Source organism: Donghicola mangrovi, assembly GCF_013377535.1.
Taxonomy (GTDB): Bacteria; Pseudomonadota; Alphaproteobacteria; order Rhodobacterales; family Rhodobacteraceae; genus Donghicola; species Donghicola mangrovi.
Map to the genome: position 1 here is coordinate 112,500 of NZ_JABCJE010000001.1, position 110,086 is coordinate 222,585.

The window sequence follows — 110,086 nt, forward strand, 5'->3', positions numbered from 1 at the left end:
TGCTGCCCGACGTCGAGGATATCAACTCGACCCTGCGCAAACGCGAGGTCCGCTCGGTCCGCACCCCCGGTGAGCTGATGGAAGACCCCGAAGAGGTTGCCCAACGCGGCTTCCGCTCGGGTTTCTTCCTGTCGCTGATTTTCGCGCTGCTGTTCGCGATGTTCTACGTCAAGGCAGACGCCCTGTCGCAGTCCCTGCCCTCGGCCGCGCCTGCGCTGGCCAGCTATGTCGAATCAGTTGATTCGGTCCGCGTGTGGCTCGACACCAAGGTGCGCGGCGCCGCAGGCTGGCTCGACGGCTTCAGTTCCGAAGCCAAAGAGGGCTGAGGGCCGGCTTAGAACCGGTCCAGCAATCTGTTCAGATAATCCCGCTCTTCTTCCGGTCGGTCCGTTTCTGCGGACCGGCGACGGATTTCCTCGGTCAGCTCTTCGGCGCGGCGGTACACGTCCTCGCCCTGCAGCAGGTTGTCCTCGGTGCCCATGGGGGCGCCGTTGCCCTCGCGCCGCCCCAAGGGATCCTGACGCCCTTCGCCGGTGGGTTTGCCCTGCCCCTGCTGGCCGCCAGCCTCTTGCTGACCCTGCTGCTGGTCGCCCTGGAGCGCCTCGCTCAGGCTGCGCATCCCTTCGCGCATCCGCTCGATCGCTTCGGACTGGCGGTCGATCGCCTCACCCAGATTTTCGTCGCGCAGGGCCTCCTCGGCCTGATCCATCGCGCGTCCTGCATCGTCCAGACTACGGCGCGCAGAATCGCCCTCTTCGGTGCCCGCACCGGGCAGGCCGCGCCGCTGGCGATCCAGTTCTTGGCGCAAGGATTTCTGCCGTTTGGCCAGCTCGTCGGCCAGATCGCTCTGCCCCTGCTGCCCTTCGTCGCCCTGCTGGCGGTTCAATTCGTTGAACGCCTCGTCCGACAGTTCCTGCTGGTCGCGCAGCGTATCCCCCAGCTGATCCAAGGCCTGCTGCCCCTGACCGCCCTGCCCTTTCTGGACAGCCATATTCTCCATCAGTTGCATCAACTGGTCCAAGAGCTGCTGCGCCTCGGCCATGCGGCCTTCGTTCATCAGCTGCTGGATGCGGTCCATCATCTCGGCCAGATCGTTCTGGCTCAGCTCCATCTGGTTGGCGTTCGACTGCGCGTCGTCGTCGGTTTCCTCGCCCCCGCGTTCGGCCAGTTCCTTCATGAAATCGCGGGTCGCGTCGCGCAATTCCTGCATCAACTGCTCGATCTCTTCGGGGCTGGCGCCGTTGCGCATCGCCTCGCTCAGCCGTTCCTGAGCCTGCCGCATCCGCTCGCGGGCATCCTCCAGATCGCCATCTTCCAATTCCAGAGCGTACGCCCACAGGTCCTCGGCCAACCCGTCGCGGGTCGCGTCGTCCATCGTGGGGCCACCCTCATCCAGCCGCGCTAGAATGCCCTTCAGCGTCTCGTACCGCGTCATGTCGCGGAACAGATCCTCGGGCTGCCAGGTCACGGCCTTCATCAACTGGCTGATCTGCCCCGCATTGGCGCGGTTCCACAGCAGATCACGCCGCGCCTCGATCACCGCGCGAGCCACCGGATCAAAGAACCGCCGCCCCGGCAGCGTAAACGCCAGAATATCGGAATGCCCCTGCTGTCCGGTCGCGTCCTGCACCGTCAGCACCACCTGCACCGGCAGATTGGCCCACGGATGCTTGGAAAAATCCTCGCGCAGCACCTCGCGGAAGGCCTGACGGTTCCCCGAATAGCTCAGCGGCAAGTCCAGACGCACCGGATCGCGCGGCTCGGGGTCGATCGTCAGGCCATAGCGCCGGTCTACCGCCGCCAGATCCAGCCGCACTTCGGCCCCGCCCGTTTCCACGCCATAGTCATCCTCGGCCCAGAACGGCAGCGACATCTCGCCCTCGGGGGTGACCTCCAACTCCCCGTCCTGCGAGACGGTCGGCGGCGCGTCGGGGCGCAAGGCCACCTGCCACACACGGCCATTCTCGCCGGTAATCTCAAGCGTTCCCGACTGGGTCACCGCCATCTCGCGGGTCTGAACGGGGGTGTCTACCGCCGTCAAAACCTGCTCGGGCGCCTGCCCGCTAACAGTTTCCTCGATCCCCGCGCCGGTACCGTACAGGCGCACGGTCACGCGGCTGCCCTGCATCAGCTCCAGCTTGCCCGAAGGAATATCGTTCAAATAGATCGCCGGACGGCGGGTATGCGCGGGCGGTTCGACCCACCCTTCCCAACTGGGCCCGGCGGCCTGCGCCGCACCGGTGCCCGCAGGGTCCGTCAGCGCACCCATCTGGCCAAAGGACCCGAACAAGAGCCCCATCGCCACTGCCACCAAGGCCACATAGCGCAGCGCATAAGGGTCGCGCTTGCGCTGGCTCAGCTCGGGCGGCACGGCGCGGGCACCTTGCACCCGCTCGGCCATCCGCTCCAGGTGCGCCTGCCACAGGGCCTCGGACGCCGGATCTCCGCGCCCAATGGCGGGACGGTCCCGCAGCGCTGCGATCGGGCGGCCCGCCAAAGTCGCATCCAGCCGCCGCAGCGCATCCTCGCGCACCGGCCGGCGAAACCGCCGCAGACCCAGCACCAGAAACACCGCCACAGTCGCCAGCACCACGCCAGCAACCCCGACCTGCCACCAGAACGGCAACGCCCCCATGACGCCAAACATCATCAGGCCCGCGAATGCGAACAGCACCGACCAGACGGGCCAGAAGGCATGCGTCAAACGCTCTGCCCACAGGCCGGCCCAAGTCAGTGCCAACGGTTTGCGGATTGCTTTGGGTAGCTGGTCTTGAGCCGCCATACACCTCGCCCGGAGTTCCTCACTCCGGGCAGGATGCCTCAGAGCCACTCGGGGATGCTATCGCGATTTATGATTTCGTCAAACGTCGGGCGCTGACGAATGACAGCGAATTGATCACCTTTCACCAGAACCTCGGGGACGAGGGGACGGGTGTTGTATTCGCTGGACATGACTGCGCCATACGCCCCTGCACTGCGGAAGGCGATCAGATCGCCCTCGGACAGCTTGGGCATCATACGGCCCTTGGCAAAGGTATCGCCCGATTCGCACACCGGCCCCACGATGTCATAGGGCTGCTGCTCGGCGCCCGCTTCGGGCTCGGTCACGGCGATAATGTCGTGGTGGGCGCTGTACATGGCGGGGCGCACCAGATCGTTCATGGCCGCATCGACGATCATGAATTCACGGCCTTCGCCCTCTTTCAGATAGATGATCCGGCTGGCCAGAATGCCCGCGTTGCCCGCGATCAGACGACCCGGCTCGATCTCGATCTCGCAGCCCAGATGACCCAGTTCCTCTTTGATCATCGCGCCGTATTCCATCGGCAGCGGCGGGTTCTCGTTCCCGCGCTGATAAGGAATGCCCAGACCGCCGCCCAAATCCAGACGGGTGATCTCGTGACCGTCCTCGCGCAGCGCCTCGGTCAGCTCGGCCACCTTGCGATACGCCAGACGGAAGGGCTCCAGATCCACCAACTGGCTGCCGATATGCACGTCGATGCCCACAACCTTCAGCCCCTTCAGCGCGGCGGCTTCGGCGTAAACCGCACGGGCCTTGGCGATCGGAATCCCGAATTTGTTCTCGGATTTGCCGGTGGCGATCTTTTCGTGGGTCTTCGCGTCCACATCGGGGTTCACGCGCACAGTAATCGGCGCCACAACCCCCAAGGACTGCGCCACACGGTCAATCGCGCGCATCTCGGGCTCGGATTCCACGTTGAACTGGCGAATGCCGCCGGTCAGCGCGGCGCGGATTTCCTCATCGGTCTTGCCCACGCCGGAAAACACGATGCGATCACCGGGCACACCCGCCGCCTTGGCGCGCGCATATTCACCGCCCGACACCACGTCCATGCCCGCGCCCAACGCCGCCAAAGTCTTCAGGATCGCCTGATTGCTCGCCGCCTTCATCGCGTAGCACACCAGATGAGGGGTCCCCTCCAGCGCCTCGTCGAACAGCTTGAAGTGACGCTCCAGCGTCGCGGTCGAGTAGATATAGACCGGCGAGCCAACGGTCGCGACGATCTCGGAAACCGGCACATCCTCGGCAAACAGTGCGCCTTCGCGGTACAGGAAATGATCCATGGGCCAGCCTCCTTTGCGGCAATACGTTGCGCCGCCTTTTAGGGGCTGGCACCGCGCACTGCAATCGCGCCCGCGTCAAATCCGCTTAAAAGGCGTCACACATTGGCCCGATGGCCGGTCCGCTCCTGATACTCGCGCCAATCGGCCAGCAATTTGTCCCGCCGCGTCGGATAGCGCGCATCCAGAACGTCGATCGCCTCGATCTGGTCCAGTGTGAAATGGCGAAAGCCCTCTCGCAATTCGCACCACGCAACCAGCACCCGCACCTCGTCCGCATGGGCAATCACCAAAGGCCACACAATGCGCGAGGTCACCTCGCCCTTCAGCCCCCGATACCGCATCCGGACCTTGGCCCGCGTGCGCAGCGCCTGGCGCATCATCCGCCCGTCATAGGTCGGCAGCTTGGCCACCGCCTGACGTTCGCTTTCTAAAATAACAGGGCGCAATTCCTCTGGCAGATGCCGCGCCAGCTTGGCGACCACCATCCGCGCCGCCGTCGCAACCGTCGGGTCCCCCCGTTCGACCGCCCAGACCGCGCCCATCAGCGCCGCTTCCATCTCGTCCAATGTCAGCGTCAGGGTAAACGCCTCGCGCGCCTGCTCCAGCAGATAGCCCCGCTCGGCATCCCCGTGCACGGGGATTTTCCGGCGCACCAGAACGCGAATATCCTCGGCCAGCAAAGGCTCCGGCGCACCGACCACCCGCGCCAGATCCTCGGCCGCGATGGGCGCGCTCTGGCTTTGCAGAACCTTCATGATGCGGATCAGGCGGTCTTTCTGGTGCATGTGCTCCCCCAATTGCGGAATGGTTGCACGGAGCCCATGGAAAACAAACGCCTCCATTCGACCATCCCGAAACGACCGAGCGGATACCCTCCCCCATAGAAAAAGCGGGCCCCGCTATCGCGCGCCCGCTTCCTCTTTCTTGGTAAAAATACCCCGTCGCGGCCCGATCAATCGATCGGTCGGCACCGGAAATAGAGATACAGCGGCAACCCGCAGCTGACCCCGATGCAGAAGGTCGCCGGAATAGCAATCAGCGCCATCCAGTTCCGCCGCACCCAAACCTCGGCCAGAATCCAGACGGTCAGCGTGATGGCCGAAATCGTCAGATCCCACACCAAGCCACTCGACGCCGCATTGGCGTGCCACGCGTCGATCATCGGCCCCAGCGCGACCCCGTTTTCCCAGAACCACGTCAGGAAATAGGCCATGGGGTGCACCGCCCCCCACGCTGCCAAAGCCAGATAAACGACGCGCAGGGGCGTCATCCCTTGATGCCCATCTCGGCCGAGCCGGACAGAGACACGCCGAACACCGGATCACCCTTTTGCGGGCGCTCGGGTGTGCCATCAGCCCCGCAGGCTGCCAGCATCGCCATCAAAGCCAGTGCGGCTACGGTTTTCATCCCAGAACCTCTTTCCAACGCGCCACCTGCGCGCGGACCTGTTCCGGCGCGGTGCCCCCATAGGACATGCGCGACGCGACCGAGTTGTCCACCCCGAGCACACCGAAAACCTCTTCGGTGATGGCGTCGTGAACGGATTTCATATCCTCGAGAGTCAGGTCGGGCAGATCGCAACCCTTCTCTTCCGCCAGCGCCACCAGCGAACCCGTCACGTGGTGCGCGTCGCGGAACGGCATATCCAGCACGCGCACCAGCCAGTCCGCCAGATCGGTCGCGGTCGAGAACCCGCTGCCCGCTGCCGCCGCCAGTTGGGGACGGTTCGCGCTCATGTCCTTAACCATGCCTTCCATCGCGGCCAGCGCCAGCATCAGGTTATCGGCGGCGTCAAAGACCTGTTCTTTGTCTTCTTGCATGTCCTTGGAATAGGCTAGCGGCAGACCCTTCATCACCATCATCAGCGCGACGTTGGCACCGAAAATCCGGCCAATCTTGGCGCGGATCAGTTCCGCGGCATCGGGGTTCTTCTTCTGCGGCATGATCGACGAACCGGTCGAGAAACGGTCCGACAGGGTCACAAACCGGAACTGGGCCGAGGACCAGATCACCAGTTCTTCGGCAAAGCGGCTCAGGTGCATCGCGCAGATGCTGGCCGCGCCCAGAAACTCCAGCGCAAAGTCACGCGCCGAAACCGCGTCCAAGGAGTTCGCCATCGGGCGGTCAAAGCCCAGCGCCTCAGCGGTCATATGACGGTTGATGGGAAAGGACGTCCCCGCCAGCGCCGCAGCGCCCAAGGGGCTTTCGTTCATACGAACGCGCGCGTCTTTGAAGCGGCTCAGGTCGCGGCTGAACATCTCGACATAGGCCATCATGTGGTGTCCCCACGTCACCGGCTGCGCGGTCTGCAGGTGGGTGAAACCGGGCATCACCCAGTCCGCGCCCGCCTCGGCCTGCACCAAAAGCGCACGGATCAGCGCCTCGACTCCGCCGATCGCGGCGTCGATCTGGTCACGCACCCACAGACGGAAATCGGTCGCCACCTGATCGTTGCGCGAGCGCGCGGTGTGCAGACGACCTGCAGGCTCACCTACGATTTCCTTCAGGCGGGACTCCACATTCATGTGAATATCCTCGAGCGCGGTCGAAAACTGGAAAGAACCGCTTTCGATCTCTGACAACACCGTGAGCAGGCCTTCACGAATGGCCTCTGCATCGCTATCCCTCAGGATGCCCTGAGCAGCCAACATGGCCGCATGGGCCCGAGAGCCTGCGATGTCTTGTGCGGCCAACCGCTTGTCGAACCCGATCGAGGCATTAATTGCCTCCATGATCGCGTCCGGTCCAGCGGCGAAGCGGCCGCCCCACATTGCGTTCGAGGAAGAGTCTGACATGTCGTGCCCCCGGAGGTCTTGATGCGCCTTGTAAAGTCCCTGTTGCTCTATACTGCCATGTGTCTGGTTGCAAATGGCCCTGCGTTTGCCGCCGATACCGCTGCGCTCGGGGCCTTGCGGGACGGCGACATGAAGAAACTGTCGTTCCACGCCGATCCCCAGCCGGTCTCGGCGCTAGAGTTCAGCGGCCCCGACGGCGCGGGAAAGCTGTCCGATTTCAAGGGCCAGATCGTTCTGGTGAACTTCTGGGCCACCTGGTGCGCCCCCTGCCGCAAGGAAATGCCGATGCTGTCGGCGCTGCAGTCCGAGCTTGGCGGGGACGATTTCCGCGTTGTGACACTGGCCACCGGACGCAACGCGCCCGAGGGAATCGCCAAATTCTTTGACGAGATCGGGGTCGAGAACCTGCCCCACTATATGGACCACCGCCAAGCCATCGCCCGCGAGATGGGCGTGCTGGGCCTGCCAGTGACCGTGATCCTGAACCGCGAAGGTCAGGAAATCGGGCGCCTGATGGGCGACGCGGACTGGTCCAGCGACAGCGCCAAAGCGATCCTGACCGCGCTGATCAACGATCAGGTCTGACCGCCCAGTCGCACCCGTCCACGTGGTCATCGACCATGCCGACCGCCTGCATAAACGCATAAACGGTGGTCGGCCCCACAAAGCGGAAGCCCCGCTTTTTCAACGCCTTGGACAGGCGCTCGGACACGTCGGTCTGCGCGGGCACGTCCGACAGCGCAGCGCGGCAAGGCTTCAGCGGCTCTCCGTCCACAAATGACCAGATCCAGTCCGAGAACCCCTCGTCCTCCTCGACCTTGATCCAAGCCTTGGCGTTGCCGATCGTCGCCTCGATCTTGCCCTTGTGCCGGACGATCCCCGCATCGCCCAGCAGCCGCGTCACATCATCCGCCCCCCACTGCGCGATCACATAGGGATCGAACCCCGCAAAGGCCGCGCGAAACCCCTCGCGCTTTTTCAGGATGGTCAGCCAGTTCAGCCCCGCCTGAAACCCCTCAAGACACAGGCATTCGAACAGCGCGCGCCCGTCCCGCTCTGGCATGCCCCATTCATCGTCATGATAGGCCTGATACAGCGCATCCTCTGTCACCCAACCGCATCGTTTCGTCATAAGCCGACTCCTAATCGCACGGATGTGAACAAACCATAAACACGCATCCGCGCCAAGGCAGGAATTCTGTCGAATTCGCGCGTTTACAAATCGTTAGGGGGTGATCGGCCAGCCTGCCTTCGTGGTGGGAGTACTGGAATGCTTGAAAGACATAAGGAACGACAAAGAAAGAATCGCCTGAACCCCTTGGATACAGCGATTCGCAGCCGGGATACGGATGTGTTGGCGATGGTCGACCGTGCCCTCCGGCACAAAGAGGTCATGCTGGCCTATCAGCCTGTGGTTGTGACCACGGACACCAAACGGGTTGCCTTCTACGAGGGGCTGATCCGGGTGCTGGATGAAACCGGACGGGTCATACCCGCGCGGGACTTTATGCCCACGGTAGAGAAGACAGAGATGGGCCAAACCATCGACCGCATCGCGCTGGAGTTCGGCCTGAGGGAACTGTCGCGGCACCCCGCGCTGCGGCTGGCAATCAACCTGACCGCGAAGTCCCTGCACGATCCCAAATGGCAGCGCGTCCTGCGCCACGGGCTGTCGCGGGACGACACGATCGGAGAGCGTCTGATCCTGGAAATCACCGAGCATTCGGTCATGGAAAAACCGGACCAAGTGCTGGACATCATGGACGAAATCCAGTTGCGAGGGGTATCTTTCGCGCTGGATGATTTCGGGGCCGGACAGACCGCGATAAGGTATTTTAAAGACTTCGCTTTCGACATCCTGAAGATCGACGGAAGCCTGATCAGGGGCATCGACAGATCGCCCGATAATCAGGCAATCGTCGGCGCGCTTCTGTCGATCGGGCGGCACTTCGATATGTTCACCATCGCGGAACACGTTGAAACACAAGCCCAAGCGGACTGTTTGGCCTCCCTCGGGGTCGATTGCCTCCAAGGCTATTTTTTCGGCGCTCCCAGTATCCGGCCCCATTGGCACGAAAGTCGCACTAGGAAACGTTCCGCCTAGCGCTAACAGATACCAACGAACTGTTGTCGCACCGCAGAAACCTGCTACCAATAACCCGTCGGTGGAGGGAGGACGAGGCCGGCATTACTGGCCTCGACGGCCCTCTGCCCCGAATTTGGTAGAGGACACCGCATATGACGAACGTAGTTATCGTATCCGCCGCGCGCACCGCTGTTGGCAGCTTCCTTGGATCTTTCGCAAACACGCCTGCCCATGTTCTGGGTGCTCACGTCCTGCAGGCGCTGGTTGAGCGCGCCGGCATCGAAAAGGGCGAAGTGTCGGAGACGATTCTGGGTCAGGTGCTGACCGCCGGTCAGGGCCAGAACCCTGCCCGTCAGGCGCACATCAACGCTGGCCTGCCGATCGAATCGGCGGCTTGGAGCATCAACCAGGTATGTGGTTCGGGCCTGCGCGCTGTCGCTCTGGGCGCACAGCACATCATGCTGGGTGACGCGGCCATCGTTGCTGCGGGCGGTCAGGAAAACATGTCGATGTCTCCCCACTGCGCATCGCTGCGTCAGGGCCAGAAAATGGGCGACATGCAGTATATCGACACCATGATCAAAGACGGCCTGTGGGACGCATTCAACGGCTACCACATGGGTCAGACCGCCGAGAACGTTGCCAACCAGTGGGGCATCTCGCGCGAAATGCAGGACGAATTCGCCGTCGCCTCGCAGAACAAAGCCGAAGCCGCCCAGAAGGCTGGCAAATTCGCTGACGAAATCACCCCGTTCACCATCTCGACCCGCAAGGGCGACATCATCGTGGACGCGGACGAATACATCCGTCACGGCGCAACCATCGAAGCCATGCAGAAACTGCGCCCCGCCTTCACCAAAGACGGCTCGGTCACCGCAGCAAACGCATCGGGCCTGAACGACGGCGCGGCCGGCGTTCTGCTGATGACCGCCGATGAGGCAGAGCGCCGCGGCCTCGAGCCGCTGGCACGCATCGCGTCCTACGCGACTGCCGGTCTGGACCCCTCGATCATGGGCACCGGCCCGATCCCCGCAAGCCGCAAGGCACTGGAAAAGGCCGGCTGGAAGGCCGAGGACCTGGATCTGGTCGAAGCAAACGAAGCGTTCGCCGCTCAGGCTTGCGCCGTGAACAAAGACATGGGCTGGAACCCCGACGTGGTGAACGTGAACGGCGGCGCAATCGCCATCGGTCACCCCATCGGCGCGTCCGGTGCCCGTATCCTGAACACCTTGCTGTTCGAAATGAAGCGTCGCGACGCCAAGAAGGGCCTTGCGACTTTGTGTATAGGTGGCGGCATGGGTGTTGCCATGTGCTTCGAACGGCCGTAAGACAGATGGGCGCGCAAGAAAATTGCGCGCCCTAACCACATTAGGAAAAATAATTACTAACGCACGGAGAAAACATGGGACGCGTTGCATTGGTCACTGGGGGCTCGCGCGGCATTGGCGCGGCGATTTCCAAAGCACTCAAAGAAGCTGGCTACACTGTCGCGGCAACCTACGCCGGTAACGACGAGAAAGCCGCGGCCTTCACCGAAGAGACCGGCATCAAGACCTACAAATGGAACGTTGGCAGCTACGAAGAGTCGGCAGCTGGCATCGCTCAGGTCGAAGCGGATCTGGGTCCGGTTGACGTGGTTGTCGCGAACGCGGGCATCACCCGTGACGCGCCCTTCCACAAGATGACCCCCGAGCAGTGGCACGAAGTCATCGACACCAACCTGACCGGCGTCTTCAACACCGTTCACCCGCTGTGGAACGGCATGCGTGACCGTGGCTTTGGCCGCGTTGTGGTCATCAGCTCGATCAACGGTCAGAAAGGCCAGTTCGGTCAGGTGAACTACGCCGCAACCAAAGCAGGCGATCTGGGCATCATCAAGTCGCTGGCCCAGGAAGGCGCAGCCAAGGGCATCACCGCCAACGCGATCTGCCCCGGCTACATCGCGACCGAAATGGTTATGGCTGTCCCCGAGAAGGTCCGTGAAAAGATCATCTCTGGCATCCCCGCCGGTCGTCTGGGCGAGCCCGAAGAAATCGCGCGCTGCGTGGTCTTCCTGGCGTCGGACGATGCGTCGTTCATCAACGGCTCGACCATCTCGGCCAACGGCGCGCAGTTCTTCGTCTGATCTGCGGCCTGTGTGGCAAGCGTCATAACGCTTGCCATACGCCAAACATACCCATGCCAGACCCGGTTTTGGCACAGAAAAAGGGCCGACGCACAGCGTTCGGCCCTTCGATTTTTGCAAAGGTTGGTAGAGCGGCGCATGACCAGCGCGTTTTGCCTGCTCCGCACATCCTTCAGGGAGCGTAGAAGTCATGCGCTTGACCAGCGGCGCCGGAAAGCGCCGCTCTGGAGGCTGGCCCAAGGGTGCGGGCCAGCGGGGTGGGGTTCAGGGATTTGATCCCGATAGCAGGCGGTGGGTCGTGCGCGGCATCTCGGCAGTCGGTATAGATTGAGAGGGGTGCTCTGTTGGTCCCCACGAGATTGACTGACCACTGTCGCGCACGTACTTCGGTCTAGTTCTGTCCGAAGCGGCCGCCTGAACAGGTGCGACGGCATGCCTGTTCAAACTGGGTATCTGGGATAGATCGGGCCTTTTCAGCCTACCGGAGTGTTGCCGGTGTCAATGGGTCGAAAGGCGTTCGATCTGCTCTTTGAGAGCGAGTTTCTTCTTCTTCAGCTCAGCGATCCGCAGCCTGTCCGCACTGGGCGAACGACTTTCAAATTCTACCTCCTGAGAAAGGGCTTGGTGTTTACGGCGCAGTTCCTGAACGTGCGAAGTCAAGTTCATCTGAGAAAAACTCCTCTCTGCTGTTGTAACAAAACCATGACAGCACAGATTCGTTTAAATGTCACGCCGCAACGCAATAAAAAGAAAGCGTAGGCAGGTTTTGGCGCATTAAATGGAAATATGGTATCTACAATAACGCAAAGGGAAGTGGTCCACCGTTCCTCAGAACGTCCACTGCCCATGCCATGTAGTCATCTGCATCGGACAAGTGTACCGCACCTTCGTGCATGATCAACGGCGCATGTAGTCGTAAAGGCGCACGACCGTTCTTGCGCGCCCTCAGAATCACCAGATGCGAGTCCCTATTTGCCCTTGGGGCCAAGGGTTGTATCTGGATCGAGCCCAATCGCCCCGAAATGGCAGAAATCATGTCCCCCAGACGATCAGTGCGCTGGATAAAGGTTGCGTAACCTTTAGGCGCTAGCCTCTTGGCTGCGACCTCGACCCAGGTGTCCATCGGAGTCGACTCGCCCAGCGCGGTTTCACGCCCCTCGTCTTTTGCAGAATGACGCGATCCGGGGGCATAATAGGGGGGATTGGCGATCACATGATCGAACTGCATCTGACGCAATTCCGGCGGAAGCATCGCCAAATCCGCCTGATGAACGGTCAGATCGGCGCCATTGCCGGCGGCATTGTGACGCGCCAGCGCGGCGTACTCGGCCTGCAATTCGATACCTGTCAGCCGCAAGCCGGCCACCCGCGCGTTCAGGCACAGGCTGGCCACCCCTGCCCCGCACCCCAGTTCCAGCACCGTTTGCCCAGTAAATGCAGGCACCGCAGCCGCCAGAAACACCGCATCCACACCGGAACGAAAGCCTTTGCGCGGTTGATGAACCGTCACGCGTCCGCCTAGGAAATCGTCAGTGGTCAGATCGGTTTCAGAGCTCAATGCCGTTATCCCGCAAAATGGCGCGCGCCATGAACAGATCTTCTCGGCGCACCAGCAGCCTTTGAGGTATTATTCCGAGACCGGCTTCTATGACGCTCATATTTACGTCCACGGTGTAGCAGTCTATATCCTCGCCTGACAGCAGAGCTTGCGCGAAGGCGATCACAGTGGGGTCGTTGGTGCGTAGGAGCTCTTGCATGCACGACACATAAGAGGTCGCATGACGCTTTGTCGAGATACGGCGATGGGGATGGTATGAGCCTGGACGAAACAACCGAAAAACCGCACGAGGCGCTTTCGCGTCATTTGGCTGATGGCATGCAGGCCGTCGACAAACTGATCCGCGAACGGATGGTGTCGGACAGCGCACCCCGCATTGCCGATCTGACCGCCCACCTGATCGGTGCAGGCGGCAAGCGTTTGCGCCCCCTGATGACCTTGGCTGCCGCCGATCTGTGCGGCTACGAGGGGCCCTATGCGGTGCATCTGGCCGCGACGGTGGAGTTCATCCACACCGCAACCCTGCTGCACGATGACGTCGTGGACGAAAGCGAACAGCGTCGTGGCCGCCCCACGGCGAACCTGCTTTGGGACAACAAATCCAGCATTCTGGTGGGCGACTACCTGTTTGCCCGCAGCTTCCAGTTGATGGTTGAAACCGGCCGCCTGCGCGTGCTGGACATCCTTGCCAACGCCTCGGCCACCATTTCCGAGGGCGAGGTTCTGCAGCTGACCGCTGCCAAAGACCTGCGCACCAACGAAGAGGTCTACCTCAAGATCGTGCGCGGCAAGACGGCGGCTCTGTTCTCGGCGGCGACTCAGGTGGGAGGCGTGATCGCCGATGCCCCCGAGGAACACGAGCAAGCCCTGTTTGACTACGGTGACGCGCTGGGGATCGCCTTCCAGATCGTGGACGACCTGCTGGACTATGGCGGAAACAGCGCCGCGACCGGCAAGAACGTGGGTGACGACTTCCGCGAGCGCAAGCTGACCCTGCCGGTGATCAAGGCCGTTGCCGCCGCCGACGAAGAAGAGCGCGCCTTCTGGAAGCGCACCATCGAAAAGGGCGACCAGCAAGACGGCGATCTGGAAGAGGCGCTGCGCCTGCTGGCCAAGCATGGCGCAATGGAGGCGACCCGTCAGGATGCCTTGGCATGGGCTGACAAAGCCAAGACGGCGCTCATGGTCCTGCCTGACCGCCCCGTGCGCCAGATGCTGATCAATCTGGCCGACTACGTGGTCGAGCGCGTCCGCTAAAACGCGCCCTCAGGCAAACGACCCAAGCGCCCCGTGGTCCACCCACCACGCGGGCGCTTTTTCTTTGATCTGGTGGGCTGCAGCGCCTGCACTGTCCGCATCGGCGAACAGCCCGAAACAGGTCGCCCCTGACCCAGACATCCGTGCGATCAACGCGCCCGACGCAGAAATCGCCTCCAGCACATCACCGATCACCGGCGCGATGGCGCGGGCGGGCGGCTCCAAATCGTTGCGCTGGGTGGCCAGCCAATCCGCGAACCCTTGGGCATTCAGCCCCTCGGGCACCTCGGCCATCGGCGGGTTATCTTTTCGCGACAGGCCACGGAAAACGGCGGGGGTTGGCACTTCGACACCGGGGTTCACCAGCACCATCCACATCGCGGGCAGCGCAGGCACATCGGTTAGAACTTCGCCCACGCCGGACATGATGCACGGCGCAGCCCGCAGGCACACCGGCACATCCGCCCCCAGCGACAGCCCCCGATCCGCAGGCAAATCAACGCCCCACAAGGCCGACAGCGCGCGCAGCGACGCCGCCGCGTCCGAAGACCCTCCCCCAATGCCCGCTGCCGCTGGCAAATGCTTCTCCAGAGTAATTTCGGCCCCGCCAGCCCCCAGCAGCGCCGCTGCCCGTAGAACCAGATTTTCCGGCCCGGTCGGAACGCCAGCCGCCCGAGGCCCCGTCACGGTCAGTCCCAACGCCTGAGCAGGGGCAACCGTGATCCGATCCCCTACCCCGACAAACACCACCAGCGATCCCAGCAGATGATACCCGTCCGCCCTTTGGCCGGTGACATGCAGCGTCAGATTGACCTTGGCGGGCGCAAAAGCCCTATTTTCCATCGGCCACCTTGATGGGATCCGCGCCTTCGTCGGCCAGAACCTGATCCAGACCAACCTCGAGCTTGCGGCGGATGCGGGTGGCATCCTCTTCCTCGGGGCCAAAGGACAGGGCGCGGTGCCATTGGAAGCGTGCCTCGGTCTTGCGGCCCACGGCCCAGTAGCCATCCCCAAGGTGATCGTTCACGATGGGGTCCACGGGCATCAGTTCGGCAGCGCGCTCAAGCTGAACAGCGGCCTCTTCGTAGCGGCCCAGACGGAACAGCGCCCATCCCAGACTGTCCACGATATGCCCGCTATCGGGCGAGGTCGCGACGGCCTGCTCGATCATGCCCAACGCTTCGTCCAAGTTCTCATCCATCTCGACCAGCGAATAGCCCAGATAGTTCAGGACTTGCGGCTGACCGGGGCTCAGCTCCAGGGCGTGGCGGAAATCGACCTCGGCCTTGTCCCACTGACCCAGACGCTCATAAGCGATGCCGCGGGTGTAGAACGCGAACCAGCGGGCGTCATCGGGATTGGTATAAAGGGAAATCGCCTGATCATAAGCCTTTACGGCCTCTGCATATTTCTGTTCGGCGCGGTAGAAATCCCCCAGCGTCAGATGCACGATCGGCAGGTCAGCGTGGGATTTCGAAAGGGCCTGCAGAACCTCGATCGCGGCGTCGGTCTTGCCCGCGCTGCGCAGGGCATCGGCACGGCCCAGTTCGGCAGCGTGAAAGGCCGGATCAGTCTCGGGCACCTGACGATAGGTTTCCTCGGCCAGATCATAGCGGCCCATCACGTCCAGCAGGTCCGCCGACAGCAAGGTCGCGTCCACATGATCGGGGCGCAGATACTGCGCGATCCGCGAATACAGCAGGGTGTAATCCGGCGCCGCCTCACCTTCCAAGGCGCTGGCAACGGCAAAGAACACCTCGGCCAGACCATCGGTGGCGTTGCGTACATGGGTGAATGGCAGGCGGACGCCCTCTTGCATCTGGGCCTTCATCTGGCGCAGCGCGGGGTCCAGTTCCGGCCCGAAGGTGGCGTCGATCATCGCGATCGCCTCGGCGTTCCGGTCAAGCTGGCTCAGGACTTCGATATTGGCCATCGCGCCGCGGCGGGTGATCTGCAACCGCCCTGTAGTGTCGCCAGCAAAGATCGCCTGAGACCCCTCAAGATCCCCGACCAGAGCCAACGCCAAAGCCTTGTGATACAGGCCAAAGCTGTTCAGCCCGTCCTGTTTCGCCACCGCGTCGAATTCGGTCAGCGCGCCCGCCATATCCCCTTTGCCGACCAGCGCCCAAGCGCGGCTCAGGCCATCGACCAGCGGGCCGATGCCGCGCCCTTCGTCGATCATGGTCTGGACGGTGGCCCAATCGCTGTCATGGGCGGCTTTGGCGATCAGCGCCATATGCGCCAACTGGCTGCCGATGCCCTGATCGACCATGTCCTGAGCCAAGGGGGCAACCATATCGATCTCGCCCAAGGCGATGTTCGCGCCCACCAGACCCTGCATGATCTGGGGGTTGGATTTGTCGACCATCATCGCTTCGGAATAGCGGCTTGCTGCCTCGGCAAAGTTTCGGTCCGTCTCGGCCACACGCCCTGCCAGATAAGGCCCCGCGACCCCTTGGGCCAAAACGGGAATTCCGGCGCAGGCAAAAGCTGCAGCCAATACAAACGGGCGGAGTGGTGACAAGGGCGCCTCCTGTGGTCTTCGTTAGCGCCAAGCCTACGGGGGCCGCGTCCCCTATGCAACAAAGGGCGACCGATTGGCCGCCCCTTTTTGATCACAACAATGCAATCCCGATCACATGTTCGGATAGTTGGGGCCGTCGCCACCCTGCGGCGTGGTCCAGACGATGTTCTGGCTGGGGTCCTTGATATCGCAGGTTTTGCAGTGGACGCAGTTCTGGAAGTTGATCTGGAACTTGGGTCCGTCCTCGCCCTGCAGAACCTCGTAGACGCCGGCGGGGCAGTAACGCTGCGCGGGCTCGTCGTATTCGGGCAGGTTGGTTGCGATCGGAACCGAAGGATCCTTCAGCTTCAGATGGCAGGGCTGGCTTTCCTCGTGGTTGGTGAAGCTGAAGCTGACGTTGGTCAGACGGTCGAACGACAGCACACCATCGGGCTTGGGATAGTCGATTTTCGGGAAGTCCTTTGCCTTGCCGGTGGCGGCCGCATCCGACTTGCCATGACGCAGGGTGCCCAGGATCGACAGGCCGAACTTCTCGTTCAGGTGCATGTCCAGACCACCCAGCGCGAGGCTCGCGGTTAGGCCGAACTTGGACCACAGCGGCTTGACGTTGCGGACTTTTTTCAGGTCTTTGCCGATCGCACCTTCACGCAGCTCGGTCTCATAAGCGGTCAGCTCATCCGACTGACGGCCCGCTTTGATCGCGTCATAGGCAGCTTCTGCTGCGGCCTTGCCCGACAGCATCGCGTTGTGGTTGCCCTTGATACGGGGCACGTTGACCAGACCGGCCGAACAACCCAGCAGCGCGCCACCGGGGAAGGTGACTTTGGGGATCGACTGGTAGCCACCCTCGGAAATCGCACGCGCACCATAAGCCACGCGCTTGCCGCCCTTGAGCAGTTCAGCAACCATCGGATGGTGCTTGAAGCGCTGGAATTCCATGTAGGGGAACAGGTGCGGGTTCTCGTAGTTCAGGTGCACCACGAAGCCGACGTAAACCTGATTGTTGTCGAGGTGGTAAATGAACGAACCGCCCCCCGCGTTCGAGCCCAGCGGCCAACCCATGGTGTGGGTGACGGTCCCTTCGCGGTGCTTCTCGGGGTCGATTTCCCAGATCTCTTTCATACCGATGCCGAATTTCTGGGCACAGTGGCCCTTCGACAGCTGGTATTTCTCCATGACTTCCTTGGACAGCGAGCCGCGCACGCCCTCAGACAGGAAGACGTATTTGCCGTGCAGTTCCATGCCGGGCTCGTAGCCGGGGCCTTCGGAGCCGTCAGCGTTCTTGCCGAATTCGCCAGCGACCACGCCTTTGACTTCGCCGTTTTCGCCGTAAACCAGCTCAGAGCAGGACATGCCGGGGAAAATCTCGACACCCAGTTCTTCGGCTTGCTCGGCCATCCAGCGGCAGACATTCGCCATCGAGACGATGTAGTTGCCGTGGTTGTTCATCAGTTTCGGCATGGGGAAGTTCGGAACGCGGATTTTGCCCGCCTCACCCAGCACATAGAAGTTGTCTTCCTTGACCGGAACGGTCAGGGGCGCGCCCTTGGCCTTCCAGTCAGGGATCAGGGCGTCCAGACCGCAGGGGTCCAGAACCGCGCCGGACAGGATGTGGGCGCCCACTTCGGAGCCCTTTTCCAGAACGACGACGTTCAGATCGGCGTCAAGTTGCTTGAGGCGGATCGCAGCCGACAGACCGGCAGGGCCCGCCCCAACGATGACGACGTCATATTCCATGGCTTCGCGCATACTCTCGGTCATGCTGCTGGCTCCTCTGTCTTGTTCGCGCAATAATATTTCACATTCGGCGCAGTGTTACGCATGATCAGGCCTGTCGGTCAATCGCGACACGACGTTAAAATGGCCGAATGCGGCATTGCGGCACAAGCAGTGCTAAAGCACAAAGAGCCCAAACACAGCCCCTTTTTGCGCGACCAAGTATAGGGTGAGCAAATAGCCGTTTGCCGTGCCGCGACTCTATCAAAATGTAGACCTGCCTACAGGTCGCCCACAGAAATTCCGGTCTAATCGCGCTCGAAGCGCAGGAATCCTGTCCCATATTCATATGGCTCTTGAAATTACCCCCCGCCTCAGTTCAGGTAGCGTAACCCTAAAAACCGGCCACCCCACAGGGGGCAAGGCCGATAACGGATTCTGAGGCCATGGAAAAAGTACCTATGACCCGCGCGGGTGCAACCGCGCTCGAGAGTGAATTGAAGCACCTGAAGTCGGTCGAGCGCCCTGCTATTATCAAGGCAATCGCCGAAGCCCGCGAACACGGCGACCTGTCGGAAAACGCCGAATACCATTCCGCGCGCGAAAAGCAGTCCTTTATCGAGGGCCGCATCAAGGAACTCGAAGGCATCATTTCGCTGGCCGAAGTGATCGACCCCACCAAGCTGTCCGGCTCGATCAAATTCGGCGCGACCGTCACCGTTGTGGACGAAGACACCGACGAAGAGAAAACCTGGCAGATCGTTGGCGAATACGAAGCCGACATCGAAAAGGGTCTTCTGAACATCAAATCGCCCATCGCCCGTTCGCTGATCGGCAAGGACGAAGGCGACAGCGTCGAGGTGCGTACCCCCGGCGGCCAGAAGTCCTACGAAGTGCTCAAGGTTTCGTACCTCTAAGGCGCCCGGATGTCCAAGCGCGCACAGAGCCCCAGCGCCCCGCCCGGCCTATACGACCGCAGCGAGGCCGAGCCCCGGTTCGACATCAGCCCCGGTGAATGGATTGCCGTTGCACTGACGATCGTGTGGCTCGCTCTTTGCGCGCTGTTTTTCTTTGGGGTCGATGGCGCCCCCGAAGTGGACGGCCTGAGAATCGTGATCGAGGTTCTGGCCGTCTTCATGCCGATCGGTATGGTCTGGGTGGGCGCCACCGCGTCCCGCTCGGCCCGCATCATCCGCGACGAGGCTGCCCGCCTTCACATCGCGATCGACGGCATCCGCCAAACCTACATGGCCAGCCAACAACACAGCCCACGCAGCTCCGGCTCTGACGAAGCCGTGCTGAAAAAGCTGGACGCCCTGCTGGCCACCCAGACCCAGACGGAAAGCGCATTGGCGATCTTCTCGTCCTCTCGCCGGATGGACGCGATCCGCACGCTGCCCGAAACCCGTCCCCAGACCACATCCGACGACGACCAGCCCTCTCTGGCCCTTGGCACCTCGGACGTGGATCTGGCGCCGCCCCTGTCGAACACCGACTTCATCCGCGCGCTGCATTTCCCCGAAACCCCCGAGGACAAAGACGGTTTCGCCGCCCTGCGCCGCGGCTTGGCCGACCATCAGGTCTCGCAGCTAATCCAAGCGTCCCAGGACATCCTGACCCTCTTGTCCCAGGATGGCATCTACATGGACGACCTGCGCCCCGACCGCGCCCGCCCCGAACTGTGGCGCAAATTCGCGGCCGGTGAACGCGGCGGCGCTGTTTCCGCGCTCGGAGGCATCCGCGACCGTTCCTCGCTGGCATTGACCGCGGGCCGGATGCGTCAGGACCCGATCTTCCGCGACGCCGCGCACCACTTCCTGCGCCGTTTCGACAAAGTCTTCGCCTCCTTCACCGAGCGCGCCAGCGACGAAGAAATCAACCTTTTCGCCGACACCCGCACCGCCCGCGCCTTCATGCTCGTGGGCCGCGCCGCAGGCACCTTCGACTAGGCTTCTTCTTTGCAAAAATACTCAAAATCCGCCCTCCCCCACAGGGCGGACCAGTGCGAGTTGTGACGAACAGCCCAACAAAATTTTATCACTTGATCAGATTGCATCACGTCACCTGATGCTCTAGCCATGTCCGGACGCATTTTTTCGCAGGACATTCCCATGACAGATGCTCCGGATCGCAGCCACTTTATCCGAGGCCTCAAGGACGGCGCCCCCTTCATTCTGGTCATCGTTCCTTTCGGTCTGCTCTTTGGCGTGGTCGCCACCGAGGCAGGCCTGAACGTGTTCGAATCGCTGGCCTTCTCGGTCGTCGTGATTGCGGGGGCGGCCCAGTTCACGGCGCTGCAACTGCTATCCGACAACCTGCCCGCCGTGATCGTTCTGATCTCTGCGCTGGCGGTGAACCTGCGGATGGCGATGTATTCGGCCTCGATCACCCCGCACTTGGGCCAGATGCCCCTGTGGAAGCGCGCGCTGGCGGCCTATGTGCTGGTGGACCAGACCTATGCTACCGCAGTGCTGGAGTTCGAGAAACGCCCCGACCTGACCCCATCGCAAAAGTTCGCCTTCTTTGCCGGAACCGCCTCGGCGATCGTTCCCCTGTGGTACGCATCGACCATCACCGGCGCCTTGGTCGGCTCGTCCATTCCGGACAGTCTGGCGCTGGATTTCGCGGTTCCGATTACGTTCCTTGCCCTGATTGCCCCTGCCCTGCGCACGTTGGCGCACGTGGCTGCGGCCTTTACCTCGGTCGCGCTGGCGCTGACCTTCATGAGCCTGCCCTATAATTTGGGCCTCTTGATCGCAGCCGTGTCCGCCATGGCCGTCGGCGCCGAAGTCGAACGCCGCATGACCCAAAAGGCAGCCTGACCATGACCGATATCCCTACGCTGAAACTCTGGATCGTGATCCTTGGCCTTGGGGCGGGCAGCTATTTCCTGCGCTTTGTTTTCCTTGGCCTGATCGGGGACCGCCAATTGCCGGAATGGGTGCTGCGCCACCTGCGTTACACCGCTGTGGCCGTTCTGCCCGGCCTTGTGGCCCCTGCCATCATCTTCCCGCCCGCGACAGGCGGCAACCCCGACCCCGCACGTCTGGGGGCGGCAGCGGTGACGCTGGCGCTGGGGTATTTCACGCGTAACGTCATCGTCGCCATTATCGGCGGCGCGATGACGCTCTATGCGCTGCTGTATCTGCTGGGTTAGTTCGCGGCCCTGCCCGCCTGACGGGCATTGAACTCTGCTTCGGCCTCGAACGCCTTGAGCGCCAGATCTTTGTTATCCGGATCGGTTTCAAAGATCAGGCGTTCCTTGACGCCCGGAATACGCTCGAAATCGCGCATCAGGCTTTTGGGGAAATAGGTCACGCCCACATTCTCGAACGGGGGCAGATCCTGAAGCACCGTGCTGACCGCGCGCGAGCAGTTGGCCTTTTGCACCGCGCCAAAGTTCAGGGCGCGGTTATAGATTTCCTGTGCAACCTCGGGCGACACGATCACCTCTTGGGCGACGACGCGGAAGGTTACGCGGGAATGGTAGCGTTCGTAGAAATCGCGAATCCGCTCGGTGATGCCAAAGAAGACATCGTTACGCTCGGGCGTTTCTTTGAAGTGGTAGCTGCCGGCGGGATCAAACAGGATCCGCTCGCTGGCATTGATCATCAGACCCGAATGCGCACCCGCATCGGTGTCATTGCTGATCATCGTGTAAAGGGTTACCGACGGCGGTCCGTCATACCGGTACCGCCAGCGGTTCACTTCACTATCGGGGGCCCAAATCGGTTCTGCGGCACAACCAGCCAACGCTGCTGGAGCACCCAGCAGAAAAAAACGACGTTTCATAAAACCCCCGGTGGGAAACTTAGGCGCCGGTCAGAGCCAGAAGGATCAGGACGGCGATGATCACGAACACCGCGTTCTTGGTGAAGCTGATGAAACCGTTGAAGGTGTTTTCCTGATCGGTGATGTCCATGGTGCCGTGCTTGTGTTCAGCCATTTCGGGCGTCCTTTCCTGTTCGTCGTTGCCGCGTTTATGCGATTTTAGCGGCTCTGTCACCACTTCGTCGAAGGGGTGTGTTGCCGCAGAGTTTTAGCCAGCCTTTCGCCAAAGCCAAGCACCATCCGCCCCTAATTCGCGGGTTATAAGACCTTGGTGGTGCAAATGGTTCAAGTGCGCCACAGCTTCTACCAAGGCAAGGCCGTATTCCCCTGCTCCGATCTTGCGACGGAACAGCACAGGAAAGCAGTCGGTGGCCTTTTTCGGCTGATCTAGCCAGTCGACCAGACGGGGCAACGCGTTGTGGTGATTCTCTAGTAGTTGGCGCATGCGGGTGGGCAGGCCGGTAAAGGGCAGCTTGTGCCCCGACAGGACCAACTGATCAGGACGGGCCAAGGCACTGAGGCGCTCGCAACTGTCCAGCCAGTCGGCTAGCGGGTCGGCCTCTGGCTCGGTCGCGTAGACGCCCACATTCGGACTGATCGAACTGATGATCTGATCGCCGGAAATCACCAGATTGTCGTCATTGGACCAGAATGTCAGATGCTCTGGCGCGTGGCCCCCGCCGGTATGAACCGTCCAGTCGCGCCCGCCCATCCGGATCTTGTCCCCCTGCCGCAGGCGGGTAAATCCCAGCGGCATCGGATGCACCGTATCACAGAAGTTAAAGGGCCGTTCATTCCGGCGCTGCTCCAGAATTTCGGCGTCCATGCCGGCGCGGACCCAGTGGGTCACGGCCTCTTCAGTCGGGCGCTCTTGTTCATCGAGTTGCAGCATCCGCGCCATCAGCCAGCCGGTACGAGCCATCAGCAGCTCGGCGCCGTTGGCCTGAAACCAACCAGCCAGACCGATGTGGTCGGGGTGGTGGTGGGTGCCGATCACGCGCCCCACAGGCAGGCCTTGTAGCGGGCCAGCCATCACGGTCTCCCAGATCGCGCGGGTCCGGCGGCTGTTCATGCCGGTGTCGATGATGGTCCAGCCGTCTTCGTCCCGCAGGGCGTAGATGTTCACATGGTCCAGCGCCATGGGCAGCGGAAGGCGGATCCAGAGGACGCCTTCTGCGATTTCAATAGCCTCGCCTTCGGCGGGCGGGTCGGGGAATGGATAACGGATGCCGGTCTTTACGCTCATGCCACGAGGTCATCGTGGGTGATCGCATAAAGGTCAACCGCCCCCTGACGTGCATGGGTGAGCAGACCGATGTGTTCCGGCAGCAAACGATCGATGTAGAACTTGGCCAAGCGGCTGCGGGTGCCCTCGCCCCCTTCGGCCAGCGCGGCCTTCAGGTGGTAGTAGCTCCCCAGCACGCGGGCAAAGCCCATCAGAAAAGGCACAGCGCCCGCGAAACGGTTCTGCAAGTCGCCCTGCCCCACCAGCCATTCGGTGGTTTCACGCAAGGTCTCGGTCGCTTGCCAGACGGGTTCGGCCAGTCCGGGCAGAGTCGCGCGGGCCTTTTCGGCGTCTGCCTCAATCTCGTCCAGCAGGGCATAGGCAGCGTCCCCACCGTCCATCAGCTTGCGCGCCACGAGGTCCATGGCCTGAATGCCGTTGGTCCCTTCGTAAATCGCGGTCACGCGGACGTCGCGATAGTACTGCGCGGCGCCGGTTTCCTCGACAAAGCCCATGCCGCCGAAAATCTGCACACCGGTTTCGGACACGCGCATGCCCGTTTCGGTGCCGAACGCCTTGGCGATCGGGGTCAGGAAGGCCGCTCGGGCCTTCCACGCCGCATCGCCGGTCGCGTTCCCCATGTCGATCGCCGCCGCACAGGCCAAAGCGATGCAACGGGCGGCGAAGATATCGCACTTTGAGTCGGCCAGCATGCGGCGCACGTCCGCGTGGTCGATGATGGTGCCCGGTCCCTCGACAGGAGTGCGGCCCTGTTTCCGCTCCATCGCGTAGGCCAGCGCGTGCTGGTAGGCCCCTTCGGCCGAGGACACACCCTGTACACCAACACCAAGACGCGCGTTGTTCATCATGGTGAACATCGCCGCCATACCGCCGCCCTCGGGCCCGACCAGCCAGCCTTTGGCACCGGAATATTCCATCACGCAGGTCGGGCTACCGTTCAGGCCCATCTTGCCCTCGATGCTGACGACGCGCAGGTCATTGCGTTCACCCGGATTACCGTCCGCGTCGGGCAAGAATTTGGGCACCATGAACAGGCTGATGCCTTTGGTCCCCTTGGGCGCGTCGGGCAGGCGGGCCAGCACCAGATGGCAGATGTTTTCTGCGAAATCCGCGTCGCCCCAGCTGATCCAGATCTTCTGACCGGTGATCGCGAAGGTCCCGTCGCCATTCGGTTCCGCCTTGGTCGCCAAAGCCCCCACGTCTGAGCCCGCCTGCGGTTCAGACAGGTTCATCGTGCCGGTCCATTCACCGCTGGTCAGTTTCGGCAGGTAGAGTTCCTTGATCGCGTCCGAGGCATGATGCTCCAGCGCCTCGATCTGCCCCATAGACAGCAGCGGCACCAGTTGCAGCGACAGGCAGGCTGCGCCCATCATGTCGTTCACCGCGCTGGCCACGGTCAGAGGCAGGCCCATGCCGCCCGATTCCGGACGCGCCGCGATACCGACCCAGCCACCCTCGGCGATCGCCTGATAAGCCTCGCCGTATCCGGGGGCGGCGCGCATGACGCCGTTCTCCAGAACCGTGTGATGTTCGTCGCCCGAGCGGTTCACAGGGGCCAGCTTTTCTTCGCTCAGCTTGCCAGCTTCGGCCAGAATGGCGGTCACGACGTCATGGGTCGCGTCCTGAAACAACGGCGTGCTGGCGACATCGCCGAACCCGACGATATTCTCGAAAATAAAGCTGAATTCATTAATAGGCGCGCGATAGGGCATGGCTTGCTCCTCTCAAGCGGGCTTGGCCTTGGGCTTCGGCCCCGTTATGGAATTGGTTGACTGGCACCCTAACGGCTGCCCCCCCTTCAGCAACAAGAACGCGGCGTCACTGGAACTATGGTCGTAACGGACACTCTGATTTTACCGGATACCGATGCCGGCGTGACCCGCGCCAGTGACCTGCTGCGCGCAGGCCAGCTGGTCGCTTTGCCCACCGAAACCGTCTACGGGCTGGCAGGGGATGCGCGGAACGACCGCGCCGTCGCCGCGATCTATGAGGCCAAGGGGCGCCCCAGCTTTAACCCGCTGATTGTGCACCTGCCCACCGTTCAGGCCGCCCACCACTATGTCGTCTGGAACGATATGGCCGAGGCGCTGGCGAATGCCTTCTGGCCCGGCCCGCTGACCATGGTTCTCCCGCTGAAAGAGGGGCACGGCCTGTCCCCGCTGGTGACCGCAGGTCTGGACACCGTGGCGATCCGTTTGCCCGCGCACCCCTTGGCGCGCAAGCTGCTGACGGTCAGCGAATGCCCCCTTGCCGCGCCCTCGGCCAACCCCTCGGGCAAGATCAGCCCTACCACCGCCGAGCATGTGATGGCCGGACTGGATGGCCGGATCGCTGCGGTTCTGGATGGCGGCGCGTGCCCTGTGGGTGTCGAATCAACCATCATCGGCGTTTACGATGACGTCCCGCGCCTTCTGCGCCCCGGCGGCCTGTCGGTCGAGGATGCCGAGCGCGTTCTGGACCAACCCCTGCGCGAAGCGGGCAAAGGCATCACTGCGCCGGGTCAGCTGACCTCTCACTACGCGCCGGGTGCGCGGGTTCGCCTGAACGCCACATCGCGCGAGGATGGGGAAATGCTGCTGGGTTTCGGCCCGATGGAGTGTGACCTGAACCTGTCCGAAACCGGTGACGTGATCGAGGCGGCGACCAACCTGTTTCCCGCCCTGCACACGCTGGACGCATTGGCCCCCCAAGGGATCGCCGTCGCGCCCATTCCGGATCACGGGCTTGGGCTGGCGATCAACGACCGTTTGTCCCGCGCCGCGGCCCCTCGGGACTGATCAGGCGTGCCCCTGAACCGCTGACAGGTTCAGAACATCAATCCCCAAGAGATGCAGCGCGCCGGTCCACTTGTCGGCGTCCTCTTCGTCGAAGACCAGATCGGGGTCCGCGTCGCAAACCAGCCAGCCATTGTCCTGAAGCTCTTCTTCCAGCTGGTTGGGTCCCCAGCCCGCATAGCCCAACGCCATGATCGCCTGTACGGGGCCCGCGCCCTCGGCCAAGGCCTGCAGGATGTCGACCGTGGCCGTCATCCCAAAGCGCGAATCGACCTTAAGCGTGGCCGTGTCGGATTGATAATCGTTCGAATGCAGGACGAATCCGCGCCCGTGCTCGACCGGCCCCCCATAGTGGACCTGAATATTCCGCCCCTCTGGGCCCAAGGGAATTTCCAGCTGCTCCAGCAGATCCCCCAGCAAAACGTCTTCGGTTGGCTTGTTGACGATCAGGCCCATGGCCCCCTCGTCGGAATGGGCGCACAGGAAAACAACGCTGCGTTCGAAACGGGGGTCGCCCATTTCTGGCATTGCGATCAGAAGTTTGCCGGTCAGGTCGGTACTACGGGTAATGTCCATAACTCCTAGCATGTGCTGCAATGCTGACACAGGCAAGTGCGACTGTCACATACTCTCGCTGCAATGTGACTTGGAAATTTTGTGGGCAAGTCGCATCTGTTCTGCATGATCCTTCATCGCGCCCTGTCCCTGATCCTCGCTCTTGGTTCTGCCGTGCCCGCCGTGGCTGGCAGTTACGAGAACACCGTTCACCACACCATTCTGCCCGGCTGGCAGGAGGCTGACGGCGCGCATATCGCCGCCCTGCACGTGGACTTGGCCCCGGGATGGAAAACCTATTGGCGCGCACCGGGCGAAGGCGGCATCCCCCCGCTGTTCGACTGGAGCGGGTCCGAGAACCTGAAATCCGTAGGCTTTATCTGGCCCGCGCCCGAGGTTTTCGACAACAGCGGCTATCGGACCATTGGCTACAAGGGCGGCATGACCCTGCCCATGCGTCTGGTCCCGATCGACCCGTCCAAACCGATCACCATCCGCGGCCAGGTCGACATGGGCGTGTGCGAGGAAATCTGCATGCCGGTGACGCTGCCCTTTTCGGCCGCTCTGCCGATGAATGGTCCGCGCGACCCTGCGATTGCAGCTGCGATGGCCTCGCGCCCCTTTACCCGCGCCGAGGCCAAAGTGCAGGACGTGGACTGTGATATCGAAGCCACCGACCGGGGCCTCGCCCTGAACGCTGTGGTCGATATGCCCCCGACCGGCGTTATCGAAAACTCGGTCGTCGAGGTGCGCAACCCACGCATCTGGGTGGACCCTGCGGTTAACCAGCGCGACGGGAACAAGCTGCACATCAGCGCGGACCTCAGCTCGATCTCTGGCGGCGCGATGATGGTGGACCGGTCGGCGATCACTCTGACCGTTCTTGGCAGCGATTACGCCGTGGAAATTCAGGGCTGCGATTAAGCAGCCCTGCGCCGTCCGATCATCAAGGCGGTCAGCAGATAGCCCGCAGCCACCAAAGCCAACGCCCCCACAGCAAAGACCATAAACGCCGCGCCCAATGAGCCGACCTCGATCGGGATCACACCGGCGACTGCGGGCAGCACATGGCCCATCGCGGCCATCCACCCCAGCGTCACCGCCCCCCACAGACCAATCAGCCCCGCCGTCAGAACCACCCCGCGCTGCACCACAGGCACGCGGCGCGCCCGCAAGCCCATACGCGCGGACCCGATCAAGCGGCCAATGTCGCTCTGGATCGCGATCAGCGCGGGCACGACCAACAGAACCAGCAGCATCCCGAAGCCCAAACCATAGGCCAGCGTGATCACCGTCGGCTTCAGGAACTGCGCGTCCGCCGATTTCTCGTAGAGCAGCGGCGCTAGGCCCAAAACCGTGGTCAGCGTGGTCAGCAGCACGGGCCGCAAACGGTGCGCCGCCCCGTCGATGATGGAGGGAATGATCCCCCGCTCTGCCGCGTATTCGTCGATGGTCGTCACCAGCACGATCGAGTCGTTAATGATGATCCCCGACATCCCAAGCAGACCCACCACCGTGAACATCGACATCGGCACGTCCCACAGATAATGCCCCCAAACCGCGCCGACCAAGCCGAACGGAATGACCGACATCACCACCAGCGGCCGCGACCAACTGCTGAACACCCAAGCCAAAATCAGGTAGATCGTCAGCAGCACCAGAGTCAGACCCGTACGCGCGTCGCTCAGGAAGGCGTCCTCTTGCTCGGACAGACCGGCCAGACGGAACTCCACCTGATACTCAGAGGCGATGCGGGGCAGGATGTCCTCCTCTAGGATCTTCTGGATTTCGACGGCGCGGGCGGGGTCATCCTCGGCGATATCTCCGGTGATCGAGATCAGCCTGATCCCGTTTTCCCGCCGCACGGTCGAGAACCCGTCCCGCCGTGTGACCTGCACGATGTCGGACAGGGGCACGTATTCCCCTTGGGCGGTCCGCATCATCATCCGGTCCAGAAAATCGGCGGTCTTTTCGGTGTCGGGCAGTTCCACGCGGATGGTCGCGCTGCGCGGCCCCAAGGGGTAGCTGGCCGCCTCGATCCCGTTCAGGCGGTTGCGGATCACTTGCCCCAGCCCCTCGATATCAAAGCCCAATGCCTGCCCCTGCGCGGTCAGTTCCAGCACCATTTCCTGCTTGTCATAGGCCAGATTATCTTCGACCGCAGACACCTCAGGGAACTGGATCAGGGCGTCTTTCAACGCCTCGGAGGCGGCCTTCAGCGTCTCAGCGGTCGAGCCATAGAACTGCACATCCAACGCATCGCCCCCCGGCCCCGACCGGAAACCACGGAAGCTGACAACCTCGGCCAAGGGATGCTGGCGCACCTCGTCTTGCAGGGCCGCAACGAATTCGAAGCTGGAATAGGGACGCGCATCCGCATCCACCAGTTCGACCGCGATACTGCCCAACAGATCGGCGTCCTTATCCTCGGCCCCGGCGATGGCGCGGCCCGAGTTGCCCCCGACCTCGGCCACAGCATAGGTCACGGGGTTCGCGCCGTGCTGCTCCTCGAACCGTTTGGCGACGGCTTCGGTGGCGCGCTGAAGTTCCTTCATCATCTCCAGACTGTCGGCGCGGCTGGCCCCGTTCATCATGGCAAAGTTGCCCGATACGCTGGACTGCTCTGGCGAGTTAAAGAACCGCCACGTCACCTTGCCTGAAATAAACAGCGCCGCCTGAGAGGCCAGCAGCACAATCGCCAGCGCCAGCACCGGATAGCGCAGCGTCACAACCCCCGCCATGACCCGCCGGAAAATACGTTCACGCACCCAGACAAACCCGCGGTTCACCTGCCGCGAGGGCCAGTCGTACCAGTGGTTTTTGTGGGTGTGGCTCAGCCCGTGGGCCAAGTGGTTCGGCAGGATCAGGAAGCATTCCACCAGCGAGGCCACCAGAACCACAATCACCGTAAACGGAATATCCGCGATCAATTCCCCGAACCGCCCGCCAATGCTGACCAGCCCGAAAAAGGCCGTGACCGTCGTGATCGTCGCCGCAAACACCGGCATCAGCATCCGCCGCGCCGCCGTTTCCGAGGCCGTGATCGCGTCTTCCCTCAGTTTGCGGGCGCGGTAATCGGCGTGTTCGCCCACCACAATCGCGTCGTCCACCACGATGCCCAAAGTGATGATCAGCGCGAACAGCGAGATCATGTTGATCGTGATCCCGAACGCATACATCAGCGCGATCCCCGACAGCATCGCCACCGGAATGCCCGCCGCGACCCACAGCGCGATCCGCGCGTTCAGGAACAGGAACAAGAGGCCAACCACCAGCCCCAGCCCCATCAGCCCGTTTTCCTGTAGGATGTTCAGGCGGCCTGTGATGGCTTCGGCGCGGGTGCGGATCAGGTCTATGCTGGTGCCCGCAGGCATGGTCGCCTGCATCTGGGCCGCGACCTCTTCGACCTGACGCTGGATTTTGATCGCATCACCGGTGGCAGAGCGGTCCACACGCACGGTGATCGCAGGGTTCCCGCCCACGAAATAGGTGCGCGAACGGTCCACCCCTTCGACCCGCACATCGGCCACGTCCCCGATGGTCAGCGACGTGCCATCCTGATTGGACTGCAGAACGATGGCGGCGATCTGGTCGGCTCCACGCTTTTCCACGCCCGTGCGGACGCGGGCATTGGCGCTGTCCACGTCCCCCGCGGGATTGGCGCTGACCTCCGCCGCAATCGCCGAGGCGATATCCGCCATGCTCAGGTCATGCCCGATCAACTGATAGGACGGCACCTCTATCACGGTCTGGGGGGCGGCGACGCCCTGAATGGTCGTGCGGGTCACGCCCACGTCGAACAGCCGGATCACAAACTCATCGGCAAAACGCGCCAGCTGGTCCACACCGATCGGGCCGGTGATCACAACATCCGTCACCCGATCCCGCCAACCGCCGCGCACGACCTGAGGGTCCTCGGCGTCTTCGGGCAGGTCACTCACCTGATCCAAGGCGGCCTGAACCTCATCGACGGCGCGGTCGATATCGTAGTCTGGCTCGAATTCCAGAGTGACCGTCGCCCCGCCTTCGCGGCTCGAGGAAGTCGCGTCCGTCACACCTTCGACCGCCAGCAGGACAGGTTCCAGCACCTGAACGATGGCGCTGTCCACATCCTCGGCACCCGCGCCCTCCCACGTGATCGAGACGTCCAGATCATCGACCACCACATCGGGAAAGAACTGCGCCCGCATCTGCGGGATCGCCAGCACGCCAGAGGCCAGCAGGATCACCAGCAGCAGGTTCGCGGCGGTACGGTGGCGGGTAAAGTACGAGAGCAGCCCCCTGCCCTGACCAGCGCCCGTCATCGCTTAGCTCCCCATCCGGCTTTCCAGCCGGTCGATGGTTTCCTTAGATACGGTTTTATGCGCAAGTTCCGATTTTATCCGTTCCTTAACCGCATCCGGCATTCTGGTATTCGCCTCGACAAAGGCGATCAGCGCGGCGCGGCGTTCATCGGTCAGTTCGACCATTTCGGGCGGGGTTTCGGGCTGCCCCAAGGCACGGACCTTGATCCCCGCCCCCAAGAGTGGCGTGCGTTCCGCCACCACGCGCTGACCGGCCAGCCCCTCGCCCCGCACCAGAACGGTATCGCCCTGACGGCGCAGCAGTTCGACGGGGATGACACCAAGGCGATCCTCGGCCCCCATCACCAACACGGTCGGCAAGGCATCCACGGCGGTCGCGGGCAAGCGCACCACACGCTCCAAAGGCGGCTCCATGGTTTCCACGCGCACAAAGTCACCGGGTTTCAGGCCACGCGGGTCCTCGACCCGGGCGAACAACTGGCGGCCGCTCTGGCCTTCGGCAACGGCGGCGCTTGCGCGGGTCAAGGTCGCCTCGCGCTCGATATTCCCGCCGGCCACGTCCATCACCACACGGGCGGGCGCGGTGCGCAACTGGCCATTTTCATCCAACAGACGCGCGAATTGTTCGGTCGAAACGCGGAAGCTGACCTCTAGCGCCATGGGGTCCACGACGGTCGCCAAGGCTTCGTTCTGGGACACGAGGCCACCTTCGACCACGTTCACGGCGGACAGGGCGCCATCGAAACCGGCGCGGATCACGGTGTCGGCCAAGTCACGCTCGGCCTCATCCCGCGCGATGCGGGCTCGCGACAACGCGGTTTTCGCCAGATCAACGCGGGCCTCGGCATTGGCGAGGGCCTGACGCGACGACAAAACATTCGCGCTGGTCTGAGCGACCGCCAATTCAGCGGTTTCCACAGCCGAAGAACTGCCCACGCCCCGCTTCTGCAGGTCCAACTGGCGTTGCAGTGCCTTTTCCTGAAGCTGCGCCTGCCCTTGGGTCGCGGTCAGATCGTCCTGCGCCAGAACCAAGGCACGGTCGGCATCGCGCACCTCGGCCTCGGCATCCAAAAGGTCGGCTTCGGCTCGGTGCATGGCAGCTTCGGCCTCGGCGGGGTCGATACGGGCCAGCACCTCTCCGGCGGTGACCAGACCACCGGCGACGAAATTCTCGGCCACCTCGACAACGGTTCCCGCGGCAGAGGCGCGGATTTCCAGCGTGCGACGGCTTTGGACCTGACCAAAGGCCTGCAGAACGGGGCGAATGGTTTCTGGGGTGGCCTCGACGATGTTCACGGCGAACACACGCTCTTGGGCAGCTTTGCCGCGCGGTTTTTCGGAGAGCTTGGCTTCAACGGCATCGCGCACCAGCGCCCCCGCCCATACCAAGAGCCCGACGGTCAACGCCGCCAGAAAGAGCCCTGTCATAGCCTGACGCAAGAAGCGCATGGCAATCCCCCCGATCACAAGAAGTTGTCCGCGAAAGAATAGGCGGCCAAAGGCATAAGCCAAGGCACAACCCTGTTACGGCGGGCAACCGTCTTTCCGTCGCAGAAAAATGTCAAACCCCGAGTTGGGCTAACATCATCTGCATTTGGGGTAATACGGGGTACTGCGCCACTTGGGCGCGGGTCAGAAAGCCGAAACCGGCCCCTTCGCCCAAGCGGATGTCCGACGGCGCGATAAAACGGGTGCAGCGGTGGATGAACAGCGCCCCGTCCGCGCGGCGCGATGCGGGCAGCACGGCCAGCGGTTCGAGTTCGGCGCGGGACAGTTGAATGCCCGTTTCCTCATCGAATTCGCGGATTGCGGCGGTGATCAGGTCTTCGCCCTCTTCGACGGCGCCGCCGAACATGCTCCACATTCCCGCACCTGCCACATGGGGCAGATCATCGCGCAACTGCATCAGAACGCGGCCATGCAGGTCAAAGGCAGCAACAACTGCCGCACGCCACCCGATGACTTCGGGGACGGGGCCAACTCGGACATAACTGTTCATTTGCGGCGCTTGTGCTCTTCGAGGCGGGGCATGATTTCGACGAAATTGCAGGGACGATGGCGGTAATCGAGCTGCCATTTCAGGATCTCGTCCCAAGCATCCTTGCACGCCCCCGGGCTGCCCGGCAGAGCGAACATGTAGGTCCCGTTGGCAACACCGCCCGTCGCGCGGCTCTGGACCGCCGAGGTGCCGATCTTCTGCATCGAGATCATGGTAAAGACCGTCCCGAAGGCGTCGATCTCTTTCTCATACACATCACGGTGGGCTTCGACGGTCACATCGCGCCCCGTCAGGCCCGTCCCGCCGGTCGAGATGACCACGTCGATATGGGGGGTCTCGCTCCACATGCGCAGGTGGGCGGCGATTTCGGCCCGTTCGTCGCGCACGATCATGCGGTCGGCCAGAATGTGGCCCGCTTCCTTGATACGCTCGACCAGAACATCACCGCTGCGGTCCTGATCCAGCGAACGGGTGTCGCTGACGGTCAGAACGGCGATGCGGACGGGGATGAATTCCTTGGTCTCGTCGATGCGGCTCATGGCTTGGCTCTTTCGTTCAGGTGGGCGCGCAGGGTCAGAAGATCGGCCCAGGCCTCGCGCTTGGCGGCGGGGTTGCGCAGCAGAAAGGCGGGGTGGAACATGGGCAGCGCGGGCCGGTCAAAGGCCTGCGTGAATTCCCCGCGCAGGCGCGTGATGCCCCGTTTCCCCAGCGCCGCCTGACAAGAGATATTCCCCATCAAGACAATCACATCGGGCTTGGCCAACTGCACATGACGCTGCACAAACGGCATCATCATCGCGATTTCCTGCGGCAAGGGATCACGGTTCTGGGGCGGCCGCCACGGCAGGACATTGGTGATATAGACCCCGTCCGCGCCTGTCGCCCGCCGGTCCAGCCCGATCGCAGCCAGCATCCGGTCCAACAGTTGCCCCGCCCGCCCGACAAAAGGCAGACCTTCGCGGTCCTCGTCCCGTCCAGGCGCCTCGCCGAGAATCATCACGCGAGCCCCGGGGGTGCCATCGGCAAAGACCAGCTGCTTCGCGCCGCGCTTCAGGTCGCACAGGTCGAACGCCTCCATCGCGGCGCGCAAGGCCCCCAGATCGGCGCAGCCACCAGCCGCAGCAGATGCCTCGACCACCGGGTCTTTTTCAGGGAGGCGAGGCGGAGGTGCGGCCGGTTTGGGCGGCAAACCGGTGATTTGGGGCCGTTCGGGGGCTGCTGCGGCCTCTTCGGCGGCGGCGAAACGGTCGATGGGGTCATCGCACACGGCATCCGTCACGCCAGCCTCGAGCTGCCATGCCAGCGCCGCCAATGCGGCATGAGAATCCCAGTGTTCTTCCATACCGCGCAAGCTAGGGGCGCTTTCGTGCCGCGTAAAGGGACCGTGAGCCTTGCCGCAGCCCGAAGCCCTGCTATACCGTGCGCAATATCTACGGAGGTTCCATGAGTTTCGCTCACGCCCATCTGCTGGGAATCGAACAGCTGAACCCGTTCGACATCATCACTTTGCTTGATCTGGCCGAGACCTACGTCGATCTGAACCGGCGCGACGTCAAGCATTCGGATGCGTTGACCGGCCTGACCCAGATCAACATGTTCTTTGAAAACTCGACCCGCACGCAGGCCAGTTTCGAACTGGCGGGCAAACGGTTGGGCGCGGACGTGATGAACATGTCCATGCAGGCCAGCTCGATCAAAAAGGGCGAGACCCTGATCGACACCGCGATGACCCTGAACGCCATGCACCCCGACCTGCTGGTCGTGCGTCACCCCCACTCCGGTGCGGTCGACCTGCTGGCACAAAAGGTCAATTGCGCGGTCTTGAACGCCGGCGATGGCAAGCACGAGCACCCCACTCAGGCCCTGCTGGATGCCCTGACCATCCGCCGCGCCAAAGGCCGCCTTCAGCGCCTGAACATCGCGATCTGCGGGGACATCGCCCACAGCCGCGTAGCGCGCTCGAACATCCTGCTCTTGGGCAAGATGGAAAACCGCATCCGCCTGATCGGGCCGCCTACCCTGCTGCCCTCGCCCTTCAAGGATTTCGGCGTCGAGGTTTACGACGACATGCGCGAAGGCCTGAAGGATGTGGACGTGGTCATGATGCTGCGCCTTCAGAAGGAACGGATGGATGGCGGTTTCATCCCCTCGGAGCGTGAATACTATCACCGCTACGGTCTGGATGCGGAAAAGCTGTCCTATGCCAAGCCGGACGCGATCGTCATGCACCCCGGCCCGATGAACCGCGGCGTGGAAATCGACGGCGAGATTGCCGACGACATCAACCGCAGCGTCATTCAGGAACAGGTGGAAATGGGAGTCGCCGTGCGTATGGCCGCGATGGACCTTCTGGCTCGCAACCTGCGCGCCCGCCGCGCCGAAAAGGGCGTGATGGTATGACGCGGACGCTTCACATCAAACAGAACGAAGCCGGTGCCGTCCGTGTCTTTGCGCTGTCGATGGATGCAGCCGAGGTCCAGCCCTATCTGGAAAATAACGCGCTGGTCGCGGGATTGCTGGGGCTCGACCTGATCGATCCCCAGTACATCGAGGTCTTCCCCATCAGCGACCTCGAGGGGTTCGGTCTGGTCAGCTATCTGTCCGAAGGCCAAGGCATCCCCGAAGACATGCTGGCCCCCGACCGCGCCCGTTTGGCCGCGCTGGACGGCCATGTGCTGATCGTGATGTCCGCGGCCTTTGCGGGCCGTGCCCATGATTTGACGCTGGACCCGCGCCTAACCCTGATCGGTGAATATACCGAGGAAACGCCCCCCGTCGTGTTCGACACCCTGCCCAAGGAATCCTCGGCGGGTGTGCTGACCGGCGTGGACACCGGCCCTGTCGCACAGCGCCGCAAGTTTCCCACCATTATCGCTCTTATTCTCCTCGCGGTGCTGATCGCGCTAGCCCTGTGGCTGGCCGCCTGATCGCGCCCCCTACCTGAACGGACCCTGCGGCATGACCACTCTGCTTACCAACGCCCGCCTGATCGACCCCGAAGCAGGCACCGATTATCGCGGCTGGCTGGCCTTTGACGGCGGCCGCATTCTGGCCACCGGCAAAGAGGGCGCGGCCCCTGCCCCGCGTGTGGACCAGACCTTTGACTGCGACGGGCTTTGCGTGGCCCCCGGCATCGTGGATATCGGGGTCAAGGTCTGCGAGCCCGGCGAGCGCCACAAAGAAAGCTTCAAGACCGCAGGTCTGGCGGCGGCCGCAGGCGGCGTGACCACCATCGTCACCCGCCCCGACACCAACCCCGTCATCGACACCCCCGAGACGCTCGAATTCGTCACCCGCCGCGCCCGCGAAGTCACCCCCGTCCGCATGCACCCCATGGCCGCCCTGACCAAAGGACTGCGCGGAGACGAGATGACCGAGATCGGCTTCCTCCAAGACGCAGGCGCTGTGGCCTTCACCGACACCACCCGCGTCGTCCAGAACACCAAAGTCCTGAGCCGCGCCCTGACCTATGCCCGCAGCCTGAACGCTCTGGTCATCGGTCACCCGCAGGAACCGGGCCTGTCCGCGGGCAGCTGCATCACCGGCGGCAAATTCGCCACCCTGCGCGGCTTGCCCGGCGTCAGCCCGATGGCCGAACGCATGGGGCTGGACCGCGACATCGCCCTGCTGGAGATGACCGGCGCGAAATACCACGCCGACCAGATCACCACCGCCCGTGCCCTGCCCGCACTGGAACGCGCCAAGAAGAACGGTCTGGACATCACCGCCGGCATCTCGATCCACCACCTGACACTTAACGTGCTGGACATCGCGGACTATCGCACCTTCTTCAAAGTCACGCCGCCGCTGCGCGACGAAGAGGACCGCCAAGCAGTGATCGAAGCGGTCGCTTCGGGCCTGATCGACATCGTCTGTTCGATGCACACCCCGCAGGACGAAGAATCGAAACGCCTGCCGTTCGAGGAAGCCGCAAGCGGTGCCGTCGGTCTGGAAACCCTGCTGCCCGCCGCGATGCGCCTGTACCACGCGGGCCAACTGGACCTGCCGACCCTGTTCCGCGCCATGTCGCTGAACCCGTCCAAGCGCCTTGGACTGCCCTCGGGCCGCCTGTCCGCCGATGCCCCCGCCGATCTGGTGGTCTTTGATCCCGACGCACCCTTCGTGCTGGACCGCAGCCGCCTGAACTCGAAATCCAAGAACACCCCCTTTGACGGTGCCCGCATGGAAGGCCGCGTCCGCGCCACCATCGTCGGCGGCACCTTCGTTTACGGAGCGCTCTGACATGTTGCCTGACTTCACCTCTGCCCCGACCCTTCTGGCCGCTGCAGCGGTGCTTGGCTACCTGTTCGGCTCGATCCCGTTCGGTCTGGTGATCGCGCGGATGTGCGGGCTGGGGGATCTGCGCAAGATCGGGTCTGGCAACATAGGCGCGACCAACGTCCTGCGCACGGGGAACAAACCCGCCGCCGCGGCCACTCTGGTTCTGGACAGCGGCAAGGGTGCCATCGCCGTCCTGATCGCCCGCTACCTGATTGGCCCCGATGCAGCCCAAATCGCGGGTCTGGCGGCATTCTTCGGTCACTGCTTCCCGATCTGGCTCAAGTTCAAGGGCGGCAAAGGCGTGGCCACCTATCTGGGCACCATGCTGGCCCTGTTCTGGCCCGTAGGAATCGCCTGCTGCCTAACCTGGCTCGCCACGGCAAAGACCCTGAAAATCTCGTCCCTGTCGGCACTGGTCGCCGCAGCCTTGGGTCCCGTCTGGGCCTATGTGCTGGGGGCGCCGGAAATAGCGGGCCTCGCCATCGCGCTGGCAATCCTGATCTACTACCGACACAGCGCCAATATCTCGCGCCTACTGGCAGGGACCGAACCAAAAATCGGCCAAAAGTAACAAAAGCGCCAAGGGTCCGACCCAAGGCGCTTTTTTCATGGCTTCGGATTTTTGAGTATTTGAAGCAAAGAAGAAATCGGCTTTCTTTTTGCTCTAAATACTCAATATCCCGCGGCCAGCCACAGTCTCAGTAGCTGTAATCGCCGTAGATGCGGGTCAGATCGCCGCCCCACTCGCCGTGATATTTGGCAAGAAGTTCGTCTGCGGGGGTGTGACCGGTTTCGATGCTTTCCTTCAGCGCGTTCAGGAAGTGGGTCTCGTCCGGCACCAGACCGCCAGCCCCTTCTTTGCCGCGGGCCTTCAGACCGCTTTCGGCGATTGAAACGACTTCGCGGGCCAGATCGTGCATGTTGATGTTGTCCACACGGGCCTGAAGCCCCTGCTCGGACGCCGCGATGCGCAGGGCGTCACGCTGGGCAGAGGTGAAGTCCTTGCACAGGTCCCAAGCGGCATCCAACGCGGACTGGTCGTACATCAGACCAACCCACAGCGCAGGCAGCGCACACAGGCGGCGCCAAGGGCCACCGTCAGCACCGCGCATCTCGATGTATTTCTTGACGCGGGCTTCGGGGAAGATCGTGGTCAAGTGATCAGCCCAATCGGACAGGGTTGGCTTTTCCCCGGGCAGCGCGGGCAGTTCACCCTTGAGGAAGTCGCGGAAGGACTGGCCAAGCGCGTTGATGTATTTGCCGTCGCGGTAGACAAAGTACATCGGCACATCCAACGCATAATCCACCCAGCGTTCAAAGCCGAAACCGTCCTCGAACACAAAGGGCAACATGCCGGTACGGGCACTGTCCAGATCACGCCAGACGCGGGCGCGCCAGCTTTTGTGACCATTGGGCTGACCGTCAAAGAACGGCGAGTTCGCGAAAAGCGCGGTTGCGACCGGCTGCAGCGCCAGAGCCACCCGCATCTTCTGGACCATGTCGGCTTCGGATCCGAAGTCGAGGTTCACCTGAACGGTACAGGTCCGGTACATCATGGATTTGCCCATGGTGCCCACGCGGTCCATGTAGTCGGTCATCAGGCGGTAGCGCCCTTTGGGCATGCGGGGCATGTCCTCGAACGACCAGATCGGGGCGGCACCCAGACCGATAAAGCCAACGCCAACTTCATCCGCGATGTCTTTGACGTCGCGCAGGTGTTGGTTCACCTCGTCACAGGTCTGGTGAATGGTTTCCAAGGGCGCGCCGGACAGCTCTAACTGGCCACCGGGCTCTAGGCTGACATTCGCGCCGTCCTTGGTCAGGCCGATCAGCTTGTCAGCCTCTAGAACGGGGGTCCAACCGTGACGGTCACGCAGCCCCTCTAGCACGGCCAGAATGGACCGCGGGCCGTCGTAGGGCAGCGGACGCAGGGTGTCCTTACAGTAACCGAACTTCTCGTGCTCGGTTCCGATGCGCCATTCGTCACGCGGTTTGCAGCCAGAAGCAAGGTATTCTGCCAGCTGGCTATTGTCTTCGATCAGGCCGCCACCGGACTGGGGGATGGACATCGGCGCACTCCGCTTTTGTCTGAATTCAAGGTCAACACCTGTGCCCGTTTTGGAGCCTGTGTCAATGCAGCCGCAAGTCGTCCTTGCGCCAAATCACAACAGGTCGTTGTGCGTTTCCGCGCAACTGGTCCAGCATCTTGCTTGTGTCGATGCCGGGCAGGCGCGCGAACATGTCAAACAGCTGGTCCGCCCCTTCGGCGTTCACAGGTATGTGAAGGGGCGATTGCCCCGTTTGATAGAACCGCCAGCAGGCAGGTTTGCAGGTGGGGTCCAGCTCGATGCGGGTCATTTCGGTCAGGGCCACAGCGCCCCCGTCCAGCGGCCCGAAATAGGACAACTGGCCTTCGATGATCTGGACCACGCCGGGCCCACCCCGCCCCGAGGAGAAGCGCATCCGCTGTAGGCTGGACACGATCATCACCACGGACAGAACCACCAAGAGCCCGCCGATCCACGGCATAAACCCGAAGGTCGCCACCAACAGACGCAGGCCGAATACCCCGATCAACGCGGCGATAATAACGCCCCGCCAGCGGGTCAGAGCTGTTTTGACTTCGGTTCTGATCATGGCGGCCTCGGGGGTTGCGGTACGGGTGTGATGTATGGGTTTGGCAGGAAATTCCAAGGGACACCCGCCGGTTCAATCAACTCTGCAGGTAAAGGCGGATACGCTTTTCCGCATTGGCGCGGCCCTTGCCGACAAAACTGTCCCCCAGCCAGCGCCGCCCCATCGCATGCCCGACAAAGAATTTCAGCGCCAAGGTATCCTCGCCGATTTCGGGGGGCAGCGCGTTCAGGAAGGCTTCGGTTGTTGCGGCATCAAGGCCCCAGATGGTCTGGCGCGGCGGAGCGCGGTTCAGGTCGCGGGACACCAGAAAGAACGCGGCGACTCGGGTCAGCGGCATCCCCGGCACCCCTTGGACGTCAAAGGCCGTCAGGCGCTGCCCGTCATCCGCCAGATTGACCGGAGAGAAATCTCCGTGGGTCGGGCCCCAAATCAGCGGATAGCCCCTGAGCGGAGGTTTTTGCTGTTTCAGTACGGTGATCAGGCGGGTGGTCAGGGCGTCGGGGGCGGCCTTGGCCTCCTCAAGCTCGGTCACGAATTTTCCGGGGGCGAGGCGCCGGATTTGCATGTCCCCCGCCGCACAGGCCGTCAGCCATCGGGCGCAGCGCTCGATAAGGGCGATCTGATCGACTTTGCAATCCCCGATCAGGCGGCTGGTCATCTGGCCGGGGGCGCGGGTCATCACCAGAATTCCTGCCTCGGGCAGGGTCGCCAGCGGACGGACGATCCCTACATCGGGGCCAGTCAGCCGCGCGGCATAGGTCCCCAAGGCATTGGCCGCGTTCTGCACCACCTGCCCCGCATCCGGTCCGCGATACATCTTGAAGATCGCCGGTTGCCCGTTGAACTCCCCGGCCGCGACCACGCCGCCCACGTCATCCTTGATGATTTCGGTTACATTGGCGCGGTCCGACAGGCCAGCCGAGGTCAGCGCCCACATGATATCCGCGATCAGGGCGCTAGTGTTTTGCGGATTGAACCAGTTGGGCAAAGTGCCGTCCTACCAGTCGCCAAGCTGCTTTTGCCAGAGGGTCAGCGCGGCCACCGCCGCCGTGTCGGCCCGCAGGATACGGGGACCCAGACTGACCACGCGGGCCTGCGCCATATTGGACAGACGATTGCGTTCAGCCTCGGAGAAGCCGCCCTCGGGGCCGATCAGAATGGCCCACGGGCCGCGCGCAACATCGCCGAGCCCCAAAGCTTCGCCGACGCGGGCCTCGTCGCAGAACATCAACTGGCGATCGGCGGGCCAATCGGCCAGCAGGCGGTCCAGCTTGTGCAAATCCTCGACCACGGGAACAAAGGTGCCGCCACATTGCTCGGCGGCCTCGACCGCGTGGGCCTGAAGTCGGTCCTGCCGGATTCGCTCGGAGTTGGTGAAATCGGTCTGAACGGGGATAATCCGCGCTGCGCCCATCTCGGCGGCCTTTTCGACGATGAAATCGGTGCGGGCCTTTTTGATCGGGGCGAACAGCAGCCACAGATCGGGGGGCATTTGCAGGGGCTTGGTCTGCTCGATGCAGGCCAGTTCGCCGCCACGTTTGCCCGCGTCGGTTACTTCGGCCAGCCATTCGCCATTCTGCCCGTCAAACAGCAGCACATGCGCCCCCACTGTCAGGCGCATCACGCCGAACAGATAATGGGCTTGCTCCCGCGACAAGGGAATGGATTGCCCCTGACCCAAGGGCTGCTCTACATAGAGGCGGATTTTTGCGTTCGTCGACATGGAGGCCACCATATGCCCGCTCAGAACCAAGCGCCAGAGGCCGCAGGCACCGTTGCGGATTCGGTCGGCAACTGGGTGGACCGTCTGGCCCCCGCCGCGACCCGCCCCTACTTGCGCCTAAGCCGCGCGGACCGGCCTGCGGGCACGTGGCTGCTGCTGCTTCCGTGCTGGTGGTCGGTGCTGCTGGCCAGCCTGCATGTGGGCAGCTTTTCGTGGACGGCGGCGTGGGCGATGATCGTCTGCGCCATCGGGGCGTTCCTGATGCGGGCGGCGGGCTGCACATGGAACGACATCACCGACCGTAAGTATGACGCCCAAGTTGCGCGGACCCGATCGCGGCCCCTGCCCTCGGGGCAGGTGACGGTCAAGCAAGCGGCGATCTGGATGGTCGTTCAGGCGCTGGTCGCCTTTGGGCTGCTGCTGACCCTGCATCCGACGGCGATCATGCTGGGGGTGCTGTCGCTGGCGCCGGTCTGCGTTTACCCCTTTGCCAAGCGGTTCACTTGGTGGCCGCAGGTCTTTCTGGGCATCGCCTTCAACTGGGGCGCCCTGCTGGGGTGGGCTGCGGTGACGGAGTCGATCGGTCTGCCTGCGATCCTGCTGTATCTGTCGGGCATGGCGTGGACGATTTTCTATGACACGATCTATGCCCATCAGGACGCGGATGACGATGCCCTGATCGGGGTGAAATCGACCGCCCGCCTCTTTGGTGAAAACAGCCCCCGCATCCTGCGCATCTTTATGGTGCTGACGGTTCTGCTGATGGGCGCCAGCATCGTGACCGCCCTACCAGAGGCCAACGTCCTGCGTTTTGTCATCGCGTTCGGGGCAGCTTGGGCCATGGCGTGGCATCTGGTCTGGCAGCTTTTGCGACTGGACATCAACGATCCGGCGAATTGTCTGCACCTGTTTCGCGCAAACCGCGATGCGGGGCTGCTGCCTGTGCTGTTTTTCGCCGGTGCCCTGTTCGTGTGATTGATCCTTTGACAGCAACCGCCTAGACCCTTTCGGAGGTTTGGCTACCAAAGGACGTCCCGATGCGGCTCAAGTCGTTTGCGATCATCACCGGTTTTCTTAGTACTGCAGCGGTTCTTTCCTATTTTGCGGCCGGCATGGCGGCGACCGTGGTCGAACAGAACTCGGAAAAAGCGATCAGGGATTCTCTGGATGAGGCCGGTCTGGACTGGGCCGAAGTCGAGGCGGACGGCCTGCAAGTCCTGCTCTATGGCGAGGCCCCGAGCGAGGCCCAGCGGTTTAGTGCGGTAAACGTGGCCTCCAAGCTGGTGGACGGTGCGCGGGTGGCAGACAAGATGTCGGTCAAGCGGACTACGCGGGTGACTGCGCCGCGCTTCTCGATCGAGCTTTTGCGCAATGACAGCGGGACCTCGTTGATCGGCCTGATCCCTGCCAAAACCAACCGCGACCAAATTCTGGAAACCGTGGCCCGCGTGACCAAGGGCGACGTGACCGACCTGCTGCAAACCGCGAACTATCCCGTGCCCAAGGGCTGGGACCGCGCGCTGGAATTTGCCGAGAATGCCCTAACCAACCTGCCCCGCTCCAAGATTTCGATCTCGGCCAACGAGGTGGTGATCAAGGCCATCACCGACAGCGCCACCGCCAAACGGCGCGCCGAGGCTGACCTGCGCCGTGCCGCCCCCAGCGGGCTGAACGTGATTCTGGACATCACCGCGCCGCGCCCTGTCATCACGCCCTTTACCCTGCGGATCGTCAAAGACGAGGACGGCACCCGCTTTGACGCCTGCACCGCCGATACCGACAGCGCGCAGCGCGCCATCCTGAAATCCGCGATTGCCGCCGGTGTGCCCGACAACGCCACCTGCACCGTGGGCCTTGGTTCGCCCTCGACCCAATGGGGCGAGGCCGCTGTGCTGGCCATCGACGGACTGGCGAAACTGGGGGGCGGGTCTGTGACCTTCTCGGATGCGGATATCAGCCTGCTGGCCGCCGAGGGCACTGATCAGGCTGTGTTCGACCGCGTGGTTGGCAAGCTTGAAAACGATCTGCCGCAGGTCTTTGCCCTGCACGCCGTCCTGCCCGAAACCGCCGAGGGCGAAGATGGCCCCTTGGACTTTACCGCCACGCTGGATGACGACGGCAAAGTGGTTCTGGCCGGCCGCGTCAATGACGAGCTGACCCGCCGCACCACCGAAAGCTATGCCCGCGCCCGCTTTGGCGCTGATTCTGTCGATATGACCGCCCGAATCGATGAGACCCTGCCCATTGGCTGGGGTCTGCGCGTTCTGGCTGCGCTTGAGGCGCTGGACCAACTGCATGACGGCACCGTGCGCGTTACCGCGACCGAAATCGAGCTGGACGGAAATACTGGAATTGAGAGTGCTCGGGCCGATATCTCGCGCATTTTGTCGGCCAAACTGGGGGATGCCGCGGACTTCTCGATCGACGTGAAATACGACGAGATGCTCGACCCGCTGGCCAACATTCCCACCCCCGAGGAATGCCTTGCCAAGATCAAGATGATCAACGCCGAGACCAAGATCACCTTTGAGCCGGGCAACGCCACAATCGCCGCGGACTCCATGTCCTCGATCGAGAAAATCGCCGAAGTTTTACGCGAATGCCCGCCCTTCCAGATGGAGATTGCAGGTTACACCGACAGTCAGGGCCGCGAGGAAATGAACCAGTCTCTGTCTGAAAGCCGCGCCTCGTCGGTCCTGAATGAACTGATGAATCGCCGCGTTCTGGTTTCCGGTTTTCTGGCAAAAGGTTACGGCGAACAGGACCCCATTGACGACAACGGCACCGAAGAAGGCCGCGAGGCCAACCGCCGTATCGAATTCAGAATGTTGACAGGCGAAACACCCGCTGTAGCTGAAGAAGCTCTTGAAACCGAGGGCGATAACAGCGCAGAAGAAGACGCAACAGTAGTGACCGAGGACGTTCCCACGGATGAACCGGACTGAGTTTATTTTTGCCACCGCAATCGTTCTGTTTGTGTCCTACATGATCGGATGGTTTTCCCACTGGCTCATGCATACGTTTTCGCGCGTGTCAAAGAACGACATCGATGAACTGGAGCGCCTGGCCCGTGAACTGCACGAGGCCGAGGAAACCCGCGATCAGGCCATCACCTACCTACAGCAACGCGAGGCAGAGCTGACCAACCAGCTCACCCAGACCGAGGCCGAACTGTCCGCCGCCATGGATGGCCTGCGTGACGCCCGCGCCGAGACCGAGGAACTGCGCAGCTACCTGCGCAAGATCCAGCAAAGCAGCTAAGAGCGGCTTAACAGATTTTCAGGATCAGCCCTGCTGCCACTGGCGCAGGGCTTTTTCGTCTTCGTCCTTGGCGGCAACCCAATCGGAACCGTCGGCGGTCACTTCTTTCTTCCAGAAGGGCGCGCGGGACTTCAGGTAATCCATCAGGAAATCGGCGGCGGCAAAGGCATCCTTGCGGTGCGGGCTGGCCGTGGCCACCATCATGATCTGGTCACCGGGGGCCATCTGGCCAAACCGGTGGATCACCAGCACATCCCCAAGGTTCCAACGCTCGCAAGCGTCCTGAGCGATCTTGGTCAGGGCGCGTTCGGTCATGCCGGGGTAATGCTCGATCAGCATGTGGCGCAGGGGTGCATCCGGCAGATCCCGCACGAGGCCCGAGAAGCTGACAATCGCGCCCATATCGGTTTTACCCGCCTGAAACGCGTTCAGCTCTGCGCCCGCGTCGAACGGGGCTTCTTGGACGACGATGCGCATCAGCCGCCCGTCATCGGGGGAAAGAAGGCAACTTCGCGGGCACCAGCAATAGAGGCATCGAAATCGGTCAGGTCCTGATCCACGGCCACACGCAGAGCGTCCAGATCGCTGAACGCGACCTCGTAGCGTTCCTCGCGGGCGGACAGTTCACGGACCAGATCGCCCACGGTTGCGGCCTCGGTCTCGACGGTTTCGCGCGGTACGCCGATCCGTTCACGGACCCACGCAAAGTACATCACATCCAGCTTCATGCCCCCTCCTTGAGATAGGGCATCGCCTTGCGGAAATAGTCGAAGCCCGTCACCAGCGTGAGAGCCGCAGCCAGCCACAGCAGCGCCACCCCGCCATAGCCCGACCAGATCATGCCAAGGTAAAGGTTGGCAAGCCCGCCATGATCGGGCTGAACGCCCTGAAGGATGTCCGCCACCATCACATTGTCCATGCCCATTGAGCCCATGACAAAGTAGTGCTCGAAAATCCCTTGGGCAAACAGGACCGCAATCGCGACCATCTGGACGGTGGTTTTCCACTTGGCCAGCTTGGTCACCTTGAGCAGGCCCGCCGTATCCCCCAGGAACTCACGCAGGCCAGACACGAAGACTTCGCGGAACATGATCAGGACGGCGGGCAGCAGGATATAGTTGGTGACCTGAGAGCTCCAGACCAGCACCAGCAGGGCCACGCTGACCATCGCCTTGTCGGCAATCGGGTCCAGCATCGCGCCCATCTTGCTGACCTGCTTCCATGCGCGGGCCAGATAGCCATCGAACCAGTCGGTGACCGATGCCCCCACAAACAGAGCCAGTGCAAACCAGTCCGCATAGGGTCGGGTAAAATACAAAGCCATCACCCCCAGCGCAGGCGCAGCCAGCAGGCGAAGTACAGTAAGAATATTGGGCACGGTCCAGATCATGAGGCCTGTTTACCTGTGAAAATTGACTTGGGAAAGCGCGACCTAGTGCCGTCCTCATTTGTCGTGAAAGAAGTTGTAAATCGTCTCGGCCAGAGTTTCGGAAATGCCGTCCACTGCCTTCAGATCGGCCAGATTTGCGCGGCTGACGGCCTTGGCACTGCCAAAATGCGCCAGAAGCGCGCGTTTGCGCGTAGAGCCGACACCGGGCACATCATCCAAGGGGTTCGCCGCCATGGATTTCGCGCGCTTGGCGCGGTGAGTGCCGATGGCAAAGCGGTGCGCCTCGTCCCGCAGACGCTGGATAAAGTAGAGCACCGGATCATTGTGGCGCAGGGCAAAGGGACGCTCTCCGATACGGTAGAACTCTTCTTTGCCGTGGTCGCGGTCCACCCCTTTGGCGACGCCGACCATGGGCACGTCCTCGACCCCTTGCTCGACCATGATCTCGTGCACAGCACTCACCTGCCCTGCCCCGCCGTCGATGAGCAGCAGGTCAGGCCATAGCCCTTTGTCCCTGTCCGGGTCTTCCTTGAGCAAGCGTTGAAAGCGGCGGGTCAGCACCTCTTTCATCATGCCAAAGTCGTCGCCGGGGGTCAGATCCTCGCCCCGGATGTTGAACTTGCGATAGTGGTTTTTCATGAACCCGTCGGGGCCGGACACGATCATGCCGCCCACCGCGTTGGTCCCCTGAATGTGCGAGTTGTCGTAAACCTCAATCCGCTGGGGCGGGCCGTCCAGCCCGAATGCCTCGGCCACACCGTCCAGCAATTTGGTCTGAGTCGCGCTTTCCGACATCTTGCGGGCCAGACTTTCGCGGGCGTTCCGCGCGGCACCTTCGACCAACTCGGCCTTTTCCCCACGCAGGGGGACGGCGATCTCGACCTTGCGGCCGACTTTCTCGGCCAATGCCTCGGCCAGCAGTTCGGGATCTTCGACCGGATGGGACAGCAGCAGCAAGCGCGGCGGCTCCTTGTCGTCATAGAACTGCCCGATGAAGGCCTGCAGAACCTCGGCCTCGGACACGTCCGGCCCACTGATGCGGGGATAGAAGTCGCGGTTCCCCCAGTTCTGGTTGGCGCGGATAAAGAAGACCTGCACGCAGGCCTGCCCCTTTTCCATATGAAGGGCGATGACGTCCGCCTCGGCCACGCCGCGCGGATTGATTCCTTGGGCGGTCTGAACTTGGGTCAGCGCGCGGATACGGTCACGCAGGGCAGCCGCGCGTTCGAATTCCATCGCCTCGGCGGCCTCGGCCATCTGGGTGGCCAATTCTTCTTGGACCTTGGTGCTGCGCCCCGACAGAAAGCGCTCAGCATCCGCGACCAGCGCGCCATACTCGGCCTCGGTCACCTTACCCACGCAGGGTGCCGCGCACCGTTTGATCTGGAACAGCAGACAGGGCCGCGTGCGGCTGTTGAACACCGAGTCCGTGCAGTTGCGCAGCAGAAAGACCTTTTGCAGCTGGTTCAGGGTCCGGTTCACGGCCCCCGCGCTGGCGAACGGGCCATAGTAACTGCCCTTCTGCACCTTCTTCCCGCGGTGTTTTTTGATCTGCGGATAAGAGTGATCCTTGGTCACCACGATGTTCGGGAACGACTTGTCGTCGCGCAACAGCACGTTGTATCGCGGTTTGAGCTGCTTGATCAGGTTCTGTTCCAGCAGCAGCGCCTCGGTTTCGGTGCGCGTGGTCAGGAACATCATCGTCGCGGTTTCGGAAATCATCCGCTCGATCCGGCCACTATGTCCCGACGGGCGGGCATAATTCGACACTCTCGCTTTGAGATTCCGCGCCTTGCCCACATACAGAACACGGCTTTCCGCATCCAGCATCCGGTAGACGCCGGGACTGCTGTCCAGCGTTTTCAGGTAACTTTGGATGACTGCGTGACCAGTCTCTGGGGGCGTTGTTTGGTTCATCTGTAACAGTTCTGTGATTCCCGCCGATCGCTGCAATGATAGCCGGGGTAGTTCAAGAGGAAAGGTGTCCACGGAATCTGTGGATAACTTGGTGGGAAAGTTTTGGAGATCCCGAAATTTTCCTTGTTTTCAGGCCACTTCATTAATCTGCCTAATTTTTAGGCGACAAAATAACCATCTGTTTTACAACAATAAAAAAGTTATACCTGCGCAATTTCCTGAAAAACATGAAGAATTCACGACATCCCCTTAACCACCCTGAGAGCGGTGTAAAACTTTGCGTTACCCACATGTTCCAAAGGTTATTCCACCCCCACCACATCAGGCGTTTCCCATGCAAGATGCTGTCCGCCATCAATGCAAAGAAGCTGCCCTGTTACAGCGCGTGATGTCAGGAAGTACCGAAGCGCCCCGCAAATGTCGTCGGAATTTGCACCGCGATTCAACAATGTAGCGGCCCTTTGTTGACGGAATTTATCGGCATCCTGCCGCCCGCCCTGCAAGGTTGGGCCCGGCCCGATCGCGTTCACTCTGATACTTGGCGCAAGCGCCTGAGCGGTAGTCTGAGTTAAAGTCCACAATGCCGCTTTTGCAATTGTGTAGGTCATGAACTCGGGTGTCAGTTTGCGAACGCGCTGGTCAATCATATTTACAACCAAGCCGCGAGCGACCGGTTCGCCATTGCCATCTATCTGAGGCAGAGAAACCTGCGCGGCAAATGCTTGTATTAGAACAAAGGGGGCGCGGAGATTGCTCTCGAAGTGGCGATCCCAGCTGGTCCGGGTCGCATCGTGGATCGTGTCATGCTCAAAGATCGAGGCGTTGTTGACCAGAACGTCCAAGGGCTGCCCCAGCCCTTCGCTAGCACGGGTCACCAGTTTCGCGGTTTGGGATTCGTCCAAGAGGTCTGCCTGAAGGGTGACCGCACGTTGCCCCAAGGCACGAATAGCCTCAGCGGTGTCCTCGGCCTCGGGGGCCGAGGTGCTGTAGTGGACGGCAACATCATAGCCATTCCGCGCCAGTTCTAGCGCCAGCTCACGCCCCAAGCGCCGGGCTGCGCCCGTTACCAATGCTGCCTTCATCCGCCCTCATCCCTAATGGCCTTATGTCACGATCGACACGACATAGAGACCATATAGGGCGCAGAAAACGATCCCCCAGAGCCGATTGATATTCCATTTCAGGAAAACAAAGGGGAACAGCAGCAGCGCACAGGCCAGCATGACCCACAGGTCCATCCGCAGGAATTCCGGGTCCACAGGGATCGGGCCGACCAGCGAGGCAATGCCGATAATCGCCAGAAGGTTAAAGATGTTGGAGCCGATGACGTTCCCCAGCGCCACATCCGCCTGACGGCGCAGCGCGGCCATGGTGGTGGTCGCCAATTCGGGCAAAGAGGTGCCCAACGCAACCAGCGTCAGCCCGATCACAGTGTCCGACACACCAAATGCTTTGGCGATAACTTGGGCATTTTCGACCAGAATTTGCGCGCCGCAGGGCAGACCGATCAGACCAACCGCCAGAAAGAAGATGATCTTCCACCAAGGCATGTCGGGGTCGGCTCCTTCGACCACTTCCTCGGCGGCTTCGGCGGCCTTCATTTCGCGGCGGTGCAGGCGAGCGTCATTGATGGCATCGGTTAGCATGAATAGCAGACCCGCCAGCAGGATCAGACCGCTCCACCAAGTAAAGACGCCGGTGAACGCCAGCCCGATGAACAGCAGCGATGCCGCGATCATAATCAGGAAGCTTTTCCTTGAGTCGCATTCGGCGGTGTGCATCGTCGCCATCAGCGCGGGCACCCCCAGCACCATCAGGACGTTCGCGGTGTTCGACCCGACAACGTTCCCCAAGGCAATCCCCGGCAGATTATCCAGCACCGCGCGGATCGAAATCAGCAATTCCGGCGCCGACGTGCCAAAGGCCACAACAGTCAGCGACACGATCATCGACGGAATGCCGATCCTCAAGCTCAGGTTCACGGCGCCTTTGACCAGAAAATCCCCTGCGAGGATCAGAATCAAAAGGCCTACCCCGGCCATTAACCATTCCATGGATGAACTACCCTTTTTTGCGGCTACACGGGCACGGGCCCGAACCTATTTTGTATCGGCCACACCGAGGGCACTTGGCCTGACGCAAGCGCCGACCCACGATCCCGCGCCCGAACATGGCCAATACGATGATGACCACGAGGAACAGTGTGACTGCCTTAATGATCACGTCAGAGGCCAAAACGCGCGAAAGCCGCGCGCTCCTCGATCCCGGCCAGCGCGTCCGAGGCCAGTTCCGCGCCAAAGCGCCCGAACAGACCACGACGGCGGCTATAGGGGATCAACTTGACCTTTTGGCCGTAGATTTCTTTGAGCTTGGGCCTCAGGTGCCCTACCCCGTCGACCAGCCCGACCTCGGCCGCGCGAGGGCCGATCCAGACCTCACCGGTAAAGAGGTCAGGGTTATCGGCCAGCTTGGCCCCGCGGCGGGACTTCACATGGTCGATGAAAGAGCCGTGGATCTGATTCAGGATACTGTCCAGACGGGCCACATCCTCGGGGGTTTCCGGTTTGAATGGGTCCATCATGCTCTTGGATTTGCCGGCGGTGTGGACGCGGCGCTCGATCCCTTGGCGGGACAGGAACACATGCGCGCCGAAACCAGCCGAAATCACACCAATCGACCCCACGACCGAGCAGTTATCCACCCAGATGTCGTCGGCGGCACAGGCCAGCCAATAGCCACCAGAGGCAGCCACATCCTCGACAAAGGCGTGAACGGGGATGCCCTTTTCCTCGGACAGGCGGCGAATGCGCGCCCCGATCAAAGAGGACTGCACCGGCGAGCCACCCGGCGAATTGATCACCAACGCCACGGCGGTCGGCTTACCTTTGGTGAACGCGGCCTCGATCAAAGGGGCCACATTCTGGTCATTCAGGGCACGAGACCCGTTCGCGATCATGCCTGTCAGGCGCACGACCGAAACACGCGGCGGCGTTTTGATGAATGGAATACGGTGCAACATACAAGGGCATGTAATTTGCCCTGTGCCGCCAAACAAGCCGCAGCACAGGGAAAACCTTGGCCCGACCGACTTATTTGCGGATTCGCCAGCCGGTCTTGAAAATCCACCAGACCGCAATCAGGCAAAGCGCCTGAAACAGACCGATCGCCAGAAGGCTGGTGATGATCGGCACATCCGCCACCCCAAAGAACGACCAGCGGAAGCCCGAAATCAGGTAGACCACCGGATTGAACATGGTGATCGCCTGCCAGACCGGCGGCAGCATGTTGATCGAATAGAACGAGCCCCCAAGGAACACGAGCGGCGTCACCACCAACAGCGGGATCAGTTGGAGCTGCTCGAAATTCTTGGCCCAGATACCGATGATGAACCCGAACAGCGCAAAGCTGATACAGGTCAGCAGCAGGAACAGCACCATCACCAGCGGGTGCTGGATCTGTAAGTCCACAAATAGCGCCGACGTCGCCAGAATCACAGCACCGATGAACAGCGCCTTGGTCGCGGCGGCCCCAGCGAAGCCAATCACCACTTCGATAAAGCTGACGGGCGCGCTGAGCAGCTCATAGATCGTGCCGGTGAATTTGGGGAAGTAGATGCCAAAACTGGCGTTGCTGATCCCTTGGGTCATGACGCTGAGCATAATCAGGCCCGGCACGATGAACGAGCCGTAGCTGACGCCCTCGACCTCGTCGATGCGGCTACCGATGGCGGCGCCGAACACCACGAAATACAGAGAAGTCGAGATCACCGGCGACAGGAAGCTCTGCATAAAGGTGCGGAAAAAGCGGGCCATTTCGCTGACGTACATGGCCTTGATCGCAGTGGGGTTCATGCGTTTTCCTCCTGCTGGTGGACCAGTCCGACAAAGATTTCTTCGAGCGTGCTCTGACGGGTGGACAGGTCGGACAGGCACAGGCCCGCATCGCGCAGGTCAGACAACAGACGGGTGATTCCAGTGCGAGACGCGCCAGCCTCGTATTCGTACACCAGCGCATTGCCCCCGTCCGCGATCTGCAAGCCATACGAAGTCAAAGCATCGGGAATCACGGCAACGGGCGTTTCCAGTTCGATCTTCAGGGTCTTGCGGCCAAGGCGGGACATCAGGGCGGCCTTTTCCTCGATCAAGGCGAGGCGTCCACGGTTAATCACGCCGATGCGGTCGGCCATCGCTTCGGCCTCTTCGATGTAGTGAGTCGTCAGGACGATGCTGACGCCAGCGGCCTTCAGATTGGCGACCACTTCCCACATTTCCTTGCGCAGATCGACGTCGACGCCTGCGGTCGGCTCGTCCAGAAACAGGATTCGCGGCTCGTGGCTGAGGGCTTTAGCGATCAGCACGCGGCGCTTCATGCCGCCGGACAGCTCCATCACGCGGGAATCACGTTTGTCCCACAGGGACAGGTCTCGCAAAATCTTTTCGATATAGGCGTCGTTGCGCCCCTTGCCGAACAGACCGCGCGAATACCTCACCGTGTCCATCACCCGCGAGAACGGCTCCAGATGGATTTCCTGCGGCACGAGGCCAATCAGGCTTCGGGCGCGGCGATAATCGGTCAGCGCATCGAACCCGCCGACGGTGATCTTGCCCCTCGTGGGCATCACGGTCCCGCAAATGCACGAAATCAGAGTGGTTTTTCCGGCCCCGTTGGGACCGAGCAGCGCCAGGATCTCACCTTCGCGCAGGGTCAGATCAACGCCATGCAGGGCAGTAAAGCCGCTGTCATAGGTCTTTTCGACGCCTTCGAGTATCAGAATGTCAGTCATAATAGGCTCCTTGGCCTTGTACTTAGGCCAAAACCGGCAGGAGCCCTAACAGGATTCGTGCAGACGGGTGTCTGCGCTGGCGCACCCAATCCTGATCCTGAAAAAAGTACGGGCAGGCACGTCGGTCATCCCGAACCCTTGCCTGCCCCGTAGCGAATGTCATGTGTGGGGTCGCCTATGCGGCCCCTGCCCGCCTTAGACGTAAAACACGTCGCGGAATACGTACTGAGCGATCTGGTCGCGCTTGATGCCCATAGCTTTCAGCTCGGCATCCGATTTCGCCTCAAGAGCGCGGATTTCGCCAATGCGCGAACGGCTGTTTGCGTAGGCGGTGTAGGCCTGTGCCAGAGCGGTCAGGAAGCCATCGAAACGTGCGCGCAGTGCAGGACGTTCAGCGTGGAATACAGTGGTCGAGATTGCCATTAGAAAACCCTCTGAGTTTGGTATGTGTGGGTTTCCCCCCCTGCCTTTGAACTTAGCGCATGGGTTTGGTCAGCAACACTTCCATTTCTGCATAGCCGATGCACGCATGCCGCAACGCAGCGTTAACGCAACCTGATGATCGGCATAGCAAAAGCGCCGCCCCGTTTCGGGGGCGGCGCTTGCAAACACCTGTCACTCGTACGCGAAAAACTCAGTTTTTCTTGGGTTCGGGCATCGACGGAGGGGTCGAAGGCTCGCGCTTTTTGGCAGCCGGAGCAGTCGGGTTGGCCATAACGGCCCAAGCGGGGTTCGCGGGCTTGACTGCGGCGGGGGCGGCAGGCGCAGGCTTGGCGGCTGCGGGGGCCGGTGTGGCAGCCGCGGCGGGCTTGGGCGCTTCGGCTTTGGGGGCTTCGGCCTTGACGGGTTCTGCGGCAGGTTCAGCAGCCTTCGGCGCTTCGACTTTGGGCGCCTCAACCTTGGGCGCGACTTCTGCCTTCGGGGCTTCGGCCTTCACCGGCTCTGCTTTGGGCGCTTCGGCCTTGGGGGCCTCGGCGACGACCTTGGGCTCTTCCACTTTGACCGCTTCGGGCTCTGCCTTCTTGGCAGGTGCCTTGCGGGCAGTGGTGCGCGCGGTAGCGCGGGGCTTGGGCGCGGGCTTTGCTGCGGGCTTGGGTGCCTCTGCCGGCTCGGCAACGGCCTCGACCACTGCGGGCTCGGCGGCGGGGGCTGCAACAGGGGCCAGCTTGGCAACGTTTGCGGCCCTGGCAGGCTTCTTGATCTCGCTCGTCAGCTTCAGGTTCAGCGGCGCAAAGGGCGACCACACCATCATCAGGCGATACGAGCAGTTCAGGATCTCTTGTTGCATCCGCACGCTCTTGGCAAAGTAGGCCATCGAGGCGGCGGTAATTTCAGCGGGGGTCGTCATCGTGAGCATCTGCAAATTCCTTTGCGATCGGTGTTTCTCAACTCTCCCATGACTGCCTACATCACCCTACTTACGCCAAGTGCCGGAGAGGCTGGGGCACACAGCGCTGCCGGTCGCGGATCGCGCGGGACACGGCAATGTGGCCGCTCGCCCTCCTCGCCCGGTTTGCTGATCGCAGAACACGTGGCCGAGGCCTTGGCAGGCTGCCGAAATCACAGACAGTCAGTAATAGACCACTCACAGACTGCGTCTTTCTGCGGGTGCATTCAAGATTCATTTTGCAGATGCAGCATAATTTGAACGAACTTCGCAAAAGCGTGGCCAAAGCTGCGCAGCTGCGGTGCAGTCGAATTCAAGCTGGATTGGGAAAGTGGCGCACCGGGGAGGATTCGAACCCCCGACCCCCTGATTCGTAGTCAGATACTCTATCCAGCTGAGCTACCGGTGCGTCGTGTGGGGCTTCTACGGTGAACCCGAGGTGGCCGCAAGAGCAAATCGCGCCCCGAACCAAAGGAAAAATTTGGGCTGTGAAAACGCAGAAAACGCCAGATGGCAGACGCCATGGCGATCAAAGCTGGATACATTTTCGAGAAGGAGAGAAGTGGCGCACCGGGGAGGATTCGAACCCCCGACCCCCTGATTCGTAGTCAGATACTCTATCCAGCTGAGCTACCGGTGCGTCGTAGGGGCGGCTTCTAGAGTTATCCGCCAAAGCGCGCAAGAGGAAAAACCCTTTTCCTACAAATTAATTTCCGCGTCCCCCTTGGGCAGCAGGATTTCAAAGGCTGTCCCACCCTCGTACTCGGCCTCAAGGCGCAGTTGCCCCCCGTGTCCGCGGATCAATTCCTGCGAGATGGTCAGTCCAAGGCCCGTCCCGCCCCGCTTGGAGCTGCTGGAGAAGGGTTTAAACAGGTGCTCGCGCGCTTTGGGTGGCAGGCCGGGGCCAGTATCCCGCACATGGATTCGCCAGCACTCTTCGTCTTCTTCACCATGAATGCAGATTTCCCCGCCCTTCCCCGAGGACGAGATCGCCTGACGGGCATTGCGGACCAGATTCGACAGTACGCGGTGCAGCTGTTCGCTGTCGGCGCGCACGGTCAGGCCCGCCATTACATCGGCAGAGAGGCTGATGTCGTCATCCTCGATCGCCAGACGTTCGCTATCCAGCACGTCATTCACCAGATCCGCCAGGGAGAATCGGGTCAGGCTGGGGGGCGGCTCCTGCGCCTTACCAAAGGCCAAAGTGCTTTCGGTCAGGGTCACGGCGCGGGTGATCGAGCGCACCAGTTTGGGCGCCATACGGGCCACGGTGGGGTCATCGCTGCCCTCCAGACGGTCCGCGAACAGTTGGGCGCTGGTCAGGATGTTGCGCAAATCATGGCTCACGCGGGCAACCGCGCCACCCAACTGGGCCAGACGTTCCTTTTGTTTCAGGGCGCTGGTCAGTTCGGTTTCCAATGACTTCAGTGCTTCTTCAGCCTCGCGCAGTTCGGTGATTCCGTTCGAGGGCGTGATGATCCGGCGGGCATCCTCGGGGGCCTCGGCATAGCGGGCCATCTGATAGACCACGCGGCGGATCGGCACCACGATCACCTTGCGCACCGCAAAGAACAGCAGCGCCGCCGCAATCAAAGAGATCGCCAGCGACAGCCAAAGAATGCGAATCCCGTAGATCATCAGCGCCTCGCGCAGCGGGGCCGATGGCAAGGTCACCTCAATCAGCATCCCCGCATCCTGCGTGGGATAACCGATGACCCGCAGCACCGATTCTTCGGGGGTCCACAGGGCCACCATCGCGTCACGGATCAACAGCCACGGGGACGCATCGCGCAAATCATAGGTCGCCACAACCGGCGACGGAATCGGAGAGGACAGGACCAGTTGGCGCGCCTCGTTCCGGCGCAGAACCACGTTGTAGACACCCGCGTTCAGCAGCAGCTCTTCCTCGAGGTCGTGATCCACCTGCCCGTTCGCCAGCAACGCAAGGGACGCAATCTGGGCACGCTCGATCCGGGCCAGCAGGAAATCCTCGCGGTAGCGGGCCACCGACGGCACAAAGATCAGGATTTCAGCCAGCATCACGAATGCCATCGTGAGGATCAGGAAGCGCCCTGAGAGCGACTTGAACATTATTGTCCCTCGGTTGGCTTAGGGCAGCAGCGTCTGGACCGCCCGCACCACGTATTTCACCATTTTGTTATCGAACAAACGCGGCGCAAAATAGTTCCCCGCCACACGTTTACTGATCTCGCCCACTGTGGGGTACGGCGAAACCATACCGGCGAGATGGGAAATCTTGTAGCCATTTGCCAGCACCAAAGCCCATAAGTTTATGATCTCGCCAGCATCAGCCCCCACAATCGTCACACCGACGGGGCGGCCTTTGACCACCATAATCTTGATCCAACCGTCGGTTTTACCGGTAGCGGTGGCCCGATCGTTGCCGGAATAGGCGAATTTCACGACCTCCAGCCGGTCGGCATATTGGTGCTTGGCGTCTTCCTCGGTCAGGCCGATTTGCGCCAGTTCAGGGTCCGTATATGTCGCGCGGGGTATGTGATCGCTACGGGTTTTGGCGGGCAAACCGAACAAAGCCGACCGGATAATGATTCCCGCATGATACCCCGCGACATGGGTAAACTGCATTCCGCCGGTCACATCACCTATCGCATAGACCCTGCGGTTCGAGGTTCTCAGCCCCCCATCCACAGCGATTCCCGTCTTATCGAAATCGATGCCCGCCTTGGCCAGATCCAGCGCCTCGGTATTCGGCTTGCGGCCCGCGGCGATCAGCAGATGAGAGCATTCGAACCGATGATCGGTGTTCGTTTCGACCCAGATCGCGCCAGTCGTCCCCCCCACCCGCGTGGCAGAGGTGTATTCGTGGATATCGACGCCCTCGGCCCGCAGGCTGTCCAGCACCAAGGCGGCAGCGTCCCGATCCTCTTTGCCCAAGGCATGGGCGGTTTCCAGAACGGTGACGCGCGATCCCAGCCGCACATGAGCCTGCGCCATCTCCAGACCAATCGGACCGCCGCCAATGATCAGCAGGTGCTCTGGCCGGTCCCGCAGGGCGAACAGGGTCTCGTTGGTCAGATAGGGCGTGTCCTCCAGCCCCGGAATGTGCGGCACCAAGGGGCGCGACCCCGTGGCGATCACGATCCGGCGCGCGGTGATATGGTGATCGCCCGCCAGAACCTCTCGGTCCGAGACAAAGCGACCCTCTTCGCGGATCACCGTCACCCCCAGCGATTCGAAGCGCGCCTGACTGTCGTGGGGCGCGATCGTGGCTATGACCTCGGCCACGCGATCCTTGACCCGCGCATAGTCGATCTCGACGCCCGACACGTTCACCCCGAACTCGGCCGCCGTGGCGACCTGACGAGCACGGGCCGCGCTGGCGATCAGCGCCTTGGAGGGGACACAGCCATAATTCAGACAGTCGCCGCCCATTTCGCCCCGCTCCAGCAGGACAACACGGGCCCCCATCTGCGCGGCGCCAGAGGCGACCGAAAGGCCACCCGAGCCTGCCCCGATCACCAGAAGATCGGCATTGATCCTGTTCATGTCTCAGACCTCCGGCGTTTTGCGCAGCATTCGGATCACCGCAGGCAGGGCCGCCAACGCGGCCAAGCCCAACAACGGCAACAGTATTTCAGCAGAGAAGATGACCGTCAGGTCAGGCGTCCCCCCCTGTTCAAAGATTTCGCCAAGCCCCGCCCCGACCGAGGTATAGACCAGCGCCCCCGGAATAATCCCCACAAAGGTGGTCAGCACAAAGCGGCCAAACGGCACCCCCACCAGCGCGGGCAGCAGATTCGCTACAAAGAACGGAACCACGGGAATCAGGCGGATCAGGAACAGCATCTCCCACTGGTTGGCGTCGATTCCCGCCTTGATGCGAGCGATCCGCCCTTCGGAGGCGTCCATTTTCGCGGCCAACCTATCCCCCAGCCCCTTGCGTGCGGCCAGAAACAGAATCGCGGCACCGATGGTGGCGCCAGTCATATTGAACAGCACCCCGGGAAAGGTTTCGAACAGGAATCCCCCCGTCAGAGTCGCCACCGTCGCGCCGGGCAAGGAAAAGGTTACCAGCGTCGCGTAGGCCAGAATAAACCCCGCCACCGCCACAGGGTAATGGGCGTCACGCAGGGCAAGCAGGCGTTCGCGATTGTCGGCCAAGGCCTGAAAGTCCAGCACATCCCTTAGAAACAAGGCCCCCGCGATGGCGCCACAAGCGATCAGGATCAACGGAAGTTGCCGCCGCGCACGCGAAAAGGGCGTACTCTCTGGGGTGGTTTTCATGTAAATAGCGCTCTATCCCGTGACCTTCGGCGCAGAGGATGGCCGAACTCCGCCGCCTCGCCTAGGGGGCTCACGGCGGGTTGAACAGGGGTGATCGGGACCTGCCTTCAGGAGGGCACTGGTCATGAATTTGAAATATATTCGCGTCAGACCCCTTAAAACCCGCCACAACCCGTTTGACTTATTTCAGGATCGCCCCTAAAGGACGGGCTTCGAATGTAACGGCTTGGGCGAATCCGCAAGCCTAGCCGCCATTAGTACGGAGACGTTGCGATGAAACGCACTTACCAACCCTCAAACCTGGTTCGCAAGCGCCGCCACGGGTTCCGCGCTCGTATGGCGACCAAAGCTGGCCGCAAGATCCTGAACGCCCGCCGCGCGCGTGGCCGGAAGAGCCTTAGCGCCTAATCTGGGTCAGAGTTATGACTGATCGGGCACCGTCATCGCCCGCGCCGGCACCTACACAGGCTCTGGCTCGGGACGAGGCGGTGCCCTTTCGCATGGAAATTCTGAAAAATCGTTCGGATTTCCTGCGAGCCGCGCGTGCCAACAAGCAAGGTACGGCTGGTCTGATGCTTCAGGCCCGTCAACGCGCTGCAACCGAATGCGATCAAGACCTGATCCGCATCGGCTTTACCTGTTCCAAGAAAATCGGGAATTCCGTTGCCCGCAACCGCGCCAAGCGCCGGATGCGCGAGATTGCCCGTGAACTGGTGCCCCAGATGGGCCGCGCCGGTTGGGACTATGTGTTGATCGGCCGCCCCGGAGCGACCATCGACCGGGATTTCGACGCCCTGCGCGGCGACCTGCGCTATGCCCTGCGCAAGGTCCACAGCCCCAAGCCCGCCGACACATGAGCCCCCTCGCCCATATCGTTGCATTGCCCGTACGGGCGTACCGGCTGGTCCTGTCGCCGTGGATCGGCACTAGTTGCCGATTCCAGCCCACATGCTCGGCCTATTCGCTCGAGGCACTGGAAAAGCATGGCGCGATCAAGGGCACCTATTTGACCATCCACCGCATCATCCGGTGCAACCCTTGGGGCGGATCGGGCTATGACCCCGTCCCGCCCTGTGGGCACGATCACCACTAGACGATCAGCGCCAGACGGTTGGTCAGCCCCGCAGGCAGCGCAAGCGCGCGAGTGGGCAGACGGGCGCGGTCACTAACCCCCAGAATGGTCTCGTACGCATCCCGCATGAACGTCTGGTCGTGGTAGTACCACGTGTGCTGGCCGTACTCGATTTCCGTAAACACACCGCGATTGGCCTCGAAATAGGCACCGCAATCGACGTTCACCGCCTTGGTCGGCGCGGTCTCTGGAAGACCGACGCGCCCGACCCGGGGCGCCACCCCCACCCGCTTCATGTTGGACAGGGACAGGGCCGAATCATGGGGGTTGTTGTAGTTGGTCAGACGGGTGCAGTGCCGGTAAAGAGAGCTGGATTTGCCCGCCAGCTCGCACATGCTGGCCGCAGAGACATCCGCCGACATCAACAGCACCTGACTGACGTTCCACGCATTGGCCGCCACCATCCGGCGGTCGTCCGCATCATCAAATGCCTCGCGGACCACATAGGCCCCCATCGAATGCGCCACGATATGCATGTTGATCGGGCAGTCCGGCGTCTGGCGCTGGACAAAGCCGGTGATGCCGGAATCGACCAGCCGGATCGCGGTGATCTTGGCGTCGGTCCGGTCCTCGAGGTAGTTCAGCGCCTTGTCGGCCGAAGGCCAGTCATAGCTGACCACCACCCCTTCAAACCCTTGATCGCGCAAGCCTTTGGCCAGCAGGCGATGGCGGCGCAACATCTTCTTTGTGGAGACGTTGAAGCCGTGGACATGGACCACGATGTCCCCGCGATTGGGCTGACCTTCGGGCACGTGATCCAGCTTGGATTCATGCAGAACGCGGCGCGCCCACGTGTCCGGCATCTTCTTGGCGGGGCCGCCAACGCGGTGCTCTGGCAGGATATCGTCGGCGTCCGGGGGAACGATCAGAAAGCTGTTATTCCCCGGTTCTGGCTGAAATTGACCGTTACGAATGCGGCGGACCGTAAAAATGTAATCCATGTTCCCTCTCAAATGCTGATGAAGGCAATCGTAAAAGGCTTTTCCTATCCAGTGGGGTTTGGCATACCCCGCGCCATGCTTGATGAGAACGACGAGATTCACCCGCTTTTTGCCGGGGCCCCTTCGGGGACAGAGTTCAAGAAACTCCGCAAACGCATCGTGCGGCAAACGCGCGAGGCCATAGAACAGTTCGGCATGATCGAACGTGGCGCCCGTTGGCTCGTCTGCCTGTCGGGCGGCAAGGACAGCTATACCCTGCTGGCCATTCTGCATGAATTGCAGTGGCGCGGGCTTTTGCCCGTGGAACTGCTTGCCTGTAACCTCGATCAGGGTCAGCCCGGTTTTCCGGCGACGGTCCTGCCCGAGTTTCTGGAAAAGATGGGTGTGCCCCACCGGATCGAATATCAGGACACTTATAGTGTCGTGATGGACAAGGTCCCCCAAGGCCGCACCTATTGCGCACTGTGCTCGCGCCTGCGCCGCGGCAACCTCTATCGCATTGCCCGCGAAGAGGGTTGTAGCGCAGTTGTGCTGGGTCATCACCGCGACGATATTCTGGAGACCTTCTTTATGAACTTGTTCCACGGCGGGCGCCTTGCGACCATGCCGCCGAAACTGGTGAACGAAGAAGGCGACCTGTTTGTCTACCGTCCGCTGGCCTTTGTGGCCGAAGACGATTGTGACAAGTTCGCCCGCGCGATGAACTACCCGATCATTCCTTGCGATCTGTGCGGATCGCAGGACGGTCTGCAGCGCCAGCAGGTCAAACAGATCCTCGACGGATGGGAGCGTAACAGCCCCGGTCGCCGTCAGGTGATGTTCCGCAGCCTGATGAACGCCCGCCCCAGCCACTTGCTGGACACCGGGTTGTTCGATTTCGCCGGTCTCACGCTGGGGCCGCGCACCGAAGATACCGATGGTATTCCAAAGCTGCGCTGATTTGCGGCGTAGCACGGGGGCACCGGTTTGGGGAAAACCGCTTGACCTTTGCCCCCTCGAATTGTTGAACCAGCCTGACTTTCAAGGACAAGGTGGCCCGATCTGATGGACGATCAGAATAAGAACCTCTTGCTCGCAACCGTGCTCAGCGGTGTCGTGCTTGTGATTTGGTTTGTACTTTTCCCGCCCGAGGAACCCGTACAAGACCCCAACGCCCCCGCAGTAGCCGAACAAACCGTTGGCGATCAGCCCGCGATTGCGTCCGGTGATTTGCCGACCGCAGATGGCAGCGCCGCTGCCGCGCCCGAGCTCAGCTCGGAAGCCGATGCCCCCCGCATCGACATCAAGACCGACCGGATCACCGGCTCGATCTCTTTGATGGGCGGCCGCGTGGATGACATCCAGCTGGCGGATTACCATGAAACCATCGACCCCGAGTCGCCCAACGTGCAGGTTCTGTCCCGCGTGGGTTCAGACAACGCTTACTACGCGCTGTTCGGCTGGGCTCCGGTCGAGGGCATTGACGCCGCAAACGTTCCCGGCCCTGACACCCTGTGGACGGCGCCCGCGAACGCGGTTCTGACCCCCGAGACCCCCGTCACCCTGACATGGGATAACGGCGTCGGTCAGGTCTTTACCCGCGTGATGTCGATCGACGACAATTTCATGTTCACCATGAACCAGACTGTCGAGAACACCAGTGCAGCGCCCATCAGCGTCCGTCCCTACGGGATCGTACGCCGTCACGGACAGCCCGACACCCGCAAGTTCTTCATCCTCCACGAGGGCCTGATCCGCATGTCGGACGGCAAACTGGAAGAGCTGGACTACAAAGCGCTGGGTAAGATGGACATCGACGAGCGCGAAGGCACCAACGCCAAGCGCATCGAAGTCGAGACCAACGGCTGGATCGGTTTCACCGACCACTACTGGCAGACCATCCTGATCCCCGATGGCGACGCTCCCTTCCGTTCGACCGCGAAATTCTTTGAATCGCGCGAGATCTATCAGGCCGAGGCCGTCCAGCCCGCAATGACCGTCGCCCCCGGCGAAAAGGTCGAAGCAGGCAGCCGTCTGTTCACCGGTGCCAAAGAGTGGGAAACCCTCAAGCACTACGAGCAGGACGAGAATGTTGGCGGCTTTGTCGACTCGATCGACTGGGGCATGTTCTTCTTCTTCACCAAGCCGATCTTCTGGCTGCTGCACAACCTGCATGCCCTGATCGGCAACATGGGCTGGTCCATCATCGGCCTGACCATCGTGATCAAGGCGATCGTGCTGCCGCTGGCCTACAAGTCCTATTCGTCGATGGCGAAGATGCGCGAACTTCAGCCCGAAATGGAAAAGCTGAAGGAAGCTGCCGGCGACGACCGCATGAAAATGCAGCAGGGCATGATGGAGCTGTACAAGAAGAACAAGGTCAATCCGGCATCGGGCTGTCTGCCCATGATCATCCAGATCCCGATCTTCTTCTCGCTATACAAGGTTATCTTCGTGACCATGGAACTGCGTCAGGCGCCTTGGTTCGGCTGGATTCAGGACCTTTCGCAGCCTGATCCCAGCTCGATCCTGAACCTGTTCGGCCTGCTGCCCTTTGCGGCGCCCGGCCCGGAGTCGGTCTTTGCGATCTTGTCGCTGGGTATCCTGCCGATCCTGCTGGGTATCTCGATGTGGCTGCAGCAGCGCCTGAACCCGGCGCCCACCGATCCGGCGCAGGCGATGGTCTTTGCCTGGATGCCTTGGGTGTTCATGTTCATGCTGGGTAACTTTGCCAGCGGTCTGGTGCTGTACTGGATCACGAACAACACGATCACCTTCATCCAGCAGTACCTGATCATGCGCAGCCACGGCTACAAACCGGACGTCTTCGGCAACATCAAGAAGACCTTCAAGCGCAACAAGAAGGCTGCCTGATGATGGCACGGGTGACGCATCTTTTTCGTCACCCGATCAAGGGACTGGGGGCCGAAACGCTCTTGGTTGCCGACCTGAACATCGATCGCCCGCTGCCGCTCGACCGGCAGTGGGCGATTTTGCAAGAAGGCCAGACCGACACCGGCACATGGCAACGCCGCCGCACCTTTGGCCACGTGGCCCGCGGACCAAAGCTGGCCGCGACCAGAGTCCGGATGACCGGCAGCACCCTCTCGGTCACACATCCCGATCAGCCCCCTCTGGCATTTGATCCGCAGACCGAGGCGCAGCACCTGCTGAACTGGCTCGCCCCCCTCTGGGACGACGAGATGCAGCCCCCCGCCGCCCTGATCCAATCCCCGCCGATGGGCATGACCGATGCCGACTACCCGTCCGTCTCGATCATGTCGCAAAGTTCCCTGACTGCACTGGCCGAGGCCGCAGACCAACCCCTGAGCATGCACCGCTTTCGGGGAAACATCTGGATCGAGGGCACCACCCCTTGGACCGAGAATGCCTGGACCGGCCGCACCCTGCGGATCGGCACTGCGGAACTACAGGTCATCGAGCCGATCATCCGCTGCCGTGCCATCGAGGCGAACCCTGAAACCGGCCTTCGCGATGCTAATCTCACAAAAACACTCAAAAGCCATTGGGATCATGTCTACTTCGGTGTAAACGCACGGGTCACGAAGCCGGGCACAATACGCCCCGGCGATACGCTAGAGGTCCTGTGATGCAACTGCCCTTCCCTATGGTCGAGGAACCGGATGCCGAAACGCTCGAAGCAGCACGCAAGCTGTTCGCGGGGGAAACCGATTTCCTGAAGGGCGTCGTCAAAATGGACGGCCTGCCCCCTGCCGATCGCGTCGAGGTCTGCTTTGCGGGCCGCTCGAACGTCGGAAAATCCAGTTTGATCAACGCCCTGACCGGCCGCAAAGCCTTGGCCCGCGCGTCGAACACCCCCGGCCGGACCCAAGAGATCAACTTCTTCACCGTTGGTCAGGCCCACTATCTGGTCGACCTTCCCGGCTATGGTTACGCGAACGCGCCCGTGGCCATCGTGGAAAAGTGGCAGAAGCTACTCAAGCAATATCTCTCTGGCCGTCAGACCCTGCGCCGCGCATTTGTGCTGATTGATTCGCGCCACGGCGTGAAAAAGGTCGACGAAGAGATCATGAAACTGCTCGACACCTCGGCTGTGACCTTCCAGTGCGTCCTGACCAAAGAGGACAAGATCAAAGAAGCCGAGCGCGAGCCCATGCTGAAACAGGTGCGCGCCGCTCTGTCGCGCCATCCCGCCGCTTTCCCCGAGATCATCAGCACCTCCTCGGAAAAGGGTTGGGGCATCGGCACCCTACGTAGCGTGATCGCGAATCTGGAATAACCCTGCCCCGGCCGCGCGGCACACCTAGGGCTGTGCCGTAAGTATTTGGGCAAAGCAGAAGTTGCAGGGCAGTGTCTTGCTTTCTGCTTTGGAAAAATACTCAATTCGGGCGGGCAGACACCCTTTTACTCGGTCTGGGGGTACGTTACCCATAGTCGGACCCAGAGGGACAGGACATGAAAAAGCAAATGGCAATGACTACCGATTGGATCGCCACCGCCCGGACCCTATCCGAGGCTCTTCCCTATCTTCAGCGCTATGATGACGCCGTTGTCGTGATCAAGCTTGGCGGTCACGCCATGGGCAGCGAAGAAGCGATGGACAGCTTTGCCCGCGATGTCGTCCTGATGCGTCAGGTTGGTCTGAACCCCGTTGTCGTGCATGGCGGCGGCCCCATGATCAACGAAATGCTAGCCAAGCTTGGGGTCAAATCCGAGTTCGTCAACGGCAAGCGCGTCACCGATCAGGCCACCGTCGATGTAGTCGAGATGGTTCTGTCCGGTCAGGTCAACAAGCGCATCGTTCAGGCGATCAACCGTCAGGGTGGCCGCGCGGTCGGTCTGTCGGGCAAGGACGCAAACCTGATGATTTGCGAGCAAACTGACCCCTCGCTGGGTCTGGTGGGCACTCCATCCAAGGTGGACCCAAACGTTCTGCTGGCGCTATTCGAAGACGACACCATTCCCGTCATCGCGCCCCTTGGCGCCGGTGAAAACGGCGAAACCTTCAACATCAACGGCGACACCGCTGCGGGCGCGATTGCGGCTGCGCTGAAAGCCGATCGCCTGCTGCTGCTGACTGACGTTTCGGGCGTCAAGAACGCCGAGGGCGAAGTGGTTACCGAACTGATGGCCGCTCAGGTCCGCGAGATGACCGAAGCTGGCGTGATTGCCGGCGGCATGATCCCCAAGACCCAAACCGCCCTCGATGCGGTCGAGGCTGGTGTTCGTGCGGTTGTCATTCTGGATGGCCGCCTGCCCAACGCTTGCCTGCTGGAGCTGTTCACAGACCACGGTGCCGGATCGCTGATCCGCATGCAGCCCAAAGGCTCCTGAATGCGCGCCGCATTCGCACAGATCGAGGCCCTGCTGTCACAGCAGGGCCTTTCTATTTTGGGGGGCTTCCACCCCGAAGAGGCTGACGGCCTGCAAGGTGCGCAGACTCTTTTGATGGTCGGGCCCAAGGGGGCGTTCTGGCCCCTGTTCACCACGTCGCCTGAATATCTGGATGGACAGGCCGATCCCATTGATCGCTGGTCCGAACGTGTCCTGACCGAGATCGCCGCTGGGATCGGGGGGGCCGCGCTGTTCCCCTTTGGCGGGCCGCCCCATCATCCGTTTCTGCGGTGGGCCATGCGGACGGGCCGCGCCCACAGTTCTGCCGTCGGAATGCTGGTACACGCGGATGCGGGGCTCTGGATCAGCTACCGTGGCGCGATTGCCCTGCCCTATCGCGTGGACGGGCCGCCTCCTGCTCCGAACCCCTGCGAGACATGCGAGGCGCGCCCCTGCCGGTCCACCTGCCCCGTCGATGCCCTGCGCGACGGCTACGACACCCCGACCTGCCATGCGTGGCTGGATGACCCGCGCTCGGACTGCATGACGCAGGGATGCGCGGTGCGGCGGGCTTGTCCGGTTGGCGCAGCCTATGGCAGGTTGCCCGAGCAGTCTGCGTTCCACATGAAGAGTTTTCACCCATGACCTTGCGCCTGATCCTGACCCGCCACGCGAAATCCAGCTGGGACGATCCGCTGCAAGAGGATCACGATCGCATCCTGAACGAACGCGGCCGTCGCTCGGCCCCCGCGATCGGCGGGTGGCTAAAGGAACACGGGTATTTGCCGGACGAGGTGTTGTGCTCGACCGCCACGCGGACCCGCGAAACGCTTGAGCGGCTCGGCCTGCCCGAGGTGGAAACGGATTTCGTCCGCCGCCTCTATCACGCGCCGAGCGATGTGATGATGGATGTGCTGAAGGGCGCCACGGGCAAGACCGTGCTGATGATCGGCCACAACCCCGGCATCGCGGATTTCGCAGATCGCCTGCTGGCCAAGGCCCCCGCCCATCCCCAGTTCATGCGCTATCCGACTTGCGCCACTCTGGTCGCCGAGTTCCCCGAAAACGAATGGCGGGCAGTGCGTTTCCACACTGCCCGCGCCGTTGATTTCGTTGTCCCGAGAGACTTGATCGACTGAAGTATCAGTGACCCAGGATCTGGCTGAGGAACAGCTTGGTCCGTTCGCTCTGCGGGTTGTTAAAGAACTCTTCGGGCTCGTTCTGTTCGACGATCTGGCCCTGATCCATAAAGATCACGCGGTTCGCCACCTGACGGGCAAAGCCCATCTCGTGGGTCACGCAGAGCATGGTCATGCCCTCTTCGGCCAGTTCGACCATGGTATCCAGAACCTCTTTGATCATCTCGGGGTCGAGCGCCGAAGTGGGTTCGTCGAACAGCATGATGCGCGGCTTCATGCACAGAGAACGGGCAATCGCCACACGCTGCTGCTGGCCGCCCGACAGCTGGCCGGGATACTTGTGGGCCTGATCGGGGATCTTCACCTTTTCAAGGAAGTGCATCGCGGTCTCTTCGGCCTGACGCTTGGGGATTTTGCGAACCCAGATCGGGGCCAGCGTACAGTTCTCCAGAATGGTCAGGTGCGGGAAGAGGTTGAAGTGCTGGAAGCACATGCCAACCTCGGACCGGATCGCATCGATGTTCTTCAGGTCAGAGGTCAGGTGAACGCCGTCCACCACGATCTTGCCGGCCTGATGCTCTTCCAAAGCGTTGATACAGCGGATCAGCGTCGATTTACCCGAGCCCGACGGCCCCGCGATAACGATGCGCTCACCGCGATAGACGGTCAGGTCAATGTCCCGCAGAACGTGGAACTGACCGTACCATTTGTTCATCTTCTCGATCGAGATTGCGACCTCGTCAGAGACAGTCATTTGCGTGGTGTCAACCATAGTAGGGCACCTTTCTTAACGATGATCCGTGCGGAGCTGACGCTCCAGCCACTGGGAATATTGGGAAATGCTGTAGCAGGTGACAAAGAACAGAAGCGCGGCGAAGCCATACAGCTCCCAATACACGCCGTTCCATTCGGTCGAGGCCAGGATCGGGCCGCGGATCATACCTACCAAGTCGAACATCGAGATCACCGACACCAGCGTGGTGTCTTTGAACAGGCCAACGGCCACGTTGACGATACCGGGGATCGAGATTTTCAGCGCTTGGGGCAGGATGATCAGGCGCATGGCCTGCGCATAGTCCAGACCAAGGCTGTCGGCAGCCTCGTACTGGCCCTTGGGCAGCGCGGCCAGACCACCACGGATCACCTCGGCGATATAGGCCGACGAGAACATGGTGATCATGATGATCACGCGCAGGATCAGGTCCATGTTGGTTTCCGGCGGGAAGAAGTAGGCCAGAACAACGCTTGCCACGAACAACAGGGTGATCAGAGGCACACCGCGAATGAACTCAATGAAGACCACGCTGATACCCTTGATAATCGGCATGTGCGACTGACGGCCAAGCGCCAGCATGATGCCAATCGGCAGCGACAGCGAGATACAGACGACACCCAGCATCATGTTCAGCATGTAGCCCCCCATGTCGCGGCTGGCGACCGCACGCAGGGCCAGCACATCGTCCATCGACGCGGTCAGCGCCCCACCGATTTTCCAGACGATCGCGGCAACGATGACGCCCGCCCCCAAGCCCAGAACAAAGCCGAAGCGCTCGACGTTTTTGAACGCGTAGTAGCCCGCGATCACGCCGATCAGCGACACCAGCGGCGTCAGGAATGTCCCGCCCCACAGCAGCCAATAGGCCACAAAAGGGAAGAGCCCCGTCACAACCAGCAGAATGCGCGGCAGTTTCACGAACAGCACGGGGGCAGCCGCCACCAGCATGATCACGAAGGCCAAGGTCGGGCGCCAGTATTGGTCCGACGGATAGGCAATACCGAACAGCAGCTGTTGCCAACGCTCGCTCAGCACCGAGAAACAGGCGCCCCGTGCCCCGTCCAGAATGGCGCGGCATTCAGACAGCGAGTTGGTGTCCCACAGTCCATTAGCAAACCACGGACCGGCAGAAACGATCAGCTTTACGATGACGTAGAACGCCACCAGCGTCAGGATGGTGTTGCTCCAGCTGGAGAACAGGTTGGTGCGGACCCATTTGACCGCGCCCTTGTCCTTGGCCGGCGGTTCCTTTTGCGCCAGCATTTCGGTGCGTACGAACGCGAGTTGGGAATGTGTATCGCTCATCTCAACGCTCCTTCAGCTTCACGCGGTTGTTGTAGGCGTTCATGATCGCCGAGATGCTGAGGCTGATGATCAGATAGAACAGCATCAGTAGCAGAACGCATTCGATGGCGCGGCCTGTCTGGTTCAGGGTGATGCCCCCCAGCGTGCCGGTCAGATCCATGTAGCCCACAGCAATCGCGAGCGAGCTGTTCTTGGTCAGGTTCAGGTACTGCGAAATGACGGGAGGAATGATCACGCGCAGCGCCTGCGGCAGGATCACAAGGCTCATGATACGGCCCGGACGCAGTCCCAAAGAGGCAGCGGCCTCGGTCTGGCCACGGCTGATCGCTTGAATGCCCGCGCGGACGTTTTCCGCGATGAACGCGCCGGTGTAGATCGACAGAGCCAACCACAGAGCGATCAGCGGACGCTGAAGATCAATGCCGCCGGTAAAGTTGAAGCCACCCAGCTTGGGGATGTCGATGCCAATGGGACGCCCCATCACAAAGAACGCCAGAACGGCGGGCACAAACAGGATCACCAGCGAGGGCCAGCCCATGGGCAGCAGCTTGCCGGTGTTGAACAGCAGCTTTTTGGCATAGGCGCGATAGGCGAACATCCCGATGACCGACAGCACGAAAACCGCAACCACGACCGCCGAACCTTCGTTCCAGACGGGCTTGGGGATGTAGACGCCGCGGTTGGTGAACGCCACCATGCCGAACAGCATTTCCGCATCGGGAGTCTCGCCTTTGAACGCACGGGGCGAAGGCATGATCGTCACGATGGTCGAGATAATGAGGATCCAGATCAGAACCGGAACGTTGCGGAAAGCTTCGACGTACACAGACATCAGCTTGGCCACGAGCCAGTTTTTGGATAGGCGCCCTACCCCGGCGAAAACACCCAGGATGGTCGCTGTGATGCAGCCCAAAAAGGCCACAAGCAGGGTATTCAGAACGCCAACCACAGACGCCCGCATGTGCGTGTCCTGGTTGGTATAGTCGATCAGCGTCTGGTTAATGTCATAGCCCGCAGGCTGTCCCAAAAAGCCGTAGGAAATGCTCAGGCCCGCGTTGCGCAGGTTTTCGAACAAGTTCGAGAGCAGGTAGCCCACACCCGCCAGCAACAACACAAGAGCGATGAACTGGAACGTGTAGGACCGGTAACGGGTGTCATGGATCAGCTGGGACAGCTGAAACGACTCTTTCGGAGGGTCGGTATATGCCGTCATGATTGCTTCCCGGAAGGTAACAAGGAGGGGTTGCGACGAGCACACTCGTCACATGTCCTTGCGGTTTTTGATTATCGTTATTGGGGTATAGAGAAAGGGGCGCGGTTGACCCGCGCCCCCTACCGTCTAGGCGGTATTAGCGGAAGGGCGGCGCATACATCAGACCGCCGTCTTTCCACTGTGCGTTCAGACCACGGGCCAGACCAACGGGGGTCTCTTCACCGATGTTCTTCGCGAAGATTTCGCCATAGTTGCCAACTGCCGCGATTGCGTTCTTGGCCCATGCATTGTCGAGACCGATCATCGCACCCAGATCACCTTCGGTGCCCAGAATACGGTTGATTTCGGGGTTCTCGGTGCCAGCTGCCATCTCTTCGACGTTCGCCGAGGTGATGCCGTACTCTTCTGCTGCGACCAGCGCATAGAAGGTGAACGACACGATGTCACCCCACTCGTTGTCGCCGTGGCGAACGAGCGGACCCAGAGGCTCTTTCGAGATGATTTCGGGCAGGATCACGTGCTCACCGGGGTTTTCGAACGCGGCGCGGGTTGCGGCCAGGCCCGAAGCGTCGGTGGTGTACACGTCACACGCGCCTTCGAGGTACAGAGGCTGTGCTTCTGCGTTGGTCTCGATCGGAACGGGGGTGTAGGTGATGTTGTTGGTGCGGAAGAAGTCCGCCAGGTTCAGTTCGGTGGTGGTGCCGGTCTGGATACAAACGGTCGCGCCGTCCAGTTCCTTGGCCGAGGTCACACCCAGCGACTTGGGAACCATGAAGCCCTGACCGTCATAGTAGTTGATGCCGATGAAATCGAACTTCAGGTCGGTATCGCGCGAGAAGGTCCAAGTGGTGTTACGCGCCAGAACGTCGATCTCGCCCGATGCCAGAGCGGTGAAGCGGGTTTTGCCGGTGGTCGGTACAAATTCTACAGCTTTGGGGTCACCCAGGGTGGCTGCGGCGACAGCGCGGCAGATGGCGACGTCAAAGCCCTGCCATTCGCCGTTCGCGTCAGGTGCTGCAAAGCCGACCAGACCGGTGGTCACGCCGCAGTTCAGCTTGCCGCGCGCCTTGACGTCGTCAAGGGTACCTGCAGCAGCTGCGCCGGCGGTCAGACCAGCAACGGTCAGTGCGCCTAGAAACACGGATTTTTTCATTTTTACCTCTTCCTGATTGCCCGCTGTTGATCAGCGGTTCTATCGGGCCATCCCAGCCCATCGGTAACAATCGGGCCGGATTTTTTGACCCGATGTACAAAGTGTGTGTTCATTCATCAGGAATCGTCAAGGCCAAGATCACGAAAACCCATGAGCATTCGCACATTGAATGATCAAATGCCCTGAGACGTAACTTTTCTTTCGTGTGGCTTACACCATACGAAATAGTTTTTCGGCCCGCAGGAACTCTTCGCGCTTTTTCTCGGCCAGTTCGTCCGCTTCTTCGTCACGGCCCCACTGTTCGATTTGCCATTCTTCGTCAATTCGCGACATGTCCCAAGCCGTTTTAGAATCAATCCGGCCCTTTGTCACAGCAAGCCCCAGCACCAGCGAACCGGACATTGCAACCAGATCGTGTAGCGCCGACAGCTGGAAAGGGGTCATCTCGTCTACATGTTCGAAAAGCGCCCGCAGAGCGGCCTCGGGCTGGGTGCCGAACATCACGCCGGAATGGGTGGTCAGTTCGGCGTTCAGCGTCTCTCGGGCCCAGTCCAGAATGGGGTCCCACGCGGCGGCCTGACGTTTGATCAATTCGTTAGGCTGCTCTGCCCGATAACATAGCAGATCGGTCTCGCCGTAGGCTGCGATGATCTCGACCACGGCGTCGCGCTGGGTGGCAACCCGGTCAATCGCGGCGTTTGCACAGCGGGTGAACGGCATGGTCAAGGGCTGGATCACGTCCTCTTGGGCGTGCCATTCAGCGGCGATGGCTTTGGCCAAATCCTCGGTCGGAACGACCAGAGCCACTTTGGCAGGCGTCTTTACAGGACGCCCATCCAGACGGATCGTCCAGCCGCCTTCGGTGGCCTCGTGGGTGGTTTCTTTCCAGAAGCGTTTGGCTTTCCACTCGCTCATCAGTCTCTCCAGATCGTTTTCAGCGCGGCGGGCAGATCGGTCATTTGCGTCAGGGTCACGTCAGCGCCCAAACGGTCTGGGCTGTGATAGCCCCAACTGACACCAATGGTCCCGACGCCAGCAGCCCGCGCCATATCCATGTCAAAGGTTGTGTCCCCCACCATCACCGCATTCTGCGGGTCGACGCCCGTTTCGGCCAAGGCCGCATGGATCATCGCCGGGTGAGGCTTGGAGGGGTGAAAGTCCGCGACCTGCTCGGTCACAAAGCGCCCGGTCAGCCCGTGGCTGTCCAGCAGAGCCGTCAGCCCGCGGCGCGATTTGCCCGTCGCAACACCCACCAGATATTCGGGGACATTGAACAAATGCTCCAGCGTCTCGCGTACACCGGGGTAAAAGGGGCTGGACGCCGCGCCCTTTTCCGCGCGCAGGCGTTGGTAGGCGCTCTTATAGCCATCCACGATCACTGCGTGGATCGCGTCAGTGGCATCGGGGGCCAGCACGGGGATCGCCTTTTCCAGCGACATGCCGACGATCGACAGGATCGCCGCACGTTCCGGCACAGGCACCCCGCCCGCCGCAAAGCCCGCTGCCATCGACGCCAGAATATCGGCCTGACTGTCAACCAGCGTGCCGTCCACGTCAAAGATGATCAGGCGCAGCGGGCCAAGGGTCATTCCATATCCTCGAACGGGTCTTCGGGCACATCGCGGATGTCCCAGCCGACGTAATCCCAAGTACGGCGCATGTGGTCGGGCAACTCAGCAACCAGGTTCAGGCGCTTGCCCGTCACCGGATGGGTCAAGGTCAGCGACCGCGCGTGCAGGTGCAGTTTGCGGCTGATTTCGCCGCCCAATTGGGCACCCCAACCGTCGCCAAGGTTCTCTTGCCCCGAGCCGCCGTATTTGCCGTCACCGATGATGGGGTGGCCCATCTCGGCCATATGGGCGCGCAGCTGGTGGGTCCGGCCAGTGACCGGCACCAAGGCAACCCACGCCGCCCGCTGCCCCAAGGTGGTCAGCACAGCGTAATCGGTCAGTGCGCGCTTGGCGCCTTCGGTGGTCTCGACCTCTTTGGGGTGGACGCAGATCATCTTCTCGCCCTCGCCGTCCTTGCCGTGACCGGGGGCCTTGACCAGACCATAGCGGACCGAGCCCATGCGGGGATGCGGCACACCGGCGACGATCGACCAATAAATCTTGCGCGTCTCGCGGGCGCGGAAGGCGTTGGTCAGACCGGCGGCGATCTGGCGGGTACGGGCCAAGATCAGAACGCCCGAGGTGTCCTTGTCGAGACGGTGCACCAGACGGGGCTTGTCCTCGTAGCCGAACTTCAGTGCCTCGGCCAAACCGTCCACGTGGCGGGTCAGCTTGCTGCCGCCCTGCACGGGCAGACCGGCGGGCTTGTTCAGGGCGATGATGTGGTCGTCGCGGTAGATCACGCAGGACTGGATCAGCTCCGCGTCCTTGTCCGAGACCTTGGGCTTGGGCGCGCTGGTGACTTCACCGGGCTTGGGCAGCGGCGGAATACGGACCTGCTGGCCCTCTTCCACGCGGCTGGCGGGTTTGACGCGGCCCCCGTCCACACGGATTTCGCCCTTGCGGCACATCTTTTCGATGCGGCCCTGCGCGATGTGGGGGAAGCGGCGCTTGAGCCAACGGTCGAGCCGCTGATCCCCCTCGCCTTTTTCAACGATAACGGTCTGGACGCCGCTCATGATACGATGCCTCGCGCAAAGAGGAGACCCAGCGACAGTGCGATGATCGACACCACAACCGAGGTCAGGACATAGGCCGCAGCGGGCATGAGCGCGCCGCGTTCAAACAGGGTCACCGCATCCAGCGAGAACGCGGAAAAGGTGGTGAAGCCACCCAGAAGCCCGGTCATCAAAAGCGGCGCGTATTTGTTGTTGCCGGTGTTCGCCAGCACAACGACCAGCACCCCCATGGCAAAGCTGCCGATCACGTTGCACACCACGGTCCCCCACGGGAAACCGGGCCCGAGCAGACGCATCACGCTCACATTGGTCAAATACCGGAACGACGCTCCGATAGCGCCCCCGAGGGCGACTTGAAGTACTGTAAAGATCATGGGCGCTGTCTTTCCCTTTGCCCCGCCGGAGTCAACCGCCCTGACGTTTTGCTCTGAGTTTTGCGAAATATTCTTTACGCTTTTTCAGGTCGCGCTCAAAGCCGCGTTCGACAGGCTGGTAGAAATCAGGGCGTTCCACCCCGTCGGGAAAGTAGTTCTGGCCTGAAAATCCATCCTCGGCGTCGTGGTCGTACTGGTAGCCCGCGCCATATCCGATGTCCTCCATCAACGAAGTGGGGGCGTTCAGGATGTGCTTGGGGGGCGGTGCACTGCCCGTGGATTTCGCCAGTTTGCGGGCCGCTTTGTAGGCGACGTAGCTGGCATTCGATTTCGGGGCCAGCGCCAGATAGGCGACCGCCTCGGCCAAGGCGAGCTCGCCCTCGGGGCTGCCAAGGCGCTCGTATGCCTCCCACGCGTGCAGGCAGATGGTCAGGGCTTGGGGGTCGGCCAGCGCGATATCCTCTACCGCCATGCGGGTCAGGCGGCGGGCCAAGTAGCGGGGGTCTTCGCCGCCCTCAAGCATCCGCGCATACCAGTACATCGCCGCGTCAGGATCACTGCCCCGCACCGATTTGTGCAGCGCGGAAATCAGGTTGTAGTGCTGGTCGCCGGACTTGTCGTACTGGGTAGCGCGGCGCATCAGGCGCTTGCCCATCTGCTCGGCGGTCAGAGGGGTATCGACCTTCCACGCGGCGACCTGCTCGATCAGGTTCAACATGGCACGCCCGTCCCCGTCGGCCATGTCCATCAACTGCTGACGGGCATCGGCATCGAGCGGCAGATCGCGGCCCAGTTCTTCTTCGGCGCGTGTGGCGAGCAGCTTCATGCTGTCCACCTCGAGCCGCTCTAGCACCAAGACCTGCGCGCGGCTCAGGACCGCGGCGTTCAGGGCGAAGCTGGGGTTCTCGGTCGTGGCGCCCACCAGCAGGATCGTCCCGTCCTCCATATGGGGCAAGAAGCTGTCCTGCTGCGCTTTGTTAAAGCGGTGGATTTCGTCCACGAACAGGAGTGTCCCCTGCCCCGCGCGGCGGCGCATTTTGGCAGCTTCGAACACCTTTTTCAGGTCGGCGACGCCGCTGAAAATTGCACTGATCTGCACGAACTCCAGATCGGTTTCATCCGCCAAGAGCCGCGCGATCGTGGTTTTGCCCACCCCCGGCGGCCCCCACAGAATAAGCGAACCCAAAGACCCCGCCGCCAGCATCGCGCCCAAAGGCCCGTCCGGCCCCAGCAGATGATCCTGCCCGATCACCTCGGACAGTTTCTGGGGGCGCAGGCGGTCGGCCAGCGGGCGGTGGGCCTTGTCTTCGGCCACTGGGGAAGAGTCGAATAAATCCATACGTCAGACCCTGAACCGGAATGCCATGCGGCGTCCAGCGCGGAGAACCTCGATGATCCCCGAGCGTCCCGCATCACGCAGGGCGCTTTCGGCATCCTTGGGCTCACGGATGTCGGCTCCGTTGATTCCCAGCAGAATATCGCCGGTTTGCAGACCCAGACGCGGGGCAATCGGGCCAGCATCGGTGATCACCACGCCAGAGGCGTCCAAGGGCAAATCCATCTCGGCAATCACGGCGGGGTTCACGTTGGCCACGGTCATACCTGCCAGAACCACGCGGCGGCTTAGGGTGGTTTCTTCCCGTGCGGGACGGTCCGGCGGCGCGATCATCTGAACGGCCAAGGTTTCCCGCTGACCATCGCGCAAACGGGTCACCTGAGCCTTCTCGCCAATGCCCGCAACGGACATGCGGAAGACCATTTCTTGGGGCGTGTTTACGGGCTGGTCATCCACGGCCACCACGATATCACCAGCCTCGAACCCTGCCTCGGCAAAGGGGCTTTCGGCGTGGATTGAGGACAGGATCACCCCTTCGGGCACCGACAGGCCAAGCCCGCCCGCCATGTCGAAATCCACCGCCTGACCGGTCACACCAGCCCAAGGCCGCTGGAATGTGGTCTGGCCTTCGCGGGCTTGTTCGACAAAGCGTTCGACCAGATTGGCAGGGATCGCAAAGCCGATCCCGTTGGACCCTCCAGACCGCGTCAGGATCGAGGTATTTACCCCGATCAGACGTCCGTTGATATCCACCAGCGCACCGCCAGAGTTACCCGGGTTAATCGGCGCATCGGTCTGCAGGAAGTACCCGCGCCCCCCATCGCCCCCGACACCGGACCGCGCGAGGCCCGACACGATGCCGCTGCTCACGGTTTGCCCGACCCCAAAGGGATTGCCGATGGCCAGAACCAGCTCGCCCACGGCAACCTCGTCGCTGTTGCGCAAGTCGAGGTGAGGCAGATCCGCAGCGCCATCGAGTTGCATGATGGCAAGGTCAGCCTCTTCGTCCGCCAGAAGCACTTTGGCGTTGAATTCACGGCGATCCCGCAGAACCACGCGGATTTCGGTCGCGTCGCCGACCACGTGGAAGTTCGACACCACGATCCCGTCACCGGACAGGATCACACCGGACCCGAGGCTGTTTTGCACCCGCTGGCGCACTTGCCCCTGCCCCCTGAAAATCGACCCGAAGAAGGGATCGTTCATAAAGGGGCTGACCTGCTCGGCCACCACGCGCTTGGCGTAGATGTTGACCACGGCGGGCGCGGATTGTTCGACCACGGGGGTGAAACCCATGGAAATCTGCGCCTGAGACGCGGGCACCTGCATTTCGGCGAACGCGGGCTGGCTGAGAGGAAGAGCGAAAACGAGAGCGGCGAGAGTGGCCTTGCGCACGGTGGATACCTCTTGTGCTTGTCTGGCCCCTGATATGCGTAGCCGCGCGGGCCAGTGCAACCCGTCCCCCGCAAAAGCAAAGACCCCCGCCAATGGCGAGGGTCCTATAAATCGCGGCGAAGCGCAGGTGAGCTTATTCAGCGTCAACCAGAACTGCTTCGTTGCGTGCCTTGTCCGCTGCGCCTTTGGCTGCAACGTCACGGTCAACGAATTCGATGATCGCCATGGGAGCCATGTCACCATAACGGAAGCCGGCTTTCAGGATGCGAACATAGCCGCCCTGACGCTCTGCGTAGCGGGGGCCCAGAACTGCGAACAGTTTCTCGACGTACTGGTCCTGCTTCAGCTTCGAAGCAGCCTGACGACGGGCGTGCAGGTCACCGCGCTTTGCAAGGGTGATCATCTTTTCGATGATCGGGCGCAGTTCTTTTGCCTTGGGCAGGGTGGTCTTGATCTGCTCGTGCTCGATCAGCGAGCCAGCCATGTTTGCGAACAGCGCTTTGCGGTGTTCGTGGGTGCGGTTCAGACGGCGGTAACCACGTGCGTGACGCATTTGAAGTCTCCTAAGATTTGGTTTTGCTTTGTCTGGCAGTCGATGCGTTTCGACCGCTCTCCTTGGGGCGATTCTGCCCGAGTGTGCCGCCAAATACAGGTATGATCCGCATATGGCAAGCGTATGGCGGGCGTACATACGTAACGCCCGCCATAATTCCGATTAGAACTGGTCTTCGAACTTCTTGGCCAGTTCTTCGATGTTGTCCGGCGGCCAATCCTCGACATCCATGCCAAGGTGCAGGCCCATGCCCGACAGCACTTCTTTGATCTCGTTCAGCGACTTGCGGCCGAAGTTCGGCGTGCGCAGCATTTCTGCTTCGGTCTTCTGGATGAGATCGCCGATGTAAACGATGTTGTCGTTCTTGAGGCAATTTGCCGAACGGACCGACAGTTCCAGCTCGTCCACTTTCTTGAGCAGAAGCGGGTTGAACTCGAGACCTTCGTCCTCGTCCTGACGGTTTGCCGACTCGGGCTCGTCGAAGTTTACGAAGATCGACAGCTGGTCCTGAACGATGCGCGCTGCGTAAGCGACTGCATCTTCCGGGGTGATCGAGCCGTCGGTTTCGATCTTCATGGTCAGCTTGTCGTAGTCCAGAACCTGGCCTTCACGGGTGGGCTGAACATCGTAGCTGACGCGCTTGACCGGCGAGTAGATGGCGTCGATCGGGATCAGACCGATGGGCGCATCTTCGGGACGGTTCTTGTCAGCAGCAACGTAGCCTTTGCCGGTGTTGACGATCAGTTCCATGAACAGATCGGCACCATCGTCGAGGTGGCAGATCACGTGATCACGGTTCAGAACTTCGATACCTGCGGTCTCTGCGATGTCACCTGCGGTGACGACGCCCGGGCCTTTGGCGTTGATCGACAGGCGCTTGGGGCCTTCGACTTCCATCTTCAGAGAAACGCCCTTGAGGTTCAGAACGATGTCGGTGACGTCTTCACGCACACCGGTCACGCTCGAGAACTCGTGCAGAACGTTGTCAATCTGAACGCTGGTGATCGCTGCACCTTGCAGCGACGACAGCAGAACGCGGCGCAGCGCGTTACCGAGTGTCAGACCAAAGCCACGCTCCAGAGGTTCTGCGATCAGGGTTGCCTGACGCGCCGGATCATTGCCCGGTTTTACCTCTAGTTGTGTCGGCTTGATCAGCTCGGCCCAATTCTTATGGATCATGCGGCCCTCCATTCTTGCCCGTTCCCCATGTCCGAAGGAACAGACTCCCGAGGTTTCAGATGGCGAAACGAGGGCCGCACAATGTGTACGGCCCCCGCAAAGTCTAGGTCAGATCAGACGCGGCGACGCTTGGGCGGGCGGCAGCCGTTGTGTGCGATCGGGGTCACGTCACGGATCGACGAGATGTTGAAGCCGATAGCCGCCAGAGCGCGCAGTGCGCTTTCACGGCCCGAGCCGGGGCCCTGTACTTCGACATCAAGGGTCTTCATGCCGTGTTCCTGAGCCTTGCGGCCTGCGTCTTCGGCAGCCATCTGAGCGGCGTAGGGGGTCGATTTACGCGAACCCTTGAAGCCCATGGTGCCTGCCGACGACCATGCAATCGCGTTGCCCTGGACGTCCGAGATCAGGATCTTGGTGTTGTTGAACGAGCTGTTCACATGCGCAACGCCGGTGGCGATGTTCTTGGAAACCTTGCGCTTGGTTTGACGCTTATCACGTGCCATTGGTCAGTGCTCCCCTTACTTCTTCTTGCCTGCGATGGCCTTTGCGGGGCCTTTGCGGGTACGAGCGTTGGTGTGGGTACGCTGGCCGCGAACGGGCAGACCACGACGGTGACGCAGACCACGGTAGCAGCCGAGGTCCATCAGACGCTTGATGTTCATCTGAGTTTCGCGACGCAGGTCACCTTCTACGGTGTAGTTTGCGTCGATGTGCTCGCGGATCGCCAGAACTTCGGCATCCGAAAGCTCGTTGACGCGACGCGAACGCTCGATGTTCACAGCTTCGCAAATGGCTTCAGCCGAAGTGTGGCCAATACCAGTGATGTAGGTGAGTGCGATCGGCACTCGCTTGTTGGTCGGGATGTTTACGCCGGCAATACGAGCCACGTTAATCTTCCTTTTCGTTGCGGTTCCGTAGCACCAGAACCTTTTTTCACAACGGAAGCCCGAGGACATATGCCGCCGGGCGCACGCTGAATTCGATATTCGGGAGGGAATCACGCGAAATACACGATTCCCTATAGAGTGCGCGTAGGTAGGAAAATTTTGAGGAAACGTCAATAGCGCGCGAGACCATATTACCGTCGGGATGCATTTCGTCTGTTTTCGGGGACAGATATGCATACGGGTAAATGATCAAAGGGGCGTCGCCCATTAAGGAACACCCTACCCTAATCGCTCCCCAAATGCAATGCGACCCCCGAGCATTTGCAGCATCGGGGGTCGCATCGTTGTTCGTGTAAGGCAGGTTTTAGCCGAGGATCTTGGCGATTTCCGCCTGAACCGCGTCGATCTCTCCCAGACCGTTGACGCTGCTCAGGTTGCCCTTGGCGTAGTAGTAGCCAATCAGCGGCGAGGTCTTCTTGTAGTATTCCATCAGACGCTGGCGGAGGCTGTCCTCGTTGTCGTCTGCGCGGCGCTTGAACTCGGTCCCGCCGCAGTTGGTGCATTTACCATCCGCGGGGATCGGCTTGGTGTTGTCATTGTAGACTTCACCGCAAGAGCCACAGGTCGAACGCGCGGTGATGCGGCTGACCAGTGCTTCGTCGTCCACCTGCATTTCGATCACGGCATCCAGCTTGGCGCCCATGCCGTCCAGCAGATCACCCAGCGCGTCCGCCTGAGGCAGCGTGCGGGGGAAGCCGTCGAAAATGAAGCCGCCCTCACTGCCCTGCTCCAGCTTTTCGCGGATCAGGCCGATGACGATCTCGTCGGTGACAAGCTGACCTGCGGCCATAACAGCAGCAACTTTCTTGCCCATCTCGCTGCCCGAAGCCTGAGCTTCGCGCAGCATGTCGCCGGTGGAGAGCTGGACCATGCCGCGCTCTTCGACCAGTTTACGTGCCTGAGTGCCTTTGCCAGCGCCCGGGGGCCCGAGGAGGATAATGTTCGTGGTCATCGACGTGCAGGTCCCTTACGTTTTGCGCGCTTGGAGCCGCGGCCGCGCAGCTGCGACTTCTCGATCAGGCCCTCATACTGGTGAGCCAGAAGGTGCGATTGAACTTGCTGGATGGTGTCCATGGTCACCGACACAACGATCAGCACCGAAGTACCACCGAAGTAGAAGGGGATCGACAGCTGGCTGCGGATGATTTCCGGCAGCAGACAGACGAAGGCCAGATAGGCAGCCCCCAGAACCAGCACGCGGTTCACAACGTATTCGAAGTATTCAGCGGTCTTCTGGCCGGGACGGATGCCGGGCACAAAGCCGTTCTGGTTCTTCAGGTTGTCGGCCACGTCTTCGGTCTTGAACGCCACGTTGTGGGTGTAGAAGTACGCGAAGAACACGATCATGCCGGCAAAGAACGCCAGATAGAGCGGCTGGCCGGGGCCGAAATACGCGAGGATGGTCGACAGAACCGGACCGGTCGAGTTGCCCGAGAAGGTCGCGATGGTGGTCGGCAGCAGCAGCAGCGACGACGCGAAGATCGCGGGAATCACGCCAGCGGGGTTAACCTTGATCGGCAGGTGCGAGGTACCGCCATCGTACACTTTCATGCCCACCTGACGGCGGGGGTACTGGATGTGGATCTTGCGCAGGCTGCGCTCCATGAAGACCACAAAGGCAATCACAGCGATCATCATGACCAACACGCCGATAATCACGACGGGGCTGATGGCGCCCGAACGGCCTTGGCTCAGGAATTGTGCCAGAGCTGCGGGGATTTCCGCGATGATACCGACGAAGATGATCAGAGAGATACCGTTGCCGATGCCGCGTGCGGTGATCTGCTCACCCAGCCACATCAGGAACATGGTGCCACCGACCAGAGTGATCACACAGGCGGCGATGAAATACATGCCGGGGGTGTGCACCAAGTCACCGGCCTGAAGGCTCTTCGCCAGACCAAAGGCCTGGAAGGTGCCGATCAGAACGGTCGCGTAGCGGGTGTACTGGTTGATTTTCTTGCGGCCCTGTTCGCCTTCTTTCTTCAGCTGCTCCATCGAGGGAACCAGCGAAGTCAGAAGCTGAACGATAATCGAGGCCGAGATATAGGGCATGATGCCGAGGGCGAAGATACCCATGCGGCTGATTGCGCCACCCGTAAACATGTTCAGGATGCCGCCGAGACCGGCAGCCGCGCCGTCCATGAAGTTACGCAGTGCGTTGCCGTCGATACCGGGGACCGGAATATAGGTCCCGAGGCGATAGACGATCAGAAGCCCGAGAGTAAAGAAAATGCGGCTACGAAGATCAGCGGCCTTGCCCAATGCGGCCCAACTGGTGTTCGCCGCCATTTGCTCTGCTGCAGATGCCATTTGCGGTCTCTTTCATGACAGCGCCGCCAAAGCAGTTCTCCTGCTTGGCGGCGCTTTGGAAAACTAGGTACGATGTAAGCGGCTCGAGAGCCGCTCACAACACCTTATTCAGCCGCCGCAGCAGCGACCTTCAGCGAGCCGCCTGCTTTTTCGACAGCTTCAACAGCCGACTTCGAAGCGCCGGTGACTTCGATGTTCAGAGCGGTGGTGATTTCACCCTTCGCCAGAACACGGATGCCGTCCAGTGCGCGACGAACCAGACCCGAAGCGACCAGAACTTCTTCGGTCACGGGCTGAGCTGCGTCGATCTTGCCAGCTTCAACGAATTTCTGGATCAGGCCCAGGTTAACAACAGCGAATGCCTTGCGGTTCGGCTTCGAGAAGCCACGCTTGGGAAGACGCTGGTACAGGGGCATCTGGCCGCCTTCGTAGCCGTTGATGGCCACACCCGAACGCGACTTCTGACCTTTGATACCACGGCCAGCAGTTTTACCTTTGCCCGAGCCGGGGCCGCGTGCAACGCGCTTTTTCTTAGGTGCTGCGCCCGGATTGTCGCGAAGTTCGTGCAGTTTCATGTCGCTTCTCCTTTGCCGGATGTGCCCCCCAGCGACGGGATGGGACAAACACGGCATAAACAAAAATAAAGGCGGCCCTGAATCAGGGCCACCCGCGGCGTTTACACGCCCTTTGTGCAATGATCAACTGGTTTACTTGTGGCAGTGGACCTGGCCGGTCTTCTTCTCCATGTGGCAGCATTCGCCCGGAGGAGAGGATTTGCGGCACCCTCCCCCGTGGTTCAGGGTCTGGGTGTCCGGCGCCGGTTTGCGGTTTGGTGTCGCGCTCCACGCTTGTTGGGCCAATGCCAGCCCCAAGAGCGTGAGAATCAGAATAACTTTAGACATAATGTGTCCCCTTGGAATGAGGGGACACTTAGAGCCGATGCGACACGCAACCAAGTAAGGTTAACGTGTCTCAGGCGTGATCGGCGCCGCCGTACCAGTCGCCCATGCGCACCTCGGCTTTGTCACCCACAAGCTCGGCGAATTTACCAAGATCCGAGAATGTCTTGTCCTTGTTGCGGTAGTGGTAGGGATAGACGACCGCGGGGGCAAAGGCGGCAACACCCTCGGCGGCTTGTTCGACCCCCATGGTAAAGGGCAGGTTCATGCAGACGAACGCCAGATCGATGTCCTTGAGGCCCTTCATCGCGTCGGTCACTTCGGTATCACCGGACAGATAGATGCGGAAATCGCCCATCGTCAGGACATAACCATTGTCGCGCCCCTCCGGGTGAAAGTTCGCACGCTCGGGTGTGGTGTTGTGGGCGGGAATCGCGTCGATGGTGATTCCGTTAAATTCTGTCTGGTCCCCGTTCGCGACCGAAGAGGCTTTGGCCTTCAGCATATCATCGAGTTTATCGTAAACGGCAGGGTTGGTGATCAGGACGGTTTTGTCCGCCACCAGCGCGGCCAGCGTTTCGGGTGCAAAGTGGTCGCCGTGCTCGTGGGTCAGCAGAATCAGGTCCGGCTTGGGGAAATTGCTGTACTGCGCCGCGTCGCCAACGGGATCGACATAGATCACACCAGCGGGGGTCTCCATCACGATCGAGGCGTGCTCGATGGGATGAATGGTCAGGGTCCCCTGCCCCGTTTCGAAACTGTTCGCGCCGTGCGCAGCAGCGTTGGCCGTGAATGGCATGATGGCGATGACTCCTGCACTTGCGGCGGTGGCCATGAAGGTTCTTCTGGAAAGGGTCATACTAGCGTCCTCCTGTTTGTTCGAGGAGATAGCGCGGTACCCATCCGGACAATTCACGAAACCGTTAAAAGGAAACGCCCTCCGGCGGGCGGGCCGGAGGGCGTTTGTGCGTGACTCGTTAACCAAAACACGAGCACTAGGGAAAGTTTTGACCCGCGCTTCAGGCACCCAAGGAGGAGGAGAGGTGCCGGATCAGGGAGGAGGAGTTGCGCAGGTCTAACCTTGAATTAGATCTTGGCCGCTTCCTGAGCTGCCAGAGTGCGGATGTCGGTGCGCGCGATGCCGATGTCGCTGAGTTCGCGGTCGGTCAGAACAGCCAGCTCGTTGTAGCAACGGTTGTAGGCGGCGCGGCGTGCGAGGGTGGTTTTCACTGCCTCGATTGCGACATTGAAACGCTCTGCGAATTGGAAGCCGGCGCGGGAGGGTGCGTGTACAAATGCCATCTTAATCATCCTTGGGTAGGTGCGGGGCGTATTCCCCAGCGGTTCAGTCTGTTGTTCGTTTCGTCTTTGGACATCTCATATGTATCGCAGCGTGATGGCGCTAACAAATTCCTGTTCGGTCGACCCGTTATGCACTTGCAGCATGACTAGCCACCCGTAAGGCGTTTCCTGCGCATGTCACGCAAAGCGGCCATGCAAATGGCGCACAAATCCATGAAAATCAGTGGGTTTTGCATACTGCGGCATGCCGAAACGGCCGATCAGGTTAGGCATGATTGCCGCCCAAGCCGATTCCCGCGCCCACAGGGGAATCAGAAATGCTGCGCCTGCAAAGCAAAACGCCCCGCAGTTTCCTGCGGGGCGCTTGCTGTCAATTGAAGGGGGCTATTAGCCGCGCTCTTCGATGATCTCGACCAGGTGCGGGATCTTGTTGACCATGCCGCGGATCGAGGGGGTGTCCTCGAGCTCACGGGTTTTGTGCATCTTGTTCAGACCCAGACCGATCAGGATCTGGCGCTGAACTGCGGGGCGGCGGATCGGGCTACCGATCTGCTTTACAACGATGGTCTTCGCCATGGTTCCGTCTCCTTACGCTTCTGCCGATGCGTCTGCTTCCGCAGCCGCGCCGTCATACTTGTGCAGGATGTCTGCAACCTTTTTGCCACGACGCTGTGCCACCTGACGGGGCGACGCTTCGAGGCTCAGAGCGTCGAGAGTTGCGCGGATCATGTTGTAGGGGTTCTGCGAGCCGATCGACTTCGCAACAACGTCCTGAACACCCAGCATCTCGAACACAGCGCGCATCGGACCACCCGCGATGATACCGGTACCCTGGGGGGCGGTACGCATCACTACGCGGCCTGCACCGTGACGACCTTCGATGTCGTGGTGAAGGGTACGACCTTCACGCAGCGGCACGCGGATCATCTTGCGCTTTGCTTGCTCAGTGGCCTTGCGGATCGCCTCGGGTACTTCTTTCGCTTTACCCTTGCCGAAGCCTACGCGGCCTTTCTGGTCGCCGACAACCACCAGAGCAGCGAAGCCAAAGCGCTTACCACCCTTAACGGTTTTCGACACACGGTTGATCGCCACCAGACGATCGGCGAATTCCGGAGCTTCCTCGCGCTCGGCGCGGCGGTCCCGGCGGTTTTCACGTTCTGCCATATCGTCTTCTCCTTAGAACTTCAGTCCGCCCTCACGGGCGGCATCGGCCAGCGCCTTGATGGTGCCATGGAAGAGGTAGCCACCACGATCGAAGTAGCATTCTTCCACGCCAGCGGCTTTCGCACGCTCGGCGAGTAGGGCACCAACCTTGGCGGCGGCTTCCTGGTTGTTCTTGCCTACGAGACCCAGATCTTTTTCCAGGCTCGAAGCGGCGGCGATGGTGCGGCCCTGAAGGTCGTCGATCAGCTGAACGCTGATGTTCTTGTTCGAGCGATACACCGAGAGGCGGGCACGGCCATTGGCCATTTTCCGCAGTTTGTTCCGAACGCGCTGTTGACGCTTCAGAAACAGGGTACGTTTGCTGTTTGCCATCTATCGCGTCCTTACTTCTTCTTGCCTTCCTTCTGGAAGATGTACTCGCCACGGTACCGGATACCCTTGCCCTTGTAGGGTTCGGGACGGCGCCAGTCGCGAATCTTCGCAGCGGTTTCACCAACGAGCTGGGCATCAATGCCTTCCAGCACGATTTCGGTCGGCTTCGGAGTGGTCACAGTCACGCCAGCAGGGATCGCGAAATCAACGTCGTGCGAGTAGCCGAGGTTGAGTTTCACAACGTTGCCTGCAACGGCAGCGCGATAACCCACACCAACGATGTCCAGCTCTTTTTTGAAGCCAGCAGTCACGCCAGTGATCAGGTTCGCGATCATCGAGCGGCTCATGCCCCACTGTTGACGCGCGCGCTTCGACGAACCGCGGGGATCAACTTTGACACTGTTGCCGTCGATGGTGATGGTCACATCATCGGTAGCGGTGAAGCTCAGGGTGCCCTTGGGGCCCTTTACTTCGATGGTCTGGCCCGAAAGCGACGCCGAAACGCCGGAGGGCAGCTCGACCGGTTTTTTACCAATACGAGACATTACGAGACCTCCTTAGAATACGGTGCAGAGCACTTCGCCGCCAACATTGGCGTGACGTGCAGCTGCATCCGACATTACGCCCTTCGGAGTCGAAACGATCGAGACGCCAAGGCCCTGACGGACTTCGGGGATCTCTTGCGCGCCCATGTAGACGCGACGACCGGGCTTCGACACACGCTTGATCTCGCGGATCACAGGAGCGCCTTCGTAGTACTTCAGAGAAATTTCGATGGCCGCGTGGCCGTTCTCGTCAGTGGTTTTCTCGTAGCCACGGATGTAGCCTTCATCCAGAAGGACATCCAGAACCCAAGCGCGCAGCTTCGAAGCCGGGGTCGACACAGTCGACTTGCCGCGCATCTGAGCGTTGCGGATCCGGGTGAGCATATCGCCGAGAGGATCGTTCATCTTATATCTCCTCTTACCAGCTCGACTTCACCAGGCCGGGGGCCTGACCGTTGGAGCCCAGTTCGCGCAGCATAATACGGCTAACCTTGAGCTTACGGTAGTAAGCGTGGGGACGGCCGGTCAGCTGGCAGCGGTTGTGCAGGCGGGTTGCCGAGCTGTTGCGCGGCAGTTTCGCAAGCGCCATGCGAGCTTTGAAACGCTCTTCCATGGACTTGCTTTCGTCATTCGCGATCTCTTTGAGAGCGGCGCGCTTGGCTGCGTATTTCGCGACCAGGCGTTCACGCTTCTTCTCGCGTTCGATCATTGCTTTTTTAGCCATGTCTTACCCTTTCGCGATTACGCAGTGAACGGCATGTTGAAGTGCTTGAGCAGCGCCTTCGCTTCACCGTCGGTTTTCGCAGTGGTGCAGATGATGATGTCCATACCCCAAACTTCGTCTACTTTGTCGAAGTCGATTTCGGGGAAGACGATGTGTTCCTTGAGGCCCATGGCGAAGTTGCCACGACCGTCAAACGACGGCTTCACACCACGGAAGTCGCGGATGCGGGGCATCGCGATGGTGATCAGACGGTCCAGGAATTCATACATCCGGTCGCCACGCAGGGTGACTTTGGTGCCCAGGGGCATGCCTTCACGGACGCGGAAGCCTGCGATCGACTTCTTCGCCTTGGTGATGACTGCCAGCTGACCTGCGATCTTCGACAGATCTTCCTGAGCCGACTTGGCTTTCTTGGAATCACGAACCGATTCCGCACCGGCGCCGATGTTCAGAACGATTTTGTCCAGCTTGGGGAGCATCATCTCGTTCTTGTAGCCGAACTCTTCCATCAGAGCGGCTTTGATCGACTCGCGGTACTGTACCTTGAGACGCGGGGTGTAGTTTGCGGTATCAAGCATCGATCACTTCCCCCGATTTCTTGGCAAAACGGACCTTCTTGTCGCCTTCCATACGGAAGCCAACGCGGGTTGCACCACCAAGCTTGGGGTCAACGATCGCGAGGTTCGACAGCTCGATCGGCAGCGACTTGGGCAGACGGCCGCCCTGGCTGTTCTGGGTCTGGCGGGTATGACGGATGGCCATGTTGACGCCTTCGACAATGGCTTTGCCCGCTTTGGGGTCTACCGAAGTGATGGTGCCTTCTTTGCCCTTGTCCTTACCGGCAAGAACGATGACCTTGTCACCTTTACGGAGTTTGGCAGCCATTACAGCACCTCCGGGGCGAGCGAGATGATCTTCATGAAGTTTTTGGCGCGCAGTTCGCGAACGACCGGGCCAAAAATACGGGTGCCAACAGGCTCGCCCGCGTTGTTGAGGATCACCGCAGCGTTGCGGTCAAAACGGATGGCGGTGCCATCTTCACGACGTACTTCCTTGGCGGTACGAACGACGACTGCCTTACGGACGTCACCTTTCTTAACGCGGCCGCGCGGGATCGCTTCTTTGACGGATACGACGATGATATCGCCGACCGAAGCGTACTTGCGCTTGGAACCACCGAGGACCTTGATGCACTGAACTCGGCGTGCGCCCGAGTTATCAGCGACATCCAGATTGGTCTGCATCTGGATCATTTGGTTTCTCCGGACCTTTGGGGAGGCTTAGGGGCCTGAACCCCCAGGGTTTCTCTCAGCTGAGAGCTCAAGCTTTCGCCAGAACTTCCCAACGCTTGGTTTTCGAGTAAGGCGCGCATTCGATGATGCGGACGGTGTCGCCTACTTTGAAGGCGTTGTCTGCGTCGTGTGCGCGGTACTTCTTCGACTTCTTGATGGTCTTCTTAAGCACGGGGTGCTTAAAACGACGCTCTACGCGAACGGTAACAGTCTGCTCGTTCGCGTCGCTGGTTACGGTGCCTTGCAGGATACGTTTGGGCATTCTTCAGAGCTCCGCTTATTCAGCAGCCGCTTGCGCGGCCTTTTCGTTGAGGATGGTCAGAACACGAGCGGTGTCGCGCTTAACCTGACGCATACGTGCGGTGTTTTCGATTTGGCCGGTGGCCTGCTGGAAACGCAGGTTGAAGGCTTCTTTCTTAAGAGCCACCAGATCCTCGCGGAGCTGGTCGGGCGTCTTGCCACGCAGTTCTTGGGCGTTCATTCGCCTTATCCTTTTCAACATCACCGGCGGGCCCTTTTGGGTAACCCGTGATCCGGTGGAGGTTCGTTTAGGGAACACTTATCCTGCGCACAAAGCGCAAGGATGCGTCCCATTACATGAAGCTTTTATGGAGGGCAACCGATTCCTACCGAAAATCCCAATTTTTCCTGAGGGCTCCGGCCTGTCGGACCCATCGCTGCGCAGGGTCTGACCTATGTCAATTGTGATGCGCTTGTAACCGCGTATGGAGCCCTTGCACAAGGCGCAGAATGGGCGCAGGACAAGGGAACACCATCCGCCGTGCCCCCTGCCCCAGCGCCTGCCAGCACGCATTTACCGGAGAGACCCCATGGCAACCATTTCTTCCCTGTTCGTCACGCGCCTCTATCAGGCCAAGCTGAACGAGTACGGCCCCGAGGTAGACACCGAGGAACTCGAGAACTCCTGCGTTTCGATCGCCGAGGATGACGATGCCGGCCTCGAGTGGTGCGAGCAGAACGGCTATCCGGGTTACACCAGCTATGCCTCGCTGACGGACCTGCCGTGGCGCTTCCCCGTGTTCGCCCAAGTGGTCGAGGCGCTGGACCAGCACGTCGCCGCCTTTGCCAAGGATCTGGAGTTTGACCTGGCCGACAAGAAGCTGGTTCTCGAGGATATCTGGATCAACATCCTGCCCGAGGGCGGCATCCACACCTCGCACATCCATCCCCACTCGGTGATCAGCGGCACCACCTATGTCTACATGCCCGAAGGCGCCCGCGCGATCAAATACGAGGACCCGCGCCACGCGATGATGATGGCCTCTCCTGTCCGCCAGAAGGGCTGCCGCGAAGAGCTGAAGGCCTTTGTCTACCGCGCCCCCGAGGTTGGAGACGTGCTTCTCTGGGAAAGCTGGCTGCGCCACGAAGTGCCCATGAACATGGCCGAGGATGACCGCATCTCGGTGAGCTTCAACTACAAGTGGGAATAAGGCGCCCCACCCCGACACCCGATCAGGCCGATGCATCCGCGTCGGCCTTTTTCTTTCGCGGCGGCCCATTCGGGCCCAAGCCAAAGAAAAACCCCCGCCACATCGCTGTGACGGGGGCTTTATTCAAGCGTGAGGCATGCTCACGACCCGATTACCAGTCCTCGCGGACGACAACGCGGGTCTTGATCGGCAGCTTCATCGCAGCAAGGCGCAGTGCCTCTTTTGCGATGTCTTCGTCCACACCGTCGATCTCGAACATGATACGGCCGGGTTTGACCTTGGCGACCCAACGATCAACCGAACCCTTACCTTTACCCATACGAACTTCGATGGGCTTTGCGGTTACGGGCATATCCGGGAAGATACGGATCCAGACGCGACCCTGACGCTTCATGTGACGGGTCATCGCACGACGCGCAGCTTCGATCTGACGAGCAGTGATACGCTCCGGCTCAGTGGCCTTCAGGCCATAGGTGCCGAAGTTCAGGTCCGAACCGCCTTTTGCTTCGCCGTGGATACGGCCTTTGTGCATCTTGCGGAATTTAGTACGCTTAGGCTGAAGCATTCTTCATCCCTCCTTTAGCGACGGCCGCCAGCACCACGGGGTGCGGGACCATCCTGGAGTTCCTGAGCCTTGCGATCGCGCGCCTGGGGATCATGTTCCATGATGTCACCTTTGTAGATGAACACCTTGATACCGATGATACCATAGGGAGTCGACGCTTCGGCGGTTGCATAGTCGATGTCAGCGCGCAGGGTGTGCAGCGGCACGCGGCCTTCGCGGTACCATTCGGTACGTGCGATTTCAGCGCCACCCAGACGGCCCGCGATGTTCACGCGGATACCGCCAGCGCCCATGCGCATTGCGTTCTGTACCGCACGCTTCAGAGCGCGACGGAACGAAACGCGGCGCTCGAGCTGCTGAGCGATCGACTCTGCGACCAGCTGAGCGTCCAGCTCGGGCTTGCGGACTTCGACGATGTTCAGGTGCAGTTCGCTGTCGGTCATTGCCGCCAGTTTCTTGCGCAGAACTTCGATGTCAGCACCTTTTTTGCCGATGATCACGCCGGGACGAGCGGTGTGAATGGTCACGCGGCATTTCTTGTGCGGACGTTCGATGATCACGCGAGCGATGCCCGCCTGCTTGCACTCTTTCTTGATGAATTCGCGGATGCGGATGTCTTCAAGAAGGAGGTTACCGTAGTCTTTCGACTCTGCGAACCAGCGGCTGTCCCAGGTGCGGTTCACCTGAACGCGCATACCGATCGGGTTGGTTTTGTTACCCATTAGGCTTGCTCCTCGACCTGGCGGACCTTGATGGTGATCTCCGAGAACGGCTTCATGATCTTGCCGAAGCGACCACGGGCACGGGGACGACCGCGCTTCATGACCAGGTTCTTACCAACGTAAGCTTCTGCAACGATCAGCTCGTCAACATCGAGACCATGGTTGTTCTCGGCGTTGGCGATTGCCGACTGAAGGCATTTCTTCACGTCAACAGCTACGCGCTTGTTCGAGAAGGTCAGATCGGTCAGAGCCTTTTCTACCTTCTTACCGCGGATCAGCTGAGCAACGAGGTTCAGCTTCTGCGGGCTGGTGCGAAGCATGCGCAGTTTTGCCATTGCTTCGTTGTCCGCCACGCGACGGGGGTTCTTTTCCTTACCCATGGCTTACTTCCGCTTCGCTTTTTTGTCAGCCGCGTGACCGTAGTAGGTACGGGTCGGCGAATATTCACCGAACTTCTGGCCGATCATGTCTTCGGTAACCAGCACGGGAACGTGCTTCTGGCCGTTGTAGACGCCGAAAGTCAGGCCCACGAACTGGGGCAGGATTGTCGAGCGACGCGACCAGATTTTGATAACATCGTTGAGGCGGCCCGAGTCGCGAGCTGCCGCAGCCTTCTTGAGGACGTAAGCGTCAACAAAAGGGCCTTTCCATACAGAGCGTGCCATAGATTAGCGACCCTTCTTCTTGGCGTGACGCGAGCGCAGGATGAGCTTCTGCGACGCCTTGTTCTTGTTGCGGGTACGCGCACCTTTGGTCGGCTTACCCCAAGGAGTAACGGGGTGACGGCCACCCGAGGTACGACCTTCACCACCACCATGGGGGTGGTCGATCGGGTTCATAACCACGCCGCGAACACTCGGGCGGATGCCCTTGTGGCGGTTACGGCCTGCTTTACCGATGTTCTGGTTGCTGTTGTCGGGGTTCGACACGGCGCCAACGGTTGCCATGCATTCCTGACGAACCATGCGCAGTTCGCCCGACGACAGGCGGATCTGTGCGTAGCCGCCGTCACGACCAACGAACTGAGCGTATGCGCCAGCTGCGCGGGCCATCTGACCGCCTTTGCCGGGCTTCAGTTCGATGTTGTGAACGATGGTACCGATGGGCATACCCGAGAAGGGCATTGCGTTACCGGGCTTAATGTCGGCCTTAGCCGATGCGATCACCTGGTCGCCAACGCTGAGACGCTGGGGGGCGATGATGTAAGCCTGTTCGCCGTCTTCATAGCGGATGAGCGCGATGAATGCGGTGCGGTTGGGGTCATATTCGATACGTTCTACGGTCGCAGCGATATCAAACTTACGACGCTTGAAATCGACGATACGATAGAGACGCTTTGCCCCGCCGCCCTTGCGGCGCATGGTGATCCGTCCGGTGTTGTTCCGGCCGCCGTTTTTGGTGAGACCCTCGGTGAGAGCCTTAACGGGGCGACCTTTCCAAAGCTCCGAACGGTCGATCAGAACCAGCCCGCGCTGGCCAGGCGTTGTCGGTTTATACGACTTGAGTGCCATGGTTACTGTCTTCCGTTTGCTTTGTGGTCCCCACCATGGGGACCCTTTCACATAAATCACAGGCCCCAGAACGAATCTGGGGCCGTGAGATTGGAGCGGGGTACCAGATAAAACAAAGGGCGTCCATACGCCGTGATGCCTTTTATTTATGGCGACATCAGACCGCCCATTCCGTCTGGTACAAACAAAAAGGCCCCCGTCGAAACGGGGGCCTTTCTGCTAAACATTTCAACCGATTAGAGACCGGTCGACACGTCGATAGTGTTACCTGCTTCCAGAGTAACGTACGCTTTTTTGACGTCCTTGCGGCGACCAGCAATGCCTTTGAAGCGCTTGGTCTTACCCTTGGTGACGGTGGTGTTAACAGCCTTCACCTTTACACCAAAGAGAGCTTCAACAGCTTCTTTGATCGAGGGTTTGTTCGCGTCGATCGCTACTTCGAAAACGACGGCGTTGTTTTCCGACGCCATGGTGGTTTTCTCGGTGATGATCGGCTTGCGGATCACGTCGTAGTATTCGGGTTTCGCGTTCATTTCAGGCGAGCCTCCAGTGCTTCGACACCTGCTTTGGTGAGCACCAGGGTGTCACGCTTCAGGATGTCATAGACGTTTGCGCCCATCGACGGCAGAATATCGAGACCCTCGATGTTCTTTGCTGCCAGTGCGAAGCCTTCGTTGACTGCGGCGCCATCGATGATCAGAGCGCGCTTCCAGCCCAGGTTCTTCACCTGCTTGGCCAGAACTGCGGTCTTACCTGCGGACTCAGCCGACTCGATGATGACCAGCTCACCAGCCTTTGCTTTCGCGCTCAGCGCGTGCATCAGGCCCAGTTTGCGGAACTTCTTGGGCAGGTCGTGCTCGTGGCTACGAGGGGTCGGGCCCTTGTAAACACCACCCTTACGGAAGGTCGGCGCCTTGCGGGAACCGTGACGTGCGCCACCGGTGCCTTTCTGGCGGTAGATCTTCTTGGTCGAGTAGCTGACTTCCGACTTGGTCTTGACCTTGTGGGTACCCTGCTGAGCACGGGCACGCTGCCAGCGAACGACGCGGTGCAGAATGTCGGCGCGGGGGTCCAGACCGAAGATCGCTTCGTCCAGATCCAGAGTGCCTACGTTGCCTGCATCGAGGTTGATCACATCAATTTTCATGCTTCACCCCCTTCCGAAGCTTCAACAGCAGGAGCTGCTTCGGCTGCGGCGGATTTCAGAGCTGCCGGGAACGGAACACCCTCGGGCAGTTTCTTCTTCACGGCGTCCTTAACGGTGACCCAGCCACCTTTGGAGCCGGGAACAGCGCCCTTCACCATGATCAGACCACGGCCTGCATCGGTGCGGACAACTTCCAGGTTCTGAGTGGTAACGCGGACGGCACCCATGTGGCCTGCCATCTTCTTACCCTTGAAAACCTTGCCCGGGCCCTGACACTGACCGGTCGAACCGTGCGAACGGTGGCTGATCGACACACCGTGCGATGCGCGAAGACCGCCGAAGTTGTGGCGCTTCATGGCACCGGCGAAACCTTTACCGATCGAGGTGCCCGATACGTCGACCTTCTGGCCGGCGATGAAGTGCTCTGCCGAAATCTCGGCGCCCACTTCGATCAGGTTCTCTTCGGTCACGCGGAATTCGCAAACCTTGCGCTTGGGCGCAACGTTGGCAGCCGCAAAGTGGCCACGCATTGCCTGGCTGGTGCGCTTTGCTTTCGCAATGCCTGCACCCAGCTGAACAGCGGTGTAGCCGTCACGGTCGGTGGTGCGCTGAGCAACAACCTGCAGGCTTTCCAGCTGCAGAACGGTCACGGGGATCTGCTTGCCGTCTTCCATGAAGAGACGGGTCATGCCGACCTTTTTAGCGATAATACCAGAACGCATAATCGCCCCCTTATACCTTGATCTCGACGTCAACGCCTGCTGCCAGGTCGAGCTTCATCAGCGCGTCCACGGTCTGCGGGGTCGGATCGACGATGTCGAGAAGACGCTTGTGAGTGCGAATCTCGAACTGGTCACGGGATTTCTTGTTCACGTGGGGGCCACGCAGAACGGTGAATTTTTCGATCTTGTTCGGCAGCGGAATCGGACCACGCACTTGGGCGCCGGTACGTTTCGCGGTGTTTACGATTTCCTGGGTGCTGGCGTCCAGCACGCGGTAATCAAACGCCTTGAGCCGAATGCGAATGTTTTGGCCTTGCATAGATAGAAGCCTTTCGCGGCGTTGGAGTTGATAGGAGGAAACGGAGGCTCATTCCCCCGGCCCTCTTCGAACCCGATAGTCTGGGTCTAACGACTATACAGAGGCGCACCCCATAGAGGGTGCGCCGCCGTTTGACAAGTCAGTTTTTTCGATTACTCGACGATTTTGGCAACGACGCCCGAACCAACGGTACGGCCACCTTCGCGGATCGCGAAGCGCAGACCTTCTTCCATTGCGATCGGAGCGATCAGCTCTACGGCAAAGCGCAGGTTGTCGCCGGGCATAACCATCTCGGTGCCCTCGGGCAGTACGACGGTACCGGTCACGTCAGTGGTACGGAAGTAGAACTGCGGACGGTAGTTCGCGAAGAACGGAGTGTGACGGCCGCCTTCTTCTTTGGTCAGAATGTAGACTTCCGACTCGAACTTGGTGTGCGGCTGAACCGAACCGGGCTTACACAGAACCTGGCCACGCTCAACGCCTTCACGGTCAACACCGCGCAGCAGGGCGCCGATGTTGTCGCCTGCCTCACCACGGTCCAGCAGCTTGCGGAACATTTCCACACCGGTGCAGGTGGTGGTTTTGGTGTCGCGGATACCAACGATCTCGATCGAGTCGCCAACGTTGATCACGCCACGCTCAACACGGCCAGTCACAACGGTACCACGGCCCGAGATCGAGAACACGTCTTCGATCGGCATCAGGAAGGGCTGGTCGATCGCACGAGCAGGGGTCGGGATGTATTCGTCAACAGCTGCCAGCAGTTCACGGATCTTGTTCTCGCCGATCTCGGGATCACGGCCTTCCATTGCGGCCAGAGCCGAACCTGCAACGATCGGAATATCGTCGCCGGGGAAGTCGTAGCTGGACAGCAGTTCGCGAACTTCCATCTCAACCAGCTCGAGCAGCTCTTCGTCGTCAACCTGGTCAACTTTGTTCAGGAACACGACCAGCGCGGGAACGCCAACCTGACGCGCCAGCAGGATGTGCTCGCGGGTCTGGGGCATCGGGCCGTCTGCTGCGTTCACAACCAGAATGCCGCCGTCCATCTGCGCAGCACCGGTGATCATGTTCTTCACATAGTCAGCGTGGCCGGGGCAGTCGACGTGTGCGTAGTGACGTGCTTCGGTCTCGTACTCGACGTGTGCGGTCGAGATGGTGATGCCGCGAGCTTTCTCTTCGGGCGCGCCGTCGATCTGGTCGTACGCTTTGAAGTCACCGAAGTACTTGGTGATCGCTGCAGTCAGAGTGGTCTTACCGTGGTCAACGTGACCAATGGTGCCGATGTTTACGTGCGGTTTGTTCCGCGCAAACTTTTCCTTTGCCATGATGGCCTCCTATCAGTTCCGGAGCAGCGTCAAAGACGCTGTAGATTTTCTGTGGGAAAGGCGGGCAATGCCCGCCAGACCGTTATGCGTATTTCTTCTGGATCTCTTCCGACAGGTTCTGCGGAACCGGATCGTAGTGATCGAACTGCATGGTGAACTGGGCACGGCCCGACGACATCGAACGCAGGTTGTTGATGTAGCCGAACATGTTGGCCAGCGGAACGTACGCGTTGATTGCAACGGCGTTACCGCGGGACTCCTGGCCGGTCACCTGGCCGCGACGCGAGGTCAGGTCGCCGATGATGCCGCCGGTGTACTCCTCGGGAGTAACAACTTCGACCTTCATCACGGGCTCGAGCAGTTTTGCACCTGCTTTACGGAGACCTTCGCGCATTGCAGCACGAGCAGCGATTTCGAACGCCAGAACGCTCGAGTCAACGTCGTGGTAAGCACCGTCGATCAGCTTCACTTTGAAGTCGATTACGGGGAAGCCAGCCAGCGGGCCGCTATCCATAACCGAGGTGATGCCTTTTTCAACGCCAGGGATGTATTCCTTGGGAACCGAACCACCAACGATCGCCGATTCAAAGCTGTAGCCTTCGCCTGCTTCGGTCGGAGTGATGACCATTTTAACGCGCGCGAACTGACCCGAACCACCCGACTGTTTCTTGTGGGTGTAGTCGATTTCAGCTTCGTGCGAGATGGTCTCGCGGTAGGCCACCTGGGGTGCACCGATGTTTGCTTCAACCTTGAATTCGCGACGCAGACGGTCAACCAGAATGTCGAGGTGAAGTTCGCCCATGCCCTTCATGATGGTCTGGCCCGACTCGATGTCGGTTTCGACGCGGAAGGACGGGTCTTCGGCTGCCAGACGCTGCAGGCCTGCCGACATCTTCTCCTGGTCACCCTTGGTCTTGGGTTCAATCGCGATCTCGATCACGGGGGTCGGGAAGGTCATGGTTTCGAGAACCACGGGATCTTTGGGATCACACAGGGTATCACCGGTGGTGGTGTCTTTCAGACCACCCAGCGCGATGATGTCGCCTGCAAACGCTTCCTCGATTTCCTCACGGTTGTTCGAGTGCATCATCATCATACGACCGACGCGCTCTTTCTTGCCTTTGGTCGAGTTCAGCAGCGAGTCGCCCTTCGACAGGGTGCCCGAGTAAACGCGAACGAAGGTCAGCGAGCCAACGAAGGGGTCGTTCATGATTTTGAACGCCAGACCCGAGAAAGCCATTTCGTCATCTGCACGACGTGCAATGTTACGAACTTCTTCTTCGTCACCGGGTTTGAAGCCCATGTAGTCGACTACGTCCAGCGGGCTGGGAAGGAAGTCGATCACAGCGTTCAGCAGGGGCTGAACAGCTTTGTTTTTGAATGCCGAACCACCCAGAACCGGAACGAACGACATCGACAGGGTGCCCTTGCGGAGCAGCTTGCGGAGGGTCGCAACGTCGGGCTCTTCGCCTTCGAGGTAAGCTTCCATCGCGTCGTCGTCCATTTCGACGGCCGCTTCGATCATCTTACCGCGCCATTCGTCGGCCATGTCCTGCAGGTCGGGACGGATGTCTTCCAGAACCCAGCTTGCGCCGAGGTCGTCACCCTTCCAGAGCCATTCTTTCATCAGGACGAGGTCAAGCAGACCTTCCAGAGCCGATTCTGCGCCGATCGGAATAGCAACCGGAACAGCGCGCGCGCCGGTACGGTCTTCGATCATGCGAACGCAGTTGAAGAAGTCTGCGCCGATCTTGTCCATCTTGTTGACGAACACGATACGCGGAACCTTGTAGCGGTCAGCCTGACGCCACACGGTTTCGGTCTGGGGTTCTACGCCGGCGTTTGCGTCGAGAACGCAAACTGCACCGTCGAGAACAGCGAGCGAACGCTCCACCTCGATGGTAAAGTCAACGTGACCGGGAGTGTCGATGATGTTGAAGCGGTGCTTCGGGGTCTGAGCGGTTTCGCCGTCTTCGGTGCGTTCCCAGAAAGTGGTGGTCGCTGCCGAAGTGATGGTGATACCGCGCTCTTGCTCCTGCTCCATCCAGTCCATGGTCGCTGCGCCATCGTGCACTTCGCCGATGTTGTGCGACTTACCGGTGTAGTACAGGATGCGCTCCGACGTGGTGGTTTTACCAGCGTCGATGTGCGCCATGATCCCGAAGTTACGGTACAGGTCGAGGGAATATTCGCGTGCCATTGGTCAGGTCCTAGGCTTGAGTTACCAGCGGTAGTGGCTGAATGCCTTGTTGGCTTCTGCCATCTTGTGGGTGTCTTCGCGCTTCTTGACCGCGGTGCCACGGCTGTTGACAGCGTCCATCAGCTCGCCGGCAAGGCGCTCTTCCATGGTGTTCTCGTTGCGTGCGCGAGCAGCGTTGATCAGCCAACGGATGGCCAGAGCTTCGCGGCGCTCGGGGCGCACTTCACAAGGAACCTGGTAGGTTGCACCACCAACGCGGCGCGAACGGACTTCGACCGACGGTTTGATGTTGTCGAGAGCTTCGTGGAAGATTTCGACGGGTGCGCGCTTGGCTTTTGCTTCAACGCGGTCGAGCGCGTTGTAAACGATTTTTTCGGCGGCAAACTTCTTGCCGTCGATCATCAGGTTGTTCATGAACTTGGTCAGAACGCGATCGCCAAATTTGGCGTCAGGCAGAACTTCGCGCTTTTCAGCGGCGTGACGACGAGACATTCTCTAATTCCCTTATTTCGGACGCTTCGCGCCGTACTTCGAGCGACGCTGCTTACGGTCTTTAACGCCCTGGGTATCCAGAACACCGCGCAGGATGTGGTAACGCACACCGGGAAGGTCTTTTACACGACCGCCGCGGATCAGGACAACCGAGTGTTCCTGCAGGTTGTGCTTTTCACCCGGAATGTAGCTGATCACCTCAAAGCCATTGGTAAGACGCACTTTGGCAACCTTACGCATAGCCGAGTTCGGCTTCTTCGGAGTGGTGGTATAGACGCGAGTGCAGACGCCACGCTTTTGCGGGCACGACTGCAGGTGCATCGACTTCTGAGATCTGACTTTGGGCTGCCGCGGCTTGCGGATCAGCTGTTGGATCGTTGGCATTCCGGTTCTTTCCCCGTGTTGCAACACATGTTCATTTTCAATCGCGCCCTACGCCCTTCGCAAAACGCAAAAACCGCATACGCCCCCCGAATTCAGGGAACGACGCGGTGGGTATCCAGAGGATCGGGCGGGTTAACGCCGGATCTTGACCGCTACAGTTCTGATGGAGGCCGCGGACGCACCCCGGCCATGAGTGCGCGCTACTTAGAGGGAGTCGGCCAAGTTGTCAACATCCCAGCTTTTTGCGCGCAGGACATAGCCGCCATCGGGTTTCCATGCGGTCTAAATCGAGGCCGAACCTGTCCTCTATCTTGACGGGAATGTCAAACGGATCGATGCGGAATTTCTGCAATTTGCGCTTTTCCACCGAACTATCGTTATCATCGTGGGCCCCACGAATGAACATGGGCTGGTCCACGCTGGAAATCACCGGAAGGCGCTGCCACAGACGCAAATGCCGCGTATCCAGCAGACTTTTGGGGTGATCGGGGCGATTCACCATTACCAGGGCCGGTGTCCACAAGCGCGCAAGCACCGGCAGGATATCCAATTCCCGCCGCTTGGCATAAAGAACAAAGCCCATCGCGAAGTCCAGCGCGGCCCTTTCCTCGGGCGAGGCCGCGGCCAAAGCGGTAACCGCAGGGGCCATCGCGCGGATCGTCGCAACGAAATGCAAGGCCACCGCATCGTCGTCATCCAGCCGGAATTCAGCGACCCAATCGGCACTTTGATCCCGCGCATCCACCATGAGTCGGCGGCACAGGTCTGCGTGATTCTGCCCCTCTGGCTCGAACCGCAGATCGAACTGAGGGCAGCCTGCCACCGCCGCCTCGAGCCGCTGACGGTAGTGCGTGGGCAACTGGTCCCCGGCCAACACCACCACGCGGAAATCCTTGTCCGTCTGCGCCCGGATCGTCGGCACCACCAGCTCTTCAAAGAAGTAGAACCGCCCCTCCATTCGATCCTCGGCGTAAAGATAGGCCCGCAGTGCCGCCTCGTCCGCGTGATCCTTCTGGAAGGCCTCGAGGTTAGAGGGATAGGAAAACCGGCACAGGCCGAGGATCTGTAGCCGCATCAGCGCCCTCCCCTCGCGAGGTTACGTTTGTAAAGCTTTCGGCCCAGAGTGGCCTCACGGTACAACATGTAAATCCCGCTACCGACGATGATGGCGCTGCCGAGCAAGGTCAGCGGCTGCGGCCAGTCGCCAAAGACCAGCCACCCCAGGATCAGCGCCCAAATCAGCCCCGTATACCGGAACGGCGCCACAAAAGAGATATCGCCCACGCGCATCACCATCACACTGAAAGCATACCCCGCCACGATACACGTCGTGGCCGTCAGCAGAATGGCAAAATCCCTAAATTCCATCGGACTCCATTCAGCCGAAGCCTGAAGAACTCCGAAGAACGCCATCACACCGCCTGCCGAGGTCACCGTCACGGTCATCGACGGAACCGCCGAGCTGATCATGCGGGTCGCAAGGTCCCGAAGCGTCACGCAGAGGACCGACAGCAGGGCATAGACCGAGTAGATGTTGAACCCCTCGGTCCCCGGCCTGACGATCAGCAGCACCCCTAGGAAGCCCACCACGATGGTCAGCCCCCGACGCCAGCCAAAGGGCATTCCCATAAACAGCGCCGCCCCCAGCGTCACCGTCAAAGGCAAGGCTTGCAGGATCGCGGTCGCGTTCGCGATGGGCATGTTGAACAAAGCTGTCAGATAGAAATAGGCGGCGCTCGCCTCACCCACGGCACGCAGGCAAACCCACAAGAGGTCACGGCGGGACATGGTGAACTTCAGCGCCTTCATCCCGCAGGCCATCAGCGCCAGAGCACCGGTCGCCAGCACACCGCGGATAAAAAGCAGCTGGAACAACGGGAGTTCGCCCGCCAGAGCCTTGAGCGCGGTGTCGTTCAGCGTAAAGGCCGCCATCGCGGCCATCATCAGACCCGCACCACGCATGTTGTCGGAAATCATTTCAGGCCCCTGCCCTTACAGTTTTCCAAAGCAGTGCACGAAGCCAGCCCCAAAGAAAAGACCCGGCAGGTCATACACCTGCCGGGTCCGGTATTACAGATTTGCGATCTGAGGCGATCAGTCGTCCAGGTTCTGAACCGGTGCTGCCAGTGCCGCGGCCTTTTCGGCCTCGATCCGGCGTGCATCGATCACAACGTTGTCGCGGTCGTGAGCGATCTTGCGCACGCGCGAGGTCGCACCACCGGTACCGGCGGGGATCAGACGACCGACGATCACGTTCTCTTTCAGGCCGACCAGCGTGTCGCGCTTGCCCTGTACCGCAGCTTCGGTAAGGACGCGGGTGGTCTCCTGGAACGAAGCCGCCGAGATGAAGCTGCGGGTCTGCAGCGACGCCTTGGTGATACCCAGCAGGATCGGTTCGCCACGAGCAGGACGGCCGCCCTTTTTGATGGCCTTCTCGTTCGCTGCGTCGAACTCTGCTTTCTCGACGTGTTCGCCCTTGAGCAGGGTGGTGTCACCGCTGTCCTGGATTTCCCACTTCTGAAGCATCTGACGTACGACAACCTCGATATGCTTGTCGTTGATCTTCACGCCCTGCAGTCGGTAAACGTCCTGCACTTCGTTGATCATGTAGTTCGCCAGAGCCTCGATGCCGAGGATCGCAAGGATGTCGTGGGGCGCAGGGTTACCGTCCATGATGTATTCACCCTTCTGGATGAAATCACCTTCCTGAACGGGAATGTGCTTGCCCTTGGGCACCATGTATTCGACCGGCTCTTTGTTCGAGTCCATCGGTTCGATCGTGATACGACGCTTGTTCTTGTAGTCGCGGCCAAAGCGCACGTAGCCATCGATTTCGGCGATGATTGCGTGGTCCTTGGGACGACGTGCTTCGAACAGTTCCGCAACGCGGGGCAGACCACCGGTAATGTCCTTGGTCTTGGTGCCTTCGCGGGGGATACGCGCCACAACGTCACCGGCAGACACGTCCTGACCTTCTTCGACCGACAGAATGGCGTCGACCGACATCGGGTAAGCAACGGGGTTGCCAGCATCGTTACGAACGGGTTCGCCAGACTCGGGATCAACGATGATGATCTCAGGCTTCAGCTCGTTGCCGCGCGGCGCGGTGCGCCAGTCGGTCACGATCTTCTGGGTCATACCGGTCGCATCGTCGGTGTCCTCGCGGACCGACACACCGTTGGTCAGGTCGACCAGACGTGCCTTACCCGTACGCTCTGCGATGATCGGCAGAGTGAAGGGGTCCCACTCGAACAGCTTGGTGCCGCGCTTGACGGTCGCACCTTCGGTGACGAACAGCTTGGTGCCGTAGCCCAGCTTGTAGCTGGCCAGTTCCGCGCCGTCGGTGCCGGTGATGATCAGCTGCATGTTCCGGCCCATCACGATCACTTCGTCCGAAGTGTTCTTGATGGTGTTGGGGTTACGGAACACAATCGTGCCCTCGTGACCCGCTTCCTGGAACGACTGCTGGCCACCCTGAGCAACGCCGCCGATGTGGAACGTACGCATGGTCAGCTGGGTACCGGGTTCACCGATCGACTGGGCCGCGATGATACCGACAGCCTCGCCCTGGTTCACCATGGTGCCGCGTGCAAGGTCACGACCGTAGCACATTGCGCAGACGCCATCTTCGGCTTCACAGGTCAGCGGCGAACGGACGCGAGCGGACTGGACACCGGCTTCGCCGATGCGGTCTGCCAGACGTTCGTCGATCAGAGTGCCGTTGGCTGCGATCACGTCATCGGTGCCGGGGACGCAGATATCCTCTGCCGCGGTACGACCCAGGATGCGCTCGGGCAGCGACGACACAACTTCACCATCGTTCACAGCTGCTTCGACGGTCACAGCTTTGTCGGTGCCACAGTCATGCTCACGGATGATGCAGTCCTGTGCCACGTCTACCAGACGACGGGTCAGGTAACCCGAGTTCGCCGTCTTCAAAGCGGTATCCGACAGACCCTTACGGGCACCGTGGGTCGAGTTGAAGTACTCGAGAACGGTCAGACCTTCTTTGAAGTTCGAGATGATCGGCGTCTCGATGATGTCGCCGTTCGGCTTCGCCATCAGGCCACGCATACCACCCAGCTGCTTCATCTGCGTTACCGAGCCACGAGCACCGGAGTGGGCCATCATGTAAACCGAGTTCGGTTCCATTTCAGCGCCGTTCTCGTCGCGCTTGGCGGCCGAGATGGTGTTCATCATTGCGTCGGTGACCGTGTCGTTACAACGGGTCCATGCGTCGATGACTTTGTTGTACTTTTCGCCCTGAGTGATCAGACCGTCCATGTACTGCTGTTCAAAGCCTTTGGCCTGCTCGCGGGTGGCTTCCACGATGTCCCACTTGTTGTCGGGGATCACCATGTCGTCCTTGCCGAACGAGATGCCTGCGCGGAACGCCTGACGGAAGCCGAGGGTCATGATCTGGTCACAGAAGATAACTGACTCTTTCTGGCCGCAGTAACGGTAGACGGTGTCGATGACCTGCTGCACTTCTTTCTTACGCAGCAGACGGTTGACCAGCGCAAAGGGCGCTTTGGCGTTCTGGGGCAGAAGGTTACCCAGCAGCACACGGCCGGGGGTGGTTTCGAAGCGCTGGTACACTTCCATCCCATCCTCGTCGATCTGCTTGACGCGGGCAGTAACCTTGGCGTGCAGGTGCACGGCACCGCTGTCCAGTGCGTGCTGCACTTCGTCCAGCGACGCAAAGGCCATGCCTTCACCCTTCATGCCGTCGCGCTGCAGGGTCACATAGTAGAGACCCAAGATCATATCCTGCGAAGGAACGATGATCGGCGCGCCGTTTGCGGGCGACAGAACGTTGTTAGTCGACATCATCAGGACGCGCGCTTCCAGCTGAGCTTCGAGGCTCAGGGGAACGTGCACAGCCATCTGGTCGCCGTCGAAGTCAGCGTTGAACGCCGAACACACCAGCGGGTGCAGCTGGATCGCTTTACCTTCGATCAGAGTGGGTTCGAACGCCTGAATGCCAAGACGGTGCAGCGTAGGCGCACGGTTCAGCATGACGGGGTGTTCGCGGATCACTTCGTCGAGGATATCCCAAACTTCGGGACGCTCTTTTTCGACCAGCTTCTTCGCCTGCTTCACGGTGCTCGACAGGCCTTTGGCCTCAAGGCGCGAGTAGATGAAGGGCTTGAAGAGTTCCAGCGCCATCTTCTTGGGCAGACCACATTGGTGCAGCTTGAGCTCCGGACCGGTCACGATGACCGAACGGCCCGAGAAGTCCACGCGCTTACCCAAAAGGTTCTGACGGAAGCGACCCTGCTTACCTTTCAGCATGTCGGACAGCGACTTCAGCGGACGCTTGTTCGCGCCGGTGATGACGCGGCCACGGCGGCCGTTGTCGAACAGTGCGTCTACTGCTTCTTGCAGCATACGCTTTTCGTTACGCACGATGATATCGGGCGCGCGGAGTTCGATCAGACGCTTCAGACGGTTGTTCCGGTTGATCACGCGGCGGTACAGATCGTTGAGATCCGAGGTCGCAAAACGGCCGCCATCCAGCGGAACCAGCGGACGCAGTTCCGGCGGGATCACGGGGATCACGGTCATGATCATCCACTCGGGGCGGTTGCCCGACTCGAGGAACGACTCAACGACTTTCAGACGCTTGATGATCTTCTTGGGCTTCAGTTCGCCGGTGGCTTCGGCCAGATCAGCGCGCAGCTGCTCGGCTTCGGCTTCCAGATCGATCGCAGCCAGCATTTCGCGGATCGCTTCAGCGCCGATGTTGGCGGTGAAGGCGTCCATGCCGTACTGGTCCTGAGCGTCCATGAACTCTTCTTCGGTCATCATCTGGCCGTAGGTCAGGTCAGTCAGACCGGGCTCGATAACAACATAGTTTTCGAAGTAGAGAACGCGTTCCAGATCACGCAGGGTCATGTCCAGCATCAGGCCGATGCGCGAGGGCAGCGACTTGAGGAACCAGATGTGCGCACAGGGCGCCGCCAGTTCGATGTGACCCATACGCTCGCGGCGTACTTTCTGCAGAGTGACTTCGACGCCGCACTTTTCACAGACGACGCCGCGGTACTTCATGCGCTTATATTTACCGCAAAGGCATTCGTAGTCTTTGATCGGGCCAAAGATACGCGCGCAGAACAGACCGTCACGCTCGGGCTTGAACGTACGGTAGTTGATGGTCTCGGGCTTTTTGATCTCGCCGTACGACCACGAGAGGATACGCTCGGGCGATGCCAGCGAAACGCGGATTTCGTCGAACGCCTTGGCGGGCGTCAACGGGTTGAACGGATTGTTCGTCAGTTCCTGGTTCATGTCAGAGTCCTTGAATGAGGCCGAAGGGGGTTAGGTAAGGGGCACGGGGCCCCTTACTCTTCCGCCTCCGAGTCCAGGAGTTCCATGTTCAGGCCGAGGCCGCGGACTTCCTTCACCAGAACGTTGAAGGATTCGGGCACGCCGGCCTCGAAGTTGTCCTCGCCCTTGACGATGCTCTCGTAGACCTTGGTACGGCCTGCAACGTCGTCCGACTTGACGGTCAGCATTTCCTGCAGGGTGTATGCCGCGCCGTATGCTTCCAGCGCCCACACTTCCATCTCACCGAAGCGCTGACCACCGAACTGCGCCTTACCACCCAGCGGCTGCTGGGTAACGAGGCTGTACGGACCAGTCGAACGCGCGTGGATTTTGTCGTCCACGAGGTGGTGCAGTTTCAGCATGTACTTGATGCCGACAGTTACCTTGCGGGCAAACTGCTCACCAGTACGGCCGTCGAAGAGTACCGACTGACCCGAAGTGTCAAAGCCGGCGCGCTTCAGTGCGTCGTTAACGTCTGCTTCCTTGGCGCCGTCGAAAACGGGGGTCGCGATCGGAACACCACGGGTGGCGTTCTGGGCACGCTCGATCAGCATACCCTCGTCCAGATCTGCAAAACCTTCTTCGTAGACGTCATCACCATAGGCGATACGCAGAGCTTCGCGAACGGGGGTCATATCGCCCGAACGACGGTACTCTTGCAGAGACTCGTCGATCTGGACACCCAGGTTACGCGACGCCCAACCCATGTGACACTCGAGGATCTGACCGACGTTCATGCGCGAAGGCACGCCGAGCGGGTTCAGACAGAGGTCAACAGGGGTACCGTCAGCCAGGAAGGGCATGTCTTCGATCGGGATAACCTTCGAGACCACACCTTTGTTACCGTGACGACCGGCCATCTTGTCACCGGGCTGCAGCTTGCGCTTCACCGCGATGAACACTTTGACCATCTTCATGACGCCCGGGGGCAGATCGTCGCCGCGGCGGACCTTCTCGACCTTGTCTTCGAAACGGGCATCCAGCGAACGCTTCTGAGCGTTGTACTGTTCATGCAGCGCTTCGACGATCTGTGCGTCGGATTCGGTTTCCAGCGCCAGCTGCCACCACTGACCACGGCTCAGGCTGTCCAGCAGCTCCTCGGTGATGTCGCTGTTGGGGCGCACACCTTTGGGGCCTTTGACGGCAACTTTGCCCAGGATCAGCTTGCGCAGACGGGCGTAGATGTTGCGGTCCAGGATGGCCAGCTCGTCGTCACGGTCGCGTGCCAGACGCTCGACTTCTTCACGCTCGATCTGGAGGGCACGTTCGTCCTTTTCCACACCGTGGCGGTTGAAGACGCGCACTTCGACAACGGTACCGTAGTCACCCGGGGGCAGACGCAGCGAAGTGTCACGAACGTCCGATGCCTTTTCACCAAAGATCGCGCGAAGCAGCTTTTCTTCGGGTGTCATCGGGCTTTCGCCCTTCGGAGTGATCTTGCCAACCAGAATGTCGCCCGGTCCAACCTCGGCGCCGATATACACGATGCCAGCCTCGTCGAGGTTGCGCAGCGCTTCTTCACCGACGTTCGGGATGTCGCGAGTGATTTCTTCCGGCCCAAGCTTGGTGTCACGGGCAGCGACTTCGAATTCCTCGAGGTGAACCGAGGTGTACACGTCGTCACGGACGATACGCTCGGAGATCAGGATCGAGTCTTCGTAGTTGTAGCCGTTCCAGGGCATGAAGGCCACGACGACGTTCTTACCGACAGCCAGTTCGCCCATCTCGGTGGCGGGGCCGTCAGCGATCACTTCGCCTTTGCCAACAATGTCGCCCACCTTCACCAGCGGACGCTGGTTGATGCACGAGTTCTGGTTCGAACGCTGGAACTTGCGCAGACGATAGATGTCAACGCCAGGGTCAGTCGGGTCCAGATCGCCGGTTGCACGAACAACCACACGCTGCGCGTCAACCTGGTCAACCACGCCGGCACGACGTGCCATGATGGCCGCGCCAGAGTCGCGAGCAACGATTTCCTCGATACCGGTGCCGACCAGCGGTGCTTCTGCCTGAAGCAGCGGCAGCGCCTGACGCATCATGTTCGAGCCCATCAGTGCGCGGTTCGCGTCGTCGTTCTCGAGGAACGGGATCAGCGATGCCGCGACCGAAACCAGCTGCTTGGGCGACACGTCGATCAGGTCAACGTTCTCGATCGGCTGCAGGGTGTAGTCACCTGCCTGACGGGTCGAGACCATTTCCTGAACGAACTTGGCGTCCTCGTCCAGTTCCGCGTTGGCCTGCGCAACGGTGTGGCGCATTTCCTCGGTTGCCGACAGGTAGACCACATCGTCAGTGACCTTGCCCTCGATAACCTTGCGGTAGGGGGTTTCAATGAAGCCGTATTTGTTCACGCGGGCAAAGGTTGCCAGCGAGTTGATCAGACCGATGTTCGGACCTTCCGGCGTCTCAATCGGGCACATACGGCCGTAGTGAGTTGCGTGAACGTCGCGAACCTCGAAGCCTGCGCGCTCGCGGGTCAGACCGCCCGGCCCCAGTGCCGAAAGACGACGCTTGTGCGTCACTTCGGACAGCGGGTTGGTCTGGTCCATGAACTGCGACAGCTGCGAAGAGCCGAAGAATTCACGTACAGCAGCAGCCGCAGGTTTCGCGTTGATCAGATCCTGGGGCATGACGGTGTCGATTTCGACCGACGACATGCGTTCCTTGATCGCGCGCTCCATACGCAGCAGACCGACGCGGTACTGGTTTTCCATCAGTTCGCCGACCGAACGGACACGACGGTTGCCGAGGTGGTCGATATCGTCCACTTCGCCTTTGCCGTCACGCAGTTCAACCAGAGCCTTGATACACGCGATGATGTCTTCACGGCGCAGGGTGCGCTGGGTGTCTTCTGCGTCGAGGTTCAGACGCATGTTCATCTTCACGCGGCCAACAGCCGACAGGTCGTAACGCTCGGAATCGAAGAACAGAGTGTCGAACAAAGCCGACGCCGCTTCGACGGTCGGCGGTTCACCCGGACGCATGACGCGATAGATATCCATGAGCGCGGTGTCGCGGTTCATGTTCTTGTCGGTCGCCATGGTGTTGCGGATGTACGCACCAACGTTGATGCCGTCGATGTCCAGAACCGGGATCTCGGTGATGCCAGCTTCCAGCAGTTCCTTGAGGGTACCACCGGTCACGTCGCCGTCACGGTCGACTTCCCAGGTCAGCTCGTCACCAGCTTCGATGTAGATCGCGCCGGTTTCCTCGTTGATGATGTCCTTGGCGACGTATTTGCCAACGATGTGATCAAACGGGATCAGCAGCTCGGTGATTTTGCCTTCGTCGATGATCTGCTTCACGGCGCGCGGCGTCATCTTCTTGCCGGCTTCGCAAATGATCTCGCCCGAGGCAGCGTCAACCAGGTCGTAGGTCGGACGGGTGCCGCGCACACGCTCGGGGAAGAACTTGGTGACCCAACCGCGGTTCCTCTCGAGCTTGAAGGTAACAGTTTCGTAGTAGGCGTCGCAGATGCCTTCCTGATCCAGACCCAAAGCGTACAGCAGAGTGGTCACGGGCAGTTTGCGGCGACGGTCGATACGGGCAAACACGATGTCCTTGGCGTCGAATTCGAAGTCGAGCCACGAGCCGCGGTAGGGGATAATGCGGCAGGCAAACAGCAGTTTACCGGACGAGTGGGTTTTACCCTTGTCGTGGTCAAAGAACACACCGGGCGAACGGTGCATCTGGCTGACGATCACGCGCTCGGTGCCGTTCACGATGAACGTACCGTTCGGGGTCATCAGGGGCATGTCGCCCATGAACACGTCTTGTTCTTTAATGTCTTTAACCGACTTCGCGCCGGTTTCTTCGTCGATATCGAACACGATCAGACGCAGCTTCACCTTCAGGGGTGCGCTGTAGGTCATGTCACGCTGCTGACATTCCTCGACGTCGTATTTCGGCTTTTCCAGCTCGTAATCGACAAACTCGAGGATCGCGGTTTCGTTGAAATCCTTGATCGGGAATACCGACTGGAACACGCCTTTGATACCCTCGCCGTCCTGGGGAACCGACTGATCGCCGGACTTCAGGAACAGGTCATAGGAGCTCTTCTGAACCTCAATGAGGTTCGGCATTTCCAGCACTTCGCGGATTTTACCGTAGTATCTACGCAGGCGTTTCTGGCCGAGGTAGGACTGAGCCATGGAGCGATCTCACCTTTCGTTTCTCATGCGGTTGCGCGCACCGTCGGGCCCCGGTCGCACACCCAAGAGACAGCGTGTTCTGGATCCATGCCTGGCCACCGTCCCACCGGCAGCCTCCCGATCCTTTGAACCTCGCCTTAGAAAAGAGTTAACGAAAAACTCTTTGCTGAGACAGGTTCAGCAGGGCTGGGGAAACCCCAACCCTGCCGCAAATCCAACCCGGATGAACTCCGGGACAAGATTACTTGAGCTCGACCGAAGCGCCTGCTTCTTCCAGCTGCTTTTT

The 110,086-nt window shown here is 60.9% G+C and carries 121 protein-coding genes and 2 tRNA genes (2 of these 123 only partly in view); 30 read left to right on the top strand and 93 right to left on the bottom strand.

Features of this window, described 5'->3' with window-relative positions; genetic code table 11:
- Positions 1-326: the 3' end of a zinc-ribbon domain-containing protein gene (locus tag HJ536_RS00560; RefSeq protein WP_177156333.1), read on the top strand. Its footprint begins 589 nt before the window's first position; the window shows 326 of its 915 coding nt (coding positions 590-915); its start codon lies beyond the left edge, outside the window; its stop codon occupies positions 324-326.
- Positions 327-334: 8 nt separating this feature from the next.
- On the opposite strand, the gene HJ536_RS00565 is transcribed toward HJ536_RS00560, so the two are convergent.
- The 6 genes from HJ536_RS00565 to argH all read right to left on the bottom strand — a co-directional run bounded on the left by HJ536_RS00565 (position 335) and on the right by argH (position 6,881).
- Positions 335-2,782 (bottom strand): DUF4175 domain-containing protein, encoded by a 2,448-nt coding sequence (locus HJ536_RS00565; protein WP_177156334.1) that lies wholly within the window; start codon positions 2,780-2,782, stop codon positions 335-337.
- 38 nt (positions 2,783-2,820) lie between these two features.
- Complete coding sequence (gene lysA, locus HJ536_RS00570) at positions 2,821-4,086, bottom strand: diaminopimelate decarboxylase (protein WP_176852950.1); 1,266 nt, start codon at positions 4,084-4,086, stop codon at positions 2,821-2,823.
- Between the two features lie 95 nt (positions 4,087-4,181).
- Complete coding sequence (locus HJ536_RS00575; protein ID WP_177156335.1) at positions 4,182-4,871, bottom strand: helix-turn-helix transcriptional regulator; 690 nt, start codon at positions 4,869-4,871, stop codon at positions 4,182-4,184.
- A 167-nt stretch (positions 4,872-5,038) separates the two neighbouring features.
- Positions 5,039-5,356, bottom strand: coding sequence for a DUF2834 domain-containing protein (locus HJ536_RS00580; RefSeq protein WP_177156336.1), 318 nt, complete (start codon positions 5,354-5,356; stop codon positions 5,039-5,041).
- Positions 5,353-5,493: an argininosuccinate lyase gene (locus tag HJ536_RS00585; RefSeq protein WP_177156337.1), complete on the bottom strand. Its 141-nt coding sequence runs from the start codon at positions 5,491-5,493 to the stop codon at positions 5,353-5,355. Before HJ536_RS00585 ends, HJ536_RS00580 begins: the two co-directional genes overlap by 4 nt.
- Positions 5,490-6,881, bottom strand: a complete 1,392-nt coding sequence (argH, locus tag HJ536_RS00590; protein WP_177156338.1) for an argininosuccinate lyase — start codon at positions 6,879-6,881, stop codon at positions 5,490-5,492. Before argH ends, HJ536_RS00585 begins: the two co-directional genes overlap by 4 nt.
- A gap of 21 nt (positions 6,882-6,902) precedes the next feature.
- Between argH and HJ536_RS00595 the strand changes: the two genes are divergently transcribed.
- Positions 6,903-7,466 (top strand): TlpA disulfide reductase family protein, encoded by a 564-nt coding sequence (locus tag HJ536_RS00595; protein WP_177156339.1) that lies wholly within the window; start codon positions 6,903-6,905, stop codon positions 7,464-7,466.
- Here HJ536_RS00595 and HJ536_RS00600 read toward each other — a convergent pair.
- Positions 7,450-8,013: a DNA-3-methyladenine glycosylase I gene (locus HJ536_RS00600; RefSeq protein WP_177156340.1), complete on the bottom strand. Its 564-nt coding sequence runs from the start codon at positions 8,011-8,013 to the stop codon at positions 7,450-7,452. The two genes, HJ536_RS00595 and HJ536_RS00600, sit on opposite strands and share 17 nt — an antisense overlap.
- Positions 8,014-8,241: 228 nt before the next feature.
- Here HJ536_RS00600 and HJ536_RS00605 point away from each other — a divergent pair, with 228 nt between their 5' ends.
- From HJ536_RS00605 to phbB, 3 genes are all read left to right on the top strand, one after another.
- On the top strand, positions 8,242-8,985 hold the full coding sequence (locus HJ536_RS00605) for an EAL domain-containing protein (protein ID WP_228028606.1): 744 nt from the start codon (positions 8,242-8,244) through the stop codon (positions 8,983-8,985).
- A gap of 134 nt (positions 8,986-9,119) precedes the next feature.
- Positions 9,120-10,295, top strand: coding sequence for an acetyl-CoA C-acetyltransferase (locus HJ536_RS00610; protein ID WP_177156342.1), 1,176 nt, complete (start codon positions 9,120-9,122; stop codon positions 10,293-10,295).
- A gap of 74 nt (positions 10,296-10,369) precedes the next feature.
- Positions 10,370-11,092, top strand: coding sequence for an acetoacetyl-CoA reductase (phbB, locus tag HJ536_RS00615; protein ID WP_176852941.1), 723 nt, complete (start codon positions 10,370-10,372; stop codon positions 11,090-11,092).
- Between the two features lie 498 nt (positions 11,093-11,590).
- Here phbB and HJ536_RS00620 read toward each other — a convergent pair whose 3' ends face one another.
- From HJ536_RS00620 to HJ536_RS00630, 3 genes are all read right to left on the bottom strand, one after another.
- Positions 11,591-11,758 (bottom strand): DUF465 domain-containing protein, encoded by a 168-nt coding sequence (locus HJ536_RS00620; RefSeq protein WP_176852940.1) that lies wholly within the window; start codon positions 11,756-11,758, stop codon positions 11,591-11,593.
- Positions 11,759-11,885: 127 nt separating this feature from the next.
- Positions 11,886-12,650 (bottom strand): tRNA1(Val) (adenine(37)-N6)-methyltransferase, encoded by a 765-nt coding sequence (locus HJ536_RS00625; protein WP_177156343.1) that lies wholly within the window; start codon positions 12,648-12,650, stop codon positions 11,886-11,888.
- Positions 12,640-12,849 carry a putative signal transducing protein gene (locus tag HJ536_RS00630; RefSeq protein WP_176852938.1) on the bottom strand — a complete coding sequence of 70 codons (210 nt, stop codon included), beginning with the start codon at positions 12,847-12,849 and terminating at the stop codon, positions 12,640-12,642. Before HJ536_RS00630 ends, HJ536_RS00625 begins: the two co-directional genes overlap by 11 nt.
- Positions 12,850-12,905: 56 nt before the next feature.
- Between HJ536_RS00630 and HJ536_RS00635 the strand changes: the two genes are divergently transcribed.
- The gene (locus tag HJ536_RS00635) at positions 12,906-13,907 is read left to right on the top strand and encodes a polyprenyl synthetase family protein (RefSeq protein WP_177156344.1); all 1,002 of its coding nucleotides are present in this window, start codon (positions 12,906-12,908) and stop codon (positions 13,905-13,907) included.
- Positions 13,908-13,916: 9 nt separating this feature from the next.
- Here the strand turns inward: HJ536_RS00635 and HJ536_RS00640 are convergent, their stop codons facing one another.
- The 3 genes from HJ536_RS00640 to HJ536_RS00650 all read right to left on the bottom strand — a co-directional run bounded on the left by HJ536_RS00640 (position 13,917) and on the right by HJ536_RS00650 (position 18,192).
- The gene (locus HJ536_RS00640; protein WP_177156345.1) at positions 13,917-14,750 is read right to left on the bottom strand and encodes a 4-(cytidine 5'-diphospho)-2-C-methyl-D-erythritol kinase; all 834 of its coding nucleotides are present in this window, start codon (positions 14,748-14,750) and stop codon (positions 13,917-13,919) included.
- Positions 14,740-16,431 carry a tetratricopeptide repeat protein gene (locus tag HJ536_RS00645; RefSeq protein WP_176852935.1) on the bottom strand — a complete coding sequence of 564 codons (1,692 nt, stop codon included), beginning with the start codon at positions 16,429-16,431 and terminating at the stop codon, positions 14,740-14,742. Before HJ536_RS00645 ends, HJ536_RS00640 begins: the two co-directional genes overlap by 11 nt.
- Before the next feature lie 111 nt (positions 16,432-16,542).
- A complete protein-coding gene (locus tag HJ536_RS00650; protein WP_177156346.1) occupies positions 16,543-18,192 on the bottom strand; it encodes an electron transfer flavoprotein-ubiquinone oxidoreductase in 1,650 nt (549 codons plus the stop codon).
- Positions 18,193-18,593: 401 nt separating this feature from the next.
- Here HJ536_RS00650 and greA point away from each other — a divergent pair, with 401 nt between their 5' ends.
- From greA to HJ536_RS00670, 4 genes are all read left to right on the top strand, one after another.
- Positions 18,594-19,064 carry a transcription elongation factor GreA gene (greA, locus tag HJ536_RS00655; RefSeq protein ID WP_176852933.1) on the top strand — a complete coding sequence of 157 codons (471 nt, stop codon included), beginning with the start codon at positions 18,594-18,596 and terminating at the stop codon, positions 19,062-19,064.
- A 9-nt stretch (positions 19,065-19,073) separates the two neighbouring features.
- Positions 19,074-20,096, top strand: a complete 1,023-nt coding sequence (locus HJ536_RS00660) for a hypothetical protein (RefSeq protein ID WP_177156347.1) — start codon at positions 19,074-19,076, stop codon at positions 20,094-20,096.
- A gap of 162 nt (positions 20,097-20,258) precedes the next feature.
- Positions 20,259-20,969 (top strand): AzlC family ABC transporter permease, encoded by a 711-nt coding sequence (locus HJ536_RS00665; RefSeq protein WP_177156348.1) that lies wholly within the window; start codon positions 20,259-20,261, stop codon positions 20,967-20,969.
- A 2-nt stretch (positions 20,970-20,971) separates the two neighbouring features.
- Positions 20,972-21,304 (top strand): AzlD domain-containing protein, encoded by a 333-nt coding sequence (locus HJ536_RS00670; RefSeq protein WP_176852930.1) that lies wholly within the window; start codon positions 20,972-20,974, stop codon positions 21,302-21,304.
- Here the strand turns inward: HJ536_RS00670 and HJ536_RS00675 are convergent.
- The 4 genes from HJ536_RS00675 to HJ536_RS00690 all read right to left on the bottom strand — a co-directional run bounded on the left by HJ536_RS00675 (position 21,301) and on the right by HJ536_RS00690 (position 24,936).
- Positions 21,301-21,939 (bottom strand): hypothetical protein, encoded by a 639-nt coding sequence (locus tag HJ536_RS00675; RefSeq protein ID WP_176852929.1) that lies wholly within the window; start codon positions 21,937-21,939, stop codon positions 21,301-21,303. The genes HJ536_RS00670 and HJ536_RS00675 overlap by 4 nt on opposite strands.
- Positions 21,940-21,958: 19 nt before the next feature.
- Positions 21,959-22,093, bottom strand: a complete 135-nt coding sequence (locus HJ536_RS00680) for an aa3-type cytochrome c oxidase subunit IV (RefSeq protein WP_176852928.1) — start codon at positions 22,091-22,093, stop codon at positions 21,959-21,961.
- Positions 22,094-22,186: 93 nt separating this feature from the next.
- Positions 22,187-23,224, bottom strand: a complete 1,038-nt coding sequence (locus HJ536_RS00685) for an MBL fold metallo-hydrolase (RefSeq protein ID WP_177156349.1) — start codon at positions 23,222-23,224, stop codon at positions 22,187-22,189.
- Positions 23,221-24,936 (bottom strand): acyl-CoA dehydrogenase family protein, encoded by a 1,716-nt coding sequence (locus HJ536_RS00690; RefSeq protein ID WP_177156350.1) that lies wholly within the window; start codon positions 24,934-24,936, stop codon positions 23,221-23,223. The genes HJ536_RS00685 and HJ536_RS00690 overlap by 4 nt, the downstream gene beginning before the upstream one ends.
- A gap of 117 nt (positions 24,937-25,053) precedes the next feature.
- On the opposite strand from HJ536_RS00690, the gene HJ536_RS00695 reads away from it, so the two are divergent.
- Entirely contained in the window at positions 25,054-26,001 is a 948-nt protein-coding gene (locus HJ536_RS00695) for an L-threonylcarbamoyladenylate synthase (protein ID WP_176852925.1), read from the top strand.
- On the opposite strand, the gene HJ536_RS00700 is transcribed toward HJ536_RS00695, so the two are convergent.
- Positions 26,002-26,574 (bottom strand): YqgE/AlgH family protein, encoded by a 573-nt coding sequence (locus tag HJ536_RS00700; RefSeq protein WP_177156351.1) that lies wholly within the window; start codon positions 26,572-26,574, stop codon positions 26,002-26,004.
- An 81-nt stretch (positions 26,575-26,655) separates the two neighbouring features.
- Here HJ536_RS00700 and HJ536_RS00705 point away from each other — a divergent pair, with 81 nt between their 5' ends.
- On the top strand, positions 26,656-27,477 hold the full coding sequence (locus HJ536_RS00705; protein WP_177156352.1) for a protein-disulfide reductase DsbD domain-containing protein: 822 nt from the start codon (positions 26,656-26,658) through the stop codon (positions 27,475-27,477).
- Here HJ536_RS00705 and HJ536_RS00710 read toward each other — a convergent pair.
- The 5 genes from HJ536_RS00710 to HJ536_RS00730 form a co-directional block, all read right to left on the bottom strand.
- The gene (locus tag HJ536_RS00710; protein WP_177156353.1) at positions 27,474-30,857 is read right to left on the bottom strand and encodes an efflux RND transporter permease subunit; all 3,384 of its coding nucleotides are present in this window, start codon (positions 30,855-30,857) and stop codon (positions 27,474-27,476) included. The two genes, HJ536_RS00705 and HJ536_RS00710, sit on opposite strands and share 4 nt — an antisense overlap.
- Before the next feature lie 3 nt (positions 30,858-30,860).
- Positions 30,861-32,306 (bottom strand): efflux RND transporter periplasmic adaptor subunit, encoded by a 1,446-nt coding sequence (locus HJ536_RS00715; protein ID WP_177156354.1) that lies wholly within the window; start codon positions 32,304-32,306, stop codon positions 30,861-30,863.
- Positions 32,307-32,418: 112 nt separating this feature from the next.
- Positions 32,419-32,856, bottom strand: coding sequence for an NUDIX domain-containing protein (locus tag HJ536_RS00720; RefSeq protein WP_176852921.1), 438 nt, complete (start codon positions 32,854-32,856; stop codon positions 32,419-32,421).
- Positions 32,853-33,395, bottom strand: a complete 543-nt coding sequence (gene moaB, locus HJ536_RS00725) for a molybdenum cofactor biosynthesis protein B (protein ID WP_176852920.1) — start codon at positions 33,393-33,395, stop codon at positions 32,853-32,855. Before moaB ends, HJ536_RS00720 begins: the two co-directional genes overlap by 4 nt.
- On the bottom strand, positions 33,392-34,198 hold the full coding sequence (locus HJ536_RS00730) for a uracil-DNA glycosylase (protein ID WP_177156355.1): 807 nt from the start codon (positions 34,196-34,198) through the stop codon (positions 33,392-33,394). Before HJ536_RS00730 ends, moaB begins: the two co-directional genes overlap by 4 nt.
- A 101-nt stretch (positions 34,199-34,299) precedes the next feature.
- Between HJ536_RS00730 and HJ536_RS00735 the strand changes: the two genes are divergently transcribed.
- From HJ536_RS00735 to plsY, 4 genes are read left to right on the top strand one after another with little or no spacing between them, the layout of a single operon-like run.
- Positions 34,300-35,256 carry an aspartate carbamoyltransferase catalytic subunit gene (locus HJ536_RS00735; protein WP_176852918.1) on the top strand — a complete coding sequence of 319 codons (957 nt, stop codon included), beginning with the start codon at positions 34,300-34,302 and terminating at the stop codon, positions 35,254-35,256.
- Positions 35,253-35,783 carry a hypothetical protein gene (locus HJ536_RS00740; protein ID WP_176852917.1) on the top strand — a complete coding sequence of 177 codons (531 nt, stop codon included), beginning with the start codon at positions 35,253-35,255 and terminating at the stop codon, positions 35,781-35,783. The genes HJ536_RS00735 and HJ536_RS00740 overlap by 4 nt, the downstream gene beginning before the upstream one ends.
- Before the next feature lie 31 nt (positions 35,784-35,814).
- Positions 35,815-37,098 (top strand): dihydroorotase, encoded by a 1,284-nt coding sequence (gene pyrC / locus HJ536_RS00745; RefSeq protein WP_177156356.1) that lies wholly within the window; start codon positions 35,815-35,817, stop codon positions 37,096-37,098.
- Between the two features lies 1 nt (position 37,099).
- Positions 37,100-37,708, top strand: coding sequence for a glycerol-3-phosphate 1-O-acyltransferase PlsY (gene plsY, locus HJ536_RS00750; protein WP_177156357.1), 609 nt, complete (start codon positions 37,100-37,102; stop codon positions 37,706-37,708).
- A gap of 127 nt (positions 37,709-37,835) precedes the next feature.
- On the opposite strand, the gene HJ536_RS00755 is transcribed toward plsY, so the two are convergent.
- From HJ536_RS00755 to HJ536_RS00770, 4 genes are all read right to left on the bottom strand, one after another.
- Positions 37,836-39,206, bottom strand: a complete 1,371-nt coding sequence (locus HJ536_RS00755; RefSeq protein WP_177156358.1) for a glutamate--cysteine ligase — start codon at positions 39,204-39,206, stop codon at positions 37,836-37,838.
- Between the two features lie 61 nt (positions 39,207-39,267).
- Positions 39,268-39,774 (bottom strand): hypothetical protein, encoded by a 507-nt coding sequence (locus HJ536_RS00760; protein ID WP_176852913.1) that lies wholly within the window; start codon positions 39,772-39,774, stop codon positions 39,268-39,270.
- Positions 39,775-39,850: 76 nt separating this feature from the next.
- The gene (locus HJ536_RS00765; RefSeq protein WP_177156359.1) at positions 39,851-40,762 is read right to left on the bottom strand and encodes a hypothetical protein; all 912 of its coding nucleotides are present in this window, start codon (positions 40,760-40,762) and stop codon (positions 39,851-39,853) included.
- A gap of 9 nt (positions 40,763-40,771) precedes the next feature.
- Entirely contained in the window at positions 40,772-41,497 is a 726-nt protein-coding gene (locus HJ536_RS00770) for a 16S rRNA (uracil(1498)-N(3))-methyltransferase (protein ID WP_228028607.1), read from the bottom strand.
- A gap of 12 nt (positions 41,498-41,509) precedes the next feature.
- Here HJ536_RS00770 and ubiA point away from each other — a divergent pair, with 12 nt between their 5' ends.
- The 3 genes from ubiA to HJ536_RS00785 all read left to right on the top strand — a co-directional run bounded on the left by ubiA (position 41,510) and on the right by HJ536_RS00785 (position 44,758).
- A complete protein-coding gene (ubiA, locus tag HJ536_RS00775; protein WP_177156361.1) occupies positions 41,510-42,472 on the top strand; it encodes a 4-hydroxybenzoate octaprenyltransferase in 963 nt (320 codons plus the stop codon).
- 62 nt (positions 42,473-42,534) lie between these two features.
- A complete protein-coding gene (locus HJ536_RS00780) occupies positions 42,535-44,442 on the top strand; it encodes an OmpA family protein (RefSeq protein ID WP_177156362.1) in 1,908 nt (635 codons plus the stop codon).
- Positions 44,429-44,758 carry a hypothetical protein gene (locus HJ536_RS00785; RefSeq protein WP_176852908.1) on the top strand — a complete coding sequence of 110 codons (330 nt, stop codon included), beginning with the start codon at positions 44,429-44,431 and terminating at the stop codon, positions 44,756-44,758. Before HJ536_RS00780 ends, HJ536_RS00785 begins: the two co-directional genes overlap by 14 nt.
- Positions 44,759-44,782: 24 nt before the next feature.
- Here HJ536_RS00785 and HJ536_RS00790 read toward each other — a convergent pair whose 3' ends face one another.
- The 16 genes from HJ536_RS00790 to HJ536_RS00865 form a co-directional block, all read right to left on the bottom strand.
- Positions 44,783-45,235 (bottom strand): molybdenum cofactor biosynthesis protein MoaE, encoded by a 453-nt coding sequence (locus HJ536_RS00790; RefSeq protein ID WP_177156363.1) that lies wholly within the window; start codon positions 45,233-45,235, stop codon positions 44,783-44,785.
- The gene (gene moaD, locus HJ536_RS00795) at positions 45,235-45,480 is read right to left on the bottom strand and encodes a molybdopterin converting factor subunit 1 (protein WP_177156818.1); all 246 of its coding nucleotides are present in this window, start codon (positions 45,478-45,480) and stop codon (positions 45,235-45,237) included. Before moaD ends, HJ536_RS00790 begins: the two co-directional genes overlap by 1 nt.
- Before the next feature lie 2 nt (positions 45,481-45,482).
- The gene (gene pgsA / locus HJ536_RS00800; RefSeq protein WP_177156364.1) at positions 45,483-46,148 is read right to left on the bottom strand and encodes a CDP-diacylglycerol--glycerol-3-phosphate 3-phosphatidyltransferase; all 666 of its coding nucleotides are present in this window, start codon (positions 46,146-46,148) and stop codon (positions 45,483-45,485) included.
- 54 nt (positions 46,149-46,202) lie between these two features.
- Positions 46,203-48,065 (bottom strand): excinuclease ABC subunit UvrC, encoded by a 1,863-nt coding sequence (uvrC, locus tag HJ536_RS00805; protein WP_177156365.1) that lies wholly within the window; start codon positions 48,063-48,065, stop codon positions 46,203-46,205.
- A 302-nt stretch (positions 48,066-48,367) separates the two neighbouring features.
- Positions 48,368-49,147 carry an SDR family oxidoreductase gene (locus tag HJ536_RS00810; protein WP_177156366.1) on the bottom strand — a complete coding sequence of 260 codons (780 nt, stop codon included), beginning with the start codon at positions 49,145-49,147 and terminating at the stop codon, positions 48,368-48,370.
- A gap of 21 nt (positions 49,148-49,168) precedes the next feature.
- Entirely contained in the window at positions 49,169-50,119 is a 951-nt protein-coding gene (locus HJ536_RS00815) for a calcium/sodium antiporter (RefSeq protein ID WP_177156367.1), read from the bottom strand.
- A 170-nt stretch (positions 50,120-50,289) separates the two neighbouring features.
- Positions 50,290-51,084, bottom strand: coding sequence for a S49 family peptidase (locus HJ536_RS00820; RefSeq protein ID WP_177156368.1), 795 nt, complete (start codon positions 51,082-51,084; stop codon positions 50,290-50,292).
- A 70-nt stretch (positions 51,085-51,154) separates the two neighbouring features.
- Entirely contained in the window at positions 51,155-51,916 is a 762-nt protein-coding gene (locus tag HJ536_RS00825) for an ABC transporter permease (protein WP_177156369.1), read from the bottom strand.
- On the bottom strand, positions 51,913-52,848 hold the full coding sequence (locus HJ536_RS00830; protein WP_177156370.1) for an ABC transporter ATP-binding protein: 936 nt from the start codon (positions 52,846-52,848) through the stop codon (positions 51,913-51,915). Before HJ536_RS00830 ends, HJ536_RS00825 begins: the two co-directional genes overlap by 4 nt.
- Positions 52,849-53,043: 195 nt before the next feature.
- The gene (locus HJ536_RS00835; protein ID WP_176852899.1) at positions 53,044-53,271 is read right to left on the bottom strand and encodes a hypothetical protein; all 228 of its coding nucleotides are present in this window, start codon (positions 53,269-53,271) and stop codon (positions 53,044-53,046) included.
- Between the two features lie 211 nt (positions 53,272-53,482).
- Positions 53,483-54,205: a hypothetical protein gene (locus HJ536_RS00840; RefSeq protein ID WP_177156371.1), complete on the bottom strand. Its 723-nt coding sequence runs from the start codon at positions 54,203-54,205 to the stop codon at positions 53,483-53,485.
- A 362-nt stretch (positions 54,206-54,567) separates the two neighbouring features.
- Positions 54,568-54,644, bottom strand: a tRNA-Arg gene (locus tag HJ536_RS00845).
- A gap of 154 nt (positions 54,645-54,798) precedes the next feature.
- A tRNA-Arg gene (locus tag HJ536_RS00850) sits at positions 54,799-54,875 on the bottom strand.
- A 59-nt stretch (positions 54,876-54,934) separates the two neighbouring features.
- Complete coding sequence (locus HJ536_RS00855; RefSeq protein WP_176852897.1) at positions 54,935-56,326, bottom strand: sensor histidine kinase; 1,392 nt, start codon at positions 56,324-56,326, stop codon at positions 54,935-54,937.
- An 18-nt stretch (positions 56,327-56,344) separates the two neighbouring features.
- Complete coding sequence (locus HJ536_RS00860) at positions 56,345-57,763, bottom strand: dihydrolipoyl dehydrogenase family protein (RefSeq protein ID WP_177156372.1); 1,419 nt, start codon at positions 57,761-57,763, stop codon at positions 56,345-56,347.
- Positions 57,764-57,766: 3 nt separating this feature from the next.
- On the bottom strand, positions 57,767-58,501 hold the full coding sequence (locus HJ536_RS00865) for a TVP38/TMEM64 family protein (protein ID WP_177156373.1): 735 nt from the start codon (positions 58,499-58,501) through the stop codon (positions 57,767-57,769).
- 273 nt (positions 58,502-58,774) lie between these two features.
- On the opposite strand from HJ536_RS00865, the gene rpmH reads away from it, so the two are divergent.
- The 3 genes from rpmH (at position 58,775) to yidD (ending at position 59,594) form a co-directional block, all read left to right on the top strand.
- Complete coding sequence (gene rpmH / locus HJ536_RS00870) at positions 58,775-58,909, top strand: 50S ribosomal protein L34 (RefSeq protein WP_005980833.1); 135 nt, start codon at positions 58,775-58,777, stop codon at positions 58,907-58,909.
- A gap of 92 nt (positions 58,910-59,001) precedes the next feature.
- On the top strand, positions 59,002-59,358 hold the full coding sequence (rnpA, locus tag HJ536_RS00875; protein ID WP_228028336.1) for a ribonuclease P protein component: 357 nt from the start codon (positions 59,002-59,004) through the stop codon (positions 59,356-59,358).
- Complete coding sequence (gene yidD, locus HJ536_RS00880) at positions 59,355-59,594, top strand: membrane protein insertion efficiency factor YidD (RefSeq protein WP_177156374.1); 240 nt, start codon at positions 59,355-59,357, stop codon at positions 59,592-59,594. The genes rnpA and yidD overlap by 4 nt, the downstream gene beginning before the upstream one ends.
- Here yidD and HJ536_RS00885 read toward each other — a convergent pair.
- Positions 59,591-60,574, bottom strand: a complete 984-nt coding sequence (locus HJ536_RS00885) for an alpha/beta hydrolase (RefSeq protein ID WP_177156375.1) — start codon at positions 60,572-60,574, stop codon at positions 59,591-59,593. The two genes, yidD and HJ536_RS00885, sit on opposite strands and share 4 nt — an antisense overlap.
- Before the next feature lie 75 nt (positions 60,575-60,649).
- Between HJ536_RS00885 and ttcA the strand changes: the two genes are divergently transcribed.
- The 7 genes from ttcA to HJ536_RS00920 all read left to right on the top strand — a co-directional run bounded on the left by ttcA (position 60,650) and on the right by HJ536_RS00920 (position 67,008).
- Positions 60,650-61,513 carry a tRNA 2-thiocytidine(32) synthetase TtcA gene (ttcA, locus tag HJ536_RS00890; RefSeq protein WP_176852891.1) on the top strand — a complete coding sequence of 288 codons (864 nt, stop codon included), beginning with the start codon at positions 60,650-60,652 and terminating at the stop codon, positions 61,511-61,513.
- A 105-nt stretch (positions 61,514-61,618) separates the two neighbouring features.
- Positions 61,619-63,427: a membrane protein insertase YidC gene (yidC, locus tag HJ536_RS00895; RefSeq protein ID WP_176852890.1), complete on the top strand. Its 1,809-nt coding sequence runs from the start codon at positions 61,619-61,621 to the stop codon at positions 63,425-63,427.
- An 11-nt stretch (positions 63,428-63,438) separates the two neighbouring features.
- Positions 63,439-64,164 (top strand): MOSC domain-containing protein, encoded by a 726-nt coding sequence (locus HJ536_RS00900; protein ID WP_177156376.1) that lies wholly within the window; start codon positions 63,439-63,441, stop codon positions 64,162-64,164.
- Positions 64,164-64,814: a ribosome biogenesis GTP-binding protein YihA/YsxC gene (gene yihA / locus HJ536_RS00905; protein WP_176852888.1), complete on the top strand. Its 651-nt coding sequence runs from the start codon at positions 64,164-64,166 to the stop codon at positions 64,812-64,814. Before HJ536_RS00900 ends, yihA begins: the two co-directional genes overlap by 1 nt.
- A gap of 194 nt (positions 64,815-65,008) precedes the next feature.
- Complete coding sequence (gene argB, locus HJ536_RS00910) at positions 65,009-65,869, top strand: acetylglutamate kinase (RefSeq protein WP_176853144.1); 861 nt, start codon at positions 65,009-65,011, stop codon at positions 65,867-65,869.
- Entirely contained in the window at positions 65,870-66,514 is a 645-nt protein-coding gene (locus HJ536_RS00915; RefSeq protein WP_177156377.1) for a ferredoxin, read from the top strand.
- Positions 66,511-67,008, top strand: coding sequence for a SixA phosphatase family protein (locus tag HJ536_RS00920; RefSeq protein ID WP_177156378.1), 498 nt, complete (start codon positions 66,511-66,513; stop codon positions 67,006-67,008). The genes HJ536_RS00915 and HJ536_RS00920 overlap by 4 nt, the downstream gene beginning before the upstream one ends.
- A gap of 4 nt (positions 67,009-67,012) precedes the next feature.
- Here the strand turns inward: HJ536_RS00920 and HJ536_RS00925 are convergent, their stop codons facing one another.
- From HJ536_RS00925 to rpmC, 31 genes are all read right to left on the bottom strand, one after another.
- Positions 67,013-67,780, bottom strand: a complete 768-nt coding sequence (locus tag HJ536_RS00925; protein ID WP_176852885.1) for an amino acid ABC transporter ATP-binding protein — start codon at positions 67,778-67,780, stop codon at positions 67,013-67,015.
- 15 nt (positions 67,781-67,795) lie between these two features.
- Positions 67,796-69,088: an amino acid ABC transporter permease gene (locus tag HJ536_RS00930; protein ID WP_177156379.1), complete on the bottom strand. Its 1,293-nt coding sequence runs from the start codon at positions 69,086-69,088 to the stop codon at positions 67,796-67,798.
- Between the two features lies 1 nt (position 69,089).
- Positions 69,090-70,301, bottom strand: a complete 1,212-nt coding sequence (locus HJ536_RS00935) for an amino acid ABC transporter permease (RefSeq protein ID WP_176852883.1) — start codon at positions 70,299-70,301, stop codon at positions 69,090-69,092.
- A 136-nt stretch (positions 70,302-70,437) separates the two neighbouring features.
- Positions 70,438-71,454: an amino acid ABC transporter substrate-binding protein gene (locus tag HJ536_RS00940; RefSeq protein ID WP_176852882.1), complete on the bottom strand. Its 1,017-nt coding sequence runs from the start codon at positions 71,452-71,454 to the stop codon at positions 70,438-70,440.
- A gap of 210 nt (positions 71,455-71,664) precedes the next feature.
- Positions 71,665-72,369, bottom strand: coding sequence for an ATP12 family chaperone protein (locus HJ536_RS00945; RefSeq protein WP_177156380.1), 705 nt, complete (start codon positions 72,367-72,369; stop codon positions 71,665-71,667).
- Entirely contained in the window at positions 72,369-73,043 is a 675-nt protein-coding gene (locus HJ536_RS00950; RefSeq protein WP_177156381.1) for an HAD-IA family hydrolase, read from the bottom strand. The genes HJ536_RS00945 and HJ536_RS00950 overlap by 1 nt, the downstream gene beginning before the upstream one ends.
- Positions 73,040-74,083: an RluA family pseudouridine synthase gene (locus HJ536_RS00955; protein ID WP_177156382.1), complete on the bottom strand. Its 1,044-nt coding sequence runs from the start codon at positions 74,081-74,083 to the stop codon at positions 73,040-73,042. The genes HJ536_RS00950 and HJ536_RS00955 overlap by 4 nt, the downstream gene beginning before the upstream one ends.
- The gene (gene crcB / locus HJ536_RS00960; protein ID WP_176852878.1) at positions 74,080-74,457 is read right to left on the bottom strand and encodes a fluoride efflux transporter CrcB; all 378 of its coding nucleotides are present in this window, start codon (positions 74,455-74,457) and stop codon (positions 74,080-74,082) included. The genes HJ536_RS00955 and crcB overlap by 4 nt, the downstream gene beginning before the upstream one ends.
- 31 nt (positions 74,458-74,488) lie before the next feature.
- Positions 74,489-75,796, bottom strand: coding sequence for a replication-associated recombination protein A (locus HJ536_RS00965; RefSeq protein WP_177156383.1), 1,308 nt, complete (start codon positions 75,794-75,796; stop codon positions 74,489-74,491).
- A gap of 3 nt (positions 75,797-75,799) precedes the next feature.
- Positions 75,800-77,122 (bottom strand): trypsin-like peptidase domain-containing protein, encoded by a 1,323-nt coding sequence (locus HJ536_RS00970; protein WP_177156819.1) that lies wholly within the window; start codon positions 77,120-77,122, stop codon positions 75,800-75,802.
- A 199-nt stretch (positions 77,123-77,321) separates the two neighbouring features.
- Entirely contained in the window at positions 77,322-77,741 is a 420-nt protein-coding gene (rplQ, locus tag HJ536_RS00975) for a 50S ribosomal protein L17 (protein ID WP_176852876.1), read from the bottom strand.
- Positions 77,742-77,903: 162 nt separating this feature from the next.
- A complete protein-coding gene (locus HJ536_RS00980) occupies positions 77,904-78,920 on the bottom strand; it encodes a DNA-directed RNA polymerase subunit alpha (RefSeq protein WP_176852875.1) in 1,017 nt (338 codons plus the stop codon).
- A gap of 113 nt (positions 78,921-79,033) precedes the next feature.
- Positions 79,034-79,423: a 30S ribosomal protein S11 gene (gene rpsK, locus HJ536_RS00985; RefSeq protein WP_176852874.1), complete on the bottom strand. Its 390-nt coding sequence runs from the start codon at positions 79,421-79,423 to the stop codon at positions 79,034-79,036.
- Positions 79,424-79,438: 15 nt separating this feature from the next.
- On the bottom strand, positions 79,439-79,807 hold the full coding sequence (gene rpsM / locus HJ536_RS00990; RefSeq protein ID WP_176852873.1) for a 30S ribosomal protein S13: 369 nt from the start codon (positions 79,805-79,807) through the stop codon (positions 79,439-79,441).
- 364 nt (positions 79,808-80,171) lie between these two features.
- Complete coding sequence (locus HJ536_RS00995; protein WP_177156384.1) at positions 80,172-80,819, bottom strand: adenylate kinase; 648 nt, start codon at positions 80,817-80,819, stop codon at positions 80,172-80,174.
- Positions 80,816-82,180, bottom strand: coding sequence for a preprotein translocase subunit SecY (gene secY, locus HJ536_RS01000; RefSeq protein ID WP_177156385.1), 1,365 nt, complete (start codon positions 82,178-82,180; stop codon positions 80,816-80,818). The genes HJ536_RS00995 and secY overlap by 4 nt, the downstream gene beginning before the upstream one ends.
- A 104-nt stretch (positions 82,181-82,284) precedes the next feature.
- Entirely contained in the window at positions 82,285-82,755 is a 471-nt protein-coding gene (gene rplO, locus HJ536_RS01005; RefSeq protein ID WP_176852870.1) for a 50S ribosomal protein L15, read from the bottom strand.
- A gap of 132 nt (positions 82,756-82,887) precedes the next feature.
- Positions 82,888-83,082, bottom strand: coding sequence for a hypothetical protein (locus HJ536_RS01010; protein ID WP_176852211.1), 195 nt, complete (start codon positions 83,080-83,082; stop codon positions 82,888-82,890).
- Between the two features lie 70 nt (positions 83,083-83,152).
- Positions 83,153-83,938: an MBL fold metallo-hydrolase gene (locus HJ536_RS01015; RefSeq protein ID WP_177156386.1), complete on the bottom strand. Its 786-nt coding sequence runs from the start codon at positions 83,936-83,938 to the stop codon at positions 83,153-83,155.
- A 227-nt stretch (positions 83,939-84,165) separates the two neighbouring features.
- On the bottom strand, positions 84,166-84,381 hold the full coding sequence (locus tag HJ536_RS01020; RefSeq protein ID WP_176852868.1) for a DUF1127 domain-containing protein: 216 nt from the start codon (positions 84,379-84,381) through the stop codon (positions 84,166-84,168).
- Positions 84,382-84,768: 387 nt separating this feature from the next.
- Entirely contained in the window at positions 84,769-84,957 is a 189-nt protein-coding gene (rpmD, locus tag HJ536_RS01025; RefSeq protein ID WP_176852867.1) for a 50S ribosomal protein L30, read from the bottom strand.
- 12 nt (positions 84,958-84,969) lie between these two features.
- Complete coding sequence (gene rpsE / locus HJ536_RS01030; protein WP_176852866.1) at positions 84,970-85,545, bottom strand: 30S ribosomal protein S5; 576 nt, start codon at positions 85,543-85,545, stop codon at positions 84,970-84,972.
- Positions 85,546-85,557: 12 nt separating this feature from the next.
- Positions 85,558-85,917, bottom strand: coding sequence for a 50S ribosomal protein L18 (gene rplR, locus HJ536_RS01035; RefSeq protein WP_176852865.1), 360 nt, complete (start codon positions 85,915-85,917; stop codon positions 85,558-85,560).
- A gap of 11 nt (positions 85,918-85,928) precedes the next feature.
- Complete coding sequence (gene rplF, locus HJ536_RS01040) at positions 85,929-86,462, bottom strand: 50S ribosomal protein L6 (RefSeq protein ID WP_177156387.1); 534 nt, start codon at positions 86,460-86,462, stop codon at positions 85,929-85,931.
- A gap of 12 nt (positions 86,463-86,474) precedes the next feature.
- Positions 86,475-86,867, bottom strand: coding sequence for a 30S ribosomal protein S8 (rpsH, locus tag HJ536_RS01045; RefSeq protein ID WP_176852863.1), 393 nt, complete (start codon positions 86,865-86,867; stop codon positions 86,475-86,477).
- A 13-nt stretch (positions 86,868-86,880) separates the two neighbouring features.
- Positions 86,881-87,186: a 30S ribosomal protein S14 gene (gene rpsN / locus HJ536_RS01050; RefSeq protein ID WP_176852862.1), complete on the bottom strand. Its 306-nt coding sequence runs from the start codon at positions 87,184-87,186 to the stop codon at positions 86,881-86,883.
- Positions 87,187-87,203: 17 nt separating this feature from the next.
- Positions 87,204-87,764 (bottom strand): 50S ribosomal protein L5, encoded by a 561-nt coding sequence (rplE, locus tag HJ536_RS01055; RefSeq protein WP_176852861.1) that lies wholly within the window; start codon positions 87,762-87,764, stop codon positions 87,204-87,206.
- Positions 87,757-88,071 carry a 50S ribosomal protein L24 gene (gene rplX / locus HJ536_RS01060; protein ID WP_177156388.1) on the bottom strand — a complete coding sequence of 105 codons (315 nt, stop codon included), beginning with the start codon at positions 88,069-88,071 and terminating at the stop codon, positions 87,757-87,759. The genes rplE and rplX overlap by 8 nt, the downstream gene beginning before the upstream one ends.
- Entirely contained in the window at positions 88,071-88,439 is a 369-nt protein-coding gene (gene rplN, locus HJ536_RS01065; protein WP_007427594.1) for a 50S ribosomal protein L14, read from the bottom strand. The genes rplX and rplN overlap by 1 nt, the downstream gene beginning before the upstream one ends.
- 67 nt (positions 88,440-88,506) lie before the next feature.
- A complete protein-coding gene (gene rpsQ / locus HJ536_RS01070; protein ID WP_176852859.1) occupies positions 88,507-88,740 on the bottom strand; it encodes a 30S ribosomal protein S17 in 234 nt (77 codons plus the stop codon).
- Between the two features lie 15 nt (positions 88,741-88,755).
- A complete protein-coding gene (gene rpmC / locus HJ536_RS01075) occupies positions 88,756-88,959 on the bottom strand; it encodes a 50S ribosomal protein L29 (protein WP_176852858.1) in 204 nt (67 codons plus the stop codon).
- A gap of 349 nt (positions 88,960-89,308) precedes the next feature.
- Here rpmC and HJ536_RS01080 point away from each other — a divergent pair, with 349 nt between their 5' ends.
- Positions 89,309-89,929, top strand: a complete 621-nt coding sequence (locus HJ536_RS01080) for a TIGR02466 family protein (RefSeq protein WP_176852857.1) — start codon at positions 89,309-89,311, stop codon at positions 89,927-89,929.
- Positions 89,930-90,080: 151 nt separating this feature from the next.
- On the opposite strand, the gene rplP is transcribed toward HJ536_RS01080, so the two are convergent.
- From rplP to rplL, 18 genes are all read right to left on the bottom strand, one after another.
- On the bottom strand, positions 90,081-90,494 hold the full coding sequence (gene rplP / locus HJ536_RS01085; protein ID WP_176852856.1) for a 50S ribosomal protein L16: 414 nt from the start codon (positions 90,492-90,494) through the stop codon (positions 90,081-90,083).
- Positions 90,495-90,508: 14 nt separating this feature from the next.
- Positions 90,509-91,216, bottom strand: coding sequence for a 30S ribosomal protein S3 (gene rpsC / locus HJ536_RS01090; protein WP_176852855.1), 708 nt, complete (start codon positions 91,214-91,216; stop codon positions 90,509-90,511).
- Entirely contained in the window at positions 91,216-91,596 is a 381-nt protein-coding gene (gene rplV / locus HJ536_RS01095) for a 50S ribosomal protein L22 (RefSeq protein ID WP_176852854.1), read from the bottom strand. Before rplV ends, rpsC begins: the two co-directional genes overlap by 1 nt.
- Positions 91,597-91,599: 3 nt before the next feature.
- Entirely contained in the window at positions 91,600-91,881 is a 282-nt protein-coding gene (gene rpsS / locus HJ536_RS01100; RefSeq protein WP_176852853.1) for a 30S ribosomal protein S19, read from the bottom strand.
- Positions 91,882-91,884: 3 nt separating this feature from the next.
- Positions 91,885-92,727: a 50S ribosomal protein L2 gene (rplB, locus tag HJ536_RS01105; protein ID WP_176852852.1), complete on the bottom strand. Its 843-nt coding sequence runs from the start codon at positions 92,725-92,727 to the stop codon at positions 91,885-91,887.
- A 236-nt stretch (positions 92,728-92,963) separates the two neighbouring features.
- Positions 92,964-93,260 carry a 50S ribosomal protein L23 gene (locus HJ536_RS01110; protein ID WP_176852851.1) on the bottom strand — a complete coding sequence of 99 codons (297 nt, stop codon included), beginning with the start codon at positions 93,258-93,260 and terminating at the stop codon, positions 92,964-92,966.
- Positions 93,257-93,874, bottom strand: a complete 618-nt coding sequence (gene rplD, locus HJ536_RS01115; protein ID WP_176852850.1) for a 50S ribosomal protein L4 — start codon at positions 93,872-93,874, stop codon at positions 93,257-93,259. Before rplD ends, HJ536_RS01110 begins: the two co-directional genes overlap by 4 nt.
- Entirely contained in the window at positions 93,871-94,596 is a 726-nt protein-coding gene (gene rplC / locus HJ536_RS01120; RefSeq protein ID WP_177156389.1) for a 50S ribosomal protein L3, read from the bottom strand. The genes rplD and rplC overlap by 4 nt, the downstream gene beginning before the upstream one ends.
- Positions 94,597-94,606: 10 nt before the next feature.
- A complete protein-coding gene (gene rpsJ, locus HJ536_RS01125) occupies positions 94,607-94,915 on the bottom strand; it encodes a 30S ribosomal protein S10 (protein ID WP_106262707.1) in 309 nt (102 codons plus the stop codon).
- Between the two features lie 152 nt (positions 94,916-95,067).
- Positions 95,068-96,243 carry an elongation factor Tu gene (gene tuf / locus HJ536_RS01130; RefSeq protein ID WP_176852834.1) on the bottom strand — a complete coding sequence of 392 codons (1,176 nt, stop codon included), beginning with the start codon at positions 96,241-96,243 and terminating at the stop codon, positions 95,068-95,070.
- An 82-nt stretch (positions 96,244-96,325) separates the two neighbouring features.
- Complete coding sequence (gene fusA, locus HJ536_RS01135) at positions 96,326-98,443, bottom strand: elongation factor G (RefSeq protein WP_177156390.1); 2,118 nt, start codon at positions 98,441-98,443, stop codon at positions 96,326-96,328.
- Between the two features lie 21 nt (positions 98,444-98,464).
- Positions 98,465-98,935 carry a 30S ribosomal protein S7 gene (gene rpsG / locus HJ536_RS01140; protein WP_176852847.1) on the bottom strand — a complete coding sequence of 157 codons (471 nt, stop codon included), beginning with the start codon at positions 98,933-98,935 and terminating at the stop codon, positions 98,465-98,467.
- Positions 98,936-98,947: 12 nt separating this feature from the next.
- Positions 98,948-99,319 carry a 30S ribosomal protein S12 gene (rpsL, locus tag HJ536_RS01145; RefSeq protein WP_106262703.1) on the bottom strand — a complete coding sequence of 124 codons (372 nt, stop codon included), beginning with the start codon at positions 99,317-99,319 and terminating at the stop codon, positions 98,948-98,950.
- A gap of 226 nt (positions 99,320-99,545) precedes the next feature.
- Complete coding sequence (locus HJ536_RS01150; protein ID WP_177156391.1) at positions 99,546-100,394, bottom strand: glycosyltransferase; 849 nt, start codon at positions 100,392-100,394, stop codon at positions 99,546-99,548.
- The gene (locus tag HJ536_RS01155) at positions 100,394-101,296 is read right to left on the bottom strand and encodes a DMT family transporter (RefSeq protein ID WP_177156392.1); all 903 of its coding nucleotides are present in this window, start codon (positions 101,294-101,296) and stop codon (positions 100,394-100,396) included. The genes HJ536_RS01150 and HJ536_RS01155 overlap by 1 nt, the downstream gene beginning before the upstream one ends.
- A 117-nt stretch (positions 101,297-101,413) precedes the next feature.
- Positions 101,414-105,610 carry a DNA-directed RNA polymerase subunit beta' gene (gene rpoC / locus HJ536_RS01160; protein ID WP_177156393.1) on the bottom strand — a complete coding sequence of 1,399 codons (4,197 nt, stop codon included), beginning with the start codon at positions 105,608-105,610 and terminating at the stop codon, positions 101,414-101,416.
- A 53-nt stretch (positions 105,611-105,663) separates the two neighbouring features.
- The gene (gene rpoB / locus HJ536_RS01165) at positions 105,664-109,800 is read right to left on the bottom strand and encodes a DNA-directed RNA polymerase subunit beta (RefSeq protein WP_177156394.1); all 4,137 of its coding nucleotides are present in this window, start codon (positions 109,798-109,800) and stop codon (positions 105,664-105,666) included.
- A 241-nt stretch (positions 109,801-110,041) separates the two neighbouring features.
- A protein-coding gene (gene rplL, locus HJ536_RS01170; RefSeq protein WP_177156395.1) for a 50S ribosomal protein L7/L12 crosses the window boundary here: on the bottom strand, positions 110,042-110,086 show its final stretch. The gene runs 333 nt beyond the window's last position; only the last 45 of its 378 coding nucleotides appear in the window; its start codon lies beyond the right edge, outside the window; it ends in the stop codon at positions 110,042-110,044.

What these genes read in the sequence shown, in the direction of transcription:
- rplV (WP_176852854.1), bottom strand. Translation starts at nt 91,596, where the DNA reads ATGGGTAAGGAAAAGAACCCCCGTCGCGTGGCGGACAACGAAGCAATG.
- rpsJ (WP_106262707.1), bottom strand. Translation starts at nt 94,915, where the DNA reads ATGCAAGGCCAAAACATTCGCATTCGGCTCAAGGCGTTTGATTACCGC.
- HJ536_RS00565 (WP_177156334.1), bottom strand. Translation starts at nt 2,782, where the DNA reads ATGGCGGCTCAAGACCAGCTACCCAAAGCAATCCGCAAACCGTTGGCA.
- HJ536_RS00715 (WP_177156354.1), bottom strand. Translation starts at nt 32,306, where the DNA reads ATGCGCTTCTTGCGTCAGGCTATGACAGGGCTCTTTCTGGCGGCGTTG.
- argB (WP_176853144.1), top strand. Translation starts at nt 65,009, where the DNA reads ATGACTACCGATTGGATCGCCACCGCCCGGACCCTATCCGAGGCTCTT.
- rpmC (WP_176852858.1), bottom strand. Translation starts at nt 88,959, where the DNA reads ATGAACGCCCAAGAACTGCGTGGCAAGACGCCCGACCAGCTCCGCGAG.
- HJ536_RS00950 (WP_177156381.1), bottom strand. Translation starts at nt 73,043, where the DNA reads ATGACCCTTGGCCCGCTGCGCCTGATCATCTTTGACGTGGACGGCACG.
- HJ536_RS00680 (WP_176852928.1), bottom strand. Translation starts at nt 22,093, where the DNA reads ATGGCTGAACACAAGCACGGCACCATGGACATCACCGATCAGGAAAAC.
- HJ536_RS00980 (WP_176852875.1), bottom strand. Translation starts at nt 78,920, where the DNA reads ATGATCCATAAGAATTGGGCCGAGCTGATCAAGCCGACACAACTAGAG.
- HJ536_RS00995 (WP_177156384.1), bottom strand. Translation starts at nt 80,819, where the DNA reads ATGACCACGAACATTATCCTCCTCGGGCCCCCGGGCGCTGGCAAAGGC.
- HJ536_RS00605 (WP_228028606.1), top strand. Translation starts at nt 8,242, where the DNA reads ATGGTCGACCGTGCCCTCCGGCACAAAGAGGTCATGCTGGCCTATCAG.
- HJ536_RS00920 (WP_177156378.1), top strand. Translation starts at nt 66,511, where the DNA reads ATGACCTTGCGCCTGATCCTGACCCGCCACGCGAAATCCAGCTGGGAC.
- HJ536_RS00670 (WP_176852930.1), top strand. Translation starts at nt 20,972, where the DNA reads ATGACCGATATCCCTACGCTGAAACTCTGGATCGTGATCCTTGGCCTT.
- rplF (WP_177156387.1), bottom strand. Translation starts at nt 86,462, where the DNA reads ATGTCTCGTATTGGTAAAAAACCGGTCGAGCTGCCCTCCGGCGTTTCG.
- yihA (WP_176852888.1), top strand. Translation starts at nt 64,164, where the DNA reads ATGCAACTGCCCTTCCCTATGGTCGAGGAACCGGATGCCGAAACGCTC.
- rpsN (WP_176852862.1), bottom strand. Translation starts at nt 87,186, where the DNA reads ATGGCTAAAAAAGCAATGATCGAACGCGAGAAGAAGCGTGAACGCCTG.
- HJ536_RS00600 (WP_177156340.1), bottom strand. Translation starts at nt 8,013, where the DNA reads ATGACGAAACGATGCGGTTGGGTGACAGAGGATGCGCTGTATCAGGCC.
- HJ536_RS00635 (WP_177156344.1), top strand. Translation starts at nt 12,906, where the DNA reads ATGAGCCTGGACGAAACAACCGAAAAACCGCACGAGGCGCTTTCGCGT.
- greA (WP_176852933.1), top strand. Translation starts at nt 18,594, where the DNA reads ATGGAAAAAGTACCTATGACCCGCGCGGGTGCAACCGCGCTCGAGAGT.
- rplX (WP_177156388.1), bottom strand. Translation starts at nt 88,071, where the DNA reads ATGGCTGCCAAACTCCGTAAAGGTGACAAGGTCATCGTTCTTGCCGGT.
- HJ536_RS00965 (WP_177156383.1), bottom strand. Translation starts at nt 75,796, where the DNA reads ATGGATTTATTCGACTCTTCCCCAGTGGCCGAAGACAAGGCCCACCGC.
- HJ536_RS00825 (WP_177156369.1), bottom strand. Translation starts at nt 51,916, where the DNA reads ATGAACCCCACTGCGATCAAGGCCATGTACGTCAGCGAAATGGCCCGC.
- HJ536_RS00780 (WP_177156362.1), top strand. Translation starts at nt 42,535, where the DNA reads ATGCGGCTCAAGTCGTTTGCGATCATCACCGGTTTTCTTAGTACTGCA.
- HJ536_RS00865 (WP_177156373.1), bottom strand. Translation starts at nt 58,501, where the DNA reads ATGAAAACCACCCCAGAGAGTACGCCCTTTTCGCGTGCGCGGCGGCAA.
- rplQ (WP_176852876.1), bottom strand. Translation starts at nt 77,741, where the DNA reads ATGCGTCACGCACGTGGTTACCGCCGTCTGAACCGCACCCACGAACAC.
- HJ536_RS00630 (WP_176852938.1), bottom strand. Translation starts at nt 12,849, where the DNA reads ATGCAAGAGCTCCTACGCACCAACGACCCCACTGTGATCGCCTTCGCG.
- HJ536_RS00690 (WP_177156350.1), bottom strand. Translation starts at nt 24,936, where the DNA reads ATGCCCTATCGCGCGCCTATTAATGAATTCAGCTTTATTTTCGAGAAT.
- HJ536_RS00940 (WP_176852882.1), bottom strand. Translation starts at nt 71,454, where the DNA reads ATGAAAAAATCCGTGTTTCTAGGCGCACTGACCGTTGCTGGTCTGACC.
- uvrC (WP_177156365.1), bottom strand. Translation starts at nt 48,065, where the DNA reads ATGAACCAAACAACGCCCCCAGAGACTGGTCACGCAGTCATCCAAAGT.
- HJ536_RS00830 (WP_177156370.1), bottom strand. Translation starts at nt 52,848, where the DNA reads ATGACTGACATTCTGATACTCGAAGGCGTCGAAAAGACCTATGACAGC.
- HJ536_RS00770 (WP_228028607.1), bottom strand. Translation starts at nt 41,497, where the DNA reads ATGTCGACGAACGCAAAAATCCGCCTCTATGTAGAGCAGCCCTTGGGT.
- HJ536_RS01080 (WP_176852857.1), top strand. Translation starts at nt 89,309, where the DNA reads ATGGCAACCATTTCTTCCCTGTTCGTCACGCGCCTCTATCAGGCCAAG.
- HJ536_RS00710 (WP_177156353.1), bottom strand. Translation starts at nt 30,857, where the DNA reads ATGACGGGCGCTGGTCAGGGCAGGGGGCTGCTCTCGTACTTTACCCGC.
- rpoB (WP_177156394.1), bottom strand. Translation starts at nt 109,800, where the DNA reads ATGGCTCAGTCCTACCTCGGCCAGAAACGCCTGCGTAGATACTACGGT.
- ttcA (WP_176852891.1), top strand. Translation starts at nt 60,650, where the DNA reads ATGCTTGATGAGAACGACGAGATTCACCCGCTTTTTGCCGGGGCCCCT.
- HJ536_RS00740 (WP_176852917.1), top strand. Translation starts at nt 35,253, where the DNA reads ATGACGCGGACGCTTCACATCAAACAGAACGAAGCCGGTGCCGTCCGT.
- rpsH (WP_176852863.1), bottom strand. Translation starts at nt 86,867, where the DNA reads ATGAACGATCCTCTCGGCGATATGCTCACCCGGATCCGCAACGCTCAG.
- rplP (WP_176852856.1), bottom strand. Translation starts at nt 90,494, where the DNA reads ATGCTTCAGCCTAAGCGTACTAAATTCCGCAAGATGCACAAAGGCCGT.
- HJ536_RS00970 (WP_177156819.1), bottom strand. Translation starts at nt 77,122, where the DNA reads ATGCAGGTGCCCGCGTCTCAGGCGCAGATTTCCATGGGTTTCACCCCC.
- HJ536_RS01015 (WP_177156386.1), bottom strand. Translation starts at nt 83,938, where the DNA reads ATGACCCTTTCCAGAAGAACCTTCATGGCCACCGCCGCAAGTGCAGGA.
- HJ536_RS00620 (WP_176852940.1), bottom strand. Translation starts at nt 11,758, where the DNA reads ATGAACTTGACTTCGCACGTTCAGGAACTGCGCCGTAAACACCAAGCC.
- HJ536_RS00915 (WP_177156377.1), top strand. Translation starts at nt 65,870, where the DNA reads ATGCGCGCCGCATTCGCACAGATCGAGGCCCTGCTGTCACAGCAGGGC.
- HJ536_RS00685 (WP_177156349.1), bottom strand. Translation starts at nt 23,224, where the DNA reads ATGAGCGTAAAGACCGGCATCCGTTATCCATTCCCCGACCCGCCCGCC.
- rpsG (WP_176852847.1), bottom strand. Translation starts at nt 98,935, where the DNA reads ATGTCTCGTCGTCACGCCGCTGAAAAGCGCGAAGTTCTGCCTGACGCC.
- HJ536_RS00675 (WP_176852929.1), bottom strand. Translation starts at nt 21,939, where the DNA reads ATGAAACGTCGTTTTTTTCTGCTGGGTGCTCCAGCAGCGTTGGCTGGT.
- HJ536_RS00790 (WP_177156363.1), bottom strand. Translation starts at nt 45,235, where the DNA reads ATGCGCATCGTCGTCCAAGAAGCCCCGTTCGACGCGGGCGCAGAGCTG.
- rplO (WP_176852870.1), bottom strand. Translation starts at nt 82,755, where the DNA reads ATGAAACTGCACGAACTTCGCGACAATCCGGGCGCAGCACCTAAGAAA.
- HJ536_RS00860 (WP_177156372.1), bottom strand. Translation starts at nt 57,763, where the DNA reads ATGAACAGGATCAATGCCGATCTTCTGGTGATCGGGGCAGGCTCGGGT.
- secY (WP_177156385.1), bottom strand. Translation starts at nt 82,180, where the DNA reads ATGGCATCTGCAGCAGAGCAAATGGCGGCGAACACCAGTTGGGCCGCA.
- HJ536_RS01010 (WP_176852211.1), bottom strand. Translation starts at nt 83,082, where the DNA reads ATGTCTAAAGTTATTCTGATTCTCACGCTCTTGGGGCTGGCATTGGCC.
- tuf (WP_176852834.1), bottom strand. Translation starts at nt 96,243, where the DNA reads ATGGCAAAGGAAAAGTTTGCGCGGAACAAACCGCACGTAAACATCGGC.
- argH (WP_177156338.1), bottom strand. Translation starts at nt 6,881, where the DNA reads ATGTCAGACTCTTCCTCGAACGCAATGTGGGGCGGCCGCTTCGCCGCT.
- yidC (WP_176852890.1), top strand. Translation starts at nt 61,619, where the DNA reads ATGGACGATCAGAATAAGAACCTCTTGCTCGCAACCGTGCTCAGCGGT.
- HJ536_RS00640 (WP_177156345.1), bottom strand. Translation starts at nt 14,750, where the DNA reads ATGGAAAATAGGGCTTTTGCGCCCGCCAAGGTCAATCTGACGCTGCAT.
- HJ536_RS00785 (WP_176852908.1), top strand. Translation starts at nt 44,429, where the DNA reads ATGAACCGGACTGAGTTTATTTTTGCCACCGCAATCGTTCTGTTTGTG.
- rpsQ (WP_176852859.1), bottom strand. Translation starts at nt 88,740, where the DNA reads ATGCCCAAACGTATCCTGCAAGGCACCGTAACCAGCGACGCGAACGAG.
- HJ536_RS00730 (WP_177156355.1), bottom strand. Translation starts at nt 34,198, where the DNA reads ATGGAAGAACACTGGGATTCTCATGCCGCATTGGCGGCGCTGGCATGG.
- HJ536_RS00735 (WP_176852918.1), top strand. Translation starts at nt 34,300, where the DNA reads ATGAGTTTCGCTCACGCCCATCTGCTGGGAATCGAACAGCTGAACCCG.
- HJ536_RS00610 (WP_177156342.1), top strand. Translation starts at nt 9,120, where the DNA reads ATGACGAACGTAGTTATCGTATCCGCCGCGCGCACCGCTGTTGGCAGC.
- HJ536_RS00650 (WP_177156346.1), bottom strand. Translation starts at nt 18,192, where the DNA reads ATGACCGAGAGTATGCGCGAAGCCATGGAATATGACGTCGTCATCGTT.
- HJ536_RS01110 (WP_176852851.1), bottom strand. Translation starts at nt 93,260, where the DNA reads ATGAACGCGAAACCCGAATACTACGACGTGATCCGCAAGCCGATCATC.
- HJ536_RS00945 (WP_177156380.1), bottom strand. Translation starts at nt 72,369, where the DNA reads ATGAGCGAGTGGAAAGCCAAACGCTTCTGGAAAGAAACCACCCACGAG.
- rplN (WP_007427594.1), bottom strand. Translation starts at nt 88,439, where the DNA reads ATGATCCAGATGCAGACCAATCTGGATGTCGCTGATAACTCGGGCGCA.
- HJ536_RS00580 (WP_177156336.1), bottom strand. Translation starts at nt 5,356, where the DNA reads ATGACGCCCCTGCGCGTCGTTTATCTGGCTTTGGCAGCGTGGGGGGCG.
- HJ536_RS00720 (WP_176852921.1), bottom strand. Translation starts at nt 32,856, where the DNA reads ATGAACAGTTATGTCCGAGTTGGCCCCGTCCCCGAAGTCATCGGGTGG.
- crcB (WP_176852878.1), bottom strand. Translation starts at nt 74,457, where the DNA reads ATGATCTTTACAGTACTTCAAGTCGCCCTCGGGGGCGCTATCGGAGCG.
- rplC (WP_177156389.1), bottom strand. Translation starts at nt 94,596, where the DNA reads ATGCGTTCTGGTATTATCGCTAAAAAGGTCGGCATGACCCGTCTCTTC.
- rplD (WP_176852850.1), bottom strand. Translation starts at nt 93,874, where the DNA reads ATGAAAATTGATGTGATCAACCTCGATGCAGGCAACGTAGGCACTCTG.
- rnpA (WP_228028336.1), top strand. Translation starts at nt 59,002, where the DNA reads ATGGAAATTCTGAAAAATCGTTCGGATTTCCTGCGAGCCGCGCGTGCC.
- lysA (WP_176852950.1), bottom strand. Translation starts at nt 4,086, where the DNA reads ATGGATCATTTCCTGTACCGCGAAGGCGCACTGTTTGCCGAGGATGTG.
- rpsL (WP_106262703.1), bottom strand. Translation starts at nt 99,319, where the DNA reads ATGCCAACGATCCAACAGCTGATCCGCAAGCCGCGGCAGCCCAAAGTC.
- ubiA (WP_177156361.1), top strand. Translation starts at nt 41,510, where the DNA reads ATGCCCGCTCAGAACCAAGCGCCAGAGGCCGCAGGCACCGTTGCGGAT.
- HJ536_RS00925 (WP_176852885.1), bottom strand. Translation starts at nt 67,780, where the DNA reads ATGGTTGACACCACGCAAATGACTGTCTCTGACGAGGTCGCAATCTCG.
- HJ536_RS00840 (WP_177156371.1), bottom strand. Translation starts at nt 54,205, where the DNA reads ATGCTCACGATGACGACCCCCGCTGAAATTACCGCCGCCTCGATGGCC.
- rpsE (WP_176852866.1), bottom strand. Translation starts at nt 85,545, where the DNA reads ATGGCAGAACGTGAAAACCGCCGGGACCGCCGCGCCGAGCGCGAGGAA.
- HJ536_RS00700 (WP_177156351.1), bottom strand. Translation starts at nt 26,574, where the DNA reads ATGGACATTACCCGTAGTACCGACCTGACCGGCAAACTTCTGATCGCA.
- HJ536_RS01150 (WP_177156391.1), bottom strand. Translation starts at nt 100,394, where the DNA reads ATGCGGCTACAGATCCTCGGCCTGTGCCGGTTTTCCTATCCCTCTAAC.
- HJ536_RS00815 (WP_177156367.1), bottom strand. Translation starts at nt 50,119, where the DNA reads ATGGAATGGTTAATGGCCGGGGTAGGCCTTTTGATTCTGATCCTCGCA.
- HJ536_RS00575 (WP_177156335.1), bottom strand. Translation starts at nt 4,871, where the DNA reads ATGCACCAGAAAGACCGCCTGATCCGCATCATGAAGGTTCTGCAAAGC.
- pgsA (WP_177156364.1), bottom strand. Translation starts at nt 46,148, where the DNA reads ATGATCTGGACCGTGCCCAATATTCTTACTGTACTTCGCCTGCTGGCT.
- HJ536_RS00595 (WP_177156339.1), top strand. Translation starts at nt 6,903, where the DNA reads ATGCGCCTTGTAAAGTCCCTGTTGCTCTATACTGCCATGTGTCTGGTT.
- rpoC (WP_177156393.1), bottom strand. Translation starts at nt 105,610, where the DNA reads ATGAACCAGGAACTGACGAACAATCCGTTCAACCCGTTGACGCCCGCC.
- HJ536_RS00885 (WP_177156375.1), bottom strand. Translation starts at nt 60,574, where the DNA reads ATGGATTACATTTTTACGGTCCGCCGCATTCGTAACGGTCAATTTCAG.
- HJ536_RS00810 (WP_177156366.1), bottom strand. Translation starts at nt 49,147, where the DNA reads ATGAAGGCAGCATTGGTAACGGGCGCAGCCCGGCGCTTGGGGCGTGAG.
- yidD (WP_177156374.1), top strand. Translation starts at nt 59,355, where the DNA reads ATGAGCCCCCTCGCCCATATCGTTGCATTGCCCGTACGGGCGTACCGG.
- moaB (WP_176852920.1), bottom strand. Translation starts at nt 33,395, where the DNA reads ATGAGCCGCATCGACGAGACCAAGGAATTCATCCCCGTCCGCATCGCC.
- HJ536_RS00585 (WP_177156337.1), bottom strand. Translation starts at nt 5,493, where the DNA reads ATGAAAACCGTAGCCGCACTGGCTTTGATGGCGATGCTGGCAGCCTGC.
- HJ536_RS00760 (WP_176852913.1), bottom strand. Translation starts at nt 39,774, where the DNA reads ATGATCAGAACCGAAGTCAAAACAGCTCTGACCCGCTGGCGGGGCGTT.
- rpmH (WP_005980833.1), top strand. Translation starts at nt 58,775, where the DNA reads ATGAAACGCACTTACCAACCCTCAAACCTGGTTCGCAAGCGCCGCCAC.
- rpsK (WP_176852874.1), bottom strand. Translation starts at nt 79,423, where the DNA reads ATGGCACGTGATAAGCGTCAAACCAAGCGCAAGGTTTCCAAGAACATC.
- rplE (WP_176852861.1), bottom strand. Translation starts at nt 87,764, where the DNA reads ATGCTTGATACCGCAAACTACACCCCGCGTCTCAAGGTACAGTACCGC.
- HJ536_RS00660 (WP_177156347.1), top strand. Translation starts at nt 19,074, where the DNA reads ATGTCCAAGCGCGCACAGAGCCCCAGCGCCCCGCCCGGCCTATACGAC.
- HJ536_RS00855 (WP_176852897.1), bottom strand. Translation starts at nt 56,326, where the DNA reads ATGTTCAAGTCGCTCTCAGGGCGCTTCCTGATCCTCACGATGGCATTC.
- HJ536_RS01020 (WP_176852868.1), bottom strand. Translation starts at nt 84,381, where the DNA reads ATGGCATTTGTACACGCACCCTCCCGCGCCGGCTTCCAATTCGCAGAG.
- rpmD (WP_176852867.1), bottom strand. Translation starts at nt 84,957, where the DNA reads ATGGCGAAGACCATCGTTGTAAAGCAGATCGGTAGCCCGATCCGCCGC.
- HJ536_RS00820 (WP_177156368.1), bottom strand. Translation starts at nt 51,084, where the DNA reads ATGTTGCACCGTATTCCATTCATCAAAACGCCGCCGCGTGTTTCGGTC.
- fusA (WP_177156390.1), bottom strand. Translation starts at nt 98,443, where the DNA reads ATGGCACGCGAATATTCCCTCGACCTGTACCGTAACTTCGGGATCATG.
- HJ536_RS00930 (WP_177156379.1), bottom strand. Translation starts at nt 69,088, where the DNA reads ATGAGCGATACACATTCCCAACTCGCGTTCGTACGCACCGAAATGCTG.
- rplR (WP_176852865.1), bottom strand. Translation starts at nt 85,917, where the DNA reads ATGGCAAACAGCAAACGTACCCTGTTTCTGAAGCGTCAACAGCGCGTT.
- HJ536_RS00935 (WP_176852883.1), bottom strand. Translation starts at nt 70,301, where the DNA reads ATGACGGCATATACCGACCCTCCGAAAGAGTCGTTTCAGCTGTCCCAG.
- HJ536_RS00835 (WP_176852899.1), bottom strand. Translation starts at nt 53,271, where the DNA reads ATGGCAATCTCGACCACTGTATTCCACGCTGAACGTCCTGCACTGCGC.
- HJ536_RS01155 (WP_177156392.1), bottom strand. Translation starts at nt 101,296, where the DNA reads ATGATTTCCGACAACATGCGTGGTGCGGGTCTGATGATGGCCGCGATG.
- HJ536_RS00665 (WP_177156348.1), top strand. Translation starts at nt 20,259, where the DNA reads ATGACAGATGCTCCGGATCGCAGCCACTTTATCCGAGGCCTCAAGGAC.
- rpsC (WP_176852855.1), bottom strand. Translation starts at nt 91,216, where the DNA reads ATGGGTAACAAAACCAACCCGATCGGTATGCGCGTTCAGGTGAACCGC.
- HJ536_RS00755 (WP_177156358.1), bottom strand. Translation starts at nt 39,206, where the DNA reads ATGTCCATCCCCCAGTCCGGTGGCGGCCTGATCGAAGACAATAGCCAG.
- plsY (WP_177156357.1), top strand. Translation starts at nt 37,100, where the DNA reads ATGTTGCCTGACTTCACCTCTGCCCCGACCCTTCTGGCCGCTGCAGCG.
- HJ536_RS00955 (WP_177156382.1), bottom strand. Translation starts at nt 74,083, where the DNA reads ATGAGCGGCGTCCAGACCGTTATCGTTGAAAAAGGCGAGGGGGATCAG.
- pyrC (WP_177156356.1), top strand. Translation starts at nt 35,815, where the DNA reads ATGACCACTCTGCTTACCAACGCCCGCCTGATCGACCCCGAAGCAGGC.
- rpsS (WP_176852853.1), bottom strand. Translation starts at nt 91,881, where the DNA reads ATGGCACGCTCTGTATGGAAAGGCCCTTTTGTTGACGCTTACGTCCTC.
- HJ536_RS00695 (WP_176852925.1), top strand. Translation starts at nt 25,054, where the DNA reads ATGGTCGTAACGGACACTCTGATTTTACCGGATACCGATGCCGGCGTG.
- phbB (WP_176852941.1), top strand. Translation starts at nt 10,370, where the DNA reads ATGGGACGCGTTGCATTGGTCACTGGGGGCTCGCGCGGCATTGGCGCG.
- rplB (WP_176852852.1), bottom strand. Translation starts at nt 92,727, where the DNA reads ATGGCACTCAAGTCGTATAAACCGACAACGCCTGGCCAGCGCGGGCTG.